Origin of the sequence: Hymenobacter cavernae, from assembly GCF_014641455.1 — a bacterium.
GTDB lineage: Bacteria > Bacteroidota > Bacteroidia > Cytophagales > Hymenobacteraceae > Hymenobacter > Hymenobacter cavernae.
In genome coordinates this window covers 688,062-803,404 of record NZ_BMHT01000001.1, presented here as the reverse complement: position 1 = coordinate 803,404, position 115,343 = coordinate 688,062, and the positions used below count along the sequence as shown (strand labels likewise).

General features: G+C 56.5%; 92 protein-coding genes (2 of these 92 cut by a window edge). 56 read left to right on the top strand and 36 right to left on the bottom strand.

The features are described from left to right. Positions 1-1,479, bottom strand: the 5' portion of a protein-coding gene (gene mutS, locus IEX74_RS03430) for a DNA mismatch repair protein MutS (protein ID WP_188811379.1). 1,278 nt of this gene lie to the left of the window's left edge; only the first 1,479 of its 2,757 coding nucleotides appear in the window; it begins with the start codon at positions 1,477-1,479; the stop codon falls past the left edge of the window. A 159-nt stretch (positions 1,480-1,638) separates the two neighbouring features. On the opposite strand from mutS, the gene IEX74_RS03425 reads away from it, so the two are divergent. The 6 genes from IEX74_RS03425 (at position 1,639) to IEX74_RS03400 (ending at position 12,624) form a co-directional block, all read left to right on the top strand. Beyond that, complete coding sequence (locus IEX74_RS03425) at positions 1,639-2,175, top strand: RNA methyltransferase (RefSeq protein WP_188810930.1); 537 nt, start codon at positions 1,639-1,641, stop codon at positions 2,173-2,175. A gap of 314 nt (positions 2,176-2,489) precedes the next feature. Beyond that, a complete protein-coding gene (locus IEX74_RS03420; protein WP_188810928.1) occupies positions 2,490-5,123 on the top strand; it encodes a T9SS-dependent M36 family metallopeptidase in 2,634 nt (877 codons plus the stop codon). 379 nt (positions 5,124-5,502) lie between these two features. Then, positions 5,503-8,073, top strand: coding sequence for a T9SS-dependent M36 family metallopeptidase (locus IEX74_RS03415; protein WP_188810925.1), 2,571 nt, complete (start codon positions 5,503-5,505; stop codon positions 8,071-8,073). Positions 8,074-8,476: 403 nt separating this feature from the next. After that, positions 8,477-11,101: a T9SS-dependent M36 family metallopeptidase gene (locus IEX74_RS03410; RefSeq protein WP_188810923.1), complete on the top strand. Its 2,625-nt coding sequence runs from the start codon at positions 8,477-8,479 to the stop codon at positions 11,099-11,101. A gap of 219 nt (positions 11,102-11,320) precedes the next feature. After that, complete coding sequence (locus IEX74_RS03405; protein WP_188810921.1) at positions 11,321-11,743, top strand: hypothetical protein; 423 nt, start codon at positions 11,321-11,323, stop codon at positions 11,741-11,743. Then, a complete protein-coding gene (locus IEX74_RS03400) occupies positions 11,740-12,624 on the top strand; it encodes a J domain-containing protein (RefSeq protein ID WP_188810919.1) in 885 nt (294 codons plus the stop codon). Before IEX74_RS03405 ends, IEX74_RS03400 begins: the two co-directional genes overlap by 4 nt. A gap of 210 nt (positions 12,625-12,834) precedes the next feature. Here the strand turns inward: IEX74_RS03400 and IEX74_RS03395 are convergent, their stop codons facing one another. Next, a complete protein-coding gene (locus IEX74_RS03395; protein WP_188810917.1) occupies positions 12,835-13,602 on the bottom strand; it encodes a TerC family protein in 768 nt (255 codons plus the stop codon). A 179-nt stretch (positions 13,603-13,781) separates the two neighbouring features. Next, complete coding sequence (locus IEX74_RS03390) at positions 13,782-14,273, bottom strand: YajQ family cyclic di-GMP-binding protein (protein ID WP_188810915.1); 492 nt, start codon at positions 14,271-14,273, stop codon at positions 13,782-13,784. 129 nt (positions 14,274-14,402) lie between these two features. Here IEX74_RS03390 and IEX74_RS03385 point away from each other — a divergent pair, with 129 nt between their 5' ends. Next, positions 14,403-14,840, top strand: coding sequence for a GNAT family N-acetyltransferase (locus tag IEX74_RS03385; protein WP_188810913.1), 438 nt, complete (start codon positions 14,403-14,405; stop codon positions 14,838-14,840). An 85-nt stretch (positions 14,841-14,925) separates the two neighbouring features. After that, a complete protein-coding gene (locus IEX74_RS03380) occupies positions 14,926-15,384 on the top strand; it encodes a PaaI family thioesterase (protein ID WP_188810911.1) in 459 nt (152 codons plus the stop codon). A gap of 121 nt (positions 15,385-15,505) precedes the next feature. Here the strand turns inward: IEX74_RS03380 and IEX74_RS03375 are convergent, their stop codons facing one another. The 3 genes from IEX74_RS03375 to IEX74_RS03365 form a co-directional block, all read right to left on the bottom strand. Continuing rightward, positions 15,506-16,498 carry an NYN domain-containing protein gene (locus IEX74_RS03375; protein WP_188810909.1) on the bottom strand — a complete coding sequence of 331 codons (993 nt, stop codon included), beginning with the start codon at positions 16,496-16,498 and terminating at the stop codon, positions 15,506-15,508. Between the two features lie 562 nt (positions 16,499-17,060). After that, the gene (locus tag IEX74_RS03370) at positions 17,061-17,801 is read right to left on the bottom strand and encodes a metal-dependent hydrolase (RefSeq protein ID WP_188810907.1); all 741 of its coding nucleotides are present in this window, start codon (positions 17,799-17,801) and stop codon (positions 17,061-17,063) included. Between the two features lie 61 nt (positions 17,802-17,862). Beyond that, positions 17,863-18,174 (bottom strand): hypothetical protein, encoded by a 312-nt coding sequence (locus tag IEX74_RS03365; protein ID WP_188810905.1) that lies wholly within the window; start codon positions 18,172-18,174, stop codon positions 17,863-17,865. A 167-nt stretch (positions 18,175-18,341) separates the two neighbouring features. Here IEX74_RS03365 and mfd point away from each other — a divergent pair, with 167 nt between their 5' ends. Continuing rightward, positions 18,342-21,779, top strand: a complete 3,438-nt coding sequence (mfd, locus tag IEX74_RS03360; RefSeq protein ID WP_188810903.1) for a transcription-repair coupling factor — start codon at positions 18,342-18,344, stop codon at positions 21,777-21,779. 140 nt (positions 21,780-21,919) lie between these two features. Beyond that, positions 21,920-22,273: a hypothetical protein gene (locus IEX74_RS03355; RefSeq protein ID WP_188810901.1), complete on the top strand. Its 354-nt coding sequence runs from the start codon at positions 21,920-21,922 to the stop codon at positions 22,271-22,273. A 245-nt stretch (positions 22,274-22,518) separates the two neighbouring features. Here the strand turns inward: IEX74_RS03355 and IEX74_RS03350 are convergent, their stop codons facing one another. After that, positions 22,519-23,589 (bottom strand): chemotaxis protein CheB, encoded by a 1,071-nt coding sequence (locus tag IEX74_RS03350; RefSeq protein WP_188810899.1) that lies wholly within the window; start codon positions 23,587-23,589, stop codon positions 22,519-22,521. A gap of 142 nt (positions 23,590-23,731) precedes the next feature. Next, on the bottom strand, positions 23,732-24,709 hold the full coding sequence (locus tag IEX74_RS03345; RefSeq protein WP_188810897.1) for a GlxA family transcriptional regulator: 978 nt from the start codon (positions 24,707-24,709) through the stop codon (positions 23,732-23,734). A gap of 212 nt (positions 24,710-24,921) precedes the next feature. Between IEX74_RS03345 and IEX74_RS03340 the strand changes: the two genes are divergently transcribed. Together IEX74_RS03340 and IEX74_RS03335 are read left to right on the top strand one after the other, a co-directional pair. Continuing rightward, a complete protein-coding gene (locus IEX74_RS03340; RefSeq protein ID WP_188810895.1) occupies positions 24,922-25,356 on the top strand; it encodes a DoxX family protein in 435 nt (144 codons plus the stop codon). A 79-nt stretch (positions 25,357-25,435) separates the two neighbouring features. Next, positions 25,436-25,981: a dihydrofolate reductase family protein gene (locus IEX74_RS03335; protein ID WP_188810893.1), complete on the top strand. Its 546-nt coding sequence runs from the start codon at positions 25,436-25,438 to the stop codon at positions 25,979-25,981. Positions 25,982-26,004: 23 nt separating this feature from the next. On the opposite strand, the gene IEX74_RS03330 is transcribed toward IEX74_RS03335, so the two are convergent. Next, positions 26,005-27,648: an amidohydrolase gene (locus IEX74_RS03330; protein WP_188810891.1), complete on the bottom strand. Its 1,644-nt coding sequence runs from the start codon at positions 27,646-27,648 to the stop codon at positions 26,005-26,007. A 151-nt stretch (positions 27,649-27,799) separates the two neighbouring features. Here IEX74_RS03330 and IEX74_RS03325 point away from each other — a divergent pair, with 151 nt between their 5' ends. Beyond that, positions 27,800-29,062: a dipeptidase gene (locus IEX74_RS03325; RefSeq protein ID WP_229755097.1), complete on the top strand. Its 1,263-nt coding sequence runs from the start codon at positions 27,800-27,802 to the stop codon at positions 29,060-29,062. Between the two features lie 248 nt (positions 29,063-29,310). Next, positions 29,311-29,454 (top strand): hypothetical protein, encoded by a 144-nt coding sequence (locus tag IEX74_RS03320; RefSeq protein WP_188810889.1) that lies wholly within the window; start codon positions 29,311-29,313, stop codon positions 29,452-29,454. Positions 29,455-29,515: 61 nt separating this feature from the next. Here IEX74_RS03320 and IEX74_RS03315 read toward each other — a convergent pair whose 3' ends face one another. Next, positions 29,516-29,971, bottom strand: a complete 456-nt coding sequence (locus tag IEX74_RS03315) for a DUF2141 domain-containing protein (RefSeq protein WP_188810887.1) — start codon at positions 29,969-29,971, stop codon at positions 29,516-29,518. A 337-nt stretch (positions 29,972-30,308) separates the two neighbouring features. On the opposite strand from IEX74_RS03315, the gene IEX74_RS03310 reads away from it, so the two are divergent. The 3 genes from IEX74_RS03310 to IEX74_RS03300 all read left to right on the top strand — a co-directional run bounded on the left by IEX74_RS03310 (position 30,309) and on the right by IEX74_RS03300 (position 32,469). Further along, positions 30,309-30,668 carry a hypothetical protein gene (locus IEX74_RS03310; RefSeq protein ID WP_188810885.1) on the top strand — a complete coding sequence of 120 codons (360 nt, stop codon included), beginning with the start codon at positions 30,309-30,311 and terminating at the stop codon, positions 30,666-30,668. A 238-nt stretch (positions 30,669-30,906) separates the two neighbouring features. Further along, positions 30,907-31,536, top strand: coding sequence for an HAD family hydrolase (locus tag IEX74_RS03305; protein ID WP_188810883.1), 630 nt, complete (start codon positions 30,907-30,909; stop codon positions 31,534-31,536). A gap of 399 nt (positions 31,537-31,935) precedes the next feature. Next, the gene (locus IEX74_RS03300; RefSeq protein WP_188810881.1) at positions 31,936-32,469 is read left to right on the top strand and encodes a YceI family protein; all 534 of its coding nucleotides are present in this window, start codon (positions 31,936-31,938) and stop codon (positions 32,467-32,469) included. A 116-nt stretch (positions 32,470-32,585) separates the two neighbouring features. Here IEX74_RS03300 and IEX74_RS03295 read toward each other — a convergent pair whose 3' ends face one another. After that, the gene (locus IEX74_RS03295; protein ID WP_188810879.1) at positions 32,586-40,634 is read right to left on the bottom strand and encodes a T9SS type A sorting domain-containing protein; all 8,049 of its coding nucleotides are present in this window, start codon (positions 40,632-40,634) and stop codon (positions 32,586-32,588) included. A 513-nt stretch (positions 40,635-41,147) separates the two neighbouring features. Between IEX74_RS03295 and IEX74_RS03290 the strand changes: the two genes are divergently transcribed. Beyond that, on the top strand, positions 41,148-41,909 hold the full coding sequence (locus tag IEX74_RS03290; RefSeq protein ID WP_188810877.1) for an alpha/beta fold hydrolase: 762 nt from the start codon (positions 41,148-41,150) through the stop codon (positions 41,907-41,909). Positions 41,910-41,969: 60 nt separating this feature from the next. On the opposite strand, the gene IEX74_RS03285 is transcribed toward IEX74_RS03290, so the two are convergent. From IEX74_RS03285 to IEX74_RS03275, 3 genes are all read right to left on the bottom strand, one after another. Then, positions 41,970-42,146 carry a hypothetical protein gene (locus IEX74_RS03285; protein ID WP_188810875.1) on the bottom strand — a complete coding sequence of 59 codons (177 nt, stop codon included), beginning with the start codon at positions 42,144-42,146 and terminating at the stop codon, positions 41,970-41,972. Between the two features lie 112 nt (positions 42,147-42,258). Next, positions 42,259-42,723, bottom strand: a complete 465-nt coding sequence (locus IEX74_RS03280; RefSeq protein WP_229755096.1) for an energy transducer TonB — start codon at positions 42,721-42,723, stop codon at positions 42,259-42,261. Positions 42,724-42,901: 178 nt separating this feature from the next. After that, positions 42,902-43,921 (bottom strand): aspartate-semialdehyde dehydrogenase, encoded by a 1,020-nt coding sequence (locus IEX74_RS03275; protein ID WP_188810874.1) that lies wholly within the window; start codon positions 43,919-43,921, stop codon positions 42,902-42,904. Positions 43,922-44,103: 182 nt separating this feature from the next. Between IEX74_RS03275 and IEX74_RS03270 the strand changes: the two genes are divergently transcribed. The 4 genes from IEX74_RS03270 to IEX74_RS03255 all read left to right on the top strand — a co-directional run bounded on the left by IEX74_RS03270 (position 44,104) and on the right by IEX74_RS03255 (position 50,320). Then, a complete protein-coding gene (locus IEX74_RS03270) occupies positions 44,104-46,710 on the top strand; it encodes a lamin tail domain-containing protein (RefSeq protein ID WP_188810871.1) in 2,607 nt (868 codons plus the stop codon). Between the two features lie 157 nt (positions 46,711-46,867). Beyond that, complete coding sequence (locus IEX74_RS03265) at positions 46,868-48,439, top strand: DUF1800 domain-containing protein (protein WP_188810870.1); 1,572 nt, start codon at positions 46,868-46,870, stop codon at positions 48,437-48,439. Positions 48,440-48,566: 127 nt separating this feature from the next. Beyond that, entirely contained in the window at positions 48,567-49,778 is a 1,212-nt protein-coding gene (locus tag IEX74_RS03260; RefSeq protein ID WP_188810867.1) for a DUF1501 domain-containing protein, read from the top strand. Positions 49,779-49,924: 146 nt separating this feature from the next. Continuing rightward, a complete protein-coding gene (locus IEX74_RS03255) occupies positions 49,925-50,320 on the top strand; it encodes an SPW repeat domain-containing protein (protein ID WP_188810865.1) in 396 nt (131 codons plus the stop codon). A 153-nt stretch (positions 50,321-50,473) separates the two neighbouring features. Here IEX74_RS03255 and IEX74_RS03250 read toward each other — a convergent pair whose 3' ends face one another. The 3 genes from IEX74_RS03250 to IEX74_RS03240 form a co-directional block, all read right to left on the bottom strand. Beyond that, positions 50,474-51,340, bottom strand: coding sequence for a transporter (locus tag IEX74_RS03250; RefSeq protein ID WP_188810863.1), 867 nt, complete (start codon positions 51,338-51,340; stop codon positions 50,474-50,476). Positions 51,341-51,409: 69 nt separating this feature from the next. Next, a complete protein-coding gene (locus tag IEX74_RS03245; protein WP_188810861.1) occupies positions 51,410-53,896 on the bottom strand; it encodes a TonB-dependent receptor in 2,487 nt (828 codons plus the stop codon). A 93-nt stretch (positions 53,897-53,989) separates the two neighbouring features. Continuing rightward, positions 53,990-55,369, bottom strand: coding sequence for an Nramp family divalent metal transporter (locus IEX74_RS03240; protein ID WP_188810859.1), 1,380 nt, complete (start codon positions 55,367-55,369; stop codon positions 53,990-53,992). Positions 55,370-55,530: 161 nt separating this feature from the next. On the opposite strand from IEX74_RS03240, the gene IEX74_RS03235 reads away from it, so the two are divergent. Beyond that, the gene (locus IEX74_RS03235) at positions 55,531-56,538 is read left to right on the top strand and encodes a cation diffusion facilitator family transporter (RefSeq protein ID WP_188810857.1); all 1,008 of its coding nucleotides are present in this window, start codon (positions 55,531-55,533) and stop codon (positions 56,536-56,538) included. Positions 56,539-56,680: 142 nt separating this feature from the next. Here the strand turns inward: IEX74_RS03235 and IEX74_RS03230 are convergent, their stop codons facing one another. Then, complete coding sequence (locus IEX74_RS03230) at positions 56,681-58,072, bottom strand: PQQ-dependent sugar dehydrogenase (RefSeq protein ID WP_188810854.1); 1,392 nt, start codon at positions 58,070-58,072, stop codon at positions 56,681-56,683. Positions 58,073-58,200: 128 nt separating this feature from the next. Between IEX74_RS03230 and IEX74_RS03225 the strand changes: the two genes are divergently transcribed. The 5 genes from IEX74_RS03225 to IEX74_RS03205 all read left to right on the top strand — a co-directional run bounded on the left by IEX74_RS03225 (position 58,201) and on the right by IEX74_RS03205 (position 64,975). Then, entirely contained in the window at positions 58,201-59,886 is a 1,686-nt protein-coding gene (locus IEX74_RS03225) for an amidase (RefSeq protein ID WP_188810853.1), read from the top strand. 90 nt (positions 59,887-59,976) lie between these two features. Further along, on the top strand, positions 59,977-60,444 hold the full coding sequence (locus tag IEX74_RS03220; RefSeq protein ID WP_188810851.1) for a GNAT family N-acetyltransferase: 468 nt from the start codon (positions 59,977-59,979) through the stop codon (positions 60,442-60,444). A gap of 45 nt (positions 60,445-60,489) precedes the next feature. After that, complete coding sequence (locus IEX74_RS03215; protein ID WP_188810849.1) at positions 60,490-61,152, top strand: HD domain-containing protein; 663 nt, start codon at positions 60,490-60,492, stop codon at positions 61,150-61,152. A 120-nt stretch (positions 61,153-61,272) separates the two neighbouring features. Next, positions 61,273-63,726: a S9 family peptidase gene (locus IEX74_RS03210; RefSeq protein ID WP_188810847.1), complete on the top strand. Its 2,454-nt coding sequence runs from the start codon at positions 61,273-61,275 to the stop codon at positions 63,724-63,726. Positions 63,727-63,745: 19 nt separating this feature from the next. Continuing rightward, complete coding sequence (locus tag IEX74_RS03205) at positions 63,746-64,975, top strand: hypothetical protein (RefSeq protein WP_188810845.1); 1,230 nt, start codon at positions 63,746-63,748, stop codon at positions 64,973-64,975. Positions 64,976-65,013: 38 nt separating this feature from the next. On the opposite strand, the gene IEX74_RS03200 is transcribed toward IEX74_RS03205, so the two are convergent. After that, positions 65,014-65,844, bottom strand: a complete 831-nt coding sequence (locus IEX74_RS03200; protein WP_188810843.1) for a phosphatase PAP2 family protein — start codon at positions 65,842-65,844, stop codon at positions 65,014-65,016. Between the two features lie 140 nt (positions 65,845-65,984). Beyond that, entirely contained in the window at positions 65,985-67,289 is a 1,305-nt protein-coding gene (locus tag IEX74_RS03195) for a hypothetical protein (RefSeq protein WP_188810841.1), read from the bottom strand. 235 nt (positions 67,290-67,524) lie between these two features. Between IEX74_RS03195 and metK the strand changes: the two genes are divergently transcribed. Beyond that, positions 67,525-68,787 (top strand): methionine adenosyltransferase, encoded by a 1,263-nt coding sequence (gene metK, locus IEX74_RS03190; RefSeq protein WP_188810839.1) that lies wholly within the window; start codon positions 67,525-67,527, stop codon positions 68,785-68,787. Between the two features lie 128 nt (positions 68,788-68,915). On the opposite strand, the gene hpf is transcribed toward metK, so the two are convergent. The 4 genes from hpf to IEX74_RS03170 all read right to left on the bottom strand — a co-directional run bounded on the left by hpf (position 68,916) and on the right by IEX74_RS03170 (position 71,749). Then, a complete protein-coding gene (gene hpf / locus IEX74_RS03185; protein ID WP_188810837.1) occupies positions 68,916-69,215 on the bottom strand; it encodes a ribosome hibernation-promoting factor, HPF/YfiA family in 300 nt (99 codons plus the stop codon). 33 nt (positions 69,216-69,248) lie between these two features. After that, positions 69,249-70,136, bottom strand: a complete 888-nt coding sequence (locus tag IEX74_RS03180; RefSeq protein ID WP_188810835.1) for a tyrosine-type recombinase/integrase — start codon at positions 70,134-70,136, stop codon at positions 69,249-69,251. Positions 70,137-70,274: 138 nt separating this feature from the next. Then, positions 70,275-70,469, bottom strand: a complete 195-nt coding sequence (gene rpsU / locus IEX74_RS03175; RefSeq protein WP_086592655.1) for a 30S ribosomal protein S21 — start codon at positions 70,467-70,469, stop codon at positions 70,275-70,277. A gap of 137 nt (positions 70,470-70,606) precedes the next feature. Beyond that, positions 70,607-71,749, bottom strand: a complete 1,143-nt coding sequence (locus tag IEX74_RS03170) for an acyl-CoA dehydrogenase family protein (protein ID WP_188810833.1) — start codon at positions 71,747-71,749, stop codon at positions 70,607-70,609. 301 nt (positions 71,750-72,050) lie between these two features. On the opposite strand from IEX74_RS03170, the gene IEX74_RS03165 reads away from it, so the two are divergent. The 10 genes from IEX74_RS03165 to IEX74_RS03120 all read left to right on the top strand — a co-directional run bounded on the left by IEX74_RS03165 (position 72,051) and on the right by IEX74_RS03120 (position 84,100). Next, entirely contained in the window at positions 72,051-72,878 is an 828-nt protein-coding gene (locus tag IEX74_RS03165) for a polysaccharide biosynthesis/export family protein (RefSeq protein WP_229755095.1), read from the top strand. A gap of 128 nt (positions 72,879-73,006) precedes the next feature. Further along, positions 73,007-75,466, top strand: a complete 2,460-nt coding sequence (locus IEX74_RS03160; RefSeq protein WP_188810829.1) for a GumC family protein — start codon at positions 73,007-73,009, stop codon at positions 75,464-75,466. A 54-nt stretch (positions 75,467-75,520) separates the two neighbouring features. Beyond that, positions 75,521-76,288, top strand: a complete 768-nt coding sequence (locus IEX74_RS03155; RefSeq protein ID WP_188810827.1) for a tyrosine-protein phosphatase — start codon at positions 75,521-75,523, stop codon at positions 76,286-76,288. Positions 76,289-76,400: 112 nt separating this feature from the next. Beyond that, a complete protein-coding gene (locus IEX74_RS03150) occupies positions 76,401-77,390 on the top strand; it encodes an NAD-dependent epimerase/dehydratase family protein (RefSeq protein ID WP_188810825.1) in 990 nt (329 codons plus the stop codon). Between the two features lie 120 nt (positions 77,391-77,510). Further along, positions 77,511-78,908: a tetratricopeptide repeat protein gene (locus IEX74_RS03145; RefSeq protein ID WP_188810823.1), complete on the top strand. Its 1,398-nt coding sequence runs from the start codon at positions 77,511-77,513 to the stop codon at positions 78,906-78,908. A 185-nt stretch (positions 78,909-79,093) separates the two neighbouring features. Next, positions 79,094-79,924, top strand: a complete 831-nt coding sequence (locus tag IEX74_RS03140; RefSeq protein ID WP_188810821.1) for a phosphosulfolactate synthase — start codon at positions 79,094-79,096, stop codon at positions 79,922-79,924. Positions 79,925-80,130: 206 nt separating this feature from the next. Continuing rightward, positions 80,131-80,877, top strand: coding sequence for a T9SS type A sorting domain-containing protein (locus IEX74_RS03135; protein WP_188810819.1), 747 nt, complete (start codon positions 80,131-80,133; stop codon positions 80,875-80,877). Between the two features lie 175 nt (positions 80,878-81,052). Beyond that, positions 81,053-82,381 carry a PQQ-dependent sugar dehydrogenase gene (locus IEX74_RS03130; RefSeq protein ID WP_188810817.1) on the top strand — a complete coding sequence of 443 codons (1,329 nt, stop codon included), beginning with the start codon at positions 81,053-81,055 and terminating at the stop codon, positions 82,379-82,381. Between the two features lie 202 nt (positions 82,382-82,583). Next, positions 82,584-83,255 carry a DedA family protein gene (locus IEX74_RS03125; protein ID WP_188810815.1) on the top strand — a complete coding sequence of 224 codons (672 nt, stop codon included), beginning with the start codon at positions 82,584-82,586 and terminating at the stop codon, positions 83,253-83,255. A 101-nt stretch (positions 83,256-83,356) separates the two neighbouring features. Then, on the top strand, positions 83,357-84,100 hold the full coding sequence (locus IEX74_RS03120) for a shikimate dehydrogenase family protein (protein WP_188810813.1): 744 nt from the start codon (positions 83,357-83,359) through the stop codon (positions 84,098-84,100). 100 nt (positions 84,101-84,200) lie between these two features. Here IEX74_RS03120 and wrbA read toward each other — a convergent pair whose 3' ends face one another. Next, positions 84,201-84,815: an NAD(P)H:quinone oxidoreductase gene (gene wrbA / locus IEX74_RS03115; RefSeq protein WP_188810811.1), complete on the bottom strand. Its 615-nt coding sequence runs from the start codon at positions 84,813-84,815 to the stop codon at positions 84,201-84,203. A gap of 422 nt (positions 84,816-85,237) precedes the next feature. Here wrbA and IEX74_RS03110 point away from each other — a divergent pair, with 422 nt between their 5' ends. The 11 genes from IEX74_RS03110 to IEX74_RS03060 all read left to right on the top strand — a co-directional run bounded on the left by IEX74_RS03110 (position 85,238) and on the right by IEX74_RS03060 (position 100,871). Further along, positions 85,238-85,930 carry an RNA polymerase sigma factor gene (locus IEX74_RS03110; RefSeq protein WP_188810809.1) on the top strand — a complete coding sequence of 231 codons (693 nt, stop codon included), beginning with the start codon at positions 85,238-85,240 and terminating at the stop codon, positions 85,928-85,930. After that, positions 85,914-87,545, top strand: a complete 1,632-nt coding sequence (locus IEX74_RS03105; protein ID WP_188810806.1) for a hypothetical protein — start codon at positions 85,914-85,916, stop codon at positions 87,543-87,545. The genes IEX74_RS03110 and IEX74_RS03105 overlap by 17 nt, the downstream gene beginning before the upstream one ends. A gap of 15 nt (positions 87,546-87,560) precedes the next feature. Continuing rightward, the gene (locus tag IEX74_RS03100; protein WP_188810804.1) at positions 87,561-88,220 is read left to right on the top strand and encodes a hypothetical protein; all 660 of its coding nucleotides are present in this window, start codon (positions 87,561-87,563) and stop codon (positions 88,218-88,220) included. 145 nt (positions 88,221-88,365) lie between these two features. Beyond that, on the top strand, positions 88,366-88,914 hold the full coding sequence (locus tag IEX74_RS03095; protein ID WP_188810801.1) for a hypothetical protein: 549 nt from the start codon (positions 88,366-88,368) through the stop codon (positions 88,912-88,914). 139 nt (positions 88,915-89,053) lie between these two features. After that, positions 89,054-91,096 (top strand): excinuclease ABC subunit UvrB, encoded by a 2,043-nt coding sequence (uvrB, locus tag IEX74_RS03090; RefSeq protein WP_188810800.1) that lies wholly within the window; start codon positions 89,054-89,056, stop codon positions 91,094-91,096. Between the two features lie 198 nt (positions 91,097-91,294). After that, complete coding sequence (locus IEX74_RS03085) at positions 91,295-91,888, top strand: RNA polymerase sigma factor (protein WP_188810798.1); 594 nt, start codon at positions 91,295-91,297, stop codon at positions 91,886-91,888. Positions 91,889-92,100: 212 nt separating this feature from the next. Next, on the top strand, positions 92,101-93,213 hold the full coding sequence (locus IEX74_RS03080; protein WP_188810796.1) for a FecR family protein: 1,113 nt from the start codon (positions 92,101-92,103) through the stop codon (positions 93,211-93,213). Positions 93,214-93,382: 169 nt separating this feature from the next. Next, positions 93,383-96,823 (top strand): TonB-dependent receptor, encoded by a 3,441-nt coding sequence (locus tag IEX74_RS03075; protein ID WP_188810794.1) that lies wholly within the window; start codon positions 93,383-93,385, stop codon positions 96,821-96,823. A 100-nt stretch (positions 96,824-96,923) separates the two neighbouring features. Further along, positions 96,924-98,426, top strand: coding sequence for a RagB/SusD family nutrient uptake outer membrane protein (locus IEX74_RS03070; RefSeq protein ID WP_188810792.1), 1,503 nt, complete (start codon positions 96,924-96,926; stop codon positions 98,424-98,426). A gap of 47 nt (positions 98,427-98,473) precedes the next feature. Further along, entirely contained in the window at positions 98,474-99,550 is a 1,077-nt protein-coding gene (locus IEX74_RS03065) for a LamG-like jellyroll fold domain-containing protein (protein ID WP_188810790.1), read from the top strand. A 127-nt stretch (positions 99,551-99,677) separates the two neighbouring features. Continuing rightward, positions 99,678-100,871 (top strand): glycoside hydrolase family 130 protein, encoded by a 1,194-nt coding sequence (locus tag IEX74_RS03060; protein ID WP_229755094.1) that lies wholly within the window; start codon positions 99,678-99,680, stop codon positions 100,869-100,871. A 147-nt stretch (positions 100,872-101,018) separates the two neighbouring features. On the opposite strand, the gene IEX74_RS03055 is transcribed toward IEX74_RS03060, so the two are convergent. After that, the gene (locus IEX74_RS03055) at positions 101,019-101,525 is read right to left on the bottom strand and encodes a DUF421 domain-containing protein (RefSeq protein ID WP_188810789.1); all 507 of its coding nucleotides are present in this window, start codon (positions 101,523-101,525) and stop codon (positions 101,019-101,021) included. Between the two features lie 78 nt (positions 101,526-101,603). Then, positions 101,604-102,146: an inorganic diphosphatase gene (locus tag IEX74_RS03050; RefSeq protein WP_188810787.1), complete on the bottom strand. Its 543-nt coding sequence runs from the start codon at positions 102,144-102,146 to the stop codon at positions 101,604-101,606. A gap of 377 nt (positions 102,147-102,523) precedes the next feature. On the opposite strand from IEX74_RS03050, the gene IEX74_RS03045 reads away from it, so the two are divergent. Beyond that, the gene (locus tag IEX74_RS03045) at positions 102,524-103,960 is read left to right on the top strand and encodes a sensor histidine kinase (protein ID WP_188810785.1); all 1,437 of its coding nucleotides are present in this window, start codon (positions 102,524-102,526) and stop codon (positions 103,958-103,960) included. Between the two features lie 9 nt (positions 103,961-103,969). Further along, on the top strand, positions 103,970-104,374 hold the full coding sequence (locus IEX74_RS03040) for a response regulator (protein ID WP_188810783.1): 405 nt from the start codon (positions 103,970-103,972) through the stop codon (positions 104,372-104,374). Between the two features lie 46 nt (positions 104,375-104,420). Here IEX74_RS03040 and IEX74_RS03035 read toward each other — a convergent pair whose 3' ends face one another. The 7 genes from IEX74_RS03035 to IEX74_RS03005 all read right to left on the bottom strand — a co-directional run bounded on the left by IEX74_RS03035 (position 104,421) and on the right by IEX74_RS03005 (position 110,756). Further along, the gene (locus IEX74_RS03035) at positions 104,421-104,846 is read right to left on the bottom strand and encodes a VOC family protein (RefSeq protein ID WP_188810781.1); all 426 of its coding nucleotides are present in this window, start codon (positions 104,844-104,846) and stop codon (positions 104,421-104,423) included. Between the two features lie 81 nt (positions 104,847-104,927). After that, the gene (locus IEX74_RS03030) at positions 104,928-106,580 is read right to left on the bottom strand and encodes an FAD-dependent oxidoreductase (protein ID WP_188810779.1); all 1,653 of its coding nucleotides are present in this window, start codon (positions 106,578-106,580) and stop codon (positions 104,928-104,930) included. Between the two features lie 189 nt (positions 106,581-106,769). Next, entirely contained in the window at positions 106,770-108,173 is a 1,404-nt protein-coding gene (locus IEX74_RS03025) for a sensor histidine kinase (protein WP_188810777.1), read from the bottom strand. A 258-nt stretch (positions 108,174-108,431) separates the two neighbouring features. Then, on the bottom strand, positions 108,432-109,037 hold the full coding sequence (locus tag IEX74_RS03020) for a T9SS type A sorting domain-containing protein (RefSeq protein ID WP_188810775.1): 606 nt from the start codon (positions 109,035-109,037) through the stop codon (positions 108,432-108,434). A gap of 92 nt (positions 109,038-109,129) precedes the next feature. After that, positions 109,130-109,423: a hypothetical protein gene (locus tag IEX74_RS03015; RefSeq protein WP_188810773.1), complete on the bottom strand. Its 294-nt coding sequence runs from the start codon at positions 109,421-109,423 to the stop codon at positions 109,130-109,132. Positions 109,424-109,755: 332 nt separating this feature from the next. Continuing rightward, on the bottom strand, positions 109,756-110,289 hold the full coding sequence (locus tag IEX74_RS03010; protein ID WP_188810771.1) for a DUF11 domain-containing protein: 534 nt from the start codon (positions 110,287-110,289) through the stop codon (positions 109,756-109,758). After that, positions 110,226-110,756 (bottom strand): hypothetical protein, encoded by a 531-nt coding sequence (locus IEX74_RS03005; protein ID WP_188810769.1) that lies wholly within the window; start codon positions 110,754-110,756, stop codon positions 110,226-110,228. The genes IEX74_RS03010 and IEX74_RS03005 overlap by 64 nt, the downstream gene beginning before the upstream one ends. A gap of 1,314 nt (positions 110,757-112,070) precedes the next feature. Between IEX74_RS03005 and IEX74_RS03000 the strand changes: the two genes are divergently transcribed. The 4 genes from IEX74_RS03000 to IEX74_RS02985 all read left to right on the top strand — a co-directional run bounded on the left by IEX74_RS03000 (position 112,071) and on the right by IEX74_RS02985 (position 114,234). Beyond that, a complete protein-coding gene (locus IEX74_RS03000) occupies positions 112,071-112,997 on the top strand; it encodes a helix-turn-helix domain-containing protein (RefSeq protein ID WP_188810767.1) in 927 nt (308 codons plus the stop codon). Between the two features lie 159 nt (positions 112,998-113,156). Next, positions 113,157-113,612 (top strand): hypothetical protein, encoded by a 456-nt coding sequence (locus IEX74_RS02995; RefSeq protein WP_188810765.1) that lies wholly within the window; start codon positions 113,157-113,159, stop codon positions 113,610-113,612. Between the two features lie 11 nt (positions 113,613-113,623). Further along, entirely contained in the window at positions 113,624-113,944 is a 321-nt protein-coding gene (locus IEX74_RS02990) for a DUF3817 domain-containing protein (protein ID WP_188810763.1), read from the top strand. A 122-nt stretch (positions 113,945-114,066) separates the two neighbouring features. Next, entirely contained in the window at positions 114,067-114,234 is a 168-nt protein-coding gene (locus IEX74_RS02985) for a hypothetical protein (protein WP_188810761.1), read from the top strand. Positions 114,235-114,268: 34 nt separating this feature from the next. On the opposite strand, the gene IEX74_RS02980 is transcribed toward IEX74_RS02985, so the two are convergent. Both IEX74_RS02980 and IEX74_RS02975 read right to left on the bottom strand, forming a co-directional pair. Continuing rightward, a complete protein-coding gene (locus tag IEX74_RS02980; RefSeq protein WP_188810759.1) occupies positions 114,269-114,541 on the bottom strand; it encodes a hypothetical protein in 273 nt (90 codons plus the stop codon). Between the two features lie 117 nt (positions 114,542-114,658). After that, on the bottom strand, positions 114,659-115,343 hold the 3' portion of the coding sequence (locus tag IEX74_RS02975; protein ID WP_188810757.1) for an SDR family oxidoreductase. The gene runs 53 nt beyond the window's last position; 685 of the gene's 738 nt are visible here — the last part of the coding sequence; the start codon falls outside the window, past its right edge; the stop codon is at positions 114,659-114,661.

Genomic DNA, 115,343 nt, shown 5'->3' with positions numbered 1-115,343 from the left:
GGAGCTAGGTACCTTGTTCTTGTGCGCGTTCGATACCTCCAGATAGTAGCCAAAGACTTTATTATAAGCAACTTTCAGCGAAGAGATGCCCGTGTTTTGCTGCTCGCGCTGCTGAATCTGCAACAGGTAGTCTTTGCCCGAAAAAGCGATGCTGCGCAGCTCGTCCAACTCCTTGTCAACACCGTCATTTAACACGTTGCCTTGATTGGTGAGCAGCGGGGCATCCTGCTTGATCTTGGCCTTGATTTCTTCGCGCAATGTGGCGCATGGATTAAGCTGATCGGCCGATTTCTGCAATGCCCGGATTCCGGAGCCCGCCAGGAGCGCCCGCATCGGCTCGATGGCATCGAGGGCGCGACTGAGCTGCAACAGCTCCCGCGGATTGACGCGGCGTACGGCAACTTTGGAAATAAGCCGCTCTAAGTCGTTGATCTGACGTAAGTGCTGCGTGAGCTGACCTAGGAGTTCGTCGTCTTGCAGCAGGGCGTCTACGGTATCGAGGCGGCGCTGAATCTGGGCGGGCTCTTTTAGCGGCAGCACCACCCACTTGCGCAGCAGGCGGGCACCCATCGGCGTCACGGTTTGGTCGAGAATGTCGATGAGAGGCACACCCCCGACGTGCTGGGGCAGTACCAGTTCCAGGTTGCGCACCGTGAAGCGGTCGAGCCACACGTACTTATCTTCCTCCAGGCGCCCGATACCGGCAATGTGACCGACGTCGGTGTGCTTGGTCTCGGCCAGGTAGTGCAGAATGCAGCCAGCAGCCGTGATGCCCTCGCGCAGTCCATCAATGCCAAAGCCTTTGAGCGAAGTCGTTTTGAAGTGACGCGTAAGTGTGTCGTGGGCGTAGTCGAAGCCGAAAACCCACTCATCCAAGGCATAATGGCAGAAGTCGGGGCCGTAATGCTGCTCGAACTCGGCGCGGCTTTTCTTGCAGAACAAGACCTCGGCCGGCGCGAAGTTTTGCAGGAGCTTACCTAGGTATGCCCGGTCACCTTGCGCCACCAGGAACTCGCCGGTGCTGATATCGAGGAAGGAAATACCGGCTTCCTGCTTGCCGAAGTGAATGGCACACAGGTAGTTGTTGCTCTTGCGTTCCAGCACGTTGTCGTTGAAGGAAACGCCGGGCGTGACCAGCTCCGTGATGCCGCGCTTCACTAGGCCTTTGGCTAGCTTCGGATCTTCAAGCTGGTCGCAGATGGCGACGCGCTGGCCGGCACGCACGAGCTTAGGCAGGTGCGTATCGAGGGAATGATGCGGAAAGCCAGCGAGTTGCGTTTCGGCGGGTGTGCCAGCGCCGCGCTTCGTGAGCACGATATCCAGGATGCGGCTCGTGGTGACGGCATCCTCGCCGAAGGTTTCGTAGAAGTCGCCCACGCGGAACAGGATGAGCGCGCCCGGATGCTGCTGCTTTAGAGCATAGTACTGCTTCATCAGCGGGGTATCGGCCACGGGCGCGGGGCCGAGCGTGCCGTGCATCGGAATGGGCTTCTTAGGGGAGGCGGTACTTGTTTTCACGAGCGGGAAGAAACGGAGTTAAAGAGCAAAGCGGCCGGGCCGGCATACTTCGCTGAACCTAGGTTGCCAGGTTCTGATTGTCAACGTCGGCGGCACCGATGCGCGTTCCTACCTTTGCATATGCGCAAACTCACGATGGAAGAGCTGAACCGGCTGACGGTGACAGACTTCAAAAATACGCAAAAATTCCCCCTAACCCTCGTCCTCGACAACGTGCGCAGCCTGCACAATGTAGGCGCTGCCTTCCGCACCGCCGATGCCTTTGCGGTGGAGAAAGTATGGCTCTGTGGCATCACGGGGCGCCCACCTCAGCGCGAAATCACCAAGACAGCCCTAGGCAGTACTGAGTCGGTGGTGTGGGAATACGCGCCGACGACCAGCGAAGCCATCCGGCAGTTGAAAGCGGCGGGTTATTTAATCGTGGCCGTGGAGCAAACGGACCAAAGCCAGTCGTTGGCCACCTTCCAGCCTGACCCCAACCGCGCCTATGCGCTGGTGATGGGCAACGAAGTGTTTGGGGTAGAGGATGAAGTGCTGGTCCTGTGCGACGCGGCCATAGAAATTCCGCAGTTTGGCACCAAGCATTCGCTCAATGTTTCGGTGGCCGCTGGGGTGGTATTGTGGGATTTTCTAAAAAAGATGGGCTTAGCTGGATAGCTGCTGCTGCGTGTGAGTTAGCTCAGGCACTCACCTAGCAAGCTTTAGCTTAGTTATAATAAATATTGTTTAAGTTCAAATAAGTGTAGCCTAGGCATTGCCGTTGAAGTCAGTGCCTAGGTTACACTTGTTGGTAGTTGTGATGCGCCCTCTGAGGCCAACTGGGGCCTGTTTATGTTGCTTGTTGCTGATTAATAGAGGATTGTAAAAAAGAATTATTCTTGTAATTCTTTGAGAATTCATGTGTAGCTTTGAAAATCAAGCTCTTCTTTGAAAAGCCACATTGCCTTCCTTAAATTTCCCAACATTACTCTATGCGTAAATCTTTTACCCTGTCTACCTATCGTGCTCTGACGCTGGCGGCCATGTTGGCGGCCCCGGGGCTGGCAGCTGCCCAAACCACGCCGCTGGGTATTGCGCTAAGTCAGTTCAGTACCCAACGCGGCAAGCTAGGTCTCAGCGCGGCTGATCTCAATAATCCGGCGGTTACGTCTTCTTACACGGATGCTGGCTCCGGGGTAACCCACGTATACCTGCGGCAGCGGTACCAGGGCATTGAGGTGTACGGTGCCGAAGCCGATCTGCACTTGAGCCGGGCAAACAAGCTGGTGAGTCTGCACAGCAACTTTGTCGCTAATGTAGCCGCGCAGGCCCGTGCCAAAGCCCCGACACTTACGGCTGCGCAGGCAGTAGCAGCAGCGGCTCGCGCCCTAGGGCTGACTACCCCAGGCAACCTGACAATAGAGCAAAACGGCCAGCCGGAAGAAGGCTTGGTCTTCAGTGAAGGGGGTATATCCCTGGAGAAGATTCCGGTGAAGCTCATGTACCAAGCCGCTGCCAGCGGTGAGCTGGTGCTGGTGTGGGATGTGACCATTGCGCCGAAGGATGGCCAGCATTATTGGAACGCCCGGGTGGATGCCAGCACCGGCCAATTAGTAGATAAGAGTGACTATACAGTCAGTGAGCCAGTTAGCTTTATTGAGCTGGCGCAACGCAGTTTAGGTGCCGCTGCCTGGCCTGCGCCTATTACCTCCAGTGCTACCGCAACACCAAACAGCTACGGGGTATGGCCCATTACGGTGGAAAGCCCCATTCATGGCGCCCGCCAAGTGGTCGTCAACCCGGCTGACCCCACGTACTCGCCCTTCGGCTGGCACGACACCAACGGGGTGGCCGGGCCCGAGTACACCATCACGCGCGGCAACAACGTGCACGCTTACGAAGATCGGGCCGCATCCAATGCCATCGGCTACAGCCCCGATGGTGGTACGGATCTGATCTTTGACTTCCCATTCGATCAAAGCCTGCTCACCGCAAATGCCAATCAGGACGCGGCCATCACCAACTTGTTCTACTGGAGCAATCTGATGCACGACGTAATGGCCTACAAAGGCTTTGACGAAGTGAGCGGCAACTTCCAGGCAAAGAATTACACTGAGCAAGGCCGCGGGCTTGACTACGTGCAAGCTGAAGCCCAGGACGGCAGCGGCACCAACAACGCCAACTTCTCGACGCCTGCAGATGGCACTCGCCCCCGGATGCAGATGTATAAGTGGCCCGGCGCTTTGCTCAGTATCACGGCTCCTTCTCCTTTGGCTGGGACTGTACCGGCGGCTGGTGTAGCTTATGGCAAGACCCTGAACGCTTTAGGCACAATTTCCGGTACTATCGTTGTCGTAAACGATGGCTCAACTAATCCGGCGCGGGGCTGCAACACGCCCTTTGTGAATGCCGCCGCCGTGAAGGACAACATTGCGCTAATCGTGCGGGGTAAGTGTAACTTCGTTGATAAGATTAAGAATGCGCAAGCTGCTGGTGCTAAGCTGGTAATCGTAGCCGACAGCATTCCGGATGCTGGTCTGCTCAACATTGGGGGCAGCACCGATACCGTTGGCTTGCGGGTGCCTTCCATTGCTATTACCAAGTTCGACAGCGACCGAATCAGAGCCTCGATTACCGCTGGCAATCCGGTTACCGTTACCATCGGGCCGGTTGTGCGCGATGGCGACTTCGACAACGGCATTGTGGCTCACGAATACGGTCATGGTATCAGTACGCGTCTGACTGGCGGGCCGGCTAACTCCAACTGCTTGCCCAACACGACGGGCTATGAGACAATGGGCGAAGGCTGGAGCGACTTTTTCGGCCTGTGGATGACGACCAAGCCCAGCGACAAAGGCGAGTCGCCCCGCGGTATCGGCAACTTCGTGAGCGGCCTGCCCGCCCTGACGGGTGCCGGCATCCGGCACAAGCCCTATTCTACTGATTTTGCAGTGAATAACTTCACGTACGGACAGCTAGGTACTGCTGCGGGCAAGTTCAGCGAAACTCATGATGTAGGGGAGGTGTGGGCAGCCATGCTGTGGGACCTTAACTGGGCACTTATCAAGAAATACCCCTACAACGCTGACCTAAAAGCCCCTACTGGTGGCAACAACATTGCGTTGAAGCTTGTGCTGGATGGCTGCAAGCTACAGCCTTGCACCCCGGGCTTCGTAGATGGCCGCAATGCCATTCTGAAAGCTGATACGCTCAATAACAAGGCGGCCAATGCCGCTCTGATCTGGCAGGTATTTGCCCGCCGGGGCCTAGGTTACAGCGCCGTACAAGGCTCCAGCAAAAGCGTAGCCGATAACAGGGAAGCCTTCGACTTGCCGCCCGGCGTGCTGGCCACGCAGAAGCAGCTCAGCGAGGATATGCTAGCTGTGTACCCGAACCCGGCCAGCAGCCAGCTAACGGTGCGTACCCTGATCAGCAGCCGTACGCCCGTGCAGGTTTCGCTCCTGACGATGCTAGGGGCAACCGTACAAACAACCGAGGTTCCGGCTGCTGTCATGCAGCAGAGCGGGACGCAGTTGAATACTGCTTCCTTGACTAACGGTCTGTACTTGGTGAAGATCAATACTTCCAACGGTATTGTAACGAAGAAAGTCTTGGTGCAACACTAGGCGGAAGGCTGGCGCTAGTAGCCAGCTTACCTGCGCAGGCAAAAAGAACCCCGTTTGGCTCCGTGCTAGGCGGGGTTTCTTTTTGGCCGCTCTGAATGAAAGCTAGGTTACTCAACCGGATCGAACGGTCTTAGCTTCGCTCGACAGCAGGAGGGCTGAGGAATTTACCAGCTGCCAGCTGGATCCGTAAAACAGGTAATATTTCATATACAATATTTATAAATAACTGAATTTTATACAGAAATAAATTTCGCATTGTCACAATTCATATATAGGTTTGGACAGCGGCCCTTCACGCAGCTGCTTTCGAACTTTCTCTAATCTCTCAAGATACTTAATGAAAACACTTTTTACTCCAGCTATCTGTCGACCTCTGGCTGTGGCTGCCCTACTCGCTTTGCCCGGTCTGGCAGCCGCGCAGTCTACTCCGCTGACGAGCGCTCTGCGGCAGCTTAGCAGCCAGCACTCCAAGCTAGGTCTGAGCGAGGCCGATGTGGCCAACCCAGTCGTAACCAGCTCGTACACCGACGCAGGCTCTGACATAACCCACGTCTATCTGCGCCAGCGCTACCAAGGCATCGAAATCTACGGGGCTGAAGCTGATATGCACCTAGATCGTAGCGAGAAGGTGGTGAGCATGCACAGCAATTTTGTGCGCAACGCAGCTGCTCAGGCTCGCACGACAACTCCCTCGCTGTCGGCTACACAAGGCATAGCGGCGGCAGCAAAGGCCCTAGGTTTGGCTACGCCCCGCAACCTGACCGTGAACAAAGCAGGCACGCCTGCCGAAGGAATGGTTTTCTCGGAAAGCGGCATCTCCCGTTCGCCGATTGCCGCGAAGCTCATGTACCAGGCTAATGCAAGCGGCGAGCTAGTGCTGGTGTGGGACGTGACCATTGATGATCTGAAATCGGAGCACTACTGGAACGTGCGCGTGGATGCCAGCACTGGCCAGTTAGTAGACAAGAGCGACTACACCATTTCGGAGCCAACCACTTTTGTTGAGCTTACGCAGAAGGCCCTGGCTACGAAAAACTGGCCTGAGCCTGTTGCAACGAACAGCGTAGCAGCACCAAACAGCTACGGGGTATGGCCCATTACGGTGGAAAGCCCCATCCATGGGGCCCGCCAAGTGGTCGTCAACCCGGCTGACCCCACGTACTCGCCCTTCGGCTGGCACGACACCAACGGGGTGGCCGGACCTGAGTACACCATCACGCGCGGCAACAACGTGCACGCTTACGAAGACCGGGCGAATGTTAACGCACCCGGCTACAGCCCCGATGGCGGCACCGACCTAGTGTTCGACTTCCCCTTCAATCCAGCGTTGGTGCCCCAAGCCAGCCAGGATGCGGCTATTACCAACTTGTTCTACTGGAATAACATCATCCACGACGTAATGGCCTACAAAGGCTTTGACGAAGTGAGCGGTAACTTCCAGGTGAAGAACTACACCGGCACGGGGCTGGGGAATGACGACGTGCGGGCTGAAGCCCAGGACGGCGGCGGCACCGACAACGCCAACTTCTCTACCCCAAACGATGGCTCCCGCCCCCGCATGCAGATGTATCTGTGGTCGGCGCCGGCTTCGCTCGTCATCAGCACCCCTTCACCGGTTGCCGGCACCTACAAAGCAATACCAGCCGGCTTTGGCAAGAAACTCGCTCCGGGTGTTCCGTTCACCGGGCAGTTTGTGCTCGTAAACGACGCCGCCTCTACTAGCCTAGGCTGCACGCGGCCCTTCCTCAACGCGGCCGCCATCAGCGGTAAAATAGCCGTTCTGGACCGGGGCGGCTGCGACTTCTCGGAGAAGGTGCGCAATGCTAAATTGTCTGGCGCCAAAGGCGTAGTAGTAGTCAACAACGTAGCAGGCGACCCCATCACGATGGGGGCTGGTGCTGATACTACGAACACGGGTATTCCTTCCGTAATGATTTCCCTGGCTGATGGCAATGCGCTCAAAGCCAACCTAGCTGCTGGTGGTACTCCTTCCGGCGCCATAACCGGTGGAATTCCCCGCGACGGTGACTTCGACAACGGCATCATCACGCACGAATATGGCCACGGCATCTCCAACCGCCTGACCGGCGGCCCGGCGAACTCCAACTGCCTAGGCAATGCCGAGCAGATGGGTGAAGGCTGGAGCGACTTCTTCGGTCTGTGGATGACCACCAAGCCCGGCGACGTAGGGCAGACCCCCCGCGGTATCGGCAACTATGCACAATCAACGGCTGCTGATGGTCCTGGCATTCGTCCGCAGCGTTACTCCACGGACTTCGCCGTGAACAACCAGACCTATGCGCTGGTAGGCACGGGTGCTTACACCGCTGTGCACGCCATTGGCTCGATCTGGGCCGCTACGCTGTGGGATCTGAACTGGAAGCTGGTAGAAAAATACGGCTACAACAAAGACCTGAAAGCCAAAACCGGCGGCAACAATATTGCCCTGAAACTAGTGCTCGATGGCTGCAAACTGCAGGTATGCCGTCCTGGCTTCCTGGATGGTCGTGATGCCATCCTGAAGGCTGACTCCATCTACAACAACAAGGCTAACACAGCCTTGATCTGGCAGGTGTTTGCCCGCCGCGGCATGGGTATCGATGCCGTACAAGGTTCCAGCAACAGCCTCACCGACAACACGGCCGGTTACCTCGTGCCGATCCGCGTGCTAGCTACCCAGTCGCAGCAGGATCGTGACCAGCTACTGGAGCTGTACCCAAACCCCGCCAACAGTGAGCTGACCGTGCGTCTGCCCGTGAAGAGCAAGACGCCTGTGCAGGTGTCCTTGTTGACCACGCTGGGCAAAACGGTACAAACGGTTAGCGTACCAACCGTGGAGCTACAGCAGGGCACTCAGCTGAACACGAGCAGCGTAGCCGCTGGTCTGTACATTGTGCAGCTGCGCTCGGATGCTGGTACCTTCACCAAGAAAGTGCTCATTCAGCACTAAGCTGCAAATCGCCTGACCTAGGTCTGGCAGTTGAAATAAAACCCGGTGGGCAGCTGCTCACCGGGTTTTTTGTTGGCTAATAGTTCATCTGTGTGGTACGCTAGGTTCCTGCTGACGCTTGCTGTTGAAAGGAGGCAGCACTGCCTTGGTGCAGCAACCTAGGACCGCTGAACGGCAAACCTAGGTAGAAGGCTAGGAACAGCTGATAATAGCTGTGAAGGACCACCTTCACAGCTATTATCAGCGCTAGAAAAATGGCCTGAAATCACGCAGTAGAGGGTAGATGGAATAAAATGAATTTTAGATGAAATTATATTTTTTATTGTGGTCTAGCCTGTATAGGTTTGGGGACCAGCCTCTTCAAAAACTTACCATACTTTCTTTCACTTTCTAGCACTACACTATGAGAGCAACCTTTACTACTGCGACAGGTCGGGCATTGGCTTTGGCCGCGCTGCTAGCCGTTCCAGGTTTAGCCTCGGCCCAGAATGCCTCGCCAGCGCTAAGCAGCGCCCTGAGCCAGCTGACAACGCAACGCGCCAAGCTAGGTCTGAGCGCCCCCGACATTGCCGACCCGGCCGTGACCAGCTCGTATACCGAGGCTGATTCCAAGGTGACGCACGTGTACCTGCGCCAGCGCTACCAAGGCATCGAAATCTACGGGGCTGAAGCTGATCTGCACTTGGATGGCAGTAACAAGCTGGTGAGCCTGCACAGTAACTTTGTGGCCAATGTAGCGAATGCCGCCCGCGCTGCCGCTGCTGCGCCCACCCTGTCGCCTGCGCAAGCCGTAGCTGCTGCGGCACGAGCCCTAGGTCTGGCTGCACCCAGCCGACTGGATGTTCTGCAAGGCGGCGAGCCGGCCGCAGGGTTGAAGCTGAGTGAAGGTGGTATTTCCCGTTCGCCAATCTCCGTAAAGCTCATGTACCAGGCTAATGCAAGCGGCGAGCTAGTGCTGGTGTGGGACGTGACCATTGATGATCTGAAATCGGAGCACTACTGGAACGCGCGCGTAAATGCCGCAACCGGTGGTCTGGTAGATAAGTACGACTACACCATTTCGGAGCCGGTAAGCTTTGCCGAACTCACGCAACATGCCCTGGCTACGAAGAACTGGCCTGAACCAGCCGTTACGAACGGCGTAGCCGCTCCTAATAGCTACAATGTTTACCCGATTACTGTAGAGAGCCCGCTGTATGGTGCTCGTCAGGTAGTCGTTAACCCGGCCGACCCGACGCACTCGCCCTTCGGCTGGCACGACACCAACGGGGTGGCCGGACCTGAGTACACCATCACGCGCGGCAACAACGTGCACGCTTACGAAGACCGCACTGCGCGGAACACGCCTGGCTACAGCCCTGATGGTGGCACCGATCTGATCTTTGACTACCCCTTCAACCAGGCTGCTGCACCACAGGTTTACCAGGATGCGGCTATCACCAACTTGTTCTACTGGAATAACCTGATGCACGACTACATGGCCTACAAAGGCTTTGACGAAGTGAGCGGTAACTTCCAAGTGAAGAACTACACCGGCACGGGGCTGGGGAACGACGACGTGCGGGCTGAAGCCCAGGACGGCGGCGGCACCAACAACGCCAACTTCTCTACTCCAAACGACGGCTCCCGTCCCCGCATGCAGATGTATCTGTGGCCCGGTGGCACCGGCAGCATCACGGCTCCGGCTACTATTGCCGGTAGCTTGCCCATGCGCGGCACGGCATACGGCAGAACCCTGACGGCAGCGGGCCCTATCAGCGGGCGCTTGGTACTGGCCGACGACGGCTCTGCTAACCCTCCGCGCGCTTGTAACCCGCTGGTGAATGCTGCTGCCATAAGTGGCAATATCGCGCTGGTGTATCGGGGTGGCACTTGCTCGACGCCCACCAAGATTCGCAACGCGCAAAATGCCGGTGCTCGCATGGTAATGATTGCGGATAGCATTCCGAACACGGCTATTGCCAACTACGGCGGCGCTACGGATACCGTTGGTATTCGCATTCCTTCCGTGGCGATTTCCAAAGCCGATGGTGATAAAATCAGAGCGGTTCTTACCTCTGGTACGGCCGTTACGGTTTCCGTTAGCGGTATCATCCGCGACGGTGACTTCGATAACGGCGTTATCGCCCACGAATACGGCCACGGCATCTCGAACCGCCTGACCGGCGGGCCGGCGAACTCCAACTGCCTAGGCAATGCCGAGCAGATGGGTGAAGGCTGGAGCGACTTCTTCGGCCTGTGGATGACCACCAAGCCCGGCGACCAGGGCTACACGCCCCGTGGCATCGGCAACTACGTAACGGGTGCAGCTACCGATGGCTACGGTATTCGTCCGCAGCGTTACTCCACGGACTTCGCCGTGAACAACCAGACCTACGCGCTGATCGGCACGGGTGCTTACACCGCGGTGCACGCCATTGGCTCGGTATGGGCGGCTACCCTGTGGGATCTGAACTGGAAGATGATCGAGAAGTATGGCTACAATAAGGATATGAAAGCCAAGACCGGCGGTAACAACGTTGCCCTGAAACTGGTGCTCGACGGCTGCAAACTGCAGGTATGCCGCCCCGGCTTCCTGGATGGTCGCGACGCAATCCTGAAAGCTGACTCCATCTATAACAACAAAGCCAATACCTACCAGATCTGGCAGGTGTTTGCCCGCCGCGGCATGGGTATCGATGCCGTACAAGGTTCCAGCAACAGCCTCACCGACAACCAGGCTGGCTACCTGATTCCGACGCGTGTGCTGGCTTCGCAGCCGCAACAGCAGCGCAACGAGCTGCTAGAACTGTACCCGAACCCCGCCAGCAGCGAGCTGACCGTACGTCTGCCCGTGAGCAGCAAGACGCCCGTACAGGTGTCGTTGCTAACGCTGTTGGGCAAGACGGTGCAGACTTCTACCGTGGCTTCAGGTGAGTTGCAGCAAGGTGCCCGCGTCAACATCAGCGACGTGGCTGCCGGTCTGTACATCGTGCAGCTGCACACCAGCGCTGGCACGTTCAACCGCAAAGTGCTCATCCAGCACTAAGACCTAGGTCTAGGTACGGCCGCTATCCGCCGCCGCTCCGCGTAACAAAAAACCCGATGGGCTCCGCTCATCGGGTTTTTTGTTGGTTATAAGTGAGCTTTTACGTATTCGTTAAACACTCAGTCAAAAGTAAAAGCGGAGAGCAACCTAGGTATGCTGCTGCCAGACAGCGTTTTGCCCTAGGTCTTATTGCCGAATACTACTGTCTCACTACTGATTATGTCTGATCGTACCACTGCCTTGCTCGCTTTGCGCCCCGTGGTGGCCGCTGAGCTACCCGATGTACCCACCGCCACCGTCGGCGACTTTCTGCACCGCACGCTACGGCCCGTGCTTAAGCTTCAGAACGACGTGCTCTTGCTGCTGGTAGCGGATTTCGTGCGCGAGCACCATATTCCGTTTGCGAGAGCCGGCGCTGCCGAGCGCGAACGACTAATAGCCGAGTTGCTGACCCGCAACGTGAAGCTGCGCTACACCATTATTGGCATTATAAGTGGCTTATTTACAGCAGATGAAACAGCCTTTTACCGCCAACACCGCGCCGAGCTGAACCGGCGCTTGCTGGAGCTGGCCACGCAACGCGTGCAAAGCCAGGCAGCAGCGGTGGCGGAACAGTTGGCGTTGGCAAACTCTGATGAATGAAGAACTATTACCAGATACTGGAATTACCAAACTATGCGCCGGCCGCTGATATCCGGCGGGCGTACCGACGTCTGGTGCTGATAACCCACCCCGACCGCACACCCGACCTAGCCGCCCATGATCGTTATTTAGCTATAAATGAAGCATATGAAGTCCTGAGTCATCCTGTAAGGCGGCAATACTACGACGCTTTATTGCGGCAGCCAGCCGTACCCGTGAAGGTAGAAGCCAGCCCGGCCGAAGAGCTGCACCCTGACCCCGCCATGCGCCGGCGTGGACGTCGGCGCCCACAATTGACAGTGCCGACTACACAGCCTTTGCATATGCGCTACGCGGCCGAATTCGGCCGTATTGTGCCTCGCCTACGCATTGTGGCGGGCCTGAGTCTGGTGCTCGCCCTGTTGGTGATGGTCGATTTCCTGCGGACAAAGATTTTACCGAATGAGGCCGTGCAGGACTTCGAGTACGTGCATGAGCTAGGTCAGAACAACGCGGCAACTTACTTCGTCGTGTCGACGCAACATGCAAAGTTTGAGGTTGAACCCACGACGAGTCTAACAAAAGACGATCGGGTGACGGTGTATCAAACGCCGTGGTTTGGGAAAGTGCGCCAGGTAAGTCTGTATTCCGAGCAATTGAAGGGAGTGCAGTTGCAACTAGAAGGTAACCCTGAAGTATCCAGGGCAGTGATGGACGAGCTGTCGAAGGGGGTGCATTTGCGGCCCCATAGTTTTGGGTATGCCTGGGTACTACTCGCGTTAGTGGTTGGAAGTGGCGTCGGTATTTTCTATCCGCCGTTGCGCATCGATCATGCCTTCAACCTAGGTTTTGTCAATTCCGTAGCGCTGCTACTGCTGATTGTATACCTGCTCTTTATGTAAAAACAGAGGCGGCGGTCGAAGCACGGGGTAGGAACGCGCCACGGCACGTTCGCCGTTTGAGCCGCTTAGCACCTGCTGTGGGCACGTCGCCCGGACGAGAACGCGCCGTGGCGCGTTCCTACCCCGCGCTTAGCCAAAAAAGAATACCCTAGGTCAACAAAAAGCCCGCTATGTGAGTAGCGGGCTTTTTGTTGACCTAGGGTAGAACGCTTAATCGTACTGCGAATCGCGCAGCGGCACAGGCGTCGACTTCTTGCGGACACGCATGTTCAGGATTTCGACCACCAGCGAGAAGGCCATGGCAAAGTACACGTAGCCCTTCTCGATTTCCTTGTGGAAAGCCTCCATCACCAGCATGATGCCGATCATAATCAGGAACGACAAAGCCAGGATCTTGATGGTGGGGTTCTTGTTCACGAAGTCGCTGATGTAGCCGGAGAAGGCCAGCATGATGCCCATCGCGCAGATAACGGCCGCAATCATGACCAGCACGTTGTCGACCAGGCCAACAGCAGTCAGAATCGAATCGAAGGAGAAAACGATGTCAATCAGCACGATCTGGATGATGACCCGCGTAAGGCTATGAAAGTTGCCCGCGTTCATCTCGTCGCCCTCGCCCTGTAGCTTGGTGTGAATCTCGGTGGTGCTTTTGGCCAGCAGAAACAAACCACCAGCCAGCAGAATCAGGTCGCGGCCCGCCACCCCGAAGTTGGGCTGGTCCATAAACGATAGGTTCAGCGTGAATAACGGTTCTTTCAGGCCCACAATCCAGGTGATGCTCAGCAGCAGCCCGATGCGAAACAGCAGCGCCAGCAGCAACCCGATGGTGCGCCCTTGTTTCTGCTGCTCGTGCGGCAACCGGTTCACGACGATAGAGATGAAAATGATATTATCGATGCCCAACACGATTTCCATGAACGTCAGCGTGAGCAAGCTGACCCAGGTGTGAATGCTGGAAAAGGCCGAAAAGTCGAACATTAACTGATGTGCTGATTTGCTAATGAGTTGATTTGCTGATTATCTAACAAGCTGGTGAATTGATGTGCTGGTAAGTTGATGGGCTAACCAGGTGAGTAATGCTTGACACTGATGCAGAGCTACATGGTAGATCAACTTATCAGCACATCAACTCATCATCTCCCTAGCACATCAATCACCTAGCTTTTCATATTCACAAATTGCAGCGGCTGACCTAGGTCGGCGCCGCGCAGCAGGGCAATAACTTGCTGAAGGTCATCGATTTTCTTGGCCGTAACGCGCACCTGCTCATCCTGGGTCTGGGCTTCTACCTTGAGCTTGCTGTCCTTGATGAGTTTGATGATCTTGCGGCTGGCGTCTTTATCGATGCCTGCGCGCACCTTCACCGTTTTCTTCACCAAAGCGCCTGAGGCCTGCTCTTCGGCCGAGAAGTCGAGGGCGGTGCCATCGATGCCCTGCTTCACGGCGCGGCCCAACAGGATGTCTTCCAGCGCTTTCAAGCGCATCGAGTTTTCAGAGCTGAGCTGAATGGTGTTGGCCTTTTTATCCAGCTCCATCCCGCCTTTCGTATCGCGCAGGTCGTAGCGGGTCTGAAGTTCTTTTTTGGCCGTGTTTACCGCGTTTTCCAGCGTTTGGGGGTCTACTTTGCTTACAATGTCGAAGGATGCCATAATGCAGCAGCTTATACGTGAGGTAGGCTGTACGCCAACGCGTGTAGGTTGTTGGCGCTTGAGTTCAAAGGTAGGAGTTTGCCTACATTGTTGTCGGTTTCTTCACCTTTCTCTCACGTCTACCGCGCTATGCAACCTACTGCCCCGAGTTCTCCCGCCGAGTTTGCCGCCTACTACGACCTGCGCTACCGTGTGCTACGGGCGCCCTGGGGGCAGCCCCTGGGCTCGGAGCGCGCCGACGACGATGACCTGCCCACCACCGTGCACGCCATGCTCACGGCTCCCGATGGCACTGCAATTGGTGTGGCTCGCCTGCATCCTTCTGCGCCGGTTCAGGCGCAGGTGCGCTACATGGCCGTCGATCCAGCGAAGCAGGGCCAGGGTATCGGCCGCCACTTATTGGAGTATCTGGAAGCTGCTGCGCGCCAGCAAGGCCTGACGGAGTGCATTCTGCACGCCCGCGAAGCCGCGGTGCCTTTCTACGCAAAGCTAGGTTACGAAATAGTAGCGCCGTCGCACACGCTGTTCGGCAGCATCCCGCATTTCCTGATGCGGAAGTTGTTGTAAGTCAGTATTGCTCCTAAGCACTTAAGCTATAAGACCTAAGTATCACCATCCGGGTTCGTCCTTAACCACCTTCTTACCGACACCAATGCCGCCGCCCCAAGACCTAGCTACGATGCTAGCTATCTACAATAAGATCAATAACTATGGTCGCACCAATGGCATGGAGCTACAGGTGCAAGCGCCTGGCGACGTAACCTATACCATGGCCGTGCGCGAAGAGCATCTTTCCTCGCCGAATACTTGTCACGGCGGTGCAATAGCGGGTCTGATGGATGCGGCCCTAGGTGCTGCGGCGCTCACGCTAGCGCTTCCCAAAGGCGAGTTGGTTTCTACTGTTGAGTTTAAGATGAACTACTTACAGCCTGTGTATCTGCACGATGTACTCGTGGCGCATGGGTGGGTAGAGCAGGCAGGCAAAACGCTGGTAGTTGCCAGTGCCACTATCACCTGCCCGAGCCGCGACAACGCAGTCGTAGCTCGCGCCCTAGGTACCTTTAACCGCTACCCCGCCAGCAAGCGTGATTTTGAAGGGTTGAGCGGGTAAATGGTTGAAGGTTGATGTAAATATCTATAAATCAACAATCCCCTAAAAGACACCGCCGGATAATCCCGTGTTGCTGCGGGATCATCCGGCGGATGAAGTGTTAAGCTAGGTTCCGGGCGAACTACAGCCGATCGGATGAGCTGGCAGATTCTTCCTGCTCTTCCTCGTACTCTTCGCCATCCTGCGGCGGCTGCACTTTGCGCACGTTACGGGCGCAGTCTTCGTCGCGGTGGTTGCGACCAACCGTGAACTCCACCCAGTCGCCTTCGCGCAGGTCGTTGAAGTCGCCTTCCGACATATCCGCGTAGCTGAAGAACAGGTTGTTCGGCGGCATTACCACGAAACCAAAGCCATTCTTCAGGTTCTTGATGGTGCTGATACCTACCGTGCCAACTGGGCCAGCAGCCGTCGGGCCGGTGGGGCGCACCGGCTTCGGTGCAGGGAAAGCCACAGGCTCGGGCTGGTTCACGAAGAGGTTCTCAATAATTTCCTCGTTGGCAGCCAAGCCAGCGTCAATCACATCGTGCATGCCAATAGGATAGGTAGCATGCTCCAGCAATTGCTGCGAAGCGCGGGTAACGCGGTTTTCGCCTTTGAAATCAACGTATTTGAAATCCCAGTTCAGCAGCATCACGCGCGTGCCGATGGTGTTCAGCTTCTTGATCAGGGGCACGTAGTCGCTATCGCCGGCGATGAGCACAATCACATCGAAGCTTTTGTGCAGCGCTAGTTCCAGCGCTTCCAGGGCCAGCCACACATCAATGCCTTTTTCCTGCAAACGGCCGTCGCGCGTTTTCAGGGGCATGTAGTGCGTCGTGATACCTAGGTTCATCAAAATATCGTCGAGCAGGCGGTCGTGAAACAGCCGGTCTTTATCGCGGGCTTCCGTTGCGCTCAGACGTCCCCGGAAGAAGTGCGAGTCCGTAATCTGGCTCAGGCGCACATCAACATCTTCTTCCTCAGCCACTTGGTGGCGGATATATTCATGGAGGCCTTCCAGGCTAATACGGGCCTTGCGCTCGTGCTGGAAGTAGTAGTAATCGCTGATTTTCAGGAAATAATTGCCGTCATAGAAGACGCCTATCCGAATCAGTGGGCTATTCATCTGGTTCATACGAGAAATTTTTGTGTGCGCAAAAAGGTGGGGTAATCGGAGCGGTAAACTGGAGCAAGTGACTCAGGGCAAACCCATAAGTCGGTCAAAGATACAAGGTACAATGATTAGGTTGTTTCAACCCGACCCTCAATGGCTTGCAGCTATCTAAATAAGCAGCAAGAAGTAAGGTTTAAAGGGTAAAGTAGCGCAACAACCAAAACTGTGACCTGTGTATGAGAAAACAGTGAAGCAGCAAACCAATCTAAACGCTCGGTCAAAACACCTAAAGCAACAGCGACTAACGTAGTTTTACTTTAAACATTAAGAAGATGCAATACTAGGAAATAAAACTTTGCCAATTATATAGAAACCTGGCAAGAGGGGCGTCTTTTGTCCTGCTACTGCCTGAAAGTAGAATGGAAATTGCTAAAGCAAAGATAACACTCCATTCTTTTATCCTAATAATACTATCCTAGCCAGAACGACGAATTAAGCGCGCATGTAGACAGACAAGCTGGAAAAGACGACTAAACAGTCTGAAGCTTAATCCTAACTTTATACCTGTAAAACGCAAACCTGCTCAAAAGTGCATCCGGCCTACCACCAACCCCAAAATTAACAGTCCATAACCAATACAAATTCCGACTTCCAACAAGTTCCCGGAAGCTGAACCGGTAGAAATAAGGGGAACTTTCAGGGAAATATCGGCGAAGGGAAAAAACCAGCGCACGCCCTGCTTGGTAAGCGAATCTGCCACCAAATGCGACGCGTAGCCGGCGCCGGCGAACTGCGCCACCCCGTGCCAACCCAATGACTGGTTGGCCAGATACCCGGTGTAAGTCCAGAGGGCCGTAGCCCAGAGGGTGTGGGTCCAGGAACGGTGGGCGGTAAAAGGCGCCAGCGCCACAAACGCACCCAGCAGACTGAGCCACAAGAAACCGAAATATAAACCTAGCACAGCCGTGCTGGCCCCCGTAAACAGCAAGGCTAGCTTGCGGGCCGAGCCGCCCTGCATCCCTAGCCCAATCAGGGCGAAAGCTAGGGCAGCGGTGTAACTCATGCGCTGCTCGCGGCCGGGCGCGAGCATGAAATACGTGTAAGCGGCAATGCAGCCGGCGCCAATGGCAAATGCCCAGCGCACATAGTTCTGGGCGAAACCTAGCCTTTTGCTCAGGCGGCTGTCGGGGTGGTCGAGGTCGGGGGCGAGGGAGGAGAAGCCCGCCAACGCAATACCGAAAGGAGAGAAGGGCACGCCGGGCACTAAGCCGGCCACAGCAACGCCGGTAATGAGGCCGATGGCCAGGTGAGAAGAACCGCGCACAAGTAACAGATGGATAGAAAATAAAGCCCGAAGATACCGGCGCGGCAACCTAGGTAATAATCTAAGAAGCTTTTTTTAGTACAATTCCTTCGGGCACGCGCAAGCGCCGCTCGTATTCGCCGGTCAAGGATTCCTCGATGCCAGCCACGCGCTTGTCCATCTTTTCAACGGTGGTGCGCAGGTCCGTCGTTTCGGTTTTTAGCTCTTTTACTTCAGTCTTGATTTCGCCTAGCTTGTGGATTATCAGTTCAAAAGTTCGGTTAAGCACTTGGATCATCTCCTGCCGATCTTGGCGCATTTCTGCTCGCATTTCCTGCATCTCGATCAGGATTTCGGAAACTACTAAGGGCCGGTCTTTATTCTTGTCGTCCATTGTTTGGCTGCTTGTAGCTAGGGTACAGGCGAAATTGCGTCCGCTCTCCGAATATACGGCGGAAACTTTCGCGCCGCGGCAACGGTATTGCCTACGTACCGCGCCCGACCCGAGAAAACCTTTGGTCGGGCTTCTACCTTTGCCCCTCGCTTTAGAAGATATCCGTTTTGAAAGCCTCCGAATTTACTCAGCTCTATCGCCACGACCCGGACGTGCTGCACGTTGCCAATGCCCTGAAAGACGTGCCGGCCGATGCCGCGCCGCGCCTGCATATTCGCGGCTTGGTGGGCAGCCAGGATGCCGTATTGGCCGTGACGCTGCATAAACTGCAACCCGAGCAGCACCATTTATTTATCCTCCACGACCGCGACGAGGCTAGCTATTTCCTGGCCGACTTGCAGCACTTGCTCGGCAACGACCACGAGCCAATGCTGTTTCCGAGCTCTTACAAACGCGCGTATTCGTTTGATGAGACGGAAAATGCCAACGTGCTCATGCGCGCCGAGGTGCTGAATCAGTTGAACTCGCGGGATAAAGTCGGGCAGCTGCTCGTGACGTATCCGGAGGCGCTGACGGAGAAGGTTATCAATCGGCAAAGCCTGGTGCAGCATACGTTTTCGGCGAAAATTGGCGACAAGCTCGACGTGAACTTTCTGGGCGAGATGCTGGCCGAGTACGACTTCGAGCGCACTGATTTTGTGTACGAAGCCGGCCAGTATGCCGTGCGCGGTGGTATCGTGGACGTGTTTAGCTACGCTAACGAGCTGCCGTTTCGTATCGAACTATTTGGTGATGAGGTAGAAAGTATCCGCACGTTCAACCCGGAAAGTCAGCTTTCGGTGGAGAAGCGCGACTTCATCAGCATCGTGCCCAATGTGCAGACCAAGCTGCTGCAAGAGAGGCGCGAGGCGTTCCTGGACTTCATTCCGCGCAACACCACCATCTGGGCCAAAGACCTGCGCCAGATGCTGGATGTGATAGATGAGTCGTTCGACAAGGCGGAGCAGGGCTTCAAGCAGGTGCTGGAAGAAGGCGGCGGCGTGCAGATCGTGAGCAAGCCGGAGGACTTGTTTGAAACGGCAAAGTCGGTGAAGAAGCTGCTCGACAACTTCACGGTGGTGGAGTTTGGAAAGCGCTTTTACTACAAGACGCCCACCGAATTTGCCTTTGCCGCCAAGCCCCAACCTAGCTTTAATAAAGACTTCAGCCGCATCGTTAAGAACCTGAAGCAGAACCAGGAGCAGGGCTACACCAACGTCATTGCGGCCGACTCGGTGCGGCAGGCCGACCGGCTCCGCACCATCTTCGACGAGCTGGACAACAATGTGCAGTTTCAGCACCTGCTGATTGCCCTGCGCGAAGGCTACGTGGATGATACACTGAAGCTCGTCGTTTACACTGACCACCAGCTGTTTGAGCGCTACTACCGCACCCAGGAGGTGCGAAAGTTCTCGAAGAAGAAAGCGCTTACGCTCAAGGAGCTACGCACGCTTCAGCCCGGCGACTACGTGGTGCACCAGGACCACGGCATTGCGCGCTTTGCCGGCATGATGCAGGTGGAAATCAACGACAAGGTGCAGGAGGCCATCCGGCTGGTGTACCGCGACGACGACGTGCTGACCGTCAGCGTTCATGCCTTGCACAAGATTGCCAAGTACAGCGGGGCCGAGGGCACGCCGCCCACCATGAGCAAGCTAGGTTCGCCGGAGTGGGAGAACAAGAAAAAGACGGTTAAGAAGAAGGTTAAAGACATTGCGGCTGAGTTGATTAGGCTGTATGCGAAGCGCAAAACGGCGCCGGGCTATGCCTTCTCAAAAGACAGCTTCATGCAGGCCGAGCTGGAGTCGAGCTTCATCTACGAGGACACGCCCGACCAGGCCAAGGCCACCGAAGACGTGAAGCACGACATGGAAATTCCGCACCCGATGGACCGCCTCGTGTGCGGCGACGTGGGTTTTGGCAAGACGGAAGTTGCTATTCGCGCTGCCTTTAAGGCGGTGGCCGATGGTAAGCAGGTAGCTATTCTGGTGCCCACGACCATCCTGGCCATGCAGCACTACCAGACGTTCCGCGAGCGGCTTGCCAACTTGCCTGTGACGGTGGAGTACGTGAACCGCTTCAAGACCACGAAGCAGATCAAGGAGACCCTGGGTCGGGTAGGGGAGGGCAAAACCGACATTCTCATCGGTACGCACCGCCTTGCAAACAAAGACGTTAAGTTCAAAGACCTAGGTTTGCTGGTGATTGACGAAGAGCAGAAGTTTGGGGTAAAAACCAAGGACAAGCTCAAGGAAATCAAGGTGAACGTAGATACGCTCACGCTCTCGGCCACGCCAATTCCGCGCACGCTGCACTTCTCGCTCATGGGTGCCCGCGACTTATCCGTCATTGCCACGCCGCCGCCGAACCGCCAGCCGGTGCAAACGGAGCTGCACGTATTCGATGAAGCCATCGTGCGCGACGCCATTGCCCGCGAGCTAAAGCGCGGTGGGCAAGCGTTTTATGTGCACAACCGGGTGAAAGACATTGAGGAGCAGGTCGCTATGATTATGCGCCTCGTGCCCGACGCCCGCGTGACGTACGTGCACGGCCAGATGGAAGGCGACCAGCTCGAAAAGCGCATGATGAAGTTTGTGGAGGCGGAGTACGACGTGCTGGTAGCCACGAACCTGATCGAAAGCGGTCTGGATATTCCGAACGCTAACACCATGATTATCAATCGTGCCCACCTCACCGGCCTCAGCGACCTGCACCAGATGCGCGGCCGCGTGGGGCGCTCCAACAAGAAGGCATATTGCTACCTGCTCACGCCGCCGGTGGCTAACCTGCCCGCCGACGCCCGCAAGCGCCTGAACACGCTGGAAGAATTCTCGGACCTAGGTGCAGGCTTCAACGTGGCCATGCGCGACCTGGATATTCGGGGCGCGGGCAACCTGCTGGGCGGTGAGCAAAGCGGCTTCATCAACGACCTAGGTTTTGAAACCTACCACCAGATTCTGGATGAGGCGGTGCAGGAGCTGAAAGAAACGGAGTTCCGCGACCTGTTCCTGGGCGACGAGACGGGCCGCTTGCAGGAAGCTGCTGCCATCAGTCGCCCAAAGGAGTGCAACATCGAAACGGACCTGCAAATCCTGATTCCGGAGCAGTACGTGACCAACGTGTCAGAGCGCTTGCAGCTCTACTCGAAGATGGACCGGGTGAAGGACCTCGGCGAGTTGCGCAAGCTGGTGAACGGTATGGTCGACCGTTTTGGCCCGCTACCGCACGAAGTCGAGCAGCTCATTGACATCGTGAAGCTGCGCTGGCAGGGCTGTCAGGCTGGCTTTGAGAAGATTACGCTCAAGAAAGACCTGCTGAAAGGCTACATTCCGGCCGAAAACAACGAAGCGTATTTTCAAGGTTCGCAGTTCGGCAACATCTTGAACTACGTGCAAACGCACCCGAACAAGGCCCGTATGAAGGAGCGCAAAGATCAACTCATCATCAGCATTGAAGAGGTGAAAAGCGTGCAGGCTGCCAAGCGCATCCTCAGCGAGCTAGGCAGCGAAGAAAAAGCTGAGCCGGTTCTGGCCGCCACCGTCAGCGACGACGAGGACGAAGGTTAGGTTTCTCTGCCGCTGCAAAAGCCATATTGCCCCGCTGGTTTCCTGCGTTTGGAAGCTAGCGGGGCAGTGTTTTTAGCCTGTTCTGCTACACGGAAATCCGTACTTTTAAACCTGTCGCATTCCTATGGCTATTATCTTTTATGTCTTCTATATCACAAGACGAACTGCGGCGCCTATTCAAAAGGAAATATCTCAACAAGCTTGCTCTGCTCACATTAGTCAGGTCTTTAACCCCAGTTGCTAAGATAGATTTTGTGATGCCCCGTCTCCATATGCACGACGTTTATAATACGCGCTTAGGATTAGCACGCGAAGTAACTGGCGATTGGTTCGAAGAATTAGAGGAAACCGTAAAAGCACTGAAGCAAAGTAGCCTTGAAGAGGTGCGACTTATTGAGGCTGAATTTACAGAAGGTGACTGCGTGATTTTTACGGATCAGGATATGCAGGAAGTTCTTGGCGTAATTTACTTTCAGAGAAGAATTAGTGAATAGTCAGGCTCAGACAGAAATACCGAAACCTAGGCAATTCATTCCGCTCTGGCTCTAAGTCAGGCGTTATAGCCTCAGTCATTCTATTTCAGCTTTGCGAAAACCAGCGGCCGTAGTAGGTTCGGACATAGCAAGGAATCTTTGCTACAAAGTACGCGGCTTTGCTGGAAATAGGTCGCGTGCAACCTAGGTCCCCGGCTTTGCCAGACAGGACTTAACCAGCAGGAGAGAACCTAGGTTGGAGCAGCTTACTTCGTTCGCCGGTTTGGGCGGCGGGGCGCTATGTCGCCGCTGAGCGATTCGTGCTTGAAAATGGAGCTGTGCACAATACGGGACTGGCGGCCGGTTTCTTCGGCTTTGGCAAAAAACGTATTGGCTATAGCTTGCTGCCCCTCTTCCTCGAAGTGCTCACCTAAGTGCTGGAGCAGCATTTTGCTTTCTTCCAGCCCGCGCATCGATTGGTAGAGGATGGCTTCTACCGATTCGGTTACTTCCGAGAGCAGCGCGCTGATAGTGTACGCGTGCCCGGTGTGGCAGCGGAAGCGAATTAGCTTGCCTTCAACGAGTTGCGTGAGGGCGCCGTGGCATTCGGGGCAGGTAAATGCCGTGAGCTTGCCTTTATCGATAATTCCCATCTCAAAGGCATTATTGTTCTTGGCAATACTCAGCTCAATCTCCATCCGGTCCAGATCCTCTTTGGTTACGGCGGGTTCGGCGGGAGCGGGCTCTAAGGTGAGCTTCACCAACAACGCGGCCAGCTCGGCCAGCGGCACTATGTAATCGGCCTTCACGTACTCCAGCGCGTTGGTGGGCATGGCCGGCGAATGCGCGTCATGGGGGTCCTGCACCACCGTAACACCGCCCAGCCGCTGAATGCACCACAGCCCGGAAGTGCCATCGTCGAGGTAGCCGGTCAGAACTACCCCAATCACGCGCGGGCCGTATTCGTAGGCCGCCGAGCGAAACAGCGCATCCACCGAAGGCCGAAACCGGTTTTCCTTCGGGCCGCGCTTCACCAGCACCTTGTCGTCCTCGATCAGCAAGTGATGATCGGGCCGGGCGACGTAGATGGTACCGGGCTGCACCTGCTCGCCATCCTGCGGATGCTTAGCTGGCAGCGCCGACACCCGACTCATGAGCTGCGGCAAGATGCTGTCAACGTAAGGAGCCATGTGTTGCACCACGAGAATAGGCGCTGGAAAATCATGCGGTAGGCTTCGCACCAGCTCCATTAAGGCCGTCACTCCTCCCGATGATGCGCCAATCACCACAATATCCCGCTTTGGCTGGGAAGCTTCGCCTTTCGTGTGTGCGGTCATGGGGTAAGTTTAAATTACTATAACTCGATTCATAAGTACGTGAGCCGTTCCTCATAGTTGAGTATGCTCCCGATTCTCCCACTAGAATAACCGACTTGAACGACCTGGCATGGCGGACATGAAAACCTAGGTTTGGTCGTGCTTAGGCTACCCGCTCCCGGCTGTACTTGTCGCGGTACTGCTTGGGCGAGAGGCCCGTAATGCGCCTGAACGTGTCCCGGAACGCTTTCGGATCGGTGTAGCCGACGTGGTACATCACTTCGTTCACGTTCTCCCGCGACGACTCTAGGCTGTTTTTGGCCGCCTCCACCTTCACCCGCTGAATGTACTCGACCACCGAGTTGGCGGTGGCTTTCTTGAAGCGCCGCTCCAGGTTGCGGCGGCTCAGCGCGAGCATATCGGCCAGCTGATCGACGGTAATCTTCTCCTGGTAGTTGTCCTCGATGTAGGTTTGGGCCTTTTTCACGGGTGCGTCGCCGTGCTCTTTTTGCCCGTTGAAAATGACAAAAGCCGACTGGCTAACCCGCTCAATATCAATCTGGAATACCTTGGCGCACAGCACGGCCATGTCGCGGCCGGCATATTTCTCGATCAGGTAAAGGACCAGGTTCAGGTAGGAGAAAGCGCCGCCGCTGGAATAGATGCCGTGTTCGTCGGTGATGAGCCGGTTTTCGACCAGCTCCACCTCCGGGAACATGCGGCGAAAGTCGTTGGCGGCGGCCCAATGTGTGGTGCATTTCCGCCCCGTAATCAGGCCAGTGGAAGCCAGCAGAAAAGCTCCTAAGCATAAGCTAGCCACTTCGGCGCCCTGCCGGTACTGCTGAATAATCCAAGGAATGAAGGCCTGATTGGCCTCCAGCGCTTTTGCCGGGTCGCCGTCCACGGCCGGGATGATGACCAAATCGGTGTGGTCGATGTCGCTGGTCAGCAATGCTGTATGGATGTTGTACAGGCCGCCGCACACGGGTGTTTCGTGGGCTAGCCCCGCTAGCTGCACCTGAAACAACGGCGGCTTTCCCATACGTCCTAGCAGCGCATTCACCTCGGTAAACACCAGTCGGGGGCCTTCGATGCTGCCTAGCACGGCCCCACGCGGAACCAGGATGGTGATGTGCTTCATAGCCAGAAAGTAATGCAACCTAGGGTCGCGTTCAACCAAGACTTAGCGAGTCAAAATGTACTAACTTTTTTCGCATTCTCCTGCTAAAATTTGTCGCAAATTACCCTGCTATTCGCCGCATTCACCCCCGCTGATTCTGTAGGCTTTCGAGCACCTTTGTCATGTGCTGATCAAGTGTTTATCACCAAGCCTACCACTAAAAGAACCAAGCCATGAAACCAAAAATTGTAGCCATTCTTTACTGGAGCCTCACCGGTTTATGCGCTGCTGCCATGCTTATGGCGGGCCTCGCCGAGATGATGCGCTCCACGGAAGGTCAGGAAATTATGCGGCACCTAGGTTATCCGGTGTATGTGATGACCATCATCGGCGTTGGCAAAGTTCTGGGAGCCTTGGCTATTACCCAGAACAGGTTTCGCACGCTGAAGGAGTGGGCCTACGCTGGCTTCACGATCAATATGCTGGGAGCGGCAGCATCCCGCGCCTACGCTGGCGACAGCACGGGCCTGATTGTTTCCCCGCTGTTGTTTCTGGGCCTGCTGCTCATTACTTATTTCTTCTGGAAAAAGCGGCTGGCGCGAGCTGCTGCGCACAGGCAACCCACTACCCTACGACTAGCATCTGAGCCGGAACAAGCAGTAGCCTAGCCACCTAGGTTAACTACCGGAGCGCCGGCCTGCTCACTGCTGTAAACGGAATTGCTCACCTGTTTCACCCACAAGTTCAATGCGGAAAGTAATTGTATCGGAGTTTCTGTCCTTAGATGGGGTCATGGAAGAGCCTATGTGGACGTTCAAGTTTTTCGGCGAAGAGCAAGCCAGCTACAAGCTCGACGAGCTGCTGACCGTTGATACCTTGCTGCTAGGTCGTGTGACGTACGAGGGATTCGCGGCCGCTTGGCCTTCCCGAACCGACCCGCAAGGCTTCGCCGACCGAATGAATAGCTTGCCTAAATATGTAGTATCCAGTACGCTCAGTGATGTGGAGTGGCAAAACTCGCACCTGCTCGGGGCCGATATCGTGGCGGAAGTAGCTCAGCTGAAGCAGCAGCCTGGTCAGAATATCTTGGTGAGCGGTAGCGGCCAGCTGGTGCAAACGCTCATGCAGCACAACCTCATCGACGAATTCCGGCTGATGTTTTTTCCGGTGGTGGTGGGCCGCGGCAAGCGCTTGTTCAAAGAAGGAAGTACCGCCGATCTGAAGCTGGTGGGCTCCACGACATTCAGCTCCAACGTGGTGGTACTCACCTACCAGCCAGATCGAAACCAGTAGCGGCGGTTCACGGAAGCACCCTGCTATTTCAACACTTTGGCATCGTACACCACCTGGCCGCCTACCAAGGTTAGTACGCTGGTGGTAGCAACCAGCGCCGCCGGCGAGACGCTGAAAATATCCTGCGACAGCACGGCGATATCCGCCAGCTGACCTTTCGCCAGCTTGCCCTTGCTAGTTTCCGCGAATTCGGCGAAAGCCGCGCCGTAGGTATAGGCACGTACCGCTTGCTCTCGCGTCAGCGCCTCGGTAGGACTGATCGGGTGCGTGGTGGCCCAGAGCAGGTTCAGAAACGGGTTCAGCGGGCCATCGGAACCTAGGGCTACGGGTATTCCGGCGGCCACCAACGATTTCAGAGGCTGTATTGGTTGCAGCGTTGGTCCCCAGCGCACGGGTAAAGTCTTGGTTTCGGTGAAGTGCGATGGGTTTTGGACCACCACTACTCCTAGCTGCCGCGCCCGTTGTGCGAGGTCGGACACCAGACCGTCGGCGTGTTCCAGGCGTACGCGCCGGGCTGGCCAGCCGGTACTTGGGCTGGTATATTCGAGCGTTGCCAACACGGTCGCTAGAGTTTGGTCGCCTACGCAATGCAGCAGCAAGGGCTGGCGCAGCTGCAACGACTCCTGCACCATGCGGTTAATTTCGGTCGGAGTGAATAGTAGTTCGCCCGACCAGTTGGGGCGGTCGAGGTAGGGGTGGCGCAGGGCAGCGCCGCGTTCCAGGGGTGTGCCGTCCAGAATCCACTTGATGCCGCTGATCGTGATGCGTGGCGCTTTCGGGTACGGCTGCGTGATCTGGCGCATTTCGGCCGTATCGCGACCCTTCGGTGTGGTGCCCGCAAAGGACATGGCCCGCACGCGCACCGGCAGCGCCGCCCGTTGCAGCAGCGGCACGAACCGCGCCGGCGGCATTCCCGGAAATAGCTGAAGGCTGGTGATGCCATAGCGCGTTGCCTGCTGACCTAGCTTTCGCAGCTCACGCACTATCTCGTCGTCTGAAAGCTGCGTGGCCAGGTAGCGCTCGGGTTTCCACTGGGCATATTCCCCGATGCGGCCATCAAGGACGGTGCGCCCGTCGATGGTCGTGTGGCCGTAGGAACCGCCAACTGGGTCAGGCTCCTCATCGGTGATGCCCGACTGCGTCAGGGCTCGGGAGTTGAGGATGCGCCCGTGACCAAAATACGTACTGATGTGCACCGGATGATTAGGCGCCAGCTGATCAAGTGCCTGGCGGGTAGCACGTTCGTCGAGGATTACAGTTATTCCTACTGTCAGAAATAAGCGAGTGCCGGCTGGATGCTGCCTAGCGGCGGCGGTTAGCGCCTGCGCCGTTTGTTCCCAGCTAGGGTCAAGGCTAGGCAGCGGTACTTCCACGCCGACCGGGTTGGGCGCAAAGTGATTGTGAGCATCATTGAAGCCCGGCGTAATGGTGCGACCCCGCACGTCGATGCGCCGCGTTTTTGGGCCCGCCAGCTTCGCTATGGCGGCGGTAGTGCCCACGGCCACGATTCGCTCGCCCCGGATAGCCAACGCCTGCGCGCGGGGCTGCGCTGAGTCGGCCGTGAAGATTCTGCCATTCAACAGCACTATGTCAGGAGGTGCCTGTTGGCCTTGGGCTAGGCCAACCAGCGCCAGGCTCCACCAGCAAAGTAGTAGTAGTTTCTTCATGCGAGCAGCGGTTTTACCTAGCATCTGCAAGCGCTAGTACTTCTGAAGATACTAGTTATCAGGCATTCAGAAGAATTGTTGCTAAATCTCCTTGTGGCATCTTTCCGACGCATGTGTACCTTGTTCGGCCAACCTAACGCTGCTGACTTTCATGCTCCACCTCCGTTCCGCCGTGCTGCCTATGCTGCTGACGCTCACTGCCACTCTACCTAGTCTAGCCCAAACCGCCGACATAAAGCTCCAGGCCAAAGCCCGCGCCATTCACGAAAAAGCGTTTGTGCTCGACACCCACCAGGATACGCCCAGCAACCTCATCAAACCCGGCTTCGACCTGACAAAAGACCACACGCCCGCCGAAGAAGCTCAAGTCGACTTCCCCAAAATGAAGCGTGGCGGCGTAGATGGTGCATTTTGGGCCGTGTACGTAGCCCAGGGTCCGCGTACGCCGGAGGGCACTGCCGCCATTCGTAAGGAAGCCCAAGCCATGTTCGATGCTATTCAGGGAGCTATTCGCCAGCACCCCACCGAGCTAGCTTTGGCCACCGCGCCGGCCGAAGCGCAACGCATTCGCAAGGCGGGGCAGCGCGCTATTTTCATCGGCATGGAGAATGGCTACCCGATCGGACAGGACCTAGGTATGCTCCAGAAATACTACGACCAGGGCGCCCGCTACATCACGCTGTGCCACTCGTCTAACAACGATATCTGCGATTCCGCCACTGATCCGAACGGGCCCGAGCACCAGGGCCTCAGCGCTTTCGGCCGCCAAGTGGTGCAGGAAATGAACCGCCTGGGTATCATGGTCGACATTTCGCACACCTCCGACTCTACATTCTACGATGTGCTGCGGCTCTCCACGGTGCCAGTTATTGCCTCCCATTCCGGCAGCCGCGCGCTGAGCAACATGGCCCGCAACCTCACCGACGACATGCTCCGCGACCTAGCGCGGCAAGGCGGCGTGGTGCAGCTGAACCTCTACAGTCCGTACGTGAAAACCGAAGCTAAATCGGCGGAGCGGCAGGCCGCGGAGCAGGCGTTTTTTGCGAAGTGGCACATCAAAACGTCCTTGAACCTATACGCGCTGCCCCCCGACGATAAGAAGGTGGCAATGGCCGAATATGCGCAGCTCGACAAGCAGTACCCTGTGCCCCTCGCTACCGTGCAGGATGCCGCCAACCAGATCGACCACCTCGTGCAGGTAGCCGGCATCGACCACGTCGGCATCGGCTCCGACTTCGACGGCGGTACCATCCTCACCGGCCTGGCCGACGTAGGCGACTTTCCTAATCTGACCCTAGAGCTGGTGCGCCGCGGCTACTCCGCAAAAGATATCAACAAGATCTGGAGCGGCAACTTATTCCGGGTGATGCGGGCCGTAGAGCGCGGCAAAGGCAACGGAATAGCAGGTAGGTGATAATATAGTATAATACTGCGCACCTCGGCGGGAACCCGGATCTGTCCGGTAACACACCAACCTAGCTAGGTGGCAGCCTGGTGCTTGGCAAAGAGCGAATGAACTACCACCCGAGAATGTCGTGTTACTATATAACGACTCTTCTGATCGGGAGAGCCTTTCTTCCACTTTGAAAATCGAGAAGATGAAAGCTATCCGTTTGTTCCTCGCCGTGGCGTCGTGCTTTGCACTTTCCAATTGCGTTTACCATGCCCGCGACTACGGCTACCGCGACCAGGGCTACCATGATAGAAGGTATAGCTCCCACGATCGATACGACCGGCACCGCGACCGCCACCGAGATTACGCGCACGATCGTGACCATGACCACGACCGCCATTAGACCTAGCTAAATAAAAAAGGACCGCTTCACCCCGAAGCGGTCCTTTTTGTTGGCGCGGGCTAGGCCGCTGCTTATTCCTTTAAGGCAATCGTGACGACCGTACGGGCGCCGCTGACGGTGAACTTGCACTCGTTGAAGTCGGGTGCGCTGAGCTTGGGGCGCACGTTGTTGGAAAAGGCAAAAGGCTCGGTCGGAATACCCAGAAAATTCTTGTCCAACTTGTCGTTGTTGTTGGTATCCTGCGTGATAGCCACGGCCCAGTCGCCGTTCGCCAGCTCAACGGGCAGCGTTATCTGCTGCTGGCCGCCGGGCTGTACCACTTTCTTGAATACGTAGCCATCAGGCTTCAGAAACTTCTCGCGCAGATTATAGAAGTACAGCTTCACCACCGATTTGGTCGAAGCTAGGTCGGACACGACTACGGTGACGGATGAAGTGGCGGTCGGGTTGCCCGAGCCCGCCTGGGCAGTGGGAGCCGCTAAAAGGCTGCTACTGGCTAGCAGAAGCGTGAGCTTAACTATGTTCATAAGAGAGAAATGCGCAGGTGCTAGTGAGGGTGTAACGGCCTTTAATTCAAAAAGATTGCTAAAATCAGCGAGTAATCCAAATGTTGGCCTCCCGGCTCCTCTGCGGTGCAGCCTAGGTTGTTGCCAGAGTACTGCTCCACCTAGAGCCTGGTACTAAGCTTAACCAGACGCATCCTGGCTGCAAAAATTAGTGGGTTAGTAATGAGCTACTTGGGCCTGAACAGGAGATGATTCTTTAATCTAGTTTTAATTCCGTACGTGAATGGCTGGTATACAAAAGCTAGGTTCAGCTTTAACGTTTCTCCTCCCCCCACACCCACTTCCAAAAAACACTTTTATGAAAAAGGTACTTGTGATGGTCGCCGTTATGGCGGCTACGCTGGCTACGGCCAAAGCCCAAACTACTTCCGGCTCTACCAGCGGCTCGGGTGGTGGCAGCACATCCGGCTCTTCTACTTCGGGCAGCAGCACGTCTGGTTCGGGTAGCATGTCCACCTCGGGCTCCAGCGGCCGGATGTCGGGTTCTACCAGTGGTTCTGGACGTTCGGTGCATAAAGGATCAGGATCAGGCAAGAGCGGTTCTATGCGCGGCAACAAAGGCGGCGGAGGTCGTTCAGGTGGTTCGTCGAGCACCAGCGGCAGCGGTGGCAGCGGCAGCACTTCCGGCAGCGGCTCTACCACAGGCGGTCAGCGCTAATTGTTGGCTTTCAAGGTTCTTGTTATAAAAAACGCCCGGCTCTGTCGGGCGTTTTGCTTTTACAGCAAGCTGTTATGTTGTAGAAGCACGAGGCAAAGGAGCTAGGTAGGAGGGGCCTAGCTTACAAGTCTAAAGCATAAAAGGCAATATCATTGCCTGCTAACGTACCTACCTTCGCGACGAGCTAGCTTTTCAGCGCCTGAACAAGCTGGTGTCATAATTTAATTCTCTTTTTTCAATGGTTTCTCCCACCATCACTGCCATCATCTTCGACCTGGGCGGCGTGCTCATCGATTGGAACCCGCGCCACCTCTACCGCAAGCTCATCACCGATGAGCAGGAAATGACCACTTTCCTCGACACCATCACCACCCCCGACTGGAACGAAGAGCAGGACGCCGGCCGCTCCCTGGCCGACGGAACAGCGGCGCTGGTAGCTCGGCATCCGCAGCACCGCGAGCTGATTGAGCATTTCTATGGCCGCTGGTCGGAAATGCTAGGGGGCGCCATTCAAGGTACAGTGGATATCTTGACCGAGTTGCGGGCCAGCCAGCGTTATCATCTTTATGCCCTCACCAACTGGTCGGCCGAGACGTTTCCGGTGGCGCAGGCTCAGTTCGAGTTTCTGAATTGGTTCGAAGGCATTGTGGTGTCAGGTACGGAGCGGATGCGCAAGCCAACGGCCGAATTTTACCACTTGCTGCTCACCCGCTACGGGGTAGAAGTGCAAGAAGCAGTCTTCATCGACGATAATCTGCGCAACATTCAGGCGGCGCAGGCCATCGGGCTGCATACCGTGCACTTCCAGTCGCCGGAACAGTTGCGCACGGAGCTGGAGGCTTTTGGCGTGCTGCCCGCAGTTCGCTAGCCCACATTGCGGAATTGGTAAGTTAGCCCCAGCGGAGCGCCCCAGCGGTAGCAATCAACAAAGTAACATCAAAACCTAGCCCCAGCGGGGCAATACCATCGCTCCAGCGACTGGTGTCGCCCCGCTGGGGCTAGGTTGTGCTTACAGCCTAGGTTCTACCGATATAGCACCCCGCTGGGGCTCACGCCGTTTACGCCACAACGGGAGTCAACGAACTTTACCTAGGGTAGAAATTGGACGAGGAAAATAAAAGTAGGATAAATAGTAATTGATGTACGTACATTAATTATTACCTTTGTCGCAGTAGTTGCTGGCGCACGGTTCCGCCAGAACAGATGCCGCCAAAGCAGCTGCCAAGCATTGACGTTTGTTTTATTTATCTCTTTAGCTTTCCGCCTCATGGCAACCACCAAATGGGTCATTGACCCCATGCACTCCGAGCTTCAGTTCAAAGTGAAGCACTTGGTTATCTCAACCGTTACTGGCTCTTTCAAAAGCTTCTCCGGTGAAGCTGAAACCGACGGCGAAGACTTCCACAACGCCAAAGTGACGTTCTCCGCTGACATCGCCAGCATCGATACCGGCCAGGAAGGCCGCGACGAGCACCTGAAAGGCGCTGACTTCTTCGACGCTGCTCAGTACCCCAAGCTGACCTTCGAGTCGACGGACATGCAGAAAACCGGCGACGACGAATACAAGCTGATCGGCAACCTGACCCTGCACGGCGTAACAAAGCCCGTAACGCTGAACGTGGAGTACGGCGGTGCTACCAGCGACTTCTACGGCAACTTCAAAGCCGGCTTCGATGTGACGGGCAAAATCAGCCGCAAGGAGTTTGGCCTGACCTGGAGCGGCGTAACCGAAGCCGGCTCCGTAGTAGTAGGCGACGAGGTGAAACTGGTTGCCAGCGTACAATTCGCGAAGCAAGCCTAGGCGCCTGCCTAGCAACAAAAAAGCCACCTAAACAGGTGGCTTTTTTGTTTTATCGAAGTTGAGTAGCAAACAAAAGCGGCCACTTCTGAGCAGAGGTGGCCGCTTTTGCAATACTACTAGTCTTGCTTGACAAGGCGCAGTGATAGGTGCGTGCTCTGGCCCTGCACAACTACTACGTAGCTGCCAGCCGGCAGATCGGTTAGTTCCAGCGGCTGTTGGAGGCCGCCTTGCAGGGTGTATTGGCGGGTCATGCGCCCCATCATATCCAGCAGCGTCACGGTGTAGGTGCCAATCGGCAGCTTACCTAGGTCCAGCATAGTAGTGGTGCTGGCCGGGTTAGGATACAAGGTCACACTTGCCTTGCTCGCCGTTGTAAAGAAGCTCACGGTGCGTACCAGGCTATGCTGCGTGCTGCTATCAGCATCAACTTGCTTCAGGCGATAGTAGAGCAACTGGCCCAAGCGGGCCGCGCCGGCATCTACGAACGAATACGCGTGTGCCTGGCTCGTGGTGCCGTTGGCCCGTACAGTGCCCGCTTCCGTGAAGGTGCGGCCATCGGTTGAGCGTTCCACCACGAAATAGTCGCTATTCTTTTCCGAACCCGTACTCCAGCTCAGCACCGCATTCTGTGCCTGTGCTTTGGCCTCGAAGGCGGTAAGCTCAACAGGCAGTGGCAAAGCTCCAATCGGGAAGGTTACGGCTTGCGTCGTAACGCCACCGTAAGCGTCGGTAGTGGTGATGCCCACCGTGTAAGACCCCATCACAAGTCGGTTCCGGTTGCTCACGTAGAGCTGACCCGTTGCCGGGTTCAGGCTCACACCGGCTGGTAGCCGATTGCTGCCATCCGTTAGTACCGCCGAGCGCACCCCGTTATCTGTCATCTCAGCGCTGGCGTTATAGGTGCTGCCATTCACATCAGCGACGTCGGCTAACACATCATTGTTCTGGTATGGATTTGCGCCGCCTTTGGGTGGCATGTTGGTGTACACCGAAGCATTATCCTTTCCAACGATGATGGTATACAAACCCGGCGACGACTGTACTCCATCAGTCTCAATTGTTTTATAGGTAAAGAATGCGTTTCCTACAAACGAGCTATTAGGCTTAAATTGTAGGTTAGCAACATCTGATAGGGGGATGCTCTGCCCAGCTGTTACAGCCACTCCGTTGAGCATCAGTACTCCTGCTTTGGGGTCGACGATAGACTCAATCTGGTACGAATCAACATCACCATTGGTGTCGTAAGCGAGCAGCGCCGAAATAGCTAGGGCATTAGCTGTGTTGCTCTGGGGGCTTTGCAGACGGTTGTTACGCGTGTTAGCGATAGGATGTTCCTCCGCCAAGTTGGTAGTGATACTCGCCGTATTTGCCATCCCGTCAATCACTTCGGTGGTCGTGGTGGCCACGGTAGCAGTCAGCGTGTAAGCGGTAGTTGGGAAAGGCAAGGAAATAGTATTCGTAACCTGACCAGCCAGACCTACCAGTTGATTGGGGATTGCTGGAAAAGTGACCACGCCCGAAGCTAAGTCGTAGGTGCCCCCACCCGATAGGATGACGCCCGTCAGGCCGGTGGGCAGTTGCACCCGCTGCACTACGCCGTTGGCTGGTGATGGCCCGTTGTTCAGGGTTACTATCTCGTAAGTAGCTACACTACCTGGCGTTATTTCTCCCGGACCGTTAAGGCGAGTGCTAACATCCGCCACGGGAACGATAGTCACGCTGACCGTACTAAAGTTGTTGGCGGAAGTCAGGTCAGAATAATTACTGTTGACGCTCGCCGTAGCAACGAGCGGATCGTTGCCAGGGTCACTCACCGTGATGAAATAGTTCGCGTTGCTATTAGCGGCCAGATTCGCCTCTGTCAGGGTAATTACTCCTGTCGTTCGATCATAAACGTCGGCTACAATAGTACCATCAGCTGTATTGCTGCGCACTATCACTTCTGAGAGGCCAGCCGGCAGGCTGATCCGGGTACGAAGAGGAATCGTAAGCCCGCTATTATTGGTAGCCGTAACCGTAAATTGAACCGGCTTTCCTGCAATTTGCTGGCTTACATCCGATGTGATATTCGCCTGCAAATCGACGCGAGTTGCAGTAGCTGGCTGGACAGTAGCCAAAATCGTGGAGGCATTATTTGTGAGGTTGGCATCATTGGTGGAGCGGGAAGCGCTTGCTACGGCCGCAATGCCAATAAATGGACGATCAGGAACAGTAAACGAAATCGTGTTGGTCACGGCCCCACTTACGCCAGCCGTTTGCCGAATGATAGGAGGGAAGGTTACAATACCAGTAGCCGCATCGTAAACACCTCCACCCGAGGCGACAACCCCAGCTAGCCCCGTTACGATACGCACTGTTGTCCGGACGGTATCCGTCAGCGCCGAACCGTTGTTGATGGTCGAAACCGTGTACAGCACTGGGTTGCCGATAACAGTAGTGGCCGGTCCGTTCACGGCCACCGCCACGTCGGAGTTCCACTTCATTTCTGTCAGAGCACGGGCCACGTTGTTGCTACTCACGCTTTCCGTGGTTGTGGTCGTTACCGTTGCACGGTTTTCGAACACGCGGGCCGCGTCAGTATCCGTCGAGCGGTAAGCAGGAGCTTTGTAGGTAATGGTATTTGTAACGACGTTGCCGGCAGCTTGTGTACCTAGGGTTGGGAAAGTAACCACGCCCGTCAGCGGATTATAGGTGCCGCTCGTAATTACGTCTGCCGTAGCTAGGCCCGACGGAATAACCACTGTCTGCACGACATCATTTGCCTCCGCGGGACCATTGTTGATCGTATTGACCGTAAGCACCATGTCCTGACCAGCGGAAGCGGTAGAGGGTGCAAGCAGCGTAGTGGTTACATCCGTCATCGGGAGTACCGTTACCAGTGCCGCTTGCATATTATTAGCGGGCATAGGATCGGAGGTGGTACTTGTCACGCTAGCCATCGCTAGTAGCAGTCCGCTGGTAGGCGCATTTACCGTAATCGTGTGGGTTTCTGCGGTGCCGCTGATGAAGCTAGCAACAGCCGGGAAAGTAACTATACCGGTAATGCTGCTGTAGCTACCACTGCCGGAGACCGTAACACCTGACAGACCAGGTGGCAACGCTACCTGCTGCACTACATCGGCGGCCGGCTGAGGACCATTGTTGCCAGTTATAACGGTAAACACGACGGGCGTGCCAGGGGCTGTTTCACGGATACCAAAGTTGATATTCGTGTAGATATTAGCCGAGGCGGTGGTACCTGGTGCGCTAACCGTAGTTACGGTGGTAGCGTTATTGTTGCCGGCATTGCTTTCAGTCGTAGTCGTAGCTACCTGGGCAATAGCACTAAAATCAACGGTAGGAGCTACTACGTTTACAGCGTTGTTGATTATTGTACCAGCGGGCACCACCGCCACGCTTGGGTACGTTACCACGCCCGTACTAGCATTATACACGCCCCCGTTTGTGGCAAACACGCCGGCTAGGTTAGCAGGGAGTTGTACGGTTTGCACAACATTGGCAGCCGGCGAAGGGCCATTGTTGGTCGTGATGATAGAGTAGGTAGCTAGGTTGCCTGCCACGCTAGTGTTAGGACCTACAATACTTGTCGCTACATCTGCCAGGGGCGTCACCTCAATGCGGCCCGTTGCCTGGTTGTTATCGGCATTCCCCGAAAAAATGGTGGCGTCGTTCATGTTCGCTGTTGCGATTACCGGACCGATGGCCGGGGCCGTGAACGTAATAACCGAGGAAGCATTATCGCCGGCCGATAAGTCGGCCGTAGATGCGTAAGTGACTACGCCCGTTGTGGGGTTGTAGGTACCGCCATTAGTGGCTACCACATTTTGCAGACCAGCCGTTAGTTGTACCCGACGCAGAACGCCAGTAGAGGTAGAAGGGCCATTGTTGAGAAAATCAATCTTAAACGTGCCCGTTTGCCCAGCTATTACCGTTGCAGCCGGAGCGCTTACCTTACTTTCAACATCGGCTACATTGACGAGCCTGGCCATGATCGTAAACTCATCCGCTGCTAGGTTGCTGCCCTGGAGCGAAGCAGTCGAGATATTGCTCTTGATCGTAGCAGTGATTCCGGTCGATGGCACTACAAACTGGAACGTAAAGGGCTCACCTATACGGCTGTTGAGCGAAGCCACCGAGCCAAAGTCGATGATGCCGGTTATTGGGTCGTAGGTATAAGCTGCTCCGCCAAATACAGTTAGGCTGTCGCGGGGGATGCCCGCAGGAATGGTTACGGTACGGGTAACGTTGGTAGCGGCAGCAGGACCATTATTGGCAAATACGACCGAATAAGTGCCCGAACGTCGCCCGGCGTTGAGACTTGGCAAACCCGCCATTGCCGTCACGACATCGGCGTTGCCGCTAATGCTCGTGACAATGGACGCCGTGTTGTTGGTCGTTACAGGCTCCGGTGTGCTGGTAGTTGTAGTAGCATTAGCGGTTACCGAAGCCGTACCCGGTGCTGTGTAGGACACCGTAAAGGAAGTGCTGGTGCCAGCTGCTACCGTTGACAGAACCGGATACGTAATCGTGGTTACGCCCGCATCCGTAATGATGCTTTCCGCACCTGCGGCCTGCACGTTTGTCGCTTCAGCGGGTAATGTTATCTGGCGCGTTATGTTGCTGGCATCTAGGCCGCCGTTATTATTAAACACGGCCGAGAGTGTTACCGTCTGGCCCGCCGTAGCTGCGACCGGACCTGTGATGGAGGCTGTCATATCGGCGCTGCAATTGATGCCGGCCGTGCTATTTTTAATGAGTGAGCTGATCTGGGTGTTAACCAAACCAGTAGCTCCAGGCTCAGCTCCATAAGCCGCTGAGCCAGTCGTGACGCCGTTTTGGCCGGCTGTAGCGGCGGCACTTGCTACGTTGGCGTTGGTCAGAATAATACCGCCACCACCGCCACCGCCGGGGCCCCGGGCCGTGGTGCCGCTGTTCGAGCCACCGTTACCGCCTCTGGCCGATAAGTTCAAGCTTCCGAGAGAGGTGGTATTACTGGCAGTTACTAGAATAGAACCCCCGGCACCCCCGCCACCGCTGCCGTCGTTGCCGGAAGCAGCAGAGCTGGCACCGTTGGCGGCAATGGAGCCCACGCCGCTGATGGAGCCTACGCGTAGTAGCACAATGCCACCGCCAGCAGCCCCGCTACTAGCGTAGCCGGTCGTGCCGTTGGTCGAGCTGCTAACCCCTGCGCCACCACCGCCACCTAGGATCAGACGACTCGTGCTGGGCGGGCCAAAAGGCGAACCTAGCTCACCGCCGATTGCTGTATTAGCCGTAGCTGAATTGCCACCTCGTCCGCCGCGGGCGCCGTTGCCGCCGCCGCCGCCACCCGAATTTTGGTTGTTAGCGGTAGGGTTAGCATCGGTGCCGCCGCCGCCAGCGTTGCCGGGCGCACCCCGACCGGCGCTTCCGTTGGGGTAGCCTTCCACGCCTGTATCTTCTATCGCAGACCCGTTGTTCACGTACCTAGGTGTACCCACAAGGCCTTCCCCTTTCATGGCGTTGGCTGCTTGGGTAGCTAGGGTGCGAAAGCCAGTATTGGTTAAGCCGGTAGTGCCAGCTAGCGCACGGCCTGCCCCGCCACGGAAACCAGCGGCCGTGGCATCAATCGTATACTTAGTCGTAGTGCCAAAGCTCATTCCGCCAGCTACGTCCAGCACCAGAATGCCACCTACGCTGCCGTTCCAGCCCAGGGGCGAAATGGTAGCACCTAGGGTCAGATCAAGGTATTGAGGAACCCGGATTACCTGAAAGCGCCGCTGACCGCCCGTCGAGCTGGCAGCAGCCGTCGAATAGGTATTGCGTAGCGGAGCGCTAAGCGTAAGCGTGCCACCGGTAGTAGCTAGCGCGCTGGAAGCTAGGGCATATTCATACTGACCTGCTGTTAAGTTAGTATTCAGGTTGCCAGAGGCCAAACCACCCGCTACGCCGTCTCCATACGAGTCGTTGTTGCCGGTGCTGAACTCACCCCCTTGCATTTGAATGATTAATACAAGATCCCCGACGGAAATGGGGGTTTGGGCACCGCCAGGTGCGGCTGCCCCCACCACTACGGCACTTCCGGATGCGGACGTGCCGGGGTAATAGGCATCGGGATTACTCGTCAGGGTTGGCGAACCGTCGTTGCCGGGAGTAGCACAGGCTGCTAATTCTGCCGCTGAGGCTGCTGGTCCTACCCGTGATGTGGTCGTTGTGATGGTAGCACCAGCTAGGCTGCCATTGTTGTTACCGGGAACTGGATCAGCGGTGCTGCTAGTGCTACGAGCCGTAGCCGAGATGGTAGTCGGGGAGGGCTGGACGAGGAAGTTGATCGTTTGCAGCGCCCGCTCTCCTCCGGCCAGAGTTATTGGGTTGAATGTGACAACTCCCGTAGATGGATCGTAGCTGCCATTGGTAACCGAAATGCTACTAAAAGGAGGCTTGTTGGAAAGCGTAATAGTAGTCACGACATTGGTAGCCGTGCCGGTGCTTAAGTTAGTGGTCGTTGTGCTATAGATGCGGCTTTGCCCTTCCACCCCGCTGGTAGCTCCGCTAATAGTCGTTGACAGATCGGCACCTGCCGTTACAGGTACCGTGTAGGTCGCTACATTGGAGGTTACCCCCACGTCATCAGTTGCACTGAACCTAAAAGTAGAATTGCCTGCGAATGTGCCAACCGGTGCAAAAGTGAGCTGACTGATCTGCGCGGGAGTGAGGCTCTGGCCAGCTGTAGCCGCCACCCCATTGACGTACAGTACACCTTCCGAAAAAGCTGGTAGCGTGACGAGCGTATAGCTAGCTATGGTGCTGTTACCGTCGGGGTCAGTGGCATTCGGCGCTGCTATGGCTGTGGCTCCGTTGGTGTTGAGCATCGCCGGGGAGTTAGTTACCGCGTTAGCCACCGGCGCCCGGTTCTGGGCTGTTGTCAGCGCCGCGGTATTGTTGGCGGCAACCCCGTCCATTACGGGTGAGGTAAACGTGGCGGTACCTGCTACGGCGTTATTCGCCGGCATCGTGAAGCTCAGGGTATTCGTAAAAATAGCGCTGGCAGTCAGCTCGGCAATAGTCGGGAACGTAATCAGACCCGTTGTCGAATTGTAGTTGCCGCCGTTGCTGGAAGTAAGTCCGGTCAGACCGGTTGGCAGCTGAAGCGTGGGCGTAACGCTACCCGCTACATCCGGGCCGTTGTTGGTGGTGCTGACGGTGTAGGTAACGATGCTGCCGGCCTGCGCCCTTAGTGGTCCGCTCAGAGCAGTAGCAACATCAGCTACTGCGCACCAGCTAAACGAAGGAATGCCAATGCCCTGCTGCGTGGGGGTGGTGGATACAGCCTGGCTGTTCCGATAAGTTAAGGTTAGTCTGGTAATGGCGTCCGGAAACGTAACGATGACGTTGTCAGTCGGGCTGGCAGTGCTGTTAGCGGTGCCCGTAACGCGGTTGTTGCCCGAGAAGGCGCTGGTGGTACCTAGCTTTATGTTAGCGGCTGTCAGCGCAATAGGCGTAGTAGCCGTGTTGCTGCGGTAGCCATCAAACTGTACTTGGTCGATAAAGGCGCTGCCATTCGTGGTACTTGCGTCAATGTCCTGAATCACAATAGAAAAGCCGGATAAGGCTTTGCTAAACGTAAACGTCACGGTGCTCGTGCTGGCCGACCGGCTGGTGTAGGAGGTATACCAGCTCAGGGAGGTGCTGTGGGCGCCTCCCTGGTCATTCCCAATCTGAAAGCGCGTGGTGCCGGGGTCTGCTGCGTACGCGCTGGTCGAGATAGTTACGCCGCCCGCGGCTACGTTCGTTCGGGCAGTCCAGCTTTCGTTGGCAGCCCGCGTTGAAAAGTCAAAATTGCCGGCTCCGCAGCCGCTCAGGCTTACCGGAATGGCGTAGGTAGCTGCCGCTGAGGTGCCCGTATTGTCGGTAGCCGTAAACTGAAAGGTGTAGTTGCCTGCCGCACCGGAAGGCGTAAAAGTAAGCTGTGTGGCTTCCGTTGGCGTCAGGTTGCGGATAGCCGTTACGGCGGTGCCATTCACATACAGCGTACCTCCGCCGGGTAGCGACGTAAGCCGGTAGCTGGTAGGAGTGCCAACCGTTGCTCTCAACGGAGCTAGGTCTTGGCGAACCGTGGCGGCCGAGAGCATCGGCGTAGAAAGGCTGACTATAGTCGGCACAGCCAACGCAGATGCTATGGGCATTGCTGTCGTCAGTAACAAAAAGGCCCATAAACGTAAAAGTACCTTCATTCTCGTTTTGGTTTATTTAGAGTAGCCTGATAATGCTAAGAGCGAGAAAACACTAAGGGAAAAATCACATTACTTTTTCCAGTGCTATGTATATGATTTATCATACATGCGATATATTATATAAATAGCGCTTCTTCTCTCTCTCATAATTTCCTCACAATCCGTCTGCCACTAATTATGATGCTTGCATAACAGTTAGTTGCAGAGTCACAGGGGTGAGGAGTATTATTTTTTAAGAAAAACTCGCTACTGGAATAGTACAATAAACGAAGATCGACAGTAGAAAAATTCTTAATGAATTTTTGCTCAAGCCAAGGAAGCCGTAAGACATGCTGGTGTTTTCTTGGTTCGGGATAAGTTGCTTCTTGGATTGAGACCTGTTCTCTTGGGTATCCCTGGATGGACCTAGGTCGTACCAGCTACTCTGGCTCCGTATGTTTACGGAGCGTTTCACTTTATCCCAGAATGGCTAATAATCCAACTCTCCTCTTTCTGCACGGCTTCGCCGAAAGCCGCGAAATCTGGACCGAATTCACTCGTGGTTTTCCGGCGGAGTACCAGGTTCTGACGCCCAACTTCCCTGGCTACGGTTCGTCGGGCGCTCCGGTGGCCGCCGATTATTCGATGGAAGCACTGGCGGAGTTTATCCGGGAAGAGCTGGCGCGGGCCGGGGCAGCGCCAGCCGTGCTCGTTGGGCACTCGATGGGCGGATATGCCGCACTGGCGTTTGCGGAGAAATATCCAGCGCAAGTAGCTGGCTTGGTGCTGTTTCACTCCTCCGCGCTGCCCGACGACGAGACCAAGAAAGCGAACCGCAACAAGAACATCAGCTTCGTGGAGCGGCACGGGGTTGAGAAGTTTATGAGCACGTTTATCCGGCCACTTTTCGCCGACGCCAACGAGCAAACCATGATGAACGAGCGCCAGCAGCTCGAAGAAATGGGCATCAACACGCCCCAGGCTAGTGTGCTGGCCGGTATGCAAGCTATGCGCGACCGGCCCGACCGCACTGACGTGTTGCGCAAAGCCACGTACCCGGTCTTGTTCATCGTCGGAAAAGAGGACCTGGCCGTGACGCTGGAAACCTCCCTGGCCCAGGTAGCGCTGCCGCCCGTCAGCACGGCGCTTTTGCTGGAAAAGGTAGGGCACCTAGGTTTCTTCGAACGACCCACCGAAACGCGCCGCGCCGTGTTGGCCTTCGCCGCGGGTGTGTTTGCCGAAGCATAAGTATCAAAAAGGCGACGCTAATGCGTCGCCTTTTCCAGGTGAACAGCCAAGCAATACGTGTTACTTGAGCGGTACCATCTTGCTGCGCATATCGCTAGGCACGTCTTCAATCGAGACGATTTGTAGGCCTTTGCTGTCGAATGGGTTGAGTTGCGCCGTTGTTTCGCTCAGAACGCCTTGCAGATCGCGGTCAGAAATACGATACATCGCGCCAGTTGCCGGATCGACGATGAGCATACCGATGAAACCACCAAACACTAAGTTGCCGAAGTACCAGCCATTCAGGTCGGAATAAACAAAAAGCCCTCGTGTTGTGAAGCACGAGGGCTTTTCTATATATAGCGCTGCTTTAGGGTTTCTTAGGCACTCTAATGTTTAAAAGCTGCCTTGCTTCAGGTGTATAAAATGTAACAGGTACTGTAAAGGACACAGCTACTGATTTTCCCTCATGTTTGCCTGGTTGCCAAGCCGCTGGCATATTTGAAATCACTCGTAAAGCTTCCAGATCTAAAGCAGGGTGTACTCCCTTAAGTATACATGCCTGCTTTACCTTCCCTTGAGCATTTACCACAAAGGACACGAACACCTTGCCTACTACACCCTTATAAAGCGCTTCGACCGGGTAGCGCGTGTTATTCCGGATGTATGCCAGCAACGAATCAGGGCCGCCTCGAAAACTGGGCATCTGCTCTACATAATTGTAAACAGATGGGTTTTCTTTTGAGAGGATAGCGGTCGGAGTAGATTGAGCTAATAAGGTAGAAGTAATGGTAAGTAGTGCACCAGTCAAGGCAAGGCAATGAGCTTTTTTCATGGGTGCTGGTAGTAAACAAGTAGTAAGTATAGTCCTATACTCAAGATAAGAGCTTCTAAATCAAGTATACCTAGCTTTTTTTTAACATACCACATAACCCACACGCTGAAAAGTATAATGCAAAAAAGGCCTCTTGGTACTACACCAAGAGGCCTTTTTTGCAATACTCAGCAAACGCTTAAACTGCCGCTTCCGCTTCTTTCTCCTTCAGCAAACCTAGCTTGATCATGTGCTCGGCAATCTGGACGGCGTTGGTGGCGGCACCTTTGCGCAGGTTGTCGGCTACTACCCACATGTTCAGCGTGTTCGGCTGCGACTCGTCGCGGCGCAAGCGGCCTACTAGCACAGCGTCTTTGCCGTGGGCGTCTTTCGGCATCGGATACACGTTGTTGGCGGGGTCGTCCACTACTTCTACGCCGTCGGTTTGCTCGAGCAGGCTGCGTACTTCGGCCAGGTCGAAATCCTTGGCAAACTCCACATTCACGGCTTCCGAGTGGCCGCCCATCACGGGAATGCGCACGGTGGTCGCCGTCACACGGATGGAGTCGTCGCCCATGATTTTCTTGGTCTCGTTCACCATCTTCATCTCCTCTTTGGTGTAGCCGTTTTCACCGAACACGTCGATGTGGGGCAGCACGTTCAGGTCGATGGGGTGGGCGTAGGCGCGGGGGCCGTCGAAGTTGCCGGCGCGCTCCGCCATGAGCTGATCGACGGCTTTCTTGCCGGTGCCGGTTACGCTTTGGTACGTGCTAACCACCACGCGCTTAATCTGATAGGCTTCGTGCAGCTTGTGCAGGGCCAACACCATCTGAATGGTCGAGCAGTTGGGGTTGGCAATGATTTTATCGTCGGGCGTCAGCTCCTTGGCGTTGATTTCGGGCACCACCAGCTTCTTGGTGGGGTCCATGCGCCAGGCGGAGGAATTATCGATAACGACGGTGCCGACTTCCGCGAAGCGCGGCGCCTGCTCTTTCGAGACCGAGCCACCGGCCGAGAAAATGGCTACGTCCGGACGGGCCGCAATGGCGTCGTCCATGCTTACAACCTTGTATTTCTTGCCGAGGAACTCAATTTCCTGGCCCACCGATTTCTCGGAGGCCACGGGTAACAACTCGCTGACCGGAAAATTCCGCTCGGCCAGCACTTTCAGCATTTCGCCGCCGACCAAGCCGGTGGCACCTACTACGGCTACTTTCATGAGTGAAATAAGGGTTTGAAATCCGCACAGGAAATGCGGCTCTAGGACAAAGATAAGATCTTGAGCACATTGATACTCAAGGAATATTTTACGCGGCTAATTATAAGGAGCACCTGAAGATAAGCTAGGTGGCGGTGGCGCGGTTTTGGAACGGGGCGAAGCCTTGCTACGCGCTTCTATTTATGAGAAAATTACTACTCAGTCTATTCGCTCTTTTATCCTTTCCCGCTGCCGCTCAGCTAACGGATTCCTTCACCGACGGCAACTGCACCCAAAGCCCCGCCTGGACCGGCGACCTAGCTAGCTTTCAGGTAAATACGCAGCTTCAGTTGCAAAGCAACGGCCCTGCTACCACCGGCACCACGCTCCAGCTCGTCACGCCCTGCCAGGCGGCCACGGGCACTACCTGGGAGTTTTATGCCAACCTGAAACTAGCTACCTCGGGCAGCAACTACGCCGACGTGTGGCTTATGGCCGACCAACCCGACCTCAAAATCCCCGGCACCAAAGGCTACTTCGTGCGTCTCGGCGGCACACCCGATGAGGTGTCGTTGTTCCGCAAAGACGCGAGCGGCAGCCCCGTGTACGTGGTGAACGGGCTGGATGGCACCCTGAGTTCTTCGACCAACAACGTGGTGCGGGTGCGCGTAACCCGCTCGTTGCAAAACGGTTGGACCCTGGAGCGCGACCTGACCGGCGCAGGTACGAGCTACATCACCGAAGGTACCGCCACCGACGCCACGCACCAGCGCAGCAACTACACGGGCGTGCTGCTGACGTATTCTTCGGCCAACAGCCGCAACTTCTACTTCGACGATTTTCGGGTGACGGATGCCACGCCGCCCACGCTGGTCAGTGCCACGCCCGCAACGGCTCGTCAACTTGATGTAGTGTTCAATGAGCTGGTGGATGCCAGCCCGAGTGCCGTGAGCTACCGCCTGACCGGCGCGGGCGCTCCGGCCGTGCTTACCGCCCAGCGCGACGCTGCTGATCCAGCACTTGTACACCTGACCCTAGGTTCCGATCTACCTCTGGGTAACAACACGCTGGAGGTGCGCAATGTGGCTGATCTGTACGGAAATACAGCTGCCGGACCGCTCACGCTGAGCTTCCTGAACAAAGGCTTTCCGGTGCTGCCGGGCGTCAATCAGGTGCTCATCACCGAAATCATGGCCGATGAAACGCCGGCTGTTGGGCTGCCCGCTTCCGAGTACCTGGAAATCTACAATCCGACGGCGGGCGCGCTGCTGGATCTAGGTGGGTTGCGGCTGCAAAAAGCGGGCAGCAGCACGGCGGCGGTGTTTCCGGCGGGCGCGGTGCTGGCGCCGGGCGAATACGCCATTGTGTGTGGCAGCACGCGGGCGGCGGAGTTTGCCGGCTTTGGGAAGGTGTTCGGGCTGAGCAACTTCTCCAGCTTAAGCAACAGCGGCGACCAGCTTCTCTTGCGCAGCCGCACCGCCCAAACCTTATTTGAAGTAAGCTACTCCGACACCTGGTACAAAGACAACCGCAAGAAAGAAGGCGGTTGGGCCTTGGAAATGGTGGATCTGGCGAACCCCTGCGCCGGCATCGATAACTGGACGGCCAGCACCGACGCCAGCGGTGGCACGCCCGGCCGCGCTAACTCCCTCAAAGTCACTAACCCCGACCGGACGCCGCCGGCCTTGCTGCGCGCCGTAGCGCTGAGCCCGACGACGGTGCGACTGTTCTTTGGAGAAAAGCTGGACAGCGCGGCGGTAGCTAATCCGGCGTTGTATGGGCTGGTTCCGGCTGTTGGCATCACCCGCGTTGCGCCCGTCGGGCCAGATTTCCGGATGGTAGACCTAGCTTTGGGTTCACCGTTGACGGTAAACCAACGTACAACCGTAGCGGCACAGCGCATCACCGATTGCGTAGGAAATGCGGCTGGCCCGGCTACTTCCACCACTTTCGCGCTGCCCGACGTGCCTGCGCCGGATGCTGTCGTGATCAACGAAATCCTGTTCAATCCGCGCACCAGTGGCGTCGATTTCGTGGAGCTGCTGAATCGCTCGGCCCAGTACTTGGACCTGCGCGGCTGGCAGCTCAGCAGCGAAACCGAGACGGGTACAGATGTACAGAACATCAGCCGCGAGCCATATGTGCTGGCACCGGGGCAGCTTGTGGTGCTGACTACCCGTCCCGATGTGGTGCAAAGCCAGTACCCGACCAACGACCCCACGACTTTTCTGGCGCTGAGTAGTTTTCCTTCCTTGCCCGATGACGCCGGAACGGTAATCCTGCTCAATACCACCGGCCAAAAGCTCGACAGCTACACCTACAACAAAAGCCAGCACCTAGCTTTGCTGGACGACCTGAACGGCGTATCGCTGGAGCGCACCCGGCCCGAAGGACCTAGCCTTGCCAGTAACTTCCACTCAGCAGCCAGCACGGTTGGCTACGCTACGCCCGGCCGCCCGAACTCGCAGTACCAGGCAGACCCAGGCGGGAGCAAGTTCTTTCGCGTTGAGCCGGAAACATTCACCCCCGATGGGGATGGTCAGCAGGATTTTACCTCTATTAATTACACGCTGAACCAGCCAGGCTACGTGGCCAGCGTGACCGTGTACGATGCCCTAGGTCGCCTGACGCGGCGCCTCGTGCGCAACGAGAGCTTGGCCGTGACCGGCTTTTTGCCGTGGGATGGATTGAACGACCAGGGCCGTAAGGCGCCCATCGGCTACTACGTGTTTTTTATTGAGCTACTTCAGCCAAGCAGCGGCCTGAAGTACGAATACAAGCGCACCGTTGTGCTAGGAGCCAGGTTGTAGGAACACGCCACGGTGTGTTCGGCGTCCGCGCCATTTGCAATGTTCAGACGTAGGGCAAAAGGCTGTTCAATGCCGAACGCGCCGTGGCGCGTTCCTACGATTAAACCATTAATCATCAGCAACGTCCAACGCAGTGCTGGCCCAAACCATGCTGCCTATGACCACCCAACAACGAATCCAGCACCTGTACTGGCGCGCCGGATTTGGGCCGCGGCCCGAAGACGTAGACGCGAGTATGTCGCCGCGGAAGGCGCTGCGTAAGCTGCTGCGCGAGTCGGAAAAGTACGAGCCGCTGGACAGCCCGCCGATGCATTACGCCGAGCTGCGGCCGCCATTTGTGCCCAGCGCAGCGCCCGCTTCGGGACCGGATTCGCGCGTAGCCGGCATGACGACTACGCCCGACCGAATGGCAACTTCTGCCAACACCGCACCGGTTATAGCCACGCTGACACCTAGGTCGTTGCTGACGGGGAGTGATGCCACCAAATTGCCTTTGCTGCGACGCCGGCAGCTCACGCCGCAGCAGCGCAAAATGGAAAATGAAGGCATTCGGGAAGCTTTCTATCAGATGAATATCGGCTGGCTCGACCGCATGGCTGGCTCGTCGGCCCAGCTGCGGGAGAAGATGACGTTCTTCTGGCACGGCCATTTTGCGTGTCGGGTGCGGCAGCCCGCCCCGGCTTTGCAGCTCAACAACACCATCCGGAAGCTAGCTTTGGGGAAGTTCGGCGACTTGCTGCTGGCCGTGTCGAAGGAGCCGGCTATGCTGCAATTTCTTAATAATCAGCAGAATCGGAAGCAGCACCCCAACGAGAACTTTGCCCGTGAGGTGATGGAGCTGTTTACCATCGGGCGCGGCAACTACACCGAGCACGACGTGAAAGAGGCCGCCCGCGCCTTCACCGGCTGGTCGTCCGACGAGAGCTACCAGTTCATCTTTCGGCAAAAGCAGCACGATGCCGGTCCGAAAACTTTCCTGGGCCGCACCGGCAACTTTGGCGGCGAAGACATTCTCAACATCCTGCTGGAGCAGCCCAAAACGGCGGAGTTCATCACCACGAAGCTCTACCGCTTTTTTGTGAATGACACGCCGAACCTAGCTCATATTCAGTCGCTTGCGCAGGCATTCTACAAAAGCCAGTACGATATCAGCGACCTGCTGGAGCGCATGTTTTCCGCCGATTGGTTTTACGAGGCCGCCAATGTGGGCACCCGGATTAAGTCGCCGATTGAGCTGTTGGCGGGCATCAAGCGTACGCTCGGCGTGCGGCTGGAAAACCCGAGGCCGCTGCTGGGCTACCAGAAAGCGCTGGGTCAGACATTGTTTGAGCCGCCGAATGTGGCCGGCTGGCCGGGCGGGCGCAACTGGATCGACAGCTCGTCGCTGCTGCTGCGCTTGCAGCTGCCGCAGGTGCTCTTCAAAAATGCGCAGTTCAACGTGGCACTCAAGGAGGATGAAAACGACATTGCGCCTTCGGTTTCCAGGGCTGACCGCACCTTTCGGCAGCAGGTAAAAACGCACTTAGAGCTGAAGCCGCTAGCGGATTTTCTAGCAAAAATTCCGGAAGAGCAGCACGCTGCAAAGCTGAGCGAGTTTTTGCTGCAAACGCCCATCCGGCCTGAAAACCTAGCCTTAGTGCAGCAAATGGCCACTAAAGCGCCATCGGAAGCAAGGTTGAAAACGATGATTACAAGTCTGTTGGCACTGCCAGAATATCAGTTGATGTAGCATGTAGCGCGAAGCTCCCGCTTCGCGCATCGTCGAACGATGGTGACAGGTCGTTCTGACGATTGTCGTTCAACGATGCGCGAAGCGGGAGCTTCGCGCTACATCACCCTATCAAACAATTAACCCCATGACCACTCGTCGCGACTTCCTGAAAACGTCGGTGCTGGCTAGCTCGCTGCTGTTTTTGCCTAGGTTCCTGCACGCGCTGGACCGACAGGGCGTGGCTAGGTTAGGTAATTCGAATGGGCGGAGATTGGTCGTGATTCAGCTTGGGGGCGGTAACGACGGGCTGAATACCATCGTGCCGTACCGCAACGACCTGTATTACAAAGCTCGGCCCACGCTGGCGCTGCGCGAGCAAAGCGGCATCCTGACGCTGAATGACGACCTAGGTCTGAACCCGGCCATGACCCGGCTCAAGGCACTCTTCGACGATGGCCGCATGGGCGTGCTCAACAGTGTGGGCTACCCTAACCCCGACCGCTCGCACTTCCGCTCGATGGACATCTGGCAGAGCGGCTCGGCCGCCGACCAGATCGTGACGACGGGCTGGCTGGGCCGCTACCTCGACTCGAACTGCGCTGAGTGTCAGGTGCCTTATAATGGTGTGGAAGTAGATGATACCCTGAGCCTTGCCATGAAAGGCAAGAGTCGTAAAGGCTTGGCGCTCAAGAGCCCGGAGAAGTTTCATCAGCTTACGCAGAACCACTTTTTGGCGCAGGTGAGCGGCGAAAAAGTGCCCGGTGCGGCGGCTTCTGAGCTGGATTATCTGTACAAAACACTGGTGGAAACTTCCTCGTCGGCCGAGTATCTGTATCAGACTTCCAAGGTCTACAAATCGAATGTGGCGTACCCGAATACGGAGTTTGGCCGCAACCTCAAGACTACGGCGGAGCTGATCAACTCCGGCATCGAAACTCGGGTGTTCTACGTGTCGCTGGCCGGCTTCGACACGCACGTACGGCAGCAGGAGCAGCAGGGCAAGCTGCTCGGCGACCTGTCGGAGGGCCTAGGTGCCTTTGCTGAGGACTTGCAGAAGAGCGGGCAGTTCGACAGCACGCTCGTAATGACGTTCTCGGAATTTGGACGGCGCGTGCAGCAAAATGCCAGCAACGGCACCGACCACGGCACGGCCAACAACATCATGCTGCTCGGCGGCGCTCTGCGAAAGCCGGGTGTTCTGAATGCCGCTCCCGACCTAGCGAACCTAGACCAAGGCGACCTGCGCTACCAGCTCGACTTCCGCAGCGTGTACGCCACCGTGCTTCGCGACTGGCTCGGCGCCGACGATAAAGCCATTCTAGGTACGGAGTTCGAGCGATTAAGCGGATTGGTGTAGAAGTGCTGCCTCTGTGAACCAGGTAATTATGGTGAAGGGTGTCGAAATTTTTCAAATTTTTTTAATCTCGACAATATCCATAAATTCCTGCGTGCGTAAGAGGAGAGCAAACAACCTTACCAAACTAACCAAAACTCTCCTTACTCATGAAAATATTATCCCCATCGGCCCACGGCGTAATGGATTACGCAACGGTCGCTCTGTTTGCCCTGGCTCCTACCATTTTTGAATTTACCGGCACCTACGCTACTGTATGCTATGTGCTGGCGGCTGGCTACCTGGTAGTTACTTTGCTCACGGCTTTCCCGATGGGCGCCATCAAGATGATTCCTTTCCCGGTGCACGGCGGCTTTGAGCTGGTGAGTGGTCCTATTATGCTGGCTTCGCCCTGGCTGTTTGGCTTCGCCAACGACAACCTCGTAGCCCGCAACTTTTTCGTGGCAATGGGTATCGTTTTCCTACTCGTGTGGATGATTACCGACTGGCATGCCCAAACCCAGACGAATGCTCGCGGTAGCTTGATGACCGATCATAACCGTTAGAATAATTGAAGCCTAGGCTTCTACAAAAAAGGCCGACGTGGTGCAAACCGCGTCGGCCTTTTTGTTTTTAGTAAGCCAGCTGAAAGCATTTGCGCTAGAACGTCATGTCGGTCAGCAGGAAACATGATGTTCTACATTAGCACATATGGTGGCTTACCGTCGGAAGCTGAATCCGATAAAGTATTCACGGTCAGTTTGATGATTGAGAGGTAGGTGAGTGCCAAAGTCAAGTTGCAGGTTGTCGCCGATGTCGAACTGCGGACCTAGGTTGATGGAGCTGCGCCACGCCGATTGGCGCATATCCCAGTAGCCTACGATTTCGGCAAAGCCTTCCAGCCATTTGGTAAACTCCCGGTCGATGGTGAAGGTGGGCGTGAGCAGCATGAAGTGTGAAGTCGTTTCGCGGTCGTAGCTCCAAACTCCGGCAACCTGGCCGCCCACGTTCCAATTATGCGGCAATTTGTAAACAGCGGGCACTGAAAAGCCTACTTCTGTTCCGCCTTCACCCAAAGTTCCGCCAGTAGGCAGACGTACCAGACCCAGCACGGCTAAGGCAAAGGGTTTGTTATCATCGCCAAGTATATTTCGCTTCACCCGGAAAGTGAGGTCGCCAAAACCGGCCTGGCGCTCAGGAGAAGCAGTGCTTGGCGTTTCCCAGTGTTTGTTGATGCTGTAGGAATTAACCTGTAGCTGCACGTCCGTTTTATCGGTAAGACCTAGCTTTAGCAGTACATGGCTGAGGTACAGCTCTCGGTCGCGGCTTTGACCCTCCCGGCCATTAATCAGGCGAAAACCATCGTTTTCGAGTTGAAAGTGGCCAGCATCTACAGTGTACGGGCTATCCGTAATGCCGGGTCTGTCGGGCACCAAGGGGCGCATGTATTTGCGCGGCGTCGGGTTGAACAGCGAGTACTGATGCTTATTTACCGGAATTGTGTCATTGGTTTGGGCGCGCGCGGCACCCGTCGCAGCCAGCAGTACCTGGGCCGCGACGATTAGTCGGGAGTAAGAAGGACTCATTGTATAAGGGAAAGGGAGAGTTTTCCTTCATACGGCGTCGGCGGCGCCAGGATATGGTTTCGCCTGGCTTCAAAACGGCACAATCGCCTTCACGCTGAAGTTGCGCCCCATGTTATAAATGCCCAGCCGACCCGTTGGCGAGGTCTGGTAATACTCGAAGTACTTGAGCCGGTTTAGGTTCGACTGGTAGGCTTTGTCGAACACATTGTCCAGCTGCACAAAGAGTTGCAGCCACGGCTTTTCTTGCTTATTGACGAACGTAGTGCCGGCTCCCAGGCTCCAGAGCGCGTAACCGGGCGTGGCCGTTTCGGTGTTGTCGACGGCGTAAAAGCGATTTTGGGTAGCCACCATTTCCAGCCCCATGTGCGCGTAAGTTTGGGCGAGCCAACTTGTCGGCTTAGCCAGCGTGGCCCGCAGTTCCGAGCGCGTGCGCAGCGGCGGCATGAACGGCAGGTAGCGGGCGGCGCGGCCGTGTTGCTCCTTCAACGCACCGTTTCGGTTCAGGCCATTCACAAACGCCAGACTGTTGTCGAAGAGCAGCCAGGGCGCGGCGTGTGGGTGCAGCTTTAGGCTGGCTTCCAGGCCGTAGAGGCGCGCGGCGGCCTGCTGGTACTGGTACGTAGTGTTGCCGGGCACAATGACGACCGGCTGCCCGGCCGCGTCATAAAGCTTGGCTTGGTAGATGTAATTCTGAATGCTGTTGTGAAACACTTCCACGCTGGCATCCAGGTCGGGCAGGGAAGCCAGCAGACCTAGGTCTTGCTGCAAAGAGAACTCGGGCCGGAAGCTACGGTTGCCCAAATACACGATGTGCGCGCCGGGGTCAAGGCCGTTGGAGCCAACTTCTGTGATGTTTGGGGCGCGGTAGCCGCGGGCGAGATTGGCCTTCACCAGCAGCCGCTCCGATAAAGCGTACGTCGCGCCCAAGCTCCCCGAAACGCCCCGGAACCACTTCTGCAACGCCGGAAATTGCGGTGTTTCCCCATTCGCCTCGCCGGCGGAAAGCTGCTGATCGAAGCCCGTACCTAGGTTCGGCCCCACGTAAAAATCATCCCAGGCCAGGCGCCGGGCATCATAGCGCGCACCGCCCGAGAGGTCGAGCTTGCCGAACGACTTCTTTAGGAACACATAAGAACCTAGGTCGAACAGCGAGTAGTCCGGGATGGGAAAGTCGGTGGCGTCGCGGTTCTGGTTGTGCTGCGCCATGCCATTCAGACCTAGGGTTGTTTCCAGGCCGTGCCACATGGGCAGGTTGTAGCGCAGGTCGTAGTTGAAGGTGGTAAGCGCCACGGCAAGACCCGCTTGCTTGGGTGCTGTCGGGTGGTTGAACTCGTAGCGGAAGTTCTGCTGCGCCCCCAGCATTATGTTCAACTCGTGCTGACCTAGGCGCAACTGACTGCGGGTAAAAAGGCGGTAGTGCTTGATGAGTTGGTGCAGCGTGCCGATGGAATAGGAGCGCAGCCCATCGTTCGTTACCAGCGGCCGGTTCTTGAGGTCGTCCAAGTCAGCTTCAAACACCTGTTTGGTAAAGCGGCGGCTGAGCGAATCGCGGCTGCCGTCGGGAATTTCCTGGCGGTTGTGATAAGCCGTGGCGTACCAGTGCGAGTAGCCCCACGGCTTATCCACGCCCACCATGCCCGACAGGTTTAGCTCCCGAAAGGCGGTGCCGTACACGCGTCCATCGACGCGGTTTTGGTAATTGGCGGCTGTTTTCTGCGAAGCGCGAAACGCGTACTGCCAATCGGGCTGACGGTAGGAGAGACCTAAGGACGTGCCAACGAGGCCATTATTGGTGTGGTATTCCGTCACAACATCGCCGCGCAGCTTCCCGACAGGCCCGCTCGGGTGCGCCGGTAGCATGTTGATAACGCCCGCCACCGCATCCGAGCCATACATCAGGCTGGCCGGGCCTTTCACCACTTCCACCCGCTCGATGTCATACTGATCGACTTCAATACCGTGCTCGTCGCCCCACTGCTGGCCCTCCTGGCGCAGGCCGTTGTACAAGGTCAGCACCCGGTTATACCCTAGGCCCCGAATGAAGGGCTTGGAAATATTCGGCCCGGTGGTCATGGCCGTGAGGCCGGGCACGCCGCGCACCGCCGCGTCGATCAGGTTGGTGTTGAGGTTCAGGTTCATCTCGCGCTTGCTGATAACGGCAATCGGGACGGGGCTGCGCCGGATTTCAGTGGTCCGCGACACACCCGTTACGACCACTTCTCCTAGCTTCGAGGTGGTAGGTTTGAGCGTGGCATTCACCTCAATCGTCTGGCCGCCAACGACCTCCACCGGCAAGCGTTGCGAATCATAGCCCAGAAAAGAAAAGACGACCTCGTGCCTGCCGGCCGCTACAGTAGTCAGTTGGTAGCGGCCTTCCTTTGATGTAGTAGCCCCGAGGGCCGTGCCTGCCAGCATCACGCTTACAAACTCGAGCGCCTTGCCTTCTGCCGTTACCCGGCCCCGAATTGTGCCATGCTGCGCCTGCGCGTTCTGCCAAAAAGTACTCAGCAACAGTGCTATGAACAATACTCGCCAGGAAGTAAAGAAAGCTTTCATGAGCCTTAAGCTTAGCTTAAAAATTTATTTAGGGTAATCTAAATCAGTGGGCAAAAAAAGGTCGCTGCTGATGCCAGCAGCGACCTAGGTAGGCTATGCGAAGAACGTTTTGTAGAGCAGGTACACGTTCAGCAGGATGATGATGCCGGACACAACCCAGGCGGTGAACTGCACATAAGGGCGGTTGGCAAACACGCCCATCTTGGCCCGGTCGCCGGTGAATAGCACGAGCGGCACCACTGCGAAGCTGAGCTGCAACGACAGAATTACCTGACTGAGTACCAGCAAGTCGCTGGTGCCCTGCTCTCCGTAGAGCAGCGTGACAATGAAGGCCGGCACCACGGCAATACCGCGCGTGATGAGGCGGCGTACCCACGGCTTCAGGTGCAGGTTGAGGAAGCCTTCCATCACAATCTGCCCGGCCAGCGTGCCCGTCAGGGTTGAATTTTGGCCGGAAGCCAGCAGCGCCACCGCAAACACGGCACTCGCCGCGCCGGCACCTAGCACCGGCGCCAGCAGCTTGTGTGCGTCCATGATGTCGGCTACGTCATGCATGCCGTTTTTGTGGAAAGCCGCGGCGGCCGTCACCAGAATAGCGCCGTTCACGAAAAACGCCAGAAACAAGGCTAGGGTCGAGTCGATGGTGGCGAATTTGATGGCCATGCGCTTGCCAGTTTCCGTCTGCTCGATGGCGCGCGTCTGCACAATGCTGGAGTGCAGATATAGGTTATGCGGCATCACCGTTGCGCCCAAAATGCCAATGGCGATGTAGAGCATGCCCGGATCGGTAACCACCTGCTTTTGCGGCACCAAACCCTGCAGAATGCCAAAATAATCAGGGTTCGAAACGATAATTTCGTACAAGAAGCACCCGAAAATCAGGAAGATAAGTCCGGCGACGATGCTTTCAATCAGGCGAAAGCCTTTGCTCTGAAACAGCAGAACCAGGAAGACATCCAAGATGGTGAGACCCACGCCCCAGGGCAGCGGCAGGCCGAAAAGCAGGTTCAGGGCGATGGCCGAGCCGATAACTTCGGCCAAGTCGCAGGCGGCAATGGCTATCTCGCAGAGCACCCACAGCCCGATGGCAACCGGCTTGGAATAATGGTCGCGGCAGGCCTGGGCCAGGTCACGGCCCGTCACGATACCTAGCTTGGCGGCCAAGTGCTGCAAGAGCATCGCGAAAAGATTGGAAATCAGGATAACCGACAGCAGCGTATAGCCGTAACGGGCACCACCGGCAATGTCGGTGGCCCAGTTGCCGGGGTCCATGTAGCCCACCGCCACCATCAGGCCTGGCCCCCAGAAAGCTAGGAACTTACGCCAAAAAGGAGCATTTGCGGCCGGCACCTTGATGCTGGCAAATACTTCGCTCAGCGAAGGCGCCTGCCGGGCCCGCCGCCACCCCGATTCGGAGCTGGCCTCGACCGAAACCGGAGCAGCCACAGGCGGATTTTGTACAACTGGCGGCATATCGTTCGGAAAAGTTGGCTTCACGAAGAGATTATTTTTAGAAAGGCCTAAATTATTTTTTAAGCTCACTTAAATACAACATTTTTCTCTTAAATGTTTCGAAAAGCCGGAAAGTGAGTTTTTTACCGGATTTTTGTCGCCCCATTTTGGGTTCCTAGCACATGAGCATCGCCAAAACCAAAAACCAGTTCGGTCTTATATCGCTCGTTGTGAGCATAGGGTTGGTGGCAATTAAGTTTTATGCCTACTACCTGACGGCTTCGCAAGCCGTGCTGACCGACGCGCTGGAGTCGATTATCAACGTTTTCACCAGTGGCTTTGCCTTGTACAGCCTGTATCTGGCCGGGCAGCCCAAAGATGAAAACCACCCGTACGGCCACGGCAAAATCGAGTATTTGTCGGTAGGCTTCGAGGGGGCGCTGATTCTGATTGCGGGCGTCTACATCTTCTACAGCGCCACGCAGGCATTATTGCACCCGCACGCCGTGGCCCGCCCCGATTCGGGTATGGCCTTGCTCGGCTTTACGGCCCTGGTAAACCTAGGTACCGGCTTCCTGCTGATTCGCTCCGGCAAGCGGCTCAGCTCGGTAGCGTTGGTGGGCGATGGGCAGCACCTCTACCTCGATGCCCTGAGCACGCTCATCTCGTGCGTGGCGTTGGTGCTGGTAGCCGTCACGGGCAACGTGTTGTTCGATGCCGGTGCGGCCTTAGGGCTAGGTATTTTTATTGTGGTGAACGGCTACCGCATGGTGCGGCGCTCGGTGTCGGCGCTGATGGATGAGTCGGATGCTACCGTCGTGCGCGACGTTATTGCCGAATTGCAGCGCTACCGCCAGCCCGCCTGGATTGATGTGCACAACCTGCGCGTGTTGCGCTACGGCGCCGATCTGCACATCGACTGCCACATTCAGATGCCGTATTACTTCAGCCTGGAAGAAACCCACACTGAGCTGAATAAGATCGAACATCTTATTCGTCAGCGTTTTGACGTGGAAGTGGAAATGTTCGTGCACGCCGATCCGTGCACGTTTGCGGCCTGTTCGCTGTGCCACATGCCGGAGTGTCCCGTGCGCCAGCATGCTTTCGCCAAGGAAATCACCTGGACACTTGGCAATGCTGTTAAAAACGAGCGCCACCACCTGACGCCGGAGTTGGAGGAGAAGCAGTAAAGGGTAGCCCCACCTTCAAGGCTGTTATGTTCTAGCGGGCGCCTCACCCCCCTGGCCCCTCTCCGAGAAGGAGAGGGGCCAGGGGGGTGAGGCGCCCGCTAGAACGAGCCACGCCAGAACGCAACAGTTCCGAGAAGCAGCCTTAATCCACCACCAAACGGCGGGTGAACTGCTCGGTGCCGGATGTAGCGCGCACCACGTACACGCCGGCGCGCAGCCCGGCAAGGCTCACCTGCAAATCATTCTGACCGGCCGCAAAATCCGTTGTGCGCACCACGCGACCTAGGGCGTCGTGCAGGGTAGCTACGGTAGCGCCCGACGAAGAGCCAGGTAGGTGCAACGTTACGGTGTGCTGCGCCGGATTGGGCCAGAGCTGAAAAGCCGCCGCCCGCGCATTGTTGGTGGCGAGTACGTAGGCGCGGTTTTCCAGTACCAGAATCCGGTCGTCGGAGGCGGCGGGGTTGCCGCGGCCGTCGCGGTTGCTGGTGCTCACGTAGATCCGCCCTTGCGGCGACACGCAGATGGCCCGCAGACGACCAAAACCTGAAAGAAAATCGGCGGCATTACCCACGGCTTCCCCATTGCTGGTGAGCGGCAGTTGTGTCATTTTGTTGCCTCGAAGCGATACCGCCAGCAGGTTGTTGCGCCACTCCGGAATCGCCGGGTGATCATAATACGCCACGCCGGCGATGCCTACCGTCGGAGCCCAGCTGTAGAGTGGCGCCCGCACGTTGTTGGCGGTGCAAAAGGCTTGCTCACTGGGTAAATTACAGTTGCCTTCTACCGTGGGCCAGCCGTAGTTGCGGTTCGGCTCGATCAGGTTTAGCTCATCCTCCGCATCCTGGCCGTGCTCAGTGCTATAAATCTTACCGTTAGCACGCACCAGCCCTTGCGGGTTGCGGTGGCCGAAACTGTACATAGGATTACCTGCTACCGGATTATCGGCCGGGATGGTGCCATCCAGGTTCAGGCGCAGCACCTTGCCGATCAACGCGCCGGTATTCTGCGCTTCGGGCCGCTGCTGCGCGTCGCCGGTCGTCATCAGGAGGGTACGGTCGGGCAGGATAATCAGGCGGGAGCCGGCGTGCGTACTATTGGCCGTGATGCCACCGAGCAGCACCGTCGGATTGCTCAACGAGCCCGTGCCGGCCGCCGAATACGTATAGCGGACCAGCTTTTCCTTGTAGCCGTTATCGTTGTAGTTATACACAATGTAGACGTAGGGCGACGCGGTAAAATCGGGGTGCAAAGTCATGCCGAGCAGGCCACCTTCGCTGCTGGTTACCACATCGGGTACGGTGATGAGGGGCAGCACCTGGCCGGTGGTTGGGTTCACGCGGCTGATGCGGCCGCCGCGCTCCGTCATCCAGATAAAGTTATCAGGTCCCCAGATCAACTCCCACGGCACGCTCAGGTTAGTGGCCAGCGGGGTCACCGAAACCGTAGTGGCCCCTACCGGAAAAGTCGTGGTTTGAGCCGAAACGCTACTGAGCAGCAGCATCATTCCCAGAAAAAATAGGATAAAGCTTTTCATGATAAGTTGTTGATGGTGAATGGATACTATCCTTACGAAAAGCACTGGCGAAAAGCTTTAATCTACTAAACTTGCCGGATTCCGCTTCCGGGTTAGCTTTGTTAGTGTCACTTTCCCCTCCTGATTTGATGAAACGAATTCTACCGCTCCTCACGGTTGGTCTGGTTGCCTTTGGCGCCGGAGCACTGGTGCCACGCCCGGCCGCCCTGCCCGACATCACCGTGCCGATGGCCCGCGCCGCGCAGGAGCTATTCGGCCTGAGCTTCACTGATGCCCAGCTCGACTCGACCCGCCGCAACCTGGCTTCGTACCGCGAGAGCTACCAGACATTGCGCGGCATCACACTGCCCAACAGCGTCGCGCCGAGTATGGTGTTCGACCCGAGGCCGTTGCGCATGCGCCAAGCCATGCTGAGTGCGTCCAAAGCCGACGCCGGTAAGCTGCCGACAACCGCTAAAGTAAAGCTGCCCGCCAACCGCGACGACCTAGCTTTCTATACCGTGCGCCAACTCGGTGAGCTGCTGCGCACCAAGCAGATTTCTTCGGAAGAGCTGACCAAGTTCTTCCTGGCTCGCCTCAAAAAGTACGATCCGCAGCTGCACTGTGTCATTTCGCTTACCGAAGACCTAGCTTTGCAGCAAGCCCGGCAGGCCGATCAGGAAATTAAAGCGGGCAAATACCGTGGTCCGCTGCATGGCGTGCCGTTCGGCGTGAAAGACTTGTTCAGCGCCAGAGGTTACAAAACCACCTGGGGCTCCGTGCCTTACAAAGACCAAACGCTGAATGAAGACGCAGCCGTCGTAGAACGGTTGCGAGCGGCCGGCGCCGTGTTGGTGGCCAAGCTGACCCTCGGCGAGCTAGCCCAGGGCGACGTATGGTTTGGGGGCAAGACCCGCACGCCCTGGGACGTTGCGAAAGGCTCCAGCGGTTCCTCGGCCGGCTCGGCGTCGGCGGTGGCGGCGGGCTTGCTGCCGTTTGCCATCGGCACCGAGACCCTAGGTTCCATCGTGAGCCCCAGCACCGCCTGCGGCGTTACGGGCCTGCGCCCCACCTACGGACGCGTAAGTCGGGCCAACGCTATGGCCCTGAGCTGGAGCATGGACAAAGCCGGTCCACTGGCCCGCTCCGCCGAAGACTGTGCCATTGTGTTAGCTGCCCTCACGGCCGCGGGTCCCGATCCGCGGGACCCGGCTACGATGCTGGCTTCCAATACGTTCCGCTACGCCTTCGACACCGATGTGAAAAAGCTGCGCGTAGGCTACGTGAAAGCTAGCTTCGACACAGACTACCCGACCAAAGCCAACGACCAGGCCGTACTGGAAGTGCTGGGTAAGCTAGGTATCGAGCTGGTACCCATTACATTGCCCACTATTCCGCCGGCCAGCCTGCGCTTTGTGCTGACGGCCGAAGGCGCCGCGGCCTTCGACGACCTCACCCGCTCGGGCCGCGACCAGCAGATGGTGCTGCAAAACCGCTTTGCCTGGCCCAACACGTTCCGCTCGTCGCGCTTCATTCCGGCCGTGGAATACATTCAGGCCCAGCGCGTTCGTAGTCTACTAATTGAGCAAATGGATACGCAGCTAAAAGGCTTGGACGCGTACGTATCGCCGTCCTTCGTGGGCGCTAATCTGGTGCTGACCAACCTCACCGGGCACCCGGCCGTCGCGCTGCCCAACGGCCTCACGGCGCAAGGCTTGCCGACGACTATTACCTTCATGGGCCAGCTTTACGAAGAAGGCAAGCTGCTGGCGCTGGCCAAAGCCTACCAGGACGCTACGGACTTCGACGAGAAACACTCGCCGCTCAATTTCTAAAACCTAGGCTGGGTGGGCAGTGAGCAGAAGAACGTCATTCTGCAAGGCTAACCTAGGTTTTATTTGATCCAACCAACCTATTTGCTTTCAATGGTCACACATTATTTTCAACAGCGTTTCGACGGCTTTCAGATCAGCGCCGACCCCGCGCAGCTAGACCTAGATGCTATCCATCGTTTTCTGGCGGAAGAGTCGTATTGGGCGATCAATATTCCGCGCGAAACGGTAGAGAGAGCAATCCAGAACTCGCTCAACTTTGGCCTGTATACGCCTCAGGGCCAAATTGCTGGCTTTGCGCGGGTGGTGACCGATAAAGCCACCTTCGCGTGGTTGTGCGACGTGTTTGTGCTGCCTGCTTACCGTGGGGTCGGCTTGTCGAAGTGGCTGATGGAAGTCGTTTGGACACACCCGGAATTGCAAGGATTACGGCGCCGTATGCTGGCCACTCTCGACGCGCACAGCCTGTACACGCAATTTGGTTTCGCGCCGCTCACAACGCCGGACCGTTTTTTGGAGAGTAAGCTACCTAACCCCTACGGCGTGGCAACGGCAAATTGATCGACCGGGCCGCGACGTTGGCTTCTATTTTTTTATAGCTATTTGATGTCACTATTTAACGGCAGCATTTCCTTGAACACGACCCTCGCTACTCGCTGGCAGCGCCTCACCACGCCGCTCACGGCCGACGTCGCGCTGCGCGAAACTATGTTTCGCCAGCTTTCGGAGGCGTATGGCTCTTCCGACCGGCATTATCACACCTTAACCCACATCCGCAGCATGCTCGATGCGCTGGAGCGCTCGGGTTTGGCTTTGCAGGACCCCCTGGTAGTGCAGCTGGCCGCCTGGTTTCACGATGCGGTGTATAGCTACCTGCGCGACGATAATGAGGTGCGGAGCGCGCTGTTAGCCAAGGAATTCCTATCAAAAACCACATTGTCGGCGGAGCGTTGCAGCCGCGTGGTTTTCCTGATTGAGCGCACCAAAGACCACACCCAACCGCAGCCCGCCGGCGACAAAGACCTGCTCTGGTTTCTGGATGCGGACCTACAAATTCTGGGCGCGCCCGAGGCGGACTACTGGCAGTATGCCCGGCAAGTGCGCCAGGAGTATCGCCTCGTGCCGGAGTTTATGTATCGCCGGGGCCGGCGCAAAGTGCTGGAGAAGCTGCTGGGGGTTCCGCAGCTTTATCAAACGGAAGATTTTCGGAGCCGGTTGGAGGCCGCTGCCCGCCGCAACCTACGAGCCGAGTTGCAGGACCTAGGGTAGTCGATAAGAGCGGATTGTAGCGCAAAACAGGCTCTGAGAACCTGCAACGCCCAAGTGAGGCCCGCGTCTTTAAAGGAAAGCTAGGTTATCTTGCCTGCGCTTATCCTTTCTTTAAAGCTGATGCGTTTCTCCTCCTTTGCTCGGTTGCTGCCCTGGCTGCTGCCGATTTCCGGCGCCGTGGCCCAGACCAAGCCCGCCGCCAACCTAGGTCCGCTTACCGTTGAGAAAATCATGCGCGACCCGGTGCAGTGGCTCGGGACGGCTCCTTCCAACATTGCCTGGGCCGAAGACAGCAAGCGCATCTATTTCGACTGGAACCCGGAGAAGAACCGCCGCGATTCGCTCTATTCCGTGGCGCCCGGTGGTGGCACGCCGCGCAAAGTGAGCTTGCGGGAGCAGCGCACGCTGCCTACCACTACCGGCGAGTACGACCAGCGCTACACCCGCAAAGTATACGAGCGCGACGGCGACATCTACCTGCTCGACCTGAAAACCAACAAAACGCGCCGCGTGACCAACACGGCCGAGCGCGAGTCGGGACCTAGGTTTGCCCTGCGCGAGCAGCTCATCAGCTACCTGCGCGCCGGCAACCTCTACACCTGGGACCCCGCCACCGGCGAAACCGTGCAGCGCACGGATTTTCGCAAAGGCACCAAGCCCGGCGACCCGCTGACCAGCAAGGAAGAGAAGTTTCTGAAAGCGCAGCAGCTCGCTTTGTTCCAGATTATTCGGCAGCGCGACCAGGACCGGCAGGCGCGGGAGCGGGTGCAAAAAGCACTGGCCAGGTTGCAGCCCAAACCTATTTATACCGGCCTTCAGAACGTCGATAATATCGTGCTGAGCCCGGATGGCCGCTACGTGACCTACCGCCTGGTGCTGGACCCAACGGCCGTGAAGACGGCCGTGGTACCTAGCTTCGTGACGGCTTCAGGCTACACCGAGGACATTCCGGCCCGCACCAAAGTGGGCGTTGCGCAGCGCACCTACAGCCTAGGTTTCTACGATGTCGGGCGCGACACTACGTACGCCATCAGCTTCCGCGACCTGCCCGGCTACAACGACCAACCCGCTTACCTAAAGGAGTACGCCAACAAATCAAAGGCAGGACCATCAGCTGATTCGGCAAAGACGGCAGGCGCTAAAAAAGCCACCGCTACTGACCGTGCGCTGGCACCTTTCGGCCCTTTTTGGTCTGAAAACGGCGAACGAGCCTTCCTGGTAATCCGTTCCGCTGATAACAAGGACCGCTGGATTGCCGCGCTCGACCCGACCACGCGCCGCCTCACGTCCCTCGACCGCCAGCACGACGACGCGTGGATAAACGGCCCCGGCATCGGCTACGATGAAGGCAACGTGGGCTGGATGCCGGATAACCGCCGCATCTGGTTTCAGAGCGAGGAAACCGGCTATAGCCACCTGTATACCGTCGACGCCACCAGCAAGCAGAAGAAAGCCCTGACCAGCGGCAGCTTCGAGATTCAGGAAGCTAGGCTCAGTCGCGACCAGAAGACGTGGTACATCACGGCGAACAAAACCGCGCCGGGCGAGAAGCAGTTTTACCGGCTACCCGCCAATGGCGGCGACCTCACGCAGCTTACGACGCTGCCCGGCGCCAGCGAAGTCACCGTTTCGCCCGACGAGAAGACCTTAGCCGTGCGCTATAGCTACACCAATAAGCCCTGGGAGCTGTACGTGATGGAGAACAAGCCCGGCGCCAAAGCCCGCCAGCTCACGCACAGTACCACGCCGGAGTTTGAAAGCTACCCGTGGCGTGAGCCCGAAATCATCAAGATCAAAGCCCGCGACGGTGCTGATGTGTATGCCCGGCTCTACCGGCCGGCTAGTCCTACGGCGCAAGGCCCGGCGGTAATTTTCGTGCACGGCGCGGGCTATTTGCAGAACGCGCATAAGTGGTGGAGCCAGTACTTCCGCGAGTACATGTTCAATAACCTGCTGGTAGACAAAGGCTACACCGTGCTGGACATCGATTACCGCGGCTCCAGCGGCTACGGCCGCGACGTGCGCACCGGCATCTACCGCTACATGGGTGGCAAAGACCTTTCCGACCACGTCGATGGTGCCAAGCTTCTGGTCGAGAAATATGGCGTGAGTCCGCAGCGAATCGGTATTTACGGCGGCAGCTACGGCGGCTTTATTACGCTCATGGCCATGTTCACCCAACCCGATGTATTTCGGGCGGGTGCCGGCCTGCGCTCCGTAACCGATTGGGCGCACTACAACCACGGCTACACCGACAACATCCTCAACGAGCCCTACAACGACAGCCTGGCCTACGCCCGCTCTTCGCCCATCTACTATGCCGAGGGGCTGAAAGGCGCCCTGCTCATGTGCCACGGCATGGTCGATACGAACGTGCACTTCCAGGATATCGTGCGCCTCAGCCAGCGCCTGATTGAGCTGCACAAGGAGAATTGGGAGCTAGCCGTGTACCCGGTCGAAAACCACGGCTTCGAGGAACCCGCCTCCTGGACCGATGAGTACAAGCGCATTTTGAAGCTATTTGAAACGAACCTGAAGCCAGTAGGCATTAGTCAGGGCGGGAGCGGGCAGTGAGTTGTAGGAGGTGTTTTCTATGCAAAAGCTGCTGCTGCTGACGGGATTGCTGCTGCTGGCGTGTGGCAGCTTTTTCTTCTCGCCGGCACCCACGGGCCAGGCCGATGAGGAGTACTGGGGCACTTATGCTCAGGTGAATTCCCGCATGGGCTTTGTCATCAACGGCGATACTCGCGAATACATAGCTGCTGCCCGCGAGCCTGCCCGCCTCTTGCAGGAAAAGGAAGTGCGGCAGTCCCGGCCGTTGTACATCCTGCTAGGTTCAGGCCTGGGGTATGCGTTGCAACCGGTGTTAGGCAGCATCAACGTAGCCGATACCTGGGGCGGAATTGCCGCCGAATCGCCGGACTTCCTGGGGTTTTACGCTGGCTACGTGCTGCTCAACTTTGTGGTGCTGCTGGCTAGCCTGTACCTGTTCGTGCGGATAGGCGAATTGCTCGCGGAAGGCCCGACCGACAAAATTGTGCTGTATGGCCTAGGTTGGTTTCTGGTTTCCAACCCCATCACCAAAGCCTTTTTCTGGACGGCGCACCAGCAGATGTTTGCCTTCTTTACGCCGCTGCTGTACCTCTACGGGCTATTGCGCTACCGCACGGTTGTGCTCAGTTGGCGGCAAAGCCTAGGGTGGGCACTGGGGCTAGGTGCGTTGGCATTGGTGTACGGCAACTTCGTGCTAGGTCTGCCTTGCCTGCTCTATCAATTACTGACCTACAGAGCTAGGTATTCAACTCCGGTGCTGCTTGGTCGAATGTTGGCAGCTACGGCCTGCTTTGTGCTGCCCACGTTTGCCTGGATCGGCCTTTTAAAGCTCTACGGCGTCACGTATTACAATCAGGAAGCCGTGCGCTTTCATCAGTTCACCTGGATGCTCGACGCGTGGCGCGAATCGCCCGGCACGTTCTTCTCCACGCTCAGCACAAACCTGCTGACGTTTTGGACTAACCTAGGTACCATCCAGGGTTTCCTGCTGGCTGCGCTCTTGCTCGGTGGCCTGCAACGTTGGCGCGGCCTAAAAGCACCAGCCGGCGTCTGGCCGGTGCTCGGGTTTGTGTTCCTGCTGTTCTTCGCCTTTTACGCCCTGATAGGCTACTATCCTGAGCGGCTAACCTTCACCTTAGTTCCTATTTTGCTGTGCGTGCTGGCCTTGCTGCTACTACGGCGACCATTGCCCTATCAACGGCTGTTGGTGTTGCTGGCCGCCCTGAGTTGGCATTGGTATGTGGTTTCCTCCTACGGGCCTTTTTCCTGAGAAATAACCTAGGTAGCGGCAGTTAATAGGGCGGCCAGTTAAAGGCGCTTCGTCAGCAGCAAGCCGCTGTAGGAATAGCCGTTTACATTCACGCCTTGTAGCGGCGCTAGTGAAAGCCCTGTTCGCTCAGTGGTTTTATGCAGCTGCGGCACCACAATGCCAACCGTAGTGCCTACCGCATACCCCACCAGGTTATCGGAGAGGAAGTGCTTGCCGGCTTCAATGCGCGTGTAGGCCATGGCCGCGGGCACAATGGCCGCAGCCGTCCATATAAAAGGCTCCGCCGCTGAACCCGGATGAAAATCGTGGTACACCTTGGCTGCGAAGAAGGTAGCCGCCGCCGTATTCGCCGTGTGGCCAGCAAAGAAGGAGTTAGTGGAAATGTGGCTGTTGCGGCTGCTGCCACCTTCCGAACCGTAGAGAAAAGGCCGGTAGCGCGTCACGTTGCCCACCGTCATTGTGAAGATAGCATTCTGCGCCAGCATCGTCTGAAGGTAAAGCCCTATTACCTGTCCATAACGGCCCCGCACGTCGGAGTCCAGGGCCAGCAAGCCAGGCGCAATCAGCAGCGTCGGATACACGATGAAGTCGCCGACGGTTTGGGCGGTTTTGCTGTAGTTGCCCGCCACAAACTGGTCGACCCTAGGTACATCGCTCTTACTGAGGGCGCTTAGCTGCGCTTGGGTTAAGCCGTCTTTCTGCGAAACCAGGTAAAGCCCGAGGCTGCTCACGGCACCTAGGCCCAGCGTAACCGGCGCATCTACGGCGAAGCGGGTGTGGTAGGGCGAAGGCGCCTGTTGAGCCAAGGCAGCAGGGCTGGTAGCCGTGAGCAATCCTAGGGAAAGGAGCCAAGGGAAGAAGTGTCTCATACAGTGAGAATAGGGTAGGAGCTATATAACGGCGACTCAACCGTAAAGTTGAGCGACTCTTTAACCCACTTACTTCTCTGGTCTGGAGGTGTGCAACGAAATGGCTTAACCTAAGCTTTCCTGCTATACAACAAGCTGGTTTAGCGAGCGAGCGTTTGCTGCGTGTCCGAATTAGCGTTCAGCCGATAGCTAAATAGAACGTTGAGGCTCACGGGAAATATGGTGTAAGTAATGGGGTCAGTGCTTGTGTACTGGTAATAATTCTGCGTCTCATATAGTCGCCCGTTTACCAGTAGGCCGAAGCGGCCGCGGCTCAGGCCAGTTTCCAGATAAGGCAGCGGGGTTCCATTAAAGCCGTATAAAAAATCGCTGTGCCCACTCCCAAAATACAAAACGGAAGTTTGATTCCAGAAGGTATTTAGCTCGTAGCCACCACCTAGCATGATCTGGTAAGATGACCCAACCGGAATGAACCCGCGCAAACCGAATTGTAGGTAGACATGCGTGCCATGCCATTCGAAGCTACCAGCTGACACCGTCGGAGTAGCGGCAAAGGCGACTGGCTTTCTGTTGCCAAAACTCGAAACGAGCAGGGAAGAGTGTAGGGCGAGGCGGCGTCCGGCATTCACGACGTCTACATAGCCGCCGCCTTGTAGGTGGGCCCGGCCATCGGCATTAAGACCGCCAAGTGTATTCTCCGGATTGTTTGATTCGCTAAAACGTAGCGAGTTATACCGCATTCCGGCTAGTACACCGGCCCGAACGGCTACTCGCGCCCGCTGAAGCTTATCGGGTATAACTTCCTGGCCAGCCTGCCGCTTTGCCGAGCACTGCAGGTTGTATGCTTGTACTACTTTTTTCAAGCCCTCAGCTGTGAAGGGTACCGTCTCCGATGCCTTGACAGCTGATTCACAATCACCAAAATATACCAGCAACTGACTCTTATAGTCATTGCCGTCGAAGACATTCATCTGTCCATTCTGGGAAGCTAGGTAGTGCCGCTCTGCCATTTCCAGGTAGGGTTGGCCTTCACGCCGCACAAAGAAGTGCTTGGTCTCGTTGATGATTATGCCTAATAAGGAAGCAGGGCCTTCTACCAGCACATCGGCTAAAACGGACTCAGGTACTTGTTTGTGTGGTACGCCCGTTGTGAGATATTGCAGGCGAACTTCTGCGTAACGATCAATGGGCAGTAGCTCACGCCGCAGCAGCCGACCCGTTGATAAGCACACGCTGCGTAGCTGTCCGGCCGGAAACGACTGAAGCCGCTCGTCGGGCGCTTTTCGGAAGCGAACGGCTGTTGGTGGCTCTTCCCAAAATTCATTTTCTACTTCGCCCCGCAGCGTATCGCCATGACTAAGAACTAAATAACCCGGTTCAAATTGTTGAGCGTACGACAACCGCACATAGAAAAAGGATAAAAGTGCTAGTAGTATTTTCTTCATACAAGTATAGTTTTATGTAAATCTATATAAATCAACAGAGTTCTGCTATCTGAGTATGAGATTCGCCAAGCCATATGGCTGCTGCCAAGAAGCCCGGTAGTAGCAGATAGATTATCAGTATACATGCAACTACCCAGGGGATTTGCCGCCAATTCCCAAGCGAAAACCGTAGCTTTGCGCTCCGCCCCGCATTGTGCTGCATAAGCAGGCCATCATTTCATCGACGACGAACCGAATGCCTTACCTATTTACTTCTGAGTCCGTTTCGGAAGGACACCCAGATAAAGTAGCCGACCAGATTTCTGACGCTATCCTTGATGACTTTCTGCGGCAAGATCCACAAGCGAAAGTAGCTTGTGAAACCTTGGTCACGACGGGCCTCGTCGTGGTGGCCGGCGAAGTTAAATCAACCGCCTACGTTGATGTACAGGGAATTACGCGCGCCGTTATCCGCCGAATCGGTTATACCAAAGCCGAGTACAAGTTCGAAGCTGAATCCTGCGGCATTCTGTCGGCCCTGCACGAGCAGTCGCCCGATATCAACCAGGGCGTAGAGCGCCAGAGCCCGGAAGAGCAAGGCGCCGGCGACCAGGGCATGATGTTCGGCTACGCCACGCGCGAAACCGACAACTACATGCCCCTGGCGTTGGATCTGTCGCACCGCCTGCTGCGCGAGTTGTCAGCCATCCGCAAGGAGGGCCAAGTGATGACTTACCTGCGCCCCGATGCGAAAGCGCAAGTCACGATTCGCTACTCCGACGACAACGTGCCCGAAGCCATTGATACCATCGTGGTCAGTACCCAGCACGATGAGTTTGACGATTCGGAGCAGGTGATGCTGGAGCAGATTTCCGACGATATCAAGTCGGTGCTAGTGCCACGAGTGATGGCCAAGCTGAGCCCCAGCGTGCAGCAACTCTTTACCGACGATATTACCTACCACATCAACCCGACCGGCAAGTTCGTCATCGGTGGTCCGCACGGCGACTCGGGCCTGACCGGCCGCAAGATCATCGTGGATACCTACGGCGGCAAAGGCGCCCATGGCGGCGGTGCTTTCTCGGGCAAAGACTCCTCGAAAGTAGACCGTTCGGCGGCGTATGCCACCCGCCACATTGCCAAGAACTTAGTAGCTGCCGGTGTTGCCGACCAAGTGCTGGTGCAGGTTGCCTATGCTATCGGCGTGGCCCAACCCGTCGGCTTGTACGTGACCACCTACGGCACCACCAAAGCCAAGGATGCCGACGGCAACCTGCTCACCGACGGGCAGATCTCAGAAAAAGTGCAAGCCCTGTTCGACCTGCGGCCTTACGCCATTGTGCAGCGCCTAGGTTTGCAAAACCCCATCTTCGGCGAAACGGCCACTTACGGACACATGGGCCACCAGCCCGGCAAGAAAGAAGTGAAGCTTCCCAGCGGCGAAGTGAAAACCTTTGAAACCTTCACGTGGGAAAAGCTCGACTACGTCGATACGATTAAAGCAGCTTTCAATTTGTAAGTCCTGCTGCTTACCTAGGTTCTAAAACAAAAGCGTCCTTCCTGCTTCAGGAAGGGCGCTTTTGTTTTAACTGAAATAAGGATGATCGAGGCTCTAAATTCCAAGCTCTCAGACCTAGGTTCTGCCAGTTAATGAGCTACTTGTTTCTCTTTATACTTCACAATTTGCCGCCGCAGGCAGTCATAAGCAGCGTCTGTGGCGGTTTCGAAAGTAGGGGCATCTTCCTGGCAAAAGAGGGTAGAGCCGGGTACAAACACCTTTACCTCTACCGTTTTGTTACTGATACCATCTTTATTGTTAAGCTTCAGAATAACTTCGCCTTCAATGACACGGTCGTAGAAGGTTTCGAGTTTATCGAGGCGCTTCTGGATGAAGTCTAGCAATTTCTGGTCGGCGTCGAAGTGCACCGAGTGCATCTGTACTTTCATCAGTTGTAAAAGTTTAGGTAAAAGAATAAACAATCAGGCCTTTGGGTGGGCCTTTTCAAATACGGCTTTTAGCTTGTCGATGGACAAGTGCGTGTACACCTGAGTCGCTGCCAAGTTCGCGTGACCCAACAGCTCCTTAATGGCGTTCAGATCAGCACCTTTGCCCAGCAGATGCGTGGCAAACGAGTGTCGCAGCACGTGTGGATGCTGCTGCGAAGAGGCGGTTGTAATCTGACCTAGGTACTGCTTCACGGTCCGGTAGACAAGCTTTTCGTAGAGGGGCTCTAGCTTCTCCGTAACGAGTAAGGCGCCGCGGGCGTTGTCGGTAGTGCCAAATTCTGTTTGTTTCTGGGCCAGGTAGCGCTCTATTACGGAAGCTAACGTGGGGTTCAGCGGCACCACGCGCTGCTTGTTGCCTTTGCCGGTCACGCGCACCGTGCGAGAGGCCAGGCTCACGTCGTCGTGCCGGATGCCGATAAGCTCCGAAAGCCGGATTCCGGTGCCGTAGAGCAGCTCCAGCACCAGCTGGTCGCGCCGCCCGATGAACGTATCCGGAAACTCGAAGGAGTTGAGCAGGTTATTAAGCGAATCTTCGGGCACGAAATCAGGCAGCTTCTTGGCCATCTTCGGGGCCGAGATGCGCAGCATAGGGTTGCGCGTAATCACGTTGGTGCGCAGCAGGTATTTGTAGTAGGAGCGCAGGCAGGCAATCTTGCGGTTCACCGTGCGCGGATCGTGCTGCTGCTGCATCAACTCCACAATCCAGGAGCGGATGAGCATGTGGTCGGCCTGGGTGGTATCCGCCAGCTCGTAAGTCTTCAGCAGGAAAGCCGCGAACTGCCGCAGATCGGTTTGGTAGGAGAGAACCGTGTGCGGACTAAAGCGCCGCTCAAACCGGAGGTAATCAAAAAATAAATCCATACGCTGAACGCCTGAGCCTAGGTAGGCCGGGCGGTTAAGGTATGGATTTAAACTGAGATGTACGGACGCGAAAAAACCGGCTGATTCGCTTTTGTAAGCAAATCAGCCGGTTATCGAAGATTTCAGCGAACCGTCAGTCTATTGGTTGTCGGTAGCGTACATGGTCTGCTTGTACACGGCCTTCTCTTTCTGCTTACGCTTGGTAACAGAAGGCTTCTGGAAGAACGTGCGACGACGCAGCTCTTTCAGCACGCCCGTGCGCTCAAACTTTTTCTTAAAACGCTTCAGAGCCCGGTCTACCGACTCGTTATCCTTAATCTGGACGATGATCATATGTTCAATGGAGTTGAAAATTCGCTGTAAAGGGTGGCAAAGGTAAGCACAGTTTTTTATGATTTCAAAACGAGTTGCTTATGATTCCTTCTACGCACCGGTTGTAAGGTGAGTTTAGACTTTCCAAACCGTATAAATCAGCCTTTCAGGAGCGTACGGGCAATGACCAGCTTCTGAATTTCGGAAGTGCCCTCGCCAATCGTGCAAAGTTTGGCGTCGCGGTAGAATTTCTCCACCGGATAATCTTTGGTGTAGCCATAGCCGCCGAAGATCTGCACGGCTTCGTTGGCCGCACGCACCGCCACTTCCGAAGCATAAAGCTTCGCCATGGCCGATTCCTGCGTTACGTTCTGACCTAGGTCCTTTAGCGTAGCGGCGCGGTAGGTGAGCAGCGACGCCGCTTCTATCTCCGTTGCCATATCGGCTAGCTTAAACGAAATTCCTTGGAAGTTCGAAATTGGCTGGTTGAACTGGTGCCGCTCCTTTGAGTACTGCGTAGCAGCTTCCAGGGCGCCCTGTGCAATGCCCAGCGAAAGCGCTGCGATAGAAATCCGGCCGCCATCCAGCACCTTCATCGACTGAATGAAACCATCGCCGACCTTACCTAGGATGTTCTCTTTCGGCACGCGGCAATCGGTGAAAATCAGCTCGGTGGTTTCGGAAGCACGCATACCTAGCTTGTCGGATTTCAGGCCGTGGGTAAAGCCTTCGGTTGGCTTTTCAATCACGAAAGCTGTCATGCCGTGCGAGTCGCCTACTGCGCCGGTGCGGGCAATAACGACGGCGATGTCGCTGCTTTTGCCGTGGGTAATAAAGTTCTTGGCGCCATTGAGCACGTAATAATCGCCATCTTCCACGGCTACTGTGCGCATGTTGCCAGCATCCGAGCCGGTGTTGGGCTCAGTGAGGCCCCAAGCGCCGATCCATTCGGCCGAGGCTAGCTTGGGCAGCCACTTGTGCTTCTGCTCCTCGGAGCCAAACTGTAGGATGTGGCCCGTGCAAAGCGAGTTATGGGCGGCCATCGACAGGCCAATGCTGCCATCAACCTTGGACAGCTCGGCAATGGCCGTCACGTATTCCGCGTAGCCGAAGCCGGAGCCGCCGTATTCCTGCGGCACGAGCACGCCCATCAGACCTAGCTCGCCGAGTTGCTTGAAGATGTGAACGGGAAATTCCTGACTGTTATCCCAGCGCATCATATCCGGTTTGATATGTGTGGCGGCAAAGTCGCGCACCATGTGGGCAATCATGGTTTGGTTTTCAGTGGCTACTGATTCCATAATAAAGAGAACTGGTTTGGGTGGACAGTACGGCGGGAAGTGGGTGGGTGCCGTACTGGAGCGGTGAAGATACCACTTTGGCCGTCGGGAAGCCAGCGCGTTAAGCAGCAGGATGTGAGGCACGTATTTTGAAAGGGCGTGCCGATTCGGTTACTTTGAAGGTTTTTCAGGAAAAATTGAGGGTTACGACTGGTTTTTTCCTGGGCCTTCGACTATAAATCCGGCTTGGCCGGCCTGCATGCAACAATCCGTCTTTTGCCGCCTTCTGCGCCTTTGGCTCCTGTGCGTCCCGTTCGCGTTTTTGGCTTCTTCCTGCGCTAAGTCTATCTACTATCGTCAGAATATCCTCTTCCGCACCACTGGTGGAGAGGGCATTGATACCACTCGGCTGCGCGCCGTCGTGAATCGGGCCGAACGCAACTACCTCATTCAACCGAATGACTACCTGCAAATCCGCGTTTTTACCAACAATGGGGAGCGGATTCTGGATCCGAACGGGGAGCTGCAATTTGGTTCGCCCGGCGGCCTGGGTGCGAGCGGCAGCCGAACAACGACCAGAACCGGCGCCACGGGTGGCGCAGCTTCCACGGGCTCGGAATTCTTGGTGCAGGTAGATGGTTATGTGCGGCTGCCGCTGGTTGACCGGGTGAAGGTGAGCGGATTAACCCTGCTCGAAGCGGATAGCCTGCTTCAGGTGCGGTACAATGAATTCTATAAAGGGTCGTTTGTTGATACCCGCGTCACTAACAACCGCGTTATCGTGCTGGGTACTCCCGGCGGTAGAGTGGTTCCGCTGGAGAATGACAATGTGAACCTGCTGGAAGTATTAGCACTGGCCGGAGGCATCGATGGCGGAGCCGGAAGCTCCGCCAGAAGTGGCGGCAAAGCCAACAACATTCGCCTGATCCGGGGTGACTTGAAAAACCCGCAGGTACAGATAATTGATCTAACAACTATCGAAGGAATGCAGCGGGCCAGCCTGCAAGTGGAGCCCAATGACATTGTCTACATCGAGCCCATTCGCCGTCCTTTTTTCGAAGCGCTTAATGATGTTAGTCCTATCCTAGGTTTGGTAAGTAGCCTGGCGGGCGTAACTACTACTATTATTTATCTGACTCTGATTCGCTAAAATACGGAGCCTCAGCAACTAGTTCTTTGCCGTTAAGGTTTAGAGTACTTGAGCTGGCAGGTAGGTGAGGAGCTTTTTTAACCTTACCACGATTGATACATTACTTAAATCGTTGACTTCAAAAATAGATGGCAGCAAACGAAAACACCGAGCTTGAGGAGCTTATTCGCGGTGCGGGTGGCAGCGAAGCAGAGGTGGAAGACGACGGTGGGGCCGGACTGGATCTGGTCACGCTGTTGTTGGTAGCACGCCGTAGCTTGGTTTGGGTTCTGCTGCTGATTGCCCTGGGGCTGGCTGGTTCGTGGCTGTACCTGCGCTATACCAAACCCGTGTATCAATCGTCTTCGCTCCTGAAGATAGATGAGAAAACGGAGGCTGGCGCCCTAGGTCTAGGTGGTGCAATCGGGAGTGGTGATGTTCGTCCCAGCTCCAGCAAGCTTTCCGGCGAGGTAGAGTTGATTAAGTCTAATATCATCTATGCGCACCTGGTAGATTCGCTGGCACTGGATGTAAATTATTACGTTGAAGGCACTGTATTAGAAAGCGAACTTTATGGCATTTCACCCTTCAAGGTGACGTATAAAGTGAAGGAAGGCAGCCTCTATAACACGAGGTTCGATGTTGTTTTCTTGAACGCGCAGCAGTTTCGGCTGTCTTACAACCATCAGGGTCAGGAGGTAAGCGGCGAGTATCGCCTTGGGCAGCCTATAACAACGCCGGCGCTGGAGCTGCAGCTGACCGCAACCCCCTGGATGAGCCAGAATGTGCCGGGTAAGAAATATTACTTTCTCATCAACGATGGGGGCACGATAGGCAACTACCTGAACAAAGGGTTGAACGTGCAGATCGTGAATCCGGATGCGAATACCATTCAGATTTCTTTTACTGACTTCAATCCTGTAAAGGCTCAAGCTATTGTGAATAAAGTAGATACGGTGTATCTGCGGGAAAAGCTAGCGCAGAAGCAGGAGGCTACGCAACGGCAGCTCAGGTTCTTGGATACGCAGCTCATCGAGAACAAAGACAGCTTGCAGGGCGCGGAGGAAAACCTGAAGCGTTTCTCCCGTCAGAACAAGACCTACGACGTTCGTTCCGACATGTCTGCTATTACAAGTAAGCTGGTGGAGCAAGAAAAGGCGCGCTTACAGCTGGAGCAGCAGGCAGATCTGTTAGATGAGATTGCCGCTCTCATCGAGCAGGATCAGATAACCAGCAACGAGGAAGCGAGCATCGCGGAAAGCATTCCGGGGCTGAACCGCTTAGGTGACGAGCAAATTGCGCAGCAGGTGACCAAGCTGAATGACTTGCAGTGGAACTTGCGGCGCGTGCTGCGCTCCTACCAGCCAACAACCTTCACGGTGCAGCAGCTACAAGCCGATCTGAGGTTAGCCAAGAACAGCACCCGACGCTTGATTCAACGGAGTCGGCGCTTGTTGCAGCAGCAGCTCAACGACATGAACCGGGAGCGAGATGCCTTGAACGCGCAGTTGCAACAGTTGCCGGAAATAGCAACCCAGCAAACCCGGTTGCAGCGGCCTTACAACCTGTATGAGAAGACTTACCTCATGCTGCTGGATAAGAAAATGGAGTTCAGCATCGCCAAGGCAGGCGCCACCGCCGACTTCCAGATCCTTTCTCCCGCCAGCGGGCCTAGTGCGCCTATAGCGCCTGTCCGAATGATGGTTTATGCCATTGGCTTGGCCGCTGGTATTATGCTAGGACTAGGAGTGATAGCCGTGCGGTATTTCATGCACAATACTGTCACTAGCGTGCGTGAGCTGGAACGGTCTACCACGGCGTCGGTGCTGGGCGTGATTCCGACCTACGACAAAGAAAAGATGAGCGTCTCGAAGCTCGTCGTAGATAGAAGCCCAAAATCGGCTATTTCGGAATCTATCCGCTCAATTCGTACCAACCTGGACTTTATTAGTTCGGCCAAGAAGAAGCGGCTGATTTCGATTACTTCCACGATTTCCGGCGAAGGGAAAACCTTCGTGACGGTAAACCTAGGTGGCATCATTGCGCTTTCCGGTCAGCGAGTCGTTATTCTGGATCTGGACATGCGCAAGCCCAAGGTGAACCTAGCTTTTGGCGCCGAAAACGTGAAAGGCGTCAGTACCATTCTGATCGACAAGCATTCCATTCAGGAGTGTATTCAGCACACGACCATTCCTTCGCTGGATTTCATCTCAGCCGGGCCAACGCCCCCGAACCCATCAGAGCTGATTCTGAATGCGCGCTTCGATGAAATGCTGACCGAGCTGTACCAGGATTACGACGTTATCCTGATTGATACACCGCCGGTGGGCTTAGTCACGGATGGTATTCTGATTATGCGCAAAGCCGATATTCCGATCTATATCGTGCGGGCGAACTACTCGAAGAAGGCTTTCCTGAAGAATATCAACAAGCTTATTCGGGCCAACAACTTCACCCGGCTTTCTACCATTCTCAACGATGCTCAGGCGAGTGGCCTTTATGGCTACGGTTATGGCTACGGCTATGGCTACGGCTACGGGCAGGGTTATTACGACGAAGTCAAGCCTGCCGAGGGATTAGTGCAACGTTTGAAGAAGCAATTCTCGTAGTTGCTTAGAATTTCCGCCCTTCTTACTCCCACCCACCCGCTTTCTGTTTGATTTATGGGGTCATTCCTGCAAAGGATTTTTGGCCGGTCGCTCGCATCTGTAGCGCCCGTGCCGGATCTGGCTGCCTTGGAGGTAGATATGCATTCGCACCTGCTGCCTGGCTTGGATGATGGCGCCGAAGCCTTGGAGCAATCGGTGGAGCTGGTGCGGGCTATGCAAGAGCTAGGGTATCGTAAGCTGGTGATGACGCCCCACGTAATGGGCGATTTTTATAAAAACACGCCGGCTGCTATTCAGGCGGCGCTGGTGGGCCTGCGCGAAGCTGTAGCTATCGCCGGTATCACGGATATAGAGCTGGCTTGCGCGGCGGAGTACTACTTGGACGAATGGTTTGTGCAAAAGCTGGAAAATGGGGAGGAATTGCTCTCGTTCGGCGGCGCCAAGCGCTACGTACTAATTGAGACTTCCTACATTAATGAGCCCTTCAACTTCCAGGAAATCATCTTTCAGCTGAAGTCGGCGGGCTACCAGCCGGTGCTGGCGCACCCGGAGCGCTACACGTTTCTCTACGACAACTTCCCGGCGCTGGAGAAGATGCGCGCCAACGACATCTTGCTGCAAGTCAACCTGAACTCGTTGGCCGGCTATTATTCGCGAGGCGCCAAGCGCGTGGCGGAGAAGCTGATTGATGCTGGCCTGGTGGATTTGCTGGGCACTGACGCACACAATCTTAAGCATACGGCCACGCTGCGCGAAAAAGTGTTATCAGCTGAGTATCTGCGCAAAGCGTTGGCGCTGCCTCTGCTTAATAGTTCGTTGTAGTAGCGGCTGCCTGTTAGCACCTAGCTAAGAATTGCTGATTCCTGCTTACCTATGTTGAGCGCCTAAGTACTGCGCACCAGCAACCACGCACGAATACAATCAAGTACGAACGATGATTTTTGTTACAGGCGGCAGCGGACTACTTGGAAGCTTCTTGTTGTCGGCGCTGCTCGCACAGGGCCACAAAGTGCGGGGCCTGTACCGCCAACGGGTTCCGGCTATTCCAGCGAGTGAAAACCTGGAGTGGATAGAAGGTGACCTGCGCGATACGGTGCTGCTGCGCCAGGCGCTGGTAGGCGTTACGCACGTTTTTCATTGCGCCGGCCTGGTCTCGTATGCGCCTCAGGATGAGCAGGCACTACAGCAAACCAACGTGGAAGGCACCATGGCCGTGGTCGATGCTTGTCTGGAGCGGCCGGGCCTGCGGCTCTGCCATGTTTCGTCGGTGGCGGCCCTGGGCCGACCAAGCGGAGAGCCGGAAACCGCGGTGCCCGGACCAATAACCCTGAATGAGGATGCCAAGTGGGACCTAGGTGCCGAGCATCCGGCCTATGCTACGTCGAAATACCTGGCCGAGCTGGAAGTGTGGCGGGGCGTTTCGGAAGGGTTAGCGGCCGTCATCGTGAATCCGTCGGTGATTCTGGGACCTGCCGATTGGGAGCGGAGCAGCACCCGACTTTTTCACTACGCGTACCAGGAACACGCTTTTTACACGCCCAACACCCTGAACCTGGTGGACGTGCGCGACGTCGTGGAAGCCATGCTGCGCCTGACGCTGCAAACTAACATTAGTGGCCAGCGCTACATTCTGAACGCTGGCGCTTTACCTCTGCAAGAGTTCCTAGGTCAGGCGGCGGCCTGCTTTCATAAGAAGCCGCCCACAGTGGCCGTGCCCGAGTGGGCGGCGGAGTTGATCTGGCGCTTCGAGCACGTACGGTCTGTGCTGACAAATGTCCGGCCGCTCATCACCAAAGACACGGCCCGTGCCGGCCGCCGGGCTACCATTTACGACACCCAAAAAGTACAAGCCGCGACCAACCTAGCTTTCCGGCCACTGGCCGAAACAATTGAATGGTGCTGCGCGGGCCTGCAACCGAACTAGTGATGCTCCGGTTCGGTTGTTGTATCTTAGGCCGTACTTCTATAATATTAGAAGTACGCTTGATAACACCCGTGATGCCTGCCGTTTTGGCGGCCTTGCGCTGATTGTAGCCGAATGAGAATGAACGACAATTTTGAGGATCGGGACGAGGTGCTGAATAGCGTGCGCCGTTTTGAACGCATGGTTGCCAGCAACGAAACCGTGTTTTTTGATCTGGCCGATTTTGAAAACATCATCGACCACTATACCACTAATACGCAGTACGAAAAGGCCTTACAAGCTTGTGAAGCCGCTATTGCGCAGTACCCGTTCAGCACCGAGCTACTCATCGACCGCTCGCAGGTGCTGGCGATGAAAGGAGAGTATACGGCCGCTGCTCAGCAGATTGAGGACGTGGCCCACCTCGACCCCACGAACCCGGATGTGGCCGTTACGCGGGGCATTATTGCCACGCAGCGCGGGGAATTCGAGAAAGCAGTGGCATTCTTTCTGGATGCGGCCGCCCACTCGCCCGACCGTGACGATATTTACTTCAACCTAGGTCTGGCTTACCAAAGTTGGCAGAAGTATAAGAGCGCTGCCAAATATTATAAAATGAGCCTGCGCCTGAACGCCGAAAACGAAGTGGCCGTGAATGAGCTGCTCTACTGCCTGGAAGTTTCGGGACGGCTGGAGCAGAACATCGATTTCTTCAAGCGCTTCACCGACGACGATCCGTATTCGGCGCCGGCCTGGTACAACCTAGGTCAGGCGTATTATCGGCTGGAAAAGTACGACGATGCCGTTGCGGCCTTTGAGTACGCTATTCTGATCGACGCCAAGTTCTACGATGCGCATGCTTTTCTGGCGAGCACCTACGTGAGCCAGGAAAAGTACGAGGAAGCCATCAAGGAATTTCACCTCAGCTACGACGAGAAGCACCCAACGGCCGAAGCATTCTGCAACATCGGGGAGTGCTACGAAAAGCTAGGTGACTGGAATCAGTCGCGCCGTAACTACCAGCGAGCCATCGACATAGATGCTACGCTGGACGAGGCTTGGTTCGGAATTGGCGTTATCCTGAATGCGCAGGAGCGTTGGTTTGAAGCCATTCACTTCTTCCGCAAAGCCGTTACGCTGTACGAAGAAAGCCTGGAATACTGGCTGGCCCTGGCCGCCGCCGAGTACCAAGTGGGCAACGTGGTAAGCTCGCTGGAATGCTACGAGCGCGCCGCCCAGGTAGCCCCCGATAACAAGGATGTCTGGCTCAACTGGAGCATTATTCTCTACGAGCAGGGCAACTACGATGGCGCTATTGATTTGATGCGTAACGCGGTAGAAGTGCAGCCGAATGAGGCTGAGCTATACTACCGCTTGTGCGCGTATCTGCTGGCAGCGGGCCGTTACCGGGAGGCGTACTACTACCTGGAAAACGCTCTGACGCTGGACTTCAGCAAGCACCGGCTACTATTCGAGTACTTCCCGGAGCTAGAGTCGCAACGTGCGCTAACGCGGCTTATCGAGCAATATCGCAAGTAAGAATTTCAGGGCCTTCGCTACTTGGGGTCGTGGGAAGCTGGTTCGTTCTGCTTGCGTGCAGAGCGGCACCTAGGTTCCCACGACCCCAAGCTACTTTTCGAGCGGTTATAAAATTCGGGCGTACTTTTGGGTCTGGCATTCGATCAATTCAAGAACCAAGCCTCTCAGTACCTAACACCCCACGTATGAATTATCACCTCAACGACCTGCCCGAACGTACCAGCAAGCCCCGCGAACAGGGCTATACGATGGTGATGGACAAGGGCTTAAGCATCCGTGAAACCGAAGATTTTCTGGAAGTAGGCGCACCCTACGCTGATATCGTAAAGCTAGGTTGGGCTACCTCCTACGTAACGCCTAATCTGAAGCGCAAGCTGGAAGTGTACAAGGCAGCTGGCGTACCCGTGTACTTCGGCGGCACGTTGTTCGAGGCGTTCATCATCCGGAACCAGTTCGACGACTATCGGCGGCTGCTTTCCGAATTTGGAATGGAGTACGCGGAAGTATCGGATGGCTCGCTGGACCTGAACCACGACCAGAAACTGGAGTACATCCGGACCTTGTCGAAGGAGGTGAAGGTGTTGTCGGAGGTAGGCTCGAAAGATGCGGAAAAGATCATCCCACCCTACAAGTGGATTTCGCAGATGCAGACTGAGCTGGAAGCCGGGGCCATCAAGGTAATCGGGGAGGCCCGTGAGGCCGGCAACGTTGGCTTGTTCCGGAGCACCGGTGAGGTGCGCTCGGGCCTCGTGGAAGAAATTCTGACCAAGGTGCCGGTGGAGAAAATCCTGTGGGAAGCCCCGCAAAAAGCGCAGCAAGTGTGGTTTATTAAGCTGCTAGGGGCCAACGTAAACCTAGGTAACATTGCGCCCAATGAAGTGGTAAGCCTGGAAACTATCCGTCTGGGCCTGCGCGGCGACACGTTCACGCACTTCCTGGACATGGACAACGTGGATGAGATGTTCAAGCCTGCCAAGCCTACCGGCAAACCCGGTACTTCGATGCCCCGCGGGTAAGAGGATCTTCATCAGAATAAAACAAAAAGAGCTACTGCGCCAGCAGTAGCTCTTTTTGTTTGTGCTTGAGCTAGGCAGACAATAGGAAAAAACAATGATCAATGGAATATTTACAATAAATCCTGCTAAATTTTAAAAACAGATATACTTTATAAAGACTATTTCGTACGTTTATTCTGTTCAGACCATCACCTAACTCTATTAGTATGAAGCACTTGCTACTCTCCCTAGGAATTTCACTGCTTGGCCTGCCAGCGTATGCGCAGTTTACGCAGACGTTCACCGGCGCACTGATGCTCACCGACCCCGCTATTCCGGGTGACCGGCTGTTTCGCGACGCTGTGCCTTCTGCTTGTGGCACAAACAAGGCCTATCCAGGCACATCGGCGGGCTCTACGGGTGTCCACTACGACACATACACGATCAGAAACGCCAGCACGACTACTACGTCGTGCGTTACGGTTACGCTCACATCGGCCTGCTCGGAAAGCACGACTAACGCCCTCATCTTTGGCTCGGCTTACACAACCAGCTTCGTGCCTACCAACCTGGCTACCAACTACAAGGGTGATATGGGCAGCAGCCCGGTAGGAGCAACTTCGACGCCAATGGGAATCAATCTGACACCTGGCCAAACCGTGGTATTGGTAGTAAGCGGCGTAACAGCAACCTCTACGTGCAGCTCGTATACGTTGTCCGTCAACTCGACCACCGTGCTGCCGGTTAGCAAAAACATTGAGGCAAAAGTTGCGCTGGCAGCTTACCCCAATCCGGTGCAGGATGTACTACATATCGAGGCTGCTAAGTCCGGTACGTACACGCTCTACAACGCAACGGGTAAGGCCGTGAAGAAGCTCACCGAAGGCGAAGTTTCGGTGCGGGATCTGCCCGCGGGCGTGTACATGCTTCAGCAGAACGAAACGCAGGTAATGAAGCGCATTGTGAAGCTCTAAAACCTAGGTAAGCGTATCTAATTCTGACGTCCTGTTGCTCGGATATCTCTCTGAGCGGCAGGACGTCTGTTTGTGTGTGCTCAAGCAGTTGCGTAATCTGGCAACGGCCTAACTTAACCATAATCAAGTCCGTACAGCAGCAAAGCAGCTCATCAATTTGCTGCTTTTCCTGACTATGAAACGGACTTTCTCTTATTGCGCTTTCCTACTTCTGGCTGCTTGTAGCGGTCCTTCCAAAAAGGAAAAAGAAGAAGCGGCGGCTACCAACCCCGCCAAAACCATTGAAACCCCCGATGCGCAGGCCGTGCATCTGCCGGTGCCCTACGAAACAAAGTCGGTAACGAACCGCGTCAAAATTGTGGATTGGCCGGCTGGCAAAACGCCGGTTGTGCCTGCCGGTTTTAAAGTAGAAGAGTACGCCCGCGACCTGGACAGCCCGCGCTGGATGTACGTGCTGCCGAACGGCGACGTGCTGGTGGCCGAAGCCAATACGGTACCGACTACGGCCGTTAAGGAAACCATTGTGACGCTGAAGCTGGACCCGTCGAAGGCTTCGAGGGCCACCAGCGCCGACCGCATCACGCTGTTCCGCGACACGAACAAAGACGGCAAGCCTGATGTGCGCGAAACCTTCCTGGCGCACCTAGATCAGCCGCTCGGAATGCTGGCAATCGGCAATAATTTTTATGTAGCCAATACGGATGGCGTCATGCGCTTTCCCTATCAGCCGGGCCAAACGAAAATCACGGGCCACGGCAAGCAGATTCTGGATCTGCCCCGCGGCGGCTATAATAATCACTGGACGCGCAACCTGCTGGCAAGCCCCGATAATGCCAAGATCTACGTGACGGTGGGCTCAGGTAGCAACGTGATGGAGCATGGCCCGGTGAACGAAGCCCGCCGCGCTGATATCCTGCAAATCAACCCCGATGGCACGGGTGAGAAGGTCTACGCCAGCGGCTTGCGCAACCCCGTCGGGATAGATTGGCAGCCGGGTACCCAAACGTTGTGGGCCGCCGTGAACGAGCGTGACGAGCTAGGTGACGAGCTGGTGCCCGACTACCTGACCAGCGTGAAGGAAGGCGGCTTTTACGGCTGGCCTTACTCATATTATGGCCAGAACGAAGACCCGCGCCGCAAGGGCGAACGGCCCGATCTGGTGAAAAAAGCCATTGTGCCCGACGTGCCCCTGGGGGCGCACACCGCTTCGTTGGGGCTAGCTTTTTACACCAAAGATGCCTTCCCGGCCAAGTACCACAACGGCGCTTTCGTGGGGCAGCATGGTTCCTGGAACCGCTCTACTTTTTCGGGCTACAAAGTGGTGTTTGTGCCCTTTGAGAACGGGAAGCCCGGCAAGCCGGAAGATTTCATGACCGGCTTCCTGGCTGGCGGCGACTCGAAAGAAGCCTACGGCCGCCCGGTGGGCGTGCTAGCTCTGCCCGACGGCTCGCTGCTCGTGGCCGACGACGCCGGCAACCGCGTGTGGCGCGTGAGTGCTATTTGATTCGTTGATGAGTTGATTTGCTAACACAGAAATTGGCAAAAGTCAATACGAATCTATTTCGCTTTAGCAACTCGTCAGCATATCAACTCCTTAGCAAACCAAACTAATGTGATGCAACAGGCTGCCCTTTCCCGGCAGCCTGTTTTCTTTGTGGGATATTTGCCGGCTACGATCTACTCGTTTTCCTCACTTATTTCATTCAATGGAGCTAATCAAGCATTTTCTCGACATCATTCTGCACCTTGACGTGCACCTAAAGTTGCTCGTTGGTGAGTATGGCAACCTAATTTATTTGATTCTGTTCCTGATCATCTTCACCGAAACGGGTGTAGTGGTGTTGCCATTCCTGCCCGGCGATTCACTGCTGTTCGTGGCGGGTACGTTAGCGGCCCAGCCTGCACCTTCCGGTGAAGGCACGTTGCTAAACATTTTTTACCTGATTCCACTGCTGTTTCTTGCTGCTTTTATTGGCGACAATCTCAACTACTTTGTCGGCGACTATCTGGGGCCGCGTGTATTTCGAGAAGATTTTAAGTTTCTGAAGCGCAAGTATTTGGAGCAGACGCAGGCCTTTTATGCCAAGCATGGAGGCAAGACAATCATCATGGCTCGCTTTATCCCTATCGTGCGCACGTTTGCACCTTTTGTAGCAGGAGTAGGCACCATGAAGTATAGCTATTTCATCAGCTATAGTGTCCTCGGCGCCTTGCTATGGGTTATATCGCTGACCTTAGCGGGTTTTTTTCTGGGTAATTTTCCATGGGTACAGCATAATTTTACCTATGTTATCTATGGTATTATTCTTTTCTCAGTATTGCCTCCATTGTTTCAGTATTTGAAGCAAAAGCTGAGCAGCAGCCCTTCGGAAGCCTAGTCGGTGCCCGATACTAATTTCATCAAAACCGCCCCGCGTAATTGACCGGGGCGGTTTTTTTTGTTGCTTTAAGCTAGAATTAGCGGCGCTAGCCCCAGCATATGAGAGAATTCGGTCTTATTGGAAAATCCTTAGGTCATTCGTTTTCGCAGACGTATTTCACCCAAAAGTTTCAGAACCTGGATCTGACCGACTGCTCCTACGAGCTGTTTGAGCTGCCCGCCATTGCGGAGCTACCGGCGCTGCTGGCGAGTCGCCCGAACCTAGCGGGCTTGAACGTAACTATTCCGTACAAGGAGCAGGTATGGCCGTACCTGAGTGAAGTGGCGCCCTCAGCGGCTCGCGTGGGCGCCGTGAATGTGATTGAAGTAACCGAGGACGGCCGCTACATTGGGCACAATACCGACTATGTTGGCTTCAAGGAGTCGCTGGAGCGATTTTATCCGCACCGCAGCGAAAACGCGGCGGCTTTAATTTTGGGTACCGGCGGCGCTTCCAAAGCCGTGGAAGTAGCATTGCGGGACCTAGGTATTCGCTACTGGGTAGTGTCGCGCAACCCAATGGGCAGCGGCCTCACCTACGACGACCTGACGCCGGCCCTGGTAGGAGGGCACTCCCTGATCATCAACGCCACGCCGCTCGGCACCTACCCGCGGGTAGAGGAAAGCCCGGCGCTGCCGTACGCCGTTCTCTCGTCGCAGCACTACCTCTATGACTTGGTGTACAATCCCAGCGAAACCGAGTTCCTGCGCAAGGGCCTAGAAGCCGGTGCCCACACCCTCAATGGCTTTGAAATGCTCTGCCTACAAGCCGAAGCCGCCTGGAGGATTTGGAATAAAGAGTAACGGCTTTTGCTCCGTTACTCCTTTAAACGACAACAGCCACCCGTTGCGGGGTGGCTGTCGAAGGTTGCAAAAGGCGCGCAGGTAAAATTCTATTAACTCTCTATTTAGCAGCTAGCTTGCTGGCAATTTCGGCGGTATGACGGCCCTGGAAGAACGCGCCTTCCAGCTCGTTGGGGCTAGGTTGCCGCTCGCCCTGACCACCAGCTACGGTGCTGGCGCCGTAAGGCGTGCCGCCCGTTACTTCCTCGTGGCCCATCTGGCCCTGCCATGCGTAGGGCAGGCCCACTACTACAAAGCCGTGATGGAATAGCTCGGTGTGGAAGGAGCGAATGGTCGTTTCCTGTCCTCCGTGCTGAGTGGCGGTACTTACAAATACACTGCCTACTTTTCCGACCAGCGCACCCGTCGCCCACAAGCCGCCGGTGCTGTCCATAAAGGCCTGCATCTGGCCGCACAAGTTGCCGTAGCGCGTTGGAGTGCCGAAGATAATGGCATCGTACTCCGTCAGCTCGGCGGGCGAAACTACTGGGATATGCGCGAAAGCCTGCTGCGCGCCGGTAGCCCCGGTTTTGTCCAGCACCTCTTGCGGGAGAGTTTCCGGCACGCGCTTGATTACTACTTCATTATTAGGTACTTGTCGGGCTCCCTCTGCCACGGCTTCCGCCATTTTGTAGATGTGGCCATACGTGGAGTAAAACAGCACTAATGTTTTCATAGGATGAGCTTGGAGGTGAAAGTGAAATAGAAACTTTCTCGCCGTGTACGAATGGCTGAGCCGTGATGACGATGCAAATGTATGTATATACATTTAATGTACAAACATATTTTATAAATCTTTGTGCCTGAGCAAGCCTAGGTGGTAGCCTGAAGCTAGCTTTGCTGTTGGAGTGAGAAAGAAGAAGTAGTTGAGTAAGCATCAACTGAAGCCTTCGGAAAAAATCTGCGTGGCCAGTGCAACCTTTCCCGGCCGTGCCGGGCTCTTCCTGCCAAAGCCCAATGACCTAGCCATTTACTTGTGACTTTGATCTATCTAGCCGATCAGCGTATGCAGCAAAACTATCGGAGGAGAAAACCAGCCGGCCAGCAGTTCATTCCTGACTTAAACCACGGAGCCGGTCCGCAGCACCGGTCGTTGCGATGAGCGCGCCACTACCCGCCCTGAACACTATCGGCGGGCTGCGCCGGCTGTTGTCGCGCGACAGCGAGCCGACTGCTGCGGCTACCGGATCCATCGTTTCTTCGTCTGCTACCGTGCGCCAGCTTACTCCCTCATCCCCACTCAGCGAGGCCGAACTAATAGAGGGCTGCCTCGCCGGAAGCCGGGCCATGCAGAAGCAGCTATACGAGCGCTTTGCCGGGCGAATGATGGCCGTGTGCCTGCGCTATGCCCAGACTACGTTCGAGGCCGAAGATGTGCTACAGGAAGGCTTCGTGACGGTTTTCTCGAAGCTGAGCAGCTTCCGGCGCGAGTGCCCGCTGGAATTCTGGATCCGGCGCATCATGGTGAATGCGGCCCTGCGGCAGCACCGCCGCAACACGCCCCTGGTAGCCATGAGCGAGGGTGAGTACCCGGTCGATTTGCAGGATGAGGAGTTTACGCTCTCCAATTACGCGTTTGAGGAGTTGCTGGCGATGGTGCAGGATCTGGCGCCGCGCTACCGCATGGTGTTCAACCTGTTTGCCATCGAAGGCTACGGCCACAAGGAAATCGGCGAGCTGCTCGGCATTTCCGAAGGCACCAGCAAGTCGCAGTTTGCCCGGGCCCGGGCTATTTTAAAAACAAAATTAGAGCGCCTCGACGCGCATCGTACTAATGGAACCTTCCGCTAACCAACCGTCTGCTGATCAGCCAAAAGGCGACTTGGAACACCTGTTCCGCCAGAAGTTTGCCGACGCTGAGGTGATGCCCCGACGCAACGTGTGGGAGCAGATAGATCATGAGCTGCTGGTGCAGCAGAACGAAACGTACCGGCGCCGCCTCGGGCAGCACCGCTGGCTGGCCGCGGCTTGTCTGTTGCTGCTGATGGCGGCCGGTCTGTGGATGTTGAAACCTGGCTTCCGGCACGAAGCTGCAACGCCTTCCGTGGCTCAGCAGGCTGCGAGCAGTGAGACCGGACAGGGAAACTCCGCAACTGCTGCCACGGCTGATGCCGCGCTGGCTGCGCAAGTGCGTCCCGATGCGGTATCAGCTACTGCTGCTCCGGCAAACCAGGCATTAGCAATATCGGCTGGCGCTACTTCGCCGGTGGCTGCCGACGCCGACGAACCTAGGTTTGACGCTCCTGCGAACTTGGCCGATGAGTCAGCTGCGCTGGCGTTCAGCTCAGGAGCTAACCGTTTCTACAGCGGCTCGGTGGACCTAGGTTCACGGGCGCAAGCTCCTGCATTTGCCCGCCACGCTGCGCTGGGTGGCTACACCAGTGGCTTCCGCGCCGACGAGCCAGCCCAATCCCACAGCTTGCTGCCCGAGCTGCTGCTGAGCAGAATGGCAAGCCTGCTCGGTGCCGCGAGCGGAAGCAGCGCCCCCCAGCAGTTGCCACTAGATACGTTGCACAAAGCCACCCTGCCAGCCGGTCCGCCAATGCTGGCGCTGCAAGACGTAGAGCCGGAACCGAAGCCTCGCTCCGCTGGTCGGCTGTGGCGCCTGAGCGCCAGCGTAGCGGCGGCGGCGTACAACCCCAACATCAACTTCAGCCGCAGTGGCAACATCTCTAATGGATTAGCCTATTCGGCGGGGCCGATGGATTTTCAGAACGTGAAGAACGCCAGCCAGGCAGCGCTCTACGAGCAGGCCGCTACCGAGTACCGGCAGCACCTGGAGTCGCGGCCCGGCCTGCGCGGAAAGCTAGGTATTGCACGGCCGCTGGGTAAGCGCTGGGAGCTAGCTACCGGCGTGGAGGTGGCGCAACTAGCGGCTGTCTCGCAGTTCAACGTTGTTACGGCCGCCTACTCGCGCTCCGCTAACGCGTTTACGGGTAGCAATGCTGCTTATAGTCAAAGCCTTACATCCAATGCTAATAGTTTTCAAGGCGGCACGACTGCCACGCGCTACCGTTATACCTCGGCGGGCGTGCCGGTAAGTGTGCGGTACGGCTCGCCCAAAAATGGCCTTTCGCTCTACGCCAGCCTGGGCGCAGCCGTGAACGTGCTGCTGGGCAGCCGCGTGGAGGTGGCAGGTGCTTCGGAAGCTACGCGCACCTACTCGGTAAGCTCCTCCGATTCGCCGTACCGGAAGGTGCTGGCCTCGTTGCGCGGCGGAGCCGGCGCCCGCTACCGCGCCCCCGACGGCCAATGGAGCGTGCTGGTTGGACCGGAGGCAGAGCTAGGTCTGACAACGCTGAATGCCGATCCGGCGCAGCGCTTCCTCAAACGGTCGCGGCCGTACTCGGTGGGGCTGGCTACGAGCGTGGAGTTCGGCGGCGGCAAACAAGCGGTAAGCCGGTAGTTTTAGATGACGCTTATGAAACTTCGTTATTATCTGCTAAGTGTTATCCTAGGTTTTTCGGCATGTTCAAAAAGCACGTCGGATGAAGTAGGCGGCAGCGGCTGCATTGAGCAGGTAGCCGTTGCACCGACGGAGCATGAAATAAGCGCAGCCAACTACACGAAGGCGACCAGCTTATTTCAGCAAAACAACATTTCGCTTACCAACCTGCGAATCACGCGCTTTCTGGAAGACGATATTGTTCTGAACGGCGTGACTAATCATCACGTGAATGTGTCGGTTACGCAGTACCAAAACACCCTGCCTTTCTTCACCGGCACGATCATCTACGCCTTCAAAAACGGCCGCTTAAACTTTACAGGCGGTGAGAAGCTGACCACTGACATCAGTGCGACGCCTACGCTGTCGTTGGCGGCCGTCCGGTCGTTGTATTTCGATGAATTCAGAAAGTACAGCCAGCAGGGTTCCTATCTGAAAGTAGAAGACTTCCTCAATAAGTGCCTGACGGCGGAGCTAGGTTACTACAACTATCGGGGCGTTGGTATGCCCAACAAGACGGTGCGAGCCTGGCATATTTTGCCAAAAGGCAAGAGCTACCCGGAAGCGTATATCGCTGATAGTGATGGTAGCACGATCTACTTCTTTGATGGGGTGGTAAGTGCTGGGCCGAAATAGCAGGCTTTTTTGCCGTGAATCCGCAGTAGAGGCTTACTCAGCAGTAACCCTCATTATTAAAATAAGTCAGAAGAACACTGGCCGTGAAGGAAGACGGACGTTGTTAAACGCACTATCACCTATTTACCTTCTAACTCAAGCTCTCATGCGTCACAACTATTTCTTGGTGTTAGTACTGCTCCTGTTTACGCTGGTAAGCTGCCAGAAAAATACTGTAGAGCCGAAAGAGGAGGCTAAGTTTGTGCCGGGCGAGCTGGCGATAGGCACGCGGGAAACCGCTACAGTAGCGCAAACTTGTCAACTGCTTAACAGCTATAATCTGTCTATTCTCTCCGTTTCGGTGCCGCATTATGTTTCTACGCTGCCCCTCGATAGCCTGAAGTATGTTGAGCGCATCCTGAACACCAAACCTTACATCAACGGCGACGGGTGGAGTGCCAAGGTCTTACCGAATAATCAAAATAACACCCTGTTTACCAATTTGCGCTTGATGAACATGTCCTTGGCTAATCAGCAGGATTGGCTAGCTACCATGCAGCAGTTGCGCTTACAAGAACAGCCTCAGCTATATACCTCATACCTGTTGAAAGTGCCGGTAGGGGAGGAAAAGAAATGGTTGGCCGAACTCCAGCAGCAAAGCATTGTGCGTTGGGTAGAGCTGAATTATTACGTGGACATTCAACTGCATAGGTAGACCAAACGCTAAATACCAGAAGAAGCTCGGTTTCAACCGGGCTTTTTTATTTCTGCGGAAACCACTGTTAGCTGAACGGGGTTATCATAGGCTGGCTATTTTGCCAACTAAAAGCTAGCTCAGCTAACTTTATCCCTGCATGGAATATCAACTAACCTCGGAGTTCAAACCCACTGGCGACCAGCCCCAAGCCATTGCGCAGCTGCTGCAAGGCATCAACAATGGCGAGCCGGCGCAGGTGCTGCTCGGCGCGACGGGCACGGGTAAAACCTTCACCATGGCCAACGTCATTGCCCAGTCGGGCAAGCCGGCCCTGGTGCTGTGCCACAACAAAACCCTCGCGGCCCAGCTCTACGGCGAATTCAAGGCATTTTTCCCCAATAATGCCGTCGAGTACTACATCAGCTACTACGACTACTACCAGCCCGAGGCCTACATTGCCAGCACCGACGTTTTCATCGAGAAGGACCTAGCTATCAATGAAGAGATTGAGAAGTTGCGGCTGCACACGACTTCGTCGCTGATGAGCGGGCGGCGCGACGTGATTGTAGTGGCTTCGGTCTCATGTATTTACGGTATCGGCAACCCCGCGGAGTTTGGCAAGAACGTTATTTACCTGGCGCCGGGCCTGAAGTATTCGCGCAACAACCTGCTCTACCAGTTCGTGCAGATTTTGTACTCGCGGACGGAAGTAGAATTCACGCGCGGCACGTTCCGGGTGAAGGGCGACACGGTAGACATCTTCCCCGCCTACGCCGACTTTGCCTACCGCATCTACTTCTTCGGCGACGAAATCGAGAGCATCCAGAAGATTGACCCGGCCAGCGGCAAGAAGCTCGCCGACGAGCAAAACGGTGTGACGCTTTACCCCGCCAACCTCTTCGTAACGGGGAAAGATACTTTGCAGCAAGCCATCTATGAGATTCAGAATGACATGGTGGCCCAGCATGCCTATTTCGAAAAGGAGGGGCGCGACTCGGAGGCCAAGCGCATCATGGAGCGCACCGAGTTTGACCTGGAGATGATTCGGGAGCTAGGTTACTGCTCGGGCATCGAGAACTACTCGCGCTACTTCGACCGTCGCCAGCCCGGCGCCCGGCCGTTCTGTCTGCTCGACTACTTCCCCGACGACTACCTGATGGTGATTGACGAAAGCCACGCCACCATCCCGCAGATCCGGGCCATGTGGGGCGGCGACCGCAGCCGCAAAACGGCGCTGGTGGAATACGGTTTCCGCTTGCCTTCGGCCATGGACAACCGACCGCTGACGTTCAACGAGTTCGAGAGCATGTTCCGGCAGGCCGTGTACGTGTCGGCCACGCCATCTGACTACGAGCTGACCCAGGCTGCGGGGGTCGTGGTGGAGCAGATTATCCGTCCGACTGGCCTGCTTGACCCGGAAATCGACATTCGGCCCAGCGTGAACCAGATTGACGACCTGCTCGACGAAGTGGATGAGCGGGTAAAGATGGGCGACCGGGTACTGGTGACCACGCTTACCAAGCGCATGGCCGAAGAACTGAGCAAGTACATGGACCGCTTGGGTATCAAGGTCGAATACGTGCACAGTGAGGTGAAATCCCTCGACCGGGTGGAGATTCTGCGGCGCTTGCGCCTCGGTGAAATCGACGTGCTGATTGGGGTAAACCTGCTACGCGAAGGTCTTGACTTGCCGGAAGTTAGCTTAGTGGCTATTCTGGACGCCGACAAGGAAGGCTTCCTGCGCGACCAGCGCAGCCTGATTCAGACGATGGGCCGCGCCGCCCGGAATGACCACGGCAAAGTGATTATGTACGCCGACCGCATGACCGGCTCCATGCAGCGCGCCATCGACGAGACGAACCGCCGCCGTGCCGTGCAGATGGCCTACAACGAAGCCCACGGCATCACGCCGCGCACCGTGAAGAAGTCGCGCGAGGCGATTATGGGGCAAACTTCGGTGGCCGACATGCGCAAGATCGATCCGCAGGCGTACGTCAGCCCCGAAGCATCAGGCGATACGATGACCCTAGCCGCCGAGCCCATCATCTCCACGATGAACCGGGCCGAGCTGGAAAAGGTCATCAAGAAGACCGAGAAGCTGATGGAAGGCGCCGCCAAAGACCTCGACTTCCTGCAAGCCGCCAAGTACCGCGACGAGCTAGCTCAGCTTCGCCAGATGCTGAAGTCGAAGCGGGATTAGCAGCTGGTTTTATTGGTATACTAAAATGGGGTATCGTGCTCCGGGATTGAGTGTCAACTTATCCTGGGAGCATGGTACCCCTTTTTGTGATGCTGGTAAGCCGTTGATCTTTCTACAGAATAAACTGGACAATCCGAGTCATTCTGCTAGCTTTAGTCCCGAATCTGGTTAATGTAAGTAGTTGACTTACCGTTGTCTATGTATACTCCGCCTCCCGCGCACCATGAGCAACGATACGGCGAAGATCTTGCCTTGTGGCAAGCCTTTCGGGCGGGGCAGCGCGAGGCGTTGGGAGTGTTGTTCGACCGCTACGCGCAACAGCTTTTCGCCTACGGACACCAGCTGGTGAGTGACCCGGAAATGGTGAAAGATGCCATCCAGACGGTATTCGTGCACCTATGGATGTGGCGCGCAAACCTAGGGGAGGTAGTCACGGTGAAGTTTTACCTGTACCGCAGCCTGAAACGGGAGCTGCTCAAAACAGCGGCAGCACCTAGGTTGCGCCTAGAAAAGATGGAGGCGTACGAGCCCTCCATTGAGCAGCAGCTGGTAAAGGTTGAGGATGAGCACCACGTTGCCGCTAAGCTGAATTCTTCCCTTGAGCAGCTTTCAAGCCGGGAGAAGGAGATTATCAACCTGAAGTATTTCAGCAACTTCAAGATTCGGGAAATTGCTGATTTGCTTCACCTTAGCGAGCAAACCGTTTCTAACTTATTGCACCGCGCCCTGAAAAAGCTGCGCAAGTCGGTGGTGCTTGGGCTGGTGTTTTGGCTGTGGCGTATTTGGGGTTAGGTTTCTGTCATTCCGAGCAGCGCGAGGAATCTGAATCAGCGACCTAGGTGATTGGCTCAGGTTCCTCGTCTCTGCTTGATGCGCAGAATGCTCGGAATGACAGGGGCTTAGAAAAAAAGTTAGGCCAAACGTGGTAGAAAAAAACAGGGGCTATCTCTTCTTTACTACCAACGCCTACTAGCCGCAACTCTGCGGCGGCGCGGTGCTTTCCGATGCCCGACTACCTTCACTTCGTCGCCGAAGACTTTGCGCAGGATGACTTTTTCGTCCGTTGGGTGCTGCTGCCCGATGCGGAAACGGAAACGTTTTGGCAGAATTGGCTGAGCACCTACGCATTCCGGCGGGACGAAGTGGAAGCGGCGCGCCACCTCGTGCTAGCCCTGCACCAGCTGCCGCAAGTGCGACTGGCAGCAGGCGAAAAGATGGCCTTGAAGCAGCGTATCTTCGACGAGATTGAGGCCCAGGAACAGACAGCTCAAGCGCCGGTTGTGCGCACGCTGCGACGAGCTACCTGGCAATGGGCGGCCGCGGTGCTGCTGCTCGGCTTGTTGGTGGGTGGCTGGCAGCTGTGGCAAGCGCGTCAGATCAAGCCTGCTATTTCTTACCTAGCTCAGGTGAAGGCACAAACAGCTGACTCGCTGAGAGAAGTAGCCAATAATACCAACGATACGCACCTGGTCGCGCTGCCCGATGGCAGCACCGTACTGCTGCGCCCGCGCAGCCGCCTGGCATTCCCGACGCGCTTTGAGGGGCTTAGCCGTACCGTTTACCTCGATGGCGCGGCGTTCTTCGAAGTGGCCAAAAATCCGAGCCGGCCTTTCTTCGTGAATACGGCCCACCTTGTCACGAAAGTGCTCGGTACCAGCTTTGAAGTGCAGGCTAGGTCAGCCGCGCCGCGCGTGGTAGTGACGGTGAAAACCGGCCGCGTGTCGGTGTACCCGCAGAACAGCGAAGGGGCGCTGGCCCAAAGCCGCACCCGCAAGCTGGAAGGCTTCGTGCTCGTGCCCAACCAGCAGGCCACTTACCGGCTTGCCGATCAGAAGCTGCTGCGGACGCTACTGCCACAGCCTAGCCTGCAAGCTGTCGCCAATCGTGCTGTTTTTGAATACATCGAAACGCCTCTGAGCGAAGTGTTTACGCAGCTGGAACAAGCCTACGGCGTGCATATCGTGTACGATGAAGCCGTGCTCGGCAACTGTCCGCTCACGGCGTCCTTCACTGATGAGCCGCTATTCGAAAAGCTAGGTCTGATCTGCAAAGCGGTGCAAGCCAACTACGAAGTGCTCGACGCGCAAATCGTAGTGACGGGCGCTGGTTGTAAATGATTTTTCGCTGCTGTTATGATGCCTTCCGCAAACGTTTGCTGCTGCTTATCCGGCTGAAAACCTAGCTGGTAGAGTAGCGCGGACTTTGTCGTCCGCGCCTGATTTCGCACGGGCGCGGACTACATAGGCCGCGCTACTAGTTGTCTTCCCTCCAAAACCTCCATACCGTATGTTCCAAAACCTACTCGACCAAAAGCGGCTCACGAAGCTGCTGTGGCTTTCCGCTCTGTTACTGGTGGTTGGTGTGTGTGGCGAGGTGGGCGCGACGCCTCGCTCCGCGCAGGATGCCATGAACCGGCGTATCAATCTGCAAATCAATAATCAGGAGTTGAAAACGGCGTTGCGCCAGATCAGCCAGCAGGCCGACGTGAAGTTTGTGTACAGCTCCCGCCTCATCAATACGCAGCAGAAAGTGACGCTGCAAGCCCGCGAGCAGCGCCTGGATGAAGTGCTGAACCAGCTGCTCACGCCGCTCAACCTAGCTTTCGAAGTGCTGCAAAACCAAGTGGTTATCAGCCGGGCCGAGACGATGGGCGCGGTGGCACCGCCCAGCACCTTGGAGGCGCACAACTCGCCGCTGCCGGTAGCCGTGACCGTGACGGGCCGCGTGACGCAGGCCAATGGCGAAGGGCTGCCCGGCGTGACGGTGCTGGTGAATGGAACCAGCAACGGCACCTCCACCGACGTCACCGGCAACTTCACCCTGGCCTTGCCCGAGGCCAACGCTACCCTGACAATTTCGGCCATCGGCTTTATCACGCAGGAGGTGCCGCTGCAAGGCCGCACTCAGGTCACGGTGGTGTTGCAAACAGATGTGAAATCCCTGGATGATGTGGTAGTCATCGGCTACACCACCCAGCGCAAAGCTGACCTAACCGGTGCCGTGTCGCAGATAAATCAGCGCGATATTGCCAACCTGCCGGTGACCAGCCCGAGCCAGATTTTGCAGGGCAAAGCGGCCGGCGTGACCATCACGCAGCAAACCGGCGCGCCGGGCGAAAACATTGCCGTGCGCATCCGTGGCATCGGCACCATCAACGATAACGACCCGCTCTACATCATCGACGGCGTGCCGACCAAGACCGGCATCAACCAGATTTCGCCTAATGATATTGAGAGCATCAACATTCTGAAGGACGCTTCTTCAGCGGCCATTTACGGCGCGCGGGCTTCAAATGGTGTAGTCATCATCACCACAAAGCGCGGCAAATCGGGCAAACCTAGGTTGAGCGTCAGTGCCTACGGTGGGGTGCAAACGGCTTCTAACCTGATCAAGATGGCCAACACCAGCCAGTACGTGGCGGCCTACAACGTGGCGGCGCAGAACGATGGTAGGGACCAGATTCCGGCGAATGTAGCCGCGACCTTGCCCAACGTGAACTGGCTGAAGGAAGTGCTCAAGCCCGCCCGGCAGTACAACGTGCAGATGGACGTGAGCGGCGGTAGTGAGAACTCACAATACATTGTGTCAGGAAGTTACCTCACGCAGGATGGCCTGATTAAGAACTCGTCTTTCGACCGCTACAACCTGCGTACGGCCGTGAACACGACGTTGTCGAAGTACGTGAAGGTGGGCACCAACGCTAACCTCTCGTACAACAAAACCCGGCAGGTAGGCACCTCCGGCGACGGTTTTGGCGACGGCAACCCTGGGGCTAGCATTGTGCGCTACGCGCTGTTTCGCACGCCGGGCACGCCGGTTTACAACGCGCAAGGCCAGTTCGTGGATCTGCCCCGGACTCCGGACGGCAACCTAGCTACTGGTTTTCTGGGCGACGGCATCAATCCCGTGGCCCTGGCTGACGCCGCCGACCGCAACTTCAACCGCTACTCGCTGCTGGGAAATGCCTACGTGGAAGTCACGCCCATCGAGCGCCTGCGCATCCGCTCCGATTTCGGCGCGACCTTCCTCATCACCGATTACAAGCAGTTTTTCAAGACGTTTGGCATCGACCGCTCCTTCAATTCGCCTGCCCAGCTGGCGCAGTCGAGCACCAAGGAATTCAACTACAACTGGACGAATACGGCCGTTTACGACCTGCCCATCGGCAACAGCACCTTTAGCTTTCTGCTTGGTACCGAAGCCATTAAGAACAATGTGGAGGCTATATCGGCTTCGCGCCGGGGCTACGTCGATCAGTCGTCTACATTCCAGTACCTCGACAGCGGCACGGGCGTGCAGCAGAACGGTGGGAATTCGGCCCACTCGGCGCTGTTCTCGGGTTTTGCCCGCGTGAGTTACGACTACAACAGCCGCTATCTGGCCAGCTTCAACTTTCGGCGCGACGGTTCCTCGCAGTTCCTGCCGGGTCGGCGGGCTGAGAGCTTCTACTCGGGCTCGGTGGGCTGGAACCTAGCCCAGGAAGAGTTTATGCAGGGCGTGTCGGCTTTGTCGCTGCTGAAGCTGCGGGCGAGCGTGGGCCAGCTGGGCAACTCCAACATCGGCAATTACCCCTATGCCTCGCTGGTGGGCGGCAACTTTTACTATCCGTTCGGCGGCGTATCTACGCAGGGCTTGAGCATTGTGAGCAAAGGCAACCCGAACATCAAATGGGAAACCAGCACGCAGAGCAACTTCGGCCTCGACCTAGGTGTGCTGGAAGGCGCCTTGCAGCTGTCGGTGGATTATTTCATCAAGAACACCTCGAATGTGCTGCTGAATCTGCCCCAGCCCAGCAGCGCCGGCAACGGCGGCAACCCGGCCGTGAATGCCGGCAAAATCCGCAACCAGGGCTTGGAGGTGGAGCTGAGCTACCGCAACACCATCGGCAAAGACTGGAGCTATAACGTGACCGGCAACCTAGCTACCCTGCGCAATGAGGTGGTGTCGCTGGGTGACGCTACGCCTAGCCCCGGTGGCCGCGTCGATAACAATTATAACTCCACGCTGACCGCTATAGGTCACCCGATTGGCTCGTTTTATCTGCTGCAAAAAGAAGGCATTTTCCAGAATGCGCAGGAGGTTTTTACCCACGCGTATCAAGGCCCAGGTATTCAGCCGGGCGACGTGAAGTTCAAGGATCTTAGCGGCCCCGATGGCGTACCCGACGGCGTTATCGATGAAAAGGACCGCACCTTTGTGGGTAGCCCCATCCCGAAGTTAACCTACGGCCTGACGGGCAACCTGCGCTTTAAGAGCCTGGATTTGAGCTTGTTTTTTCAGGGTGTGCAGGGCAACAAGCTTTACAACCAGGTAAACTCTGATATCGAAGGCTTCTACCGCGCCTTCAACCTGACGGAGCGCGCTGCCACCCATTACTGGACCGGCGAAGGCAGCACCAACGAGTATCCGCGCCTGACGTGGACCGGCGCTTCCAACAACAAACAGCCCTCCGACCGCTTCCTGGAAGATGGCTCTTACCTGCGCCTGAAGAACCTACAGCTCGGCTACACCTTCGGGGATAAGCTGCTGACGCCCATCAAAGTGTCGTCGGTGCGGCTCTTTGTCAGTATTCAGAACCTGCTGACGTTCACCAAATACTCCGGCCTCGACCCCGAGCAGGGCACCAACAGCAACTCCCTCGGCGACGGCGTGCGCGCCGTGGGCATCGACTTCGGTACCTATCCTTCGGCCCGCACCTTCACGGCCGGCATCAATGCTAGCTTCTAATTGGTTTCTGGTTGTTCGTTTTTGGTTTTTGGTTGAGAGGTCTCACCTCTCCGGCTAAAAACCAAAAACGAACAACCAGAAACCAGAAACCAACCTAGGTATGAAACGCAAGACTTTATATACAAGCTTATTGGGCGCTCTGGCCTTGACGACGACCGGGTGCGAGAAGTTTCTGGATCAGCCGGTGCTCGGGCAATATGAGGCCGGGCAGTTCTTCACTTCCGACACCAACGCCTTGCTGGCCGTGAATGCCGCCTACGTGCCGCTGTCGTTTCGCGACGGAGGCTCGAACACCATCTGGGTGCTGGGCGATGTGGCTTCCGACGATGTCGTGAAGGGCAGCAACCCCGGTGACCAGGCCGACTTCGAGAACGTGGATAACTTCAGCATTGCGCCCATCAACGCGGCGGTGGAAGCCCAGTGGAAGCGCGACTACGACGGCGTCTTCAAGTGCAACGTGGTCATCGACGGGCTGCCGGAGTCGAACACCAGCGTGAGTGCCACGGTGCGCCAGCAGGCGGTGGGCCAGGCTAAGTTTCTAAGGGCCTACTACTACCTGGAGCTGACTTCGCTCTACGGCGAGATTCCGCTGCGGGTGAAGGTGGAAACGCCGGAGGAGCTGCAAAGCCCAGCCTTGCCGCAGGCCCAGATTTACGCCCAGATTGAAGCCGACTGCCAGGCCGCCGCCGATGCACTGCCTACTTCGTGGACCGGCTCCGACCTAGGTCGGGCGACGAAAGGTGCGGCTCTAGCTTTGCTGACCAAAACCTACCTCTATGAGAAGAAATGGGCTTTGGCCGCGCAAACCGCGCAAGCCGTGGGCGCCCTAGGGTACAAGCTGACGCCGGTGTTTGCTGATAATTTCCGGGCGGCCACGAAGAATAACACGGAAGCCATTTTCTCGGTGCAGCACACCAGCGGCCTGAGTCCTTTCCAGGGCAACAACCTCAATCAGTGGTTTGCGCCGCGCCCGCAGAACGGCTACGGCTTTTTCCTCCCGACTCAGAGCCTGGTCGACAACTTCGAGCGCACTCCGGCCGGCGTCGTGGACCCGCGCCTGGACTACACGGTTGGGCGGGCCGGGCAGTCATTTTTCGGGGAGCCGTTTGATCCTGCCTGGACTTCGACGGGTTACGTGTCGAAGAAGCACTTACAGCCGCTCACCGAAATTCCGACCACCATCAAAGGCGACGGTAGCCTGAACTACCAGGCCATTCGCTACGCCGACGTGCTGCTGATGCAGGCCGAGGCCTTCAACGAAAGCGGCAACAGCACCGCCACGCTGGCCGCCCTCAACCAGGTGCGTAAGCGAGCCCGCGAAAGCTACCTCTACGATACCTCGCTGCCGGGCGCCGGCACGGTGCCCGCGGGGCTGCTGCCCGACATCACGGTGACGGACCAAAGCCAGCTGCGCGAGCTGATCCGGCGGGAGCGGCGCTCGGAGCTGGCCCTGGAGTTCCACCGGTTTTTCGACCTGGTGCGCTACGGCGAAGCCTACGCCCGCCAGGCGCTGAGCGACCGGCCCAACTTCAACTACAGCCGCAATCAGTTTTACCCCATTCCGCAGAGCGAGCGGGATACCAACAGAAAGCTAGGTAAGTAGCCCGGCTTTGGATATGCTTTTCATTCCCACCCTTTTGTGATCTGAACATGAGAAGGCACCTAGCTTATTTATTCATCCTGCCCTGGCTGCTCTTCGGCTTCGCGGCCGCGCTATCTTCCTGCTCCGACGATGACGACAATACGCCCCAGGTTAACGCCGACAAAACTGCGCTAACGGCTCTCATCGACTCGGTAACCGTGGGCTACAACGCGGCCGTGGAGGGCAACAAGCCCGGCAACTACGCGGTGGGCTCGAAGGCGGCGCTGAAAACGGCGTTGGATCTGGCCACCAGCACGAAAGACGCCGGTAACTACACGCAGCTGGAGGTGAACAACGCCACCGCCAACCTGCGCCGGGCCGTAGCCGCGTTCCAGAGCGGACTCATTCAGGAGGTTTCGGCGGCTAACCTGGTGGCGCAGTGGAAGTTTGAGGGCAACGCCAACGATGCCACCGCGAACGGCAACAATGGCACGCTGAAATCAGGCCCCACTGGCCCCGGCACAGCGCCCGGCGACGGAGGCACGCTGCCGCAGCTGGTGCCTGACCGTTTCAACCGCCCCAATCAGGCCTACGAGTTCAGCAACGGCGCCTATATCGAAGTACCCTACAAAGCCGCCCTGAATCCGCAGGCCTTGAGTATCAGCCTGTGGTGCAAGCGCATCGATAGCAACAGCGACAACTACCTGGTGTCGTTGAACCGCTGGAACGGCTACAAATTTCAGCTGCAAGGCGCCGGCAAGCCATTCCTGACGGCCTCTACCACCACCGGCATCTTCGACCGCGACGCCGAGTCGGGCGTGGTGCCCGTGAACGTGTGGACGCACATTGTGGTGTCTTACGTGGATGGCACGCTGAAATTCTACGTCAATGGCACGCTGGCGAAAGCCTGGGCGGATACCAAGGGCACCATGAAAACCATCCCGGAGCCGGTAAACCTAGCTATCGGTCAGCAGCTGCCCAAAGACGTGTACAACCGCAAGCCCACCGCCGGGCAGGCCGCCGACTACTTTGAGTACTACGGCCCGGCCTTTTTTAAAGGGCAGATCGATGACATCCGCATTTACAACCGCGCCCTCACCGATGCAGAAGTGACGTCGATCTACACCATCGAAAAATCGCTGTAACCTTTACCTCACCCCCGGCCCCTCTCCCCAGGAGAGGGGTGCCAGACGCAAGTTGTCGTTGAACGCACCCCTCTCCTGGGGAGAGGGGCCGGGGGTGAGGTAAACTACATTTCACCTGAGAAATCATATGACGAATTCCGCCCAAAGCCGCCTGATTGGAGGCGTACTTGCCCTGGCACTCACCACGTTGCTGAGCTGCAATAATGCAGAGCAAACCCAGCAGAACACCGCCAAACCCACCGCTGCAGCCGACTGGAAAATGCTAGATTTTACCAAAGTCGACAGCATCAACCCGATCCTAGGTCCGAGCATGGCCGGGCGGTTTATCGACCCGATTTTGAAGCAGCCGGTGATGTGGGAAGAAAAGGACGTGTTCAACCCGGCCGTGGTGGTGAAAGACGGCAAGATTTACATGCTGTACCGGGCCGAAAACAAGGTGGGCGCCATCCAGAAAGCGTCACGTATTGGGTTGGCTACCAGCACTGATGGGTTTCATTTTACCCGCATGAAGGAGCCGGTGCTGTACCCCGACAACGACGCGCAGAAGAAATACGAGTGGCCCGGCGGCACCGAAGATCCTAGGGTGGTGGAAGATGATAATCACACCTACTACATGACCTACACCGCCTACGACGGCACCCTGGCCCGCCTGCACGTTGCGTCGTCGAAAGACCTGCTGCACTGGACCAAGTACGGCAATGCCTTCACGGATGCCGCCGGGGGTAAGTACGTGGATAAGTGGAGCAAATCGGGCTCGATTGTGTCGCGCTACGAGCCGGATGGCCGCATCGTAGCCACCAAGATCAAGGGCAAGTACTGGATGTATTGGGGCGATGCGCAAATCTGGCTGGCTACGTCCGACGACCTCATTCACTGGACGCCAATCGAAATGGCAGCCGGCGAAAAGCCGCCCGTGCCTTTGCGCGCTCAGGCGGTGACCATGCCGGATTTAAAAATCGTTCTGCCCACCCGCGAAGGCAAGTTCGACAGCGACCTGGTCGAATCTGGTCCGCCGGCCATGCTCACCGACCTAGGTATCCTGCTGATTTACAACAGCCGCAACGTGCCCGCCATCGGCGATAAATCGTTGCCCGAAGGCACCTACACGGCTGCCCAAGCCCTCTTCGATAAAAACGACCCCACCAAGCTCCTGAACCGCACCGATACTTACTTCATGCGTCCGGAAAAGCCTTACGAAACCACCGGCCAGGTAAATCAGGTAGTGTTCCTGGAAGGGCTGGCCCGCTTCAATTCCAAGTGGTTTCTCTACTACGGCACGGCCGATTCCAAGATTGCCGTGGCTACTCGCCCGGTTAAATAAGGCGTGACAGTTAGGAAAAGAACGTTATAGAAAGAACGTCATGTCGACCAACGGGAGACATCTGGCGTGCTATGGTAAACCCTATCGGTTGGAGTTAGCGTTGCACACGAGATGTCTCCCGTTGGTCGACATGACGTGCTCTGAAACCTAGGTCAGCTGGCCGGCTTGTGCAAGGGCGCCCGGTTTTGGCGCGGGGCCAGACGAGCCATCCTGCCGTTTCACCACGCTGATTTTGCCGTTGCGTTCCAGTCGCACGGTTTCGGCCTCCGCCAACGAGTCGATGTTGGCCGCGTCGCGCAAGCCTTCGTGCAGATCTTTCTCCGAAATGTTGGTTTTGCGCAGCTCGTCTTGCAGGAGGTTGCCTTGCTGCGCCAGTACCCTAGGTTCGCCTTTGATAAGGCTGCCGACAAAATCGCTGTGGAAGGCGGCGATAGCCAGCAGCCGGTGCAGCACCACCAGCACCGTGCTGGCGAGCAGGGTGCCAAAAAACGGCGAAGCCGCCACGATGGTCCGGCTTAGGACGGCAACCAGAATAATGCGCAGTACCGTGTCGAAAGCTGTGCCGGCGCCAAAGGCGTGGGTGCCCGCTATGCGCAACAGAACCAGCGCCACGAAGAAGACCACAACCGCGCGGGCGCACATGGCGCCCGCCATGATGGTGTGCGAACTGGCGTGCAGGTCGAGTAAGTCGTTGAGCTAGTGGGGTATCATAGACGTTGAGGGCTACCTGAGTTACGACTGCGCCGCGGCCAGCTTCTGCCCTTGGGCTACCAGCTTGGCCGCTTGCTTGGCGCCCGAGCGCCGAATGGGCTTAAACTCGCCGCCTTTAGCTTCATTGTACGAATGAAAGAAGTGCTCAATCTCATGGAGCAGCTGCGGCGATAAGTCCTTGATATCCTGGATGTGCTGATGCTGCCGCGACACGGCCGACACGGCCAGCAGCCGGTCGTTCTTCTCCACGCGGCCGTCGTTTTCGGTCTGCTCGGCTTCGATAGCCCCGATCAGGCGCACCTCCAGCATACAGCCCGGAAAAGCCGGGGCATCCATCAGCACGAGCACATCAATCGGGTCGCCGTCTTCGCCCTGCGTGGAGGGAATAAAGCCGAAATCGTAGGGGAAGCTGGAGCCTTCAGGCAGCACGCCTTTGAGTTGGAGCAGCTCCAGCTCAGGTTCGTAGGCAAACTTGTTGCGGCTGCCTTTGGGCGTTTCGATAATGACATTGAAGTTCTGGCTTTCTGCATTTTGCGCAGGCAGCGTGTGCAAAGCAACTGACATGAGGCGAGGGGAGTAGGTAACAATTTGGTAACACCCCTTTGTACCTATGCGCGGCGGTGCAGGTTGCGAATGACGAGCTAGGTTGTGCGTCCAGCCCGAAGGCGCGCAACCGTCTACCTGAGCGGGTGGCGAATGGCGGAGCGCCGTTTAGGGTTTGTGCAGGAAAACCTAGGTTTACGGCTGTGCTGCGTAACTCTATTCTTGGTATGCGTAAAAGTGAAGTAACGGATGTGCTTTTCGCCAGGCGCAGCCCCGTCTGATCGGGCAATAGTTGGTCTGAGCCGCTTGCAGTAACTGTAGCACCTAGGTCATGTGGTTGTCTATCAGGCTTATCCAGCTGCTTCGGTATCGGGCTACTACTTCCAGCTTACCCTGCCATGAGTGAAAGTGCACAGTTTGTAGATAGCGAGGAGCGGCTTCGGTCTTTGTTCGAGAATAGCCTGGATCTGATTCTGTTTCAGGACCGCGAAGGTGTTATTCAGGATGTAAATGGCTCGTTCCTCGACTTGTTGCATCGAGCCAAAGCGGATGTGACAGGGCGGCATATCAATGCATTTTTGCCCAATGAGCTGGTGCCGGTGTTCCATGAGAAGCTTCAGCAAGCCGTTGCGGGCACCCGCGTGCAGTTCGACGTGGCCGTTCAGTTTAAGGGTGCCGAACCTAGGGTGCTGAATATTTCCAAAGTGCCGCTGCGGGTCGACGGCGCCGTGAAGGGCGTGCACATGGTCGCGCGCGACATCACCGACTTGACGGCCTCCCACCAACTCATTGAGCAGCAGGCCCGCAAGCTCAATACCATCTTCGAAAGCATCACCGATGCGCTCTTTCACCTCGACCGGAACTGGCGGCTGACGTTCCTCAACCACGAGGTAGAACGGCTCCTGCACGTGCGGCGGGAAGAGATTCTGGGGCGCAACATCTGGGAGGTGTTTCCCGCGGAAGTAAACGGGACTTTTTACAAGCAGTACCACCACGCGCTGGCCACCGGCCATGCGGTTCATTTTGAAGCGTATTATGCCACCGGACAGCTCTGGCTGGAGGTGAAGGCTTTCCCTTCGGAGGAAGGCTTGTCGGTGTATTTCTCCGATATCACGCCGCGTCAGGAGGCCCAAACCAGTCAGAAAAAGCTTACGGAAGACCTGTACCGGCACAACCAGGACTTGCAGCAGTTTACCTATCTGGTTTCCCACAATCTACGGGCCCCACTGACCAACGCCCTAGGTCTGGCGCAGGTGCTTCAGGCGGAGAGCGCCGCGCCTAATGAAACGCTGAACTATCTGGAAGCCAGCCTGGAGCAGCTCGATCTGGTGCTCCGCGATATGAACGCCATCCTCTCGGTGCGCGACCAGCAGGGCGTGGCGCTCCCCGAGCCCGTGCAGCTAACCGACGTGCTGAACCAGGTGCTGCACAGCCTCCAGGATTCGTTGCAGCAGGCCGAGGCCACGGTGGTGCTCGCCGTGCCCGATGAGCTGCGCGTGCATGGCAACCGGGCTTATCTCTACAGCATCTTTTATAATCTGCTCACCAACGCCCTCAAGTACCGCTCGCCCGCCCGGCACCTGGAAATGATCATCACGGGCACCCGCCAGCCCGAGGGTGATGCGCGTCTCACCTTCGAGGACAATGGCCTGGGCTTCGACCGCGAAAAGGCTGGTAATGATGTGTTTAGGCTCTACAAGCGGTTTCACGCAACGTCATCGGGGCGGGGGCTGGGTTTATACCTGATCAAAACGCACCTGGATGCCATGGGCGGCCGCATAGAAGTGCAAAGCCAGCCCGATGCCGGCACCCAATTCTTTTTATATCTCCCCTAAGTAAGACGTATGCAAACGGTTCTGATCGATGACGACTTCATCAGCGTGTTTCTAACCGAGAAATTATTAAAGCGAGAAGGCCTGGGTGACACGGTACGCTCGTTTCAGTCGCCGCAAGAGGCGGTGAGCTACCTTCAGCAAGCCATCCCCGATCAAACCCCGGAACTCATCTTCCTAGACCTGAATATGCCGCTGATGAGCGGCTGGGATGTGTTGGAGGCCCTCAAGCCCTACGAGGCTGAACTCGTTACGCGGTGCTTTATTTACCTACTAACGTCTTCCCTCGCGTACTCCGATACAGCCCGCGCCAAGGATTATACGCTCGTAACCGAGCTGATTCATAAGCCGTTGAGTAGTAATAAGGTTCAGGCAATCCACACCAAGATAATGGAGCGCCGGGCCAACCTAGGTTAGCTTACCCAACTACGCTGTTACTGCTCATTTGGGTCGGCACTCACTGTCAGGCGGGTTCCCACAGTTCAATCTTGTTGCCTTCGGCATCCAGAATATGGACGAATTTGCCGTAGTCGTAACTCGCAATGTCATCCAGGATGGTTACTCCGTCTCTTTTGAGTTTAGCTACAAGCCCTTCCATATTCTGAACTCGATAGTTGATCATAAACTCCTTTTCTGACGGTGCGAAATAGTCACTTCCTTTTTGGAAAGGGCTCCATTGAAGGTAGCTTATCTCGTCGGGGCGGCTGGCGTTTCTGGATTCAAAGCTCGAACCCCATTCATTGGTTTCAAGTCCTAAATTCCTAGCATACCATTCTTTCATTTCCTGCGGATTATCTGAAAAAAAGAAGATCCCTCCAATGCCCGTTACCTTGGGAGTTGTGTCGTTGGTGGAAGGGGTGTTTGCCGTCTCATTCTTTTGCTCTTCCATTTTCCTGCTCTTTTAGTGGTTACGTTGCAACTTGCAAGATCTGTTACTATCTGAATTTTAGAAACCTAGCTACGCCGCCGATTATTCATCCAGATACTGGTGCACAAACTTGATGGCCATCGAGCCTTCGCCCACCGCCGAGGCTACCCGCGCCATGGCGCCCGCCCGTCCGTCGCCGGAGGCAAACACGCCCGGCACGCAGGTTTCCAGCAGGTATGGCTCGCGCGGGTGCTTCCAGTGGGCGGCGTAGCGCGGGTCGGCCACTAAGTCGCGGCCGGTGAGCAGGAAGCCTTTCGCATCGAACAGCACCGTGCCGTCGAGCCATTCGGTGCTGGGCTTGGCGCCGATGAACACGAACAGCGCCCGCAGTTTCCGCACCTCGCGCTGCCCTTTGATGCTGAGCACGATTTCCTCGAGGCGTTCTTGTCCGCACACTTCTTTCACTTCCGAGAACGGCAGAATCTCGATGTTCGGCGTCTGCCGGATCTGCTCAATCAGGTACGCCGACATAGAAGCGGCCAGGTTCGCGCCCCGAATCACGATGTACACCTGCCGGGCATACGCCGCCAGGTACATGGCCGCCTGGCCCGCTGAGTTGCCGCCGCCCACGATGTACACGTCGCCCTGGTCGCAGGAGCGGGCTTCGGTGCGGGCCGCGCCGTAGTACACGCCGGCCCCGTTGAGCTGGTCGATGCCGGGAATATCGAGGGTGCGGTAGCTCACACCTAGGGTCAGCACCACGGCTTTGGTGCGCACCTCGCTGCCGTTGGCCAGCGTAAGTACCTTATAATAACCGCCCTGCACGCACATACTGGTGACTTCCTGCGCCAGAAACTCCGTCCCGAGCCGCACGGCCTGCGACCAGGCGCGATGCGTCAGCTCGCTGCCGCTCACGCCGGTCGGGAAACCTAGGTAGTTCTCGATGCGGGAGCTGGTGCCGGCCTGGCCGCCGGGCAGGTTACGCTCAATCAGCAGCGTTTTCAGGCCTTCGGAAGCCCCGTACACGGCGGCCGCCAGGCCCGAAGGCCCGGCACCCACCACCACCACGTCGTACAAATCAGAAGAGGCGTGCGAGGCCAGACCTAGCTTGGCGGCAATGGCGCCGCGCTCGGGTTGGGCCATTGCTTCCCCGTCTTCGCTGATGATCACCGGCAAGTTGGCCGTAGTGAAGCCGGTGCTGCTGAGCAAGTTCAGGGCCTCCGGGTTCGTCTCCACATCCAGCCATTCGAAAGGCACCATGTAGCCCGCTAGGAAGTCTTTAACCTCGTGAGAAAGCGGCGACCATTGAAAGCCAATGACGCGTACGCCCTGAAACCTAGGTTTGTACGTGGCCTGCCAGGCGGCCAGCAAATCGTGGAGCGTGGGGTAGAGAAGCTGCTGCGGCGGGTCCCAGGGCTTGAGCAGGTAGTAGTCGAGCTGGGCCTGGTTGATGGCGCGAATAGCGGCTTCGGTGTCGGCGTAGGCCGTGAGCAGCACGCGCTTGGCACTCGGAAACATCGCCCGGACTTTCTCCAGCAGCTCCACGCCTTCCATGCCCGGCATCCGCTGATCGGCCAGCACGAGGGCCAGGGGCTCGGCCCGCACGTTCAGCTCTTTTATGATGTCCAGCGCCTCGGCCCCGGAGCTGGCCCGTAGCACACGGTAGTCGCGGCGAAACTCACTGCGGAGGTCCCGATCAACAGCGCTCAGCACTTGCGGGTCGTCGTCGACGGCTAGAATAACGGGTTTTTTCATTTTTAGCTGTTAGGGTTTAGCTGTTAGCTTCTAGCTGTTGGCTGTTAGCTTTTGTTTGGGTTGTATATCAGATAAGTAGGAGCGGAATCAGCTGCGCAGCAGGCAGAAGTAAGTGAGCCGTGGTCGGCTGACGTTCATCAGAAACAGCAGCAAGCTAATAGCTAACAGCCAACAGCTAACAGCTAAAACTCAACAGCTCAAATTAGTAGGCAGCCAGGCACAAAACTCGGTGTGGCCCGGCCGCGACTGCACTTCCAGGCGGCCGTTGTGGTTGCGGATGGTGCGCTGGGCAATGTCCAGACCCAGGCCGGTGCCGTCGCCGGCCTGCTTGGTGGTAAAGAACGGCTCGAAGATGCGCGGCAGCACGTCGGCCGAAATGCCAGGACCGTTGTCAATAATAAACACGCGCACGAAGTCGCCCTCCTGGCGCGTGCGCAGCGTGATGGTGCCACCGGCCGGCAGCACATCCAACGCGTTGTCAATCAGGTTGGTCCACACTTGGTTGAGGCTGCTGACCTGGCCGCATACCTTGGGCAGCGCGGGTGCGTAGTCGCGCACGAGGTTGATGTTCTTGCTGCGCAATTGGTAGCTGAACATGTTCACGGTGCTTTCCAGGCCAGCCACTACGTCGAGGGCCGCCATGTCGGAGCCCCGGTCCATGTGCGAGTACGTTTTCACGTTATCGACCAGCGTGCTGATGCGGGCGCTGGCTTCCTGCACGTCGCAGACGAGGTGGTAGGTGGTGAGCTGCCCTTCGAGCCACGCGAAAGCCGCGGGCAACACCTCCGGCGGCAGGTCGGCGGCTACAGGAGCAAGCTGGTCGCGGGTCAGGCCGGCATCAATCAGCCCACCCGCCAACTGGTAGCCTTCGGGCACGCCTTGCTCTTCCAGCCAATCGGCCAGCTCGTCTTCCTGGTCGGCGCGCTGTAAGGCCGATAGCGGCACAGCCGGCTCCACGCTGCACGCCGACTCGGCCAGGTTCATCAGTGCCTCCAGCGACTCGGGCGTGGGGCAGTGGCGCACCAGGCTGAGCAGCAGCGCCGGCTTGGTAGCCGCGCGGTTGGCCAGGGCCTCGGCGGAGCGGGCAATGGCGGCTACGGGGTTGTTCAGCTCATGCGCCAGGCCTGCCGAGAGCTTGCCGAGGGCCCGCAGCTTTTCGTCGCGCTCCTGACCGCGGGCTTCTTCCCGCACCCGGTCGCTCATCACGCCCACCAGGCGCTGCACCAGCTCGGGGCTCACCTGCTCCAGCTCCGGAAAGAAGCGGCGGTGCAAACCGTACATGACGGTTTCGCCAACGGCCGCGCCGTAGTTGGGCAAGGTTTGCAGGCGCGAATACGGCAGCACGCCGCTCACCTGCCCCGTCTCGATGCGAAACCTAGGTTCCCGGTGCCCGTTCTGCACCTTGAAAAATTGAACGCCGCCTTTGACGAATGCCGTCATGTACTCGGCCGGGTCGCCGGGCTGCACGATGGGTTCGTCGGGGGCGTAGTCGCGCCGCTCGCCTTGGGTCAGCAGCCAGTCGATGGTTTCGGCGGGCAAGCCCTGGAAGGTAGTAATCGTCAGCAGCTCATCCGGGGTCAGGTCGGCAGGCATAGCAAAGGGAAAAAGCTAGGTTTACCACCAATATACACGGCTACCGTCGAACCTGCTCATTGCTAGCTATCCAGAGCGGCCAGGCAATGTTGTAAGAGTCAAGAGCCTAGGCCTAGGTTGGCAATGAGATTGAGCCGGCGACAGCCAAAGATGATAAACCTAGCTTTCAACCAGAACTCACAGCGTCGTCTGAAACAAAAAGCCTCTCCCATTTGGGAGAGGCTTTTTTCGTTGTAAGTATTGGCAATGAAGTAGTCGCTACTCCTTAACCAGGCGTTGGTTCAGGTGAACCGTGCCGCCGATGATGGTCATGATGTAAGCGCCGGCCGGCAGGTTTCGGACGTCCAGCGTGTGGATTGCGCCGCCGGCTAGCTGCTGCGTGCTCAGGGTGCGGCCGGTCTGGTCGAGCAGGGCAACCGAGTAGCTGGCAGCCGGTACCTGCGTCAGGTCGAGCGTGGTGGTCGTCACGGCTGGGTTCGGGTACAGGCTCAGCTTGACGTTGGCGGTAGCCGCAAACTGTACCGTGCGTACGAGCGAGAACGACTCGGTGCCATCGGTATCTACCTGCCGCAGACGGTAGTAGATGGTTTGGCTCAGGCGAGCCGCCGTTTTATCAACGAAGCTGTAGGTATGTGCCAGGCTGGTCGAGCCGTGGGCGGCTACCGTGCCGATGACCGTAAACTGCTGCCCATTAAGGGAGCGTTCTACCACAAACCGGTCGCTGTTCTTTTCCGAAGCGTTGTAATATAAGGTGCCTTCGCTGCTGGCGGGTACAGCCGTAATCGTGTATGACTGCACCGTTCCGTCTACTGTGCTGCTGAGGTTGTCGAGTGAAACCTGCGCGGCGCTGCTCGGGAGTGTCACGGAGTTAGTAACATTGTTTGCTACTGGCAGAACGCGGCAGAAGGAGAGCAGTCAATCCCGATGCTCTGCGCGCTAGGATCAGAAAGCTGCGACTAGGCATTGCGGTACGTGATGGTGAAGCTCGTAACGGCACTCGGGAACGTGACGATAACGCTAGCGTCCATGGCGCTGGTATTGTCACCCGTTGCTACTACGCCAGTGGCGGTAGTGCCCGAAATGGTAAAGAAGTTGGAGCCGGCTCTTGCCTTCGACAACGTGGGCGTGACGCCTGTTGTAGTGCCGTTCACCGTTAAGGATCCGGTAAACGCTACTTCATCCGTGAACGCCTGCCGGGGCACCAACAGGCCACCCAATAGGCCGCCACCATAATAAATAATAAGCGTCAATATCCTGCACGCGCACGGCTAGGTTCGATACCGGCCGGTTGAACGTGTAGGTAACCGTAGAAGCGCTTTGGTTGGCCGAGGTGTAATCAGTTGACCAAAGAAGTGTCTGAATGCCATTGAACTGCCCCGTCATGAGCGTGCTGTTAGCATCCGCAGACGTAGAAGTGTAAGCAGTTGTGACTTTAGTCGCGGAAGTAGTGCCCGAAATTCCTTCCTGAACCCGGTTCTTCCAGTTCTCGTTAGCCGCCCGTCTGTTGAAGTCGACTGCGGTAGCTGCCGTGGTGCACGGGTCGGAAGCCGAAGTTACGAGCAGCCAGCGGCTGGTAGTGTTATTAGCTATTGAGTCGCCTATTAGCTATTGAGTCGCCGCTCGCGGTAGTAGCCGAGATGGTCGCCGTGTTTTCGTCGCCCGATGGAATGATGGGGGCCGTGTAGGTGTAGGTGAACGAGTTGTTCACGCCGGAGCTCATTGTTTCAACAAGCGGAAACGTGATGGTATTTCCGGAAATCGTACCGCCGCCGGCATTGGTGATGGTGGCCCCTTCCGGCACTACCACTTGCCTCGTCACGTTGCTCGCCGCTAGGTTGGGGCCGTTGTTGCCAAACTGCACGGTGTAGGTCAGGCTTTGCCCGGTTGCCCCGTTGGTCGGGCCGCCAGTAAAGCGGGCATACAGATCGGCCTGCGCGCACCAATTGATTGAGTTGATACCTAGGGTCTGAATACGGTTGGTGCTGGGGGCATAAGGCCGCGTATTACGATGAGTGATTACCAGCTTAGTGACATTATCCGGCAGAATGGCCGTCAGGTCGCCGCTGGCTGCACCGGCCGCGCTGGCTGCCGTGCCCTGCACTTCCCCATCCCCCACGTAGGTGTTGTTGGCTCCCGTAAGAAGTTGTCGCTGGTGAGCTGGGCGGCCATTGTGCTACCGCTGGTGTATGCCTCAAACGCTAGGTTGTCAACGAAATTGACGTCGGCGTCAATGTCTTGGAGCTGAAGGGCCAGGTTGTTGACCGGGCGCGTGAAAGTGAGCGTAACAGACGATTCATTGGTGCCACTATTGCCCGTGTTATCCAGCTGCCACACCAGCGACCGTCCCGTAAGCGCTCCATCGGTTCCTACCGAAAAGGTGTTTGTCTGGAGACCCGGAACGCTGCTGGTGTAGCCGCCGAATGTGAAGGACGTCCCTCTTACGGTTTCCGTTGCGGTTTTCCGGTTGCCTAGGTTGGCCGTAGTGTAGTTTAATGTACTAGTAGTAATGCACTGGGCCCAGGCTTGTGGCCCTAAGGGAATCAGGGCTAGCAGGAGCCCCAGCAAACGTAAAGTTGTCTTCATAAAGGGGGATTACTGGATGAATCGAAGGTTGGGCGCTATGTGGATCGTGACCTACCTGCTAGGTCGTAGCTTATTTTGGGAAGAGTACAGGTTTAATCTCTGGTTTTAGGACTATTCAGGATCAGCAAAGAAGATAGTCTTAGTGTGTTTGTGCTCTTGCTTTAATAGCTGTATAAGCTCTTAGTTGATTTTTTATATAATGTCGAAAGTAATATGATTGGTTTTTCTGATATGGGATAGGTGTTTTTGTTATTGGAATTTGTTTGTAAAAACACATAGTATTTTATATAATAATGTAATTTAATATATGTTAAGGATTTATGCTTCATTCATGAAAATCAGGCATTTATATTGGTAAAAACCATTTTTTGATTGTGTTATTCTAAATTGTTTACACGAAAGATATGCTAGAACAAAGCTTATTTAAGCTGCTAACTAGTTTTGAATTGTCATAGGCTGTAAATAATGCGCTGCCTGCATAAAAATTAAATAAGGTAATTATCGCAAGAGTTTGTCTTCGGTAGAATAGTGCTTGTAGGATGTAAGCAGGTATTTGGCAAATTGTATAATAGCGTTGCCTAAGTAGTGGCTTCTAACCGGTTGGTGCACCAGGACGTTAGTTAGTAGGGAGGCAGTCCACAAAAGCCACTTGCCGGTTCTTACAGGCAGACTGGTAGCGGCGGCAGTTACGCGGGTAGTTTTGAGTGCTGCCTAGCTTCCAGCTTGCGGGCTGATGATGCGCACAGCCGAATGCCATATTTTTGATCAAGCGACTCAGCCGCCGAGGATGGTAAACGTGCTGGCTGGCTTATAGCACAATAGGGAATAAGCAAGTGGGGCTGACCAGAGCCGGGTTCCTTTGCTCTTCGCATTACCCACACGAGGTCGGCCGCTGGCAGTAGCCGGGTGTAGCATACAGCACCGTGAGCTGTAGTGCCGTTGGCGTAAAATCAAAGAGTACGCAGCCACTGGTTTTTCCAGCAATTGCGTACTCTTTGGGGATAAAGCAGACGAGCAGAGTTTTGCCCGTTGATTAACGCTAGCTACAGCATCATTCCACCCGTCGGCTCAATGTGCTGGCGGTAAACGCGAAAAAGGACGAGGATTTCGCCGAGATAGAACCACTGTCAGCGCCCTGCTTTTACCAGTATCCTCAATTAGGCTGTAGCTTGGTTGGAAGCAAACCAGCCATTTTCGGACAGCGCAACTAAAGTATTTCACCCTACTTCGCCGTCTGGGTTATTATAAAGCTACTTAGCAGGTAGTCGGCGGCCGCTGGTCAGCCTCGCCGTTTTTCATTCCACTTACTTCCTGATGCCTACTGCTGCCTTCAACGCCATCAAGACCTACCAGATGCTAGATTATGTCCAGCGGTTTACGACGGAGCCGACGGCAATCCGGCAATTGGTGCTAGCCGATACGGAGCAGTTTTTCATCGTGGCCGTCGAGCAGCTTTATCCTTTATTCACGCAGGGCGTGCCACCGTCGCGGGCTACCGGCCACTCGCTGGTGTTTCTTACTTCGGGGCAGGCCAGGATGAACATTGGCAATGACAGCTACTGTGTAGGCCCGCACGAGATGCTGATTACGCGGGCCGGGCAAGTGTATTCTTTCGAGACGGGCGACGTGAATACGGGCTTTGTGTGTCATTTTCACGACGACATACTGCTGGGGCAAAGCGGCGCGGGCAACGATACTCAGGTTCCGTTCGATTTTCTGCATTTCTGGGGCCGGCCTGTAATTGAGCTGCCAGGGCAAACCGGCGAATTTGTTGAGCAGCTCCTACGCCGACTGCTCGTCGAGTACAGCACCCACCAGCTAGGTTACCCAGCCCTTGTGCGGGCGTATCTGCTGGCGCTGCTGCACGAGCTGCACCGGGCGTACACCGCCGAATCGCCGAAGCAGCTCACGGCGGCCGCGACCCTGACCAACCACTTCAAGCATCTGGTGGCCACGTCGCTCAAGACGACGCACCGCGTGAGCGACTACGCCGATTGGCTGCACATCTCGCCCAACCACCTCAGCAAATGTGTGCGCAGCATCACGGGTAAATCTCCGGCTCGCTGGATCGAGGAAAGCATCGTGCTCGAAGCCAAGGTATTGCTCTTTCAAAGCGGCTGGTCGGTGGGCGAAGTGGCCGTGGCCGTGGGCATTGAGGATGCCTCGTACTTCAGCCGCCTTTTTAAGAAGCACACGGGCCTGACGCCACTAGCCTTTCGCAAGCGGAATAATTTGTCCTAAAATCTGCTTGCTGTGTACTAACACAGCCCGGCTAACCAGCTGCACCTTTGCCTCATTCTTTAAGTAGTGAGCGGAGTTCTACACGCGCCGGTGAGCGGATGAGCACGAGCTAGCCGACTGAATGGCAACCGCCATTACTCGTTTGATTTTCAAAGCTGTATGTACCTGACTGTTCTAGCCCTGCATTCCCTGTTTCGCTGGGTTGTGCTGATTGGCGTCTTAACCGGCATTTTCCGGGCCTATCGGGGCTGGCTCGGCGGGCGGACCTTCACGGCCCTCGACAACACCATCCGGCACAGCAGCGCCACTGCCGCCCATGTGCAGCTTATTCTGGGCTATGGGCTGTACCTGGTGAGTCCGCTGATAGCCTCCTTTCACCTGCGCGACGCCGAACACGACCCTGGTGCTTTGTTTTTCGGTGTGCAGCACGTGGCTCTGATGACCATTGCCATCACGGTGCTCACTATCGGCTCGGCCCTTGCCAAGCGCCAGGCTACTGATAAAGAGAAGTTTCGCACGATGGCCATTTGGTTTACGCTGGCCCTGCTCACCATTCTGGTGGCCATACCGTGGCCTCTCTCGCCGCTCGCGCAGCGGCCACTTATTCGTTTATAAAGCAAACCTGTATGTTAAAATCACCCATTGGCCGCTTGCGTCTGCTGGCGCTGGCTGAAGGCACTTCGCTGCTGCTGCTCGTCGGCGTGGCGGTGCCTCTTAAGCACTTCTACGACAACCCGGCGCTGGTGCGTGCCATTGGGCCGGTGCACGGCCTGCTGTTTGTGCTGTTTGTGCTCAATACGTTGCGCGTAGGTATCGAGTACCACTGGCGTTTTGCTACTACCACCTGGAAGGTGTTGCTGGCCTGCCTCGTGCCCTTCGGCACGTTCTACGTAGACCATAAAATTCTGGCGCCGTTGCAAAACAAGCCAGTACCGCCAGCCGAATAACCCAGTGGACTCGCATTGCCCGCAGACCTAGGTTTTGCCGAGTACTTTACTAACCCAATCAGGGGTACCTCGACGCGCCTGGCACGCGCACGGCTACGGCGTAGAGCAGCAGACTGCCCAGCGTGCAGGCACGCGTCGGGGCGTTGCGCGACTTGTCGAACAGCGGCCAGGCGCAAGTGCCAGCGCTTGACCGCGCCGGTGCGTGGCTGAACCTGGCAACTCTGGCACTGGAGGCTGAGCCTCCTTATTGGCTGCTGAAATTAGGCGAGGATGACTTACTGGATACGTGACGAAGTGGAATACGAAATTCGCCCCAATCTATACTTAACGACGGCTTAACGCTACTTCGTCGGTGCCTACCACCTCCTTGCTGACATGCCGCAGCAGCACAATCATCAGCACCACTACTGCTCCGCTAACCAGACCTAGCACCGGCGCAGTAGTAAAGCTCAGAGCCCAGCCGTTGATCTTCGCGCTAAGTACGTCGCAGAAGTTTACCAGGGCCATATAGGTGGTGAATTGCGAGCCTTCTATTTTAGCTTGGCACAGCGCCATCAGGGCGGGCAGGGCCGCTACGCTGAAACAGGGGTCGGCCATATTCGAGAGCACTGCCAGGTAGCCTTTTCTGCTACTGAAGTAAGATGTTTAACGGGTACAGTTTACCTACTCGCTTGATTTATATTTATCCATTGCATTTCGTAGCGTCTGCGAAGCTCACCACGGGCATGTTGTCGGAGCAGGAAAGTATTCTTCACTGAAGTACTGGCCGGTTGGGCCATCTGGACCAAGTAATGCATACTTCACGATGCGCTGCCCGGCCTCTTCCACCGTGCTGGTACCTTGATAACCCGTAAAGTCCGTTTTGGTATAGCCTGGGCATACTGCATTGACTTTAAAGGGAGTGTTGCGCAACTCATGAGCTAGGTTGATGGTGTACATGTTTACGGCCGCTTTCGACGATTGGTACACGGGAAGCCGATAGGCGAAATTCTCGTTAGCGAGGTCGGCGTACAGTGCCAGGGATGCCATGGCGGTGCTCACGTTGACGATGCGCGGCTGCGGCGATTTTCCCAGCAGGTCAAGGAACGCTTGCGTGACCCCGGCTACCCCAAACACGTTGGTTTCAAATACAGCCCGGAACTGCGCCAGCGTGGTGTGCAGCGCTGGTTGGGGTACCCCGCCGGAAATACCAGCGTTGTTGACCAGCACATCTAAGACTGATGTTTTTTCGCCAATTACCGTCCGAGCCGCTTGGATGGAGTCGGGGCTGGTGACATCTACTTGAACAGCTGCTAGGTTCGTGAGCCCGATGGTGTTGAGTTGCGCCACAGCAGCTTGTCCACTTTCCAAGCTACGGCTGCCGAGGTACACGAAAAATCCGTGTTGGGCGAGGCGTTTG

Excerpts from the sequence above, each read along its gene's own strand:
- IEX74_RS03425 (WP_188810930.1), top strand. The coding sequence starts at position 1,639 with ATGCGCAAACTCACGATGGAAGAGCTGAACCGGCTGACGGTGACAGAC.
- IEX74_RS03420 (WP_188810928.1), top strand. The coding sequence starts at position 2,490 with ATGCGTAAATCTTTTACCCTGTCTACCTATCGTGCTCTGACGCTGGCG.
- IEX74_RS03410 (WP_188810923.1), top strand. The coding sequence starts at position 8,477 with ATGAGAGCAACCTTTACTACTGCGACAGGTCGGGCATTGGCTTTGGCC.
- IEX74_RS03405 (WP_188810921.1), top strand. The coding sequence starts at position 11,321 with ATGTCTGATCGTACCACTGCCTTGCTCGCTTTGCGCCCCGTGGTGGCC.
- IEX74_RS03400 (WP_188810919.1), top strand. The coding sequence starts at position 11,740 with ATGAAGAACTATTACCAGATACTGGAATTACCAAACTATGCGCCGGCC.
- IEX74_RS03395 (WP_188810917.1), bottom strand. The coding sequence starts at position 13,602 with ATGTTCGACTTTTCGGCCTTTTCCAGCATTCACACCTGGGTCAGCTTG.
- IEX74_RS03390 (WP_188810915.1), bottom strand. The coding sequence starts at position 14,273 with ATGGCATCCTTCGACATTGTAAGCAAAGTAGACCCCCAAACGCTGGAA.
- IEX74_RS03385 (WP_188810913.1), top strand. The coding sequence starts at position 14,403 with ATGCAACCTACTGCCCCGAGTTCTCCCGCCGAGTTTGCCGCCTACTAC.
- IEX74_RS03380 (WP_188810911.1), top strand. The coding sequence starts at position 14,926 with ATGCCGCCGCCCCAAGACCTAGCTACGATGCTAGCTATCTACAATAAG.
- IEX74_RS03375 (WP_188810909.1), bottom strand. The coding sequence starts at position 16,498 with ATGAACCAGATGAATAGCCCACTGATTCGGATAGGCGTCTTCTATGAC.
- IEX74_RS03365 (WP_188810905.1), bottom strand. The coding sequence starts at position 18,174 with ATGGACGACAAGAATAAAGACCGGCCCTTAGTAGTTTCCGAAATCCTG.
- IEX74_RS03355 (WP_188810901.1), top strand. The coding sequence starts at position 21,920 with ATGTCTTCTATATCACAAGACGAACTGCGGCGCCTATTCAAAAGGAAA.
- IEX74_RS03350 (WP_188810899.1), bottom strand. The coding sequence starts at position 23,589 with ATGACCGCACACACGAAAGGCGAAGCTTCCCAGCCAAAGCGGGATATT.
- IEX74_RS03345 (WP_188810897.1), bottom strand. The coding sequence starts at position 24,709 with ATGAAGCACATCACCATCCTGGTTCCGCGTGGGGCCGTGCTAGGCAGC.
- IEX74_RS03340 (WP_188810895.1), top strand. The coding sequence starts at position 24,922 with ATGAAACCAAAAATTGTAGCCATTCTTTACTGGAGCCTCACCGGTTTA.
- IEX74_RS03335 (WP_188810893.1), top strand. The coding sequence starts at position 25,436 with ATGCGGAAAGTAATTGTATCGGAGTTTCTGTCCTTAGATGGGGTCATG.
- IEX74_RS03330 (WP_188810891.1), bottom strand. The coding sequence starts at position 27,648 with ATGAAGAAACTACTACTACTTTGCTGGTGGAGCCTGGCGCTGGTTGGC.
- IEX74_RS03325 (WP_229755097.1), top strand. The coding sequence starts at position 27,800 with ATGCTCCACCTCCGTTCCGCCGTGCTGCCTATGCTGCTGACGCTCACT.
- IEX74_RS03320 (WP_188810889.1), top strand. The coding sequence starts at position 29,311 with ATGCCCGCGACTACGGCTACCGCGACCAGGGCTACCATGATAGAAGGT.
- IEX74_RS03315 (WP_188810887.1), bottom strand. The coding sequence starts at position 29,971 with ATGAACATAGTTAAGCTCACGCTTCTGCTAGCCAGTAGCAGCCTTTTA.
- IEX74_RS03310 (WP_188810885.1), top strand. The coding sequence starts at position 30,309 with ATGAAAAAGGTACTTGTGATGGTCGCCGTTATGGCGGCTACGCTGGCT.
- IEX74_RS03305 (WP_188810883.1), top strand. The coding sequence starts at position 30,907 with ATGGTTTCTCCCACCATCACTGCCATCATCTTCGACCTGGGCGGCGTG.
- IEX74_RS03300 (WP_188810881.1), top strand. The coding sequence starts at position 31,936 with ATGGCAACCACCAAATGGGTCATTGACCCCATGCACTCCGAGCTTCAG.
- IEX74_RS03295 (WP_188810879.1), bottom strand. The coding sequence starts at position 40,634 with ATGCCCATAGCATCTGCGTTGGCTGTGCCGACTATAGTCAGCCTTTCT.
- IEX74_RS03290 (WP_188810877.1), top strand. The coding sequence starts at position 41,148 with ATGGCTAATAATCCAACTCTCCTCTTTCTGCACGGCTTCGCCGAAAGC.
- IEX74_RS03285 (WP_188810875.1), bottom strand. The coding sequence starts at position 42,146 with ATGCTCATCGTCGATCCGGCAACTGGCGCGATGTATCGTATTTCTGAC.
- IEX74_RS03280 (WP_229755096.1), bottom strand. The coding sequence starts at position 42,723 with ATGAAAAAAGCTCATTGCCTTGCCTTGACTGGTGCACTACTTACCATT.
- IEX74_RS03275 (WP_188810874.1), bottom strand. The coding sequence starts at position 43,921 with ATGAAAGTAGCCGTAGTAGGTGCCACCGGCTTGGTCGGCGGCGAAATG.
- IEX74_RS03270 (WP_188810871.1), top strand. The coding sequence starts at position 44,104 with ATGAGAAAATTACTACTCAGTCTATTCGCTCTTTTATCCTTTCCCGCT.
- IEX74_RS03265 (WP_188810870.1), top strand. The coding sequence starts at position 46,868 with ATGACCACCCAACAACGAATCCAGCACCTGTACTGGCGCGCCGGATTT.
- IEX74_RS03260 (WP_188810867.1), top strand. The coding sequence starts at position 48,567 with ATGACCACTCGTCGCGACTTCCTGAAAACGTCGGTGCTGGCTAGCTCG.
- IEX74_RS03255 (WP_188810865.1), top strand. The coding sequence starts at position 49,925 with ATGAAAATATTATCCCCATCGGCCCACGGCGTAATGGATTACGCAACG.
- IEX74_RS03250 (WP_188810863.1), bottom strand. The coding sequence starts at position 51,340 with ATGAGTCCTTCTTACTCCCGACTAATCGTCGCGGCCCAGGTACTGCTG.
- IEX74_RS03245 (WP_188810861.1), bottom strand. The coding sequence starts at position 53,896 with ATGAAAGCTTTCTTTACTTCCTGGCGAGTATTGTTCATAGCACTGTTG.
- IEX74_RS03240 (WP_188810859.1), bottom strand. The coding sequence starts at position 55,369 with ATGCCGCCAGTTGTACAAAATCCGCCTGTGGCTGCTCCGGTTTCGGTC.
- IEX74_RS03235 (WP_188810857.1), top strand. The coding sequence starts at position 55,531 with ATGAGCATCGCCAAAACCAAAAACCAGTTCGGTCTTATATCGCTCGTT.
- IEX74_RS03230 (WP_188810854.1), bottom strand. The coding sequence starts at position 58,072 with ATGAAAAGCTTTATCCTATTTTTTCTGGGAATGATGCTGCTGCTCAGT.
- IEX74_RS03225 (WP_188810853.1), top strand. The coding sequence starts at position 58,201 with ATGAAACGAATTCTACCGCTCCTCACGGTTGGTCTGGTTGCCTTTGGC.
- IEX74_RS03220 (WP_188810851.1), top strand. The coding sequence starts at position 59,977 with ATGGTCACACATTATTTTCAACAGCGTTTCGACGGCTTTCAGATCAGC.
- IEX74_RS03215 (WP_188810849.1), top strand. The coding sequence starts at position 60,490 with ATGTCACTATTTAACGGCAGCATTTCCTTGAACACGACCCTCGCTACT.
- IEX74_RS03210 (WP_188810847.1), top strand. The coding sequence starts at position 61,273 with ATGCGTTTCTCCTCCTTTGCTCGGTTGCTGCCCTGGCTGCTGCCGATT.
- IEX74_RS03205 (WP_188810845.1), top strand. The coding sequence starts at position 63,746 with ATGCAAAAGCTGCTGCTGCTGACGGGATTGCTGCTGCTGGCGTGTGGC.
- IEX74_RS03200 (WP_188810843.1), bottom strand. The coding sequence starts at position 65,844 with ATGAGACACTTCTTCCCTTGGCTCCTTTCCCTAGGATTGCTCACGGCT.
- IEX74_RS03195 (WP_188810841.1), bottom strand. The coding sequence starts at position 67,289 with ATGAAGAAAATACTACTAGCACTTTTATCCTTTTTCTATGTGCGGTTG.
- metK (WP_188810839.1), top strand. The coding sequence starts at position 67,525 with ATGCCTTACCTATTTACTTCTGAGTCCGTTTCGGAAGGACACCCAGAT.
- hpf (WP_188810837.1), bottom strand. The coding sequence starts at position 69,215 with ATGAAAGTACAGATGCACTCGGTGCACTTCGACGCCGACCAGAAATTG.
- IEX74_RS03180 (WP_188810835.1), bottom strand. The coding sequence starts at position 70,136 with ATGGATTTATTTTTTGATTACCTCCGGTTTGAGCGGCGCTTTAGTCCG.
- rpsU (WP_086592655.1), bottom strand. The coding sequence starts at position 70,469 with ATGATCATCGTCCAGATTAAGGATAACGAGTCGGTAGACCGGGCTCTG.
- IEX74_RS03170 (WP_188810833.1), bottom strand. The coding sequence starts at position 71,749 with ATGGAATCAGTAGCCACTGAAAACCAAACCATGATTGCCCACATGGTG.
- IEX74_RS03160 (WP_188810829.1), top strand. The coding sequence starts at position 73,007 with ATGGCAGCAAACGAAAACACCGAGCTTGAGGAGCTTATTCGCGGTGCG.
- IEX74_RS03155 (WP_188810827.1), top strand. The coding sequence starts at position 75,521 with ATGGGGTCATTCCTGCAAAGGATTTTTGGCCGGTCGCTCGCATCTGTA.
- IEX74_RS03150 (WP_188810825.1), top strand. The coding sequence starts at position 76,401 with ATGATTTTTGTTACAGGCGGCAGCGGACTACTTGGAAGCTTCTTGTTG.
- IEX74_RS03145 (WP_188810823.1), top strand. The coding sequence starts at position 77,511 with ATGAACGACAATTTTGAGGATCGGGACGAGGTGCTGAATAGCGTGCGC.
- IEX74_RS03140 (WP_188810821.1), top strand. The coding sequence starts at position 79,094 with ATGAATTATCACCTCAACGACCTGCCCGAACGTACCAGCAAGCCCCGC.
- IEX74_RS03135 (WP_188810819.1), top strand. The coding sequence starts at position 80,131 with ATGAAGCACTTGCTACTCTCCCTAGGAATTTCACTGCTTGGCCTGCCA.
- IEX74_RS03130 (WP_188810817.1), top strand. The coding sequence starts at position 81,053 with ATGAAACGGACTTTCTCTTATTGCGCTTTCCTACTTCTGGCTGCTTGT.
- IEX74_RS03125 (WP_188810815.1), top strand. The coding sequence starts at position 82,584 with ATGGAGCTAATCAAGCATTTTCTCGACATCATTCTGCACCTTGACGTG.
- IEX74_RS03120 (WP_188810813.1), top strand. The coding sequence starts at position 83,357 with ATGAGAGAATTCGGTCTTATTGGAAAATCCTTAGGTCATTCGTTTTCG.
- wrbA (WP_188810811.1), bottom strand. The coding sequence starts at position 84,815 with ATGAAAACATTAGTGCTGTTTTACTCCACGTATGGCCACATCTACAAA.
- IEX74_RS03110 (WP_188810809.1), top strand. The coding sequence starts at position 85,238 with ATGAGCGCGCCACTACCCGCCCTGAACACTATCGGCGGGCTGCGCCGG.
- IEX74_RS03105 (WP_188810806.1), top strand. The coding sequence starts at position 85,914 with ATGGAACCTTCCGCTAACCAACCGTCTGCTGATCAGCCAAAAGGCGAC.
- IEX74_RS03100 (WP_188810804.1), top strand. The coding sequence starts at position 87,561 with ATGAAACTTCGTTATTATCTGCTAAGTGTTATCCTAGGTTTTTCGGCA.
- IEX74_RS03095 (WP_188810801.1), top strand. The coding sequence starts at position 88,366 with ATGCGTCACAACTATTTCTTGGTGTTAGTACTGCTCCTGTTTACGCTG.
- uvrB (WP_188810800.1), top strand. The coding sequence starts at position 89,054 with ATGGAATATCAACTAACCTCGGAGTTCAAACCCACTGGCGACCAGCCC.
- IEX74_RS03085 (WP_188810798.1), top strand. The coding sequence starts at position 91,295 with ATGTATACTCCGCCTCCCGCGCACCATGAGCAACGATACGGCGAAGAT.
- IEX74_RS03080 (WP_188810796.1), top strand. The coding sequence starts at position 92,101 with ATGCCCGACTACCTTCACTTCGTCGCCGAAGACTTTGCGCAGGATGAC.
- IEX74_RS03075 (WP_188810794.1), top strand. The coding sequence starts at position 93,383 with ATGTTCCAAAACCTACTCGACCAAAAGCGGCTCACGAAGCTGCTGTGG.
- IEX74_RS03070 (WP_188810792.1), top strand. The coding sequence starts at position 96,924 with ATGAAACGCAAGACTTTATATACAAGCTTATTGGGCGCTCTGGCCTTG.
- IEX74_RS03065 (WP_188810790.1), top strand. The coding sequence starts at position 98,474 with ATGAGAAGGCACCTAGCTTATTTATTCATCCTGCCCTGGCTGCTCTTC.
- IEX74_RS03060 (WP_229755094.1), top strand. The coding sequence starts at position 99,678 with ATGACGAATTCCGCCCAAAGCCGCCTGATTGGAGGCGTACTTGCCCTG.
- IEX74_RS03055 (WP_188810789.1), bottom strand. The coding sequence starts at position 101,525 with ATGGCGGGCGCCATGTGCGCCCGCGCGGTTGTGGTCTTCTTCGTGGCG.
- IEX74_RS03050 (WP_188810787.1), bottom strand. The coding sequence starts at position 102,146 with ATGTCAGTTGCTTTGCACACGCTGCCTGCGCAAAATGCAGAAAGCCAG.
- IEX74_RS03045 (WP_188810785.1), top strand. The coding sequence starts at position 102,524 with ATGAGTGAAAGTGCACAGTTTGTAGATAGCGAGGAGCGGCTTCGGTCT.
- IEX74_RS03040 (WP_188810783.1), top strand. The coding sequence starts at position 103,970 with ATGCAAACGGTTCTGATCGATGACGACTTCATCAGCGTGTTTCTAACC.
- IEX74_RS03035 (WP_188810781.1), bottom strand. The coding sequence starts at position 104,846 with ATGGAAGAGCAAAAGAATGAGACGGCAAACACCCCTTCCACCAACGAC.
- IEX74_RS03030 (WP_188810779.1), bottom strand. The coding sequence starts at position 106,580 with ATGAAAAAACCCGTTATTCTAGCCGTCGACGACGACCCGCAAGTGCTG.
- IEX74_RS03025 (WP_188810777.1), bottom strand. The coding sequence starts at position 108,173 with ATGCCTGCCGACCTGACCCCGGATGAGCTGCTGACGATTACTACCTTC.
- IEX74_RS03005 (WP_188810769.1), bottom strand. The coding sequence starts at position 110,756 with ATGAAGACAACTTTACGTTTGCTGGGGCTCCTGCTAGCCCTGATTCCC.
- IEX74_RS03000 (WP_188810767.1), top strand. The coding sequence starts at position 112,071 with ATGCCTACTGCTGCCTTCAACGCCATCAAGACCTACCAGATGCTAGAT.
- IEX74_RS02995 (WP_188810765.1), top strand. The coding sequence starts at position 113,157 with ATGTACCTGACTGTTCTAGCCCTGCATTCCCTGTTTCGCTGGGTTGTG.
- IEX74_RS02990 (WP_188810763.1), top strand. The coding sequence starts at position 113,624 with ATGTTAAAATCACCCATTGGCCGCTTGCGTCTGCTGGCGCTGGCTGAA.
- IEX74_RS02980 (WP_188810759.1), bottom strand. The coding sequence starts at position 114,541 with ATGGCCGACCCCTGTTTCAGCGTAGCGGCCCTGCCCGCCCTGATGGCG.